This is a genomic window from Pedobacter sp. HDW13 (assembly GCF_011303555.1).
Taxonomy (GTDB): Bacteria; Bacteroidota; Bacteroidia; order Sphingobacteriales; family Sphingobacteriaceae; genus Pedobacter.
In genome coordinates, this window is the sequence record NZ_CP049868.1 from 1,326,447 (window position 1) to 1,441,789 (window position 115,343).

Annotated in this window: 113 protein-coding genes and 3 pseudogenes (2 of these 116 cut by a window edge); 33 read left to right on the forward strand and 83 right to left on the reverse strand. The window is 39.0% G+C overall.

The annotated features are described in order from the left end of the window. Together G7074_RS05420 and G7074_RS05425 are read left to right on the forward strand one after the other, a co-directional pair. Positions 1–125, forward strand: the 3' end of a protein-coding gene (locus G7074_RS05420) for a M42 family metallopeptidase (RefSeq protein ID WP_124557788.1). 991 nt of this gene lie to the left of the window's left edge; only the last 125 of its 1,116 coding nucleotides appear in the window; its start codon lies beyond the left edge, outside the window; the stop codon is at positions 123–125. 191 nt (positions 126–316) lie between these two features. Beyond that, entirely contained in the window at positions 317–718 is a 402-nt protein-coding gene (locus G7074_RS05425; protein ID WP_166207311.1) for a PAS domain-containing protein, read from the forward strand. A gap of 15 nt (positions 719–733) precedes the next feature. Here G7074_RS05425 and xth read toward each other — a convergent pair whose 3' ends face one another. Next, complete coding sequence (xth, locus tag G7074_RS05430) at positions 734–1,510, reverse strand: exodeoxyribonuclease III (protein WP_166207314.1); 777 nt, start codon at positions 1,508–1,510, stop codon at positions 734–736. A 166-nt stretch (positions 1,511–1,676) separates the two neighbouring features. On the opposite strand from xth, the gene G7074_RS05435 reads away from it, so the two are divergent. Together G7074_RS05435 and G7074_RS05440 are read left to right on the forward strand one after the other, a co-directional pair. Further along, positions 1,677–2,132 carry a hypothetical protein gene (locus G7074_RS05435; RefSeq protein WP_124557785.1) on the forward strand — a complete coding sequence of 152 codons (456 nt, stop codon included), beginning with the start codon at positions 1,677–1,679 and terminating at the stop codon, positions 2,130–2,132. Next, a complete protein-coding gene (locus tag G7074_RS05440; protein ID WP_124557784.1) occupies positions 2,122–2,607 on the forward strand; it encodes a hypothetical protein in 486 nt (161 codons plus the stop codon). Before G7074_RS05435 ends, G7074_RS05440 begins: the two co-directional genes overlap by 11 nt. Before the next feature lie 169 nt (positions 2,608–2,776). Here G7074_RS05440 and G7074_RS05445 read toward each other — a convergent pair whose 3' ends face one another. From G7074_RS05445 to G7074_RS05465, 5 genes are all read right to left on the reverse strand, one after another. Continuing rightward, positions 2,777–3,295 (reverse strand): RNA polymerase sigma factor, encoded by a 519-nt coding sequence (locus G7074_RS05445; RefSeq protein ID WP_166207317.1) that lies wholly within the window; start codon positions 3,293–3,295, stop codon positions 2,777–2,779. Positions 3,296–3,421: 126 nt separating this feature from the next. Beyond that, entirely contained in the window at positions 3,422–4,072 is a 651-nt protein-coding gene (locus G7074_RS05450; protein ID WP_166207320.1) for a response regulator transcription factor, read from the reverse strand. A 40-nt stretch (positions 4,073–4,112) separates the two neighbouring features. Further along, positions 4,113–5,189, reverse strand: a complete 1,077-nt coding sequence (locus tag G7074_RS05455; protein WP_124557781.1) for a PAS domain-containing sensor histidine kinase — start codon at positions 5,187–5,189, stop codon at positions 4,113–4,115. Between the two features lie 334 nt (positions 5,190–5,523). Then, on the reverse strand, positions 5,524–6,645 hold the full coding sequence (locus G7074_RS05460; protein ID WP_166207324.1) for a Gfo/Idh/MocA family protein: 1,122 nt from the start codon (positions 6,643–6,645) through the stop codon (positions 5,524–5,526). Between the two features lie 164 nt (positions 6,646–6,809). Next, positions 6,810–7,235, reverse strand: coding sequence for a hypothetical protein (locus G7074_RS05465; RefSeq protein ID WP_124557779.1), 426 nt, complete (start codon positions 7,233–7,235; stop codon positions 6,810–6,812). Positions 7,236–7,490: 255 nt separating this feature from the next. Here G7074_RS05465 and G7074_RS05470 point away from each other — a divergent pair, with 255 nt between their 5' ends. The 7 genes from G7074_RS05470 (at position 7,491) to G7074_RS05500 (ending at position 15,719) form a co-directional block, all read left to right on the forward strand. Beyond that, on the forward strand, positions 7,491–7,922 hold the full coding sequence (locus tag G7074_RS05470; RefSeq protein WP_240916472.1) for a DUF1801 domain-containing protein: 432 nt from the start codon (positions 7,491–7,493) through the stop codon (positions 7,920–7,922). 132 nt (positions 7,923–8,054) lie between these two features. After that, complete coding sequence (locus G7074_RS05475; protein ID WP_166207327.1) at positions 8,055–10,472, forward strand: S9 family peptidase; 2,418 nt, start codon at positions 8,055–8,057, stop codon at positions 10,470–10,472. A gap of 287 nt (positions 10,473–10,759) precedes the next feature. Beyond that, on the forward strand, positions 10,760–11,653 hold the full coding sequence (locus G7074_RS05480; RefSeq protein ID WP_166207329.1) for a DnaJ C-terminal domain-containing protein: 894 nt from the start codon (positions 10,760–10,762) through the stop codon (positions 11,651–11,653). Positions 11,654–11,658: 5 nt separating this feature from the next. Next, positions 11,659–11,958: a chaperone modulator CbpM gene (locus G7074_RS05485; RefSeq protein ID WP_124557776.1), complete on the forward strand. Its 300-nt coding sequence runs from the start codon at positions 11,659–11,661 to the stop codon at positions 11,956–11,958. A 101-nt stretch (positions 11,959–12,059) separates the two neighbouring features. Then, on the forward strand, positions 12,060–13,634 hold the full coding sequence (locus tag G7074_RS05490) for a helicase HerA-like domain-containing protein (protein WP_166207332.1): 1,575 nt from the start codon (positions 12,060–12,062) through the stop codon (positions 13,632–13,634). A 118-nt stretch (positions 13,635–13,752) separates the two neighbouring features. Beyond that, positions 13,753–14,652 carry a sugar phosphate nucleotidyltransferase gene (locus G7074_RS05495; RefSeq protein WP_124557774.1) on the forward strand — a complete coding sequence of 300 codons (900 nt, stop codon included), beginning with the start codon at positions 13,753–13,755 and terminating at the stop codon, positions 14,650–14,652. Then, positions 14,643–15,719 (forward strand): phosphotransferase enzyme family protein, encoded by a 1,077-nt coding sequence (locus G7074_RS05500; RefSeq protein ID WP_124557773.1) that lies wholly within the window; start codon positions 14,643–14,645, stop codon positions 15,717–15,719. The genes G7074_RS05495 and G7074_RS05500 overlap by 10 nt, the downstream gene beginning before the upstream one ends. Positions 15,720–15,753: 34 nt before the next feature. On the opposite strand, the gene G7074_RS05505 is transcribed toward G7074_RS05500, so the two are convergent. Together G7074_RS05505 and dnaK are read right to left on the reverse strand one after the other, a co-directional pair. Continuing rightward, positions 15,754–16,722, reverse strand: coding sequence for a hypothetical protein (locus G7074_RS05505; RefSeq protein ID WP_124557772.1), 969 nt, complete (start codon positions 16,720–16,722; stop codon positions 15,754–15,756). Between the two features lie 226 nt (positions 16,723–16,948). Next, positions 16,949–18,850: a molecular chaperone DnaK gene (gene dnaK, locus G7074_RS05510; RefSeq protein ID WP_124557771.1), complete on the reverse strand. Its 1,902-nt coding sequence runs from the start codon at positions 18,848–18,850 to the stop codon at positions 16,949–16,951. A gap of 553 nt (positions 18,851–19,403) precedes the next feature. Here dnaK and G7074_RS05515 point away from each other — a divergent pair. Next, positions 19,404–19,763: a DUF1304 domain-containing protein gene (locus G7074_RS05515; protein WP_124557770.1), complete on the forward strand. Its 360-nt coding sequence runs from the start codon at positions 19,404–19,406 to the stop codon at positions 19,761–19,763. Positions 19,764–19,894: 131 nt separating this feature from the next. After that, positions 19,895–20,319 (forward strand): annotated as a pseudogene (locus G7074_RS05520) (murein L,D-transpeptidase catalytic domain-containing protein). 334 nt (positions 20,320–20,653) lie between these two features. Here the strand turns inward: G7074_RS05520 and G7074_RS05525 are convergent. After that, positions 20,654–21,841, reverse strand: coding sequence for an SAM-dependent methyltransferase (locus tag G7074_RS05525; RefSeq protein WP_124557769.1), 1,188 nt, complete (start codon positions 21,839–21,841; stop codon positions 20,654–20,656). Positions 21,842–22,130: 289 nt separating this feature from the next. Here G7074_RS05525 and G7074_RS05530 point away from each other — a divergent pair, with 289 nt between their 5' ends. Beyond that, entirely contained in the window at positions 22,131–23,867 is a 1,737-nt protein-coding gene (locus G7074_RS05530; RefSeq protein ID WP_166207335.1) for a GMC family oxidoreductase, read from the forward strand. Positions 23,868–23,879: 12 nt separating this feature from the next. Next, complete coding sequence (locus tag G7074_RS05535) at positions 23,880–24,512, forward strand: gluconate 2-dehydrogenase subunit 3 family protein (protein ID WP_124557767.1); 633 nt, start codon at positions 23,880–23,882, stop codon at positions 24,510–24,512. A gap of 507 nt (positions 24,513–25,019) precedes the next feature. Here G7074_RS05535 and G7074_RS05540 read toward each other — a convergent pair. The 33 genes and pseudogenes from G7074_RS05540 to G7074_RS05700 form a co-directional block, all read right to left on the reverse strand. Continuing rightward, positions 25,020–28,039 (reverse strand): annotated as a pseudogene (locus G7074_RS05540) (glycoside hydrolase domain-containing protein). Positions 28,040–28,245: 206 nt separating this feature from the next. After that, complete coding sequence (rplQ, locus tag G7074_RS05545) at positions 28,246–28,782, reverse strand: 50S ribosomal protein L17 (RefSeq protein ID WP_124561709.1); 537 nt, start codon at positions 28,780–28,782, stop codon at positions 28,246–28,248. Positions 28,783–28,904: 122 nt separating this feature from the next. Beyond that, positions 28,905–29,897, reverse strand: coding sequence for a DNA-directed RNA polymerase subunit alpha (locus G7074_RS05550; protein ID WP_025145205.1), 993 nt, complete (start codon positions 29,895–29,897; stop codon positions 28,905–28,907). A gap of 85 nt (positions 29,898–29,982) precedes the next feature. Next, positions 29,983–30,591, reverse strand: coding sequence for a 30S ribosomal protein S4 (gene rpsD / locus G7074_RS05555; RefSeq protein ID WP_124561708.1), 609 nt, complete (start codon positions 30,589–30,591; stop codon positions 29,983–29,985). 62 nt (positions 30,592–30,653) lie between these two features. Then, a complete protein-coding gene (gene rpsK / locus G7074_RS05560; protein WP_010599885.1) occupies positions 30,654–31,043 on the reverse strand; it encodes a 30S ribosomal protein S11 in 390 nt (129 codons plus the stop codon). A 152-nt stretch (positions 31,044–31,195) separates the two neighbouring features. Beyond that, the gene (gene rpsM / locus G7074_RS05565) at positions 31,196–31,573 is read right to left on the reverse strand and encodes a 30S ribosomal protein S13 (RefSeq protein WP_010599886.1); all 378 of its coding nucleotides are present in this window, start codon (positions 31,571–31,573) and stop codon (positions 31,196–31,198) included. Between the two features lie 70 nt (positions 31,574–31,643). Continuing rightward, positions 31,644–31,760 (reverse strand): 50S ribosomal protein L36, encoded by a 117-nt coding sequence (gene rpmJ / locus G7074_RS05570; RefSeq protein ID WP_010599887.1) that lies wholly within the window; start codon positions 31,758–31,760, stop codon positions 31,644–31,646. A gap of 1 nt (position 31,761) precedes the next feature. Continuing rightward, positions 31,762–31,980, reverse strand: coding sequence for a translation initiation factor IF-1 (infA, locus tag G7074_RS05575; protein ID WP_010599888.1), 219 nt, complete (start codon positions 31,978–31,980; stop codon positions 31,762–31,764). 71 nt (positions 31,981–32,051) lie between these two features. Then, positions 32,052–32,837 (reverse strand): type I methionyl aminopeptidase, encoded by a 786-nt coding sequence (gene map, locus G7074_RS05580; protein WP_124561707.1) that lies wholly within the window; start codon positions 32,835–32,837, stop codon positions 32,052–32,054. 8 nt (positions 32,838–32,845) lie between these two features. After that, a complete protein-coding gene (gene secY, locus G7074_RS05585) occupies positions 32,846–34,186 on the reverse strand; it encodes a preprotein translocase subunit SecY (RefSeq protein ID WP_124561706.1) in 1,341 nt (446 codons plus the stop codon). A gap of 7 nt (positions 34,187–34,193) precedes the next feature. Beyond that, complete coding sequence (gene rplO, locus G7074_RS05590) at positions 34,194–34,640, reverse strand: 50S ribosomal protein L15 (protein ID WP_039475451.1); 447 nt, start codon at positions 34,638–34,640, stop codon at positions 34,194–34,196. A gap of 104 nt (positions 34,641–34,744) precedes the next feature. Further along, complete coding sequence (gene rpmD, locus G7074_RS05595; RefSeq protein ID WP_010599892.1) at positions 34,745–34,924, reverse strand: 50S ribosomal protein L30; 180 nt, start codon at positions 34,922–34,924, stop codon at positions 34,745–34,747. 4 nt (positions 34,925–34,928) lie between these two features. After that, positions 34,929–35,447: a 30S ribosomal protein S5 gene (gene rpsE / locus G7074_RS05600; RefSeq protein ID WP_010599893.1), complete on the reverse strand. Its 519-nt coding sequence runs from the start codon at positions 35,445–35,447 to the stop codon at positions 34,929–34,931. Positions 35,448–35,464: 17 nt separating this feature from the next. Continuing rightward, positions 35,465–35,818 (reverse strand): 50S ribosomal protein L18, encoded by a 354-nt coding sequence (rplR, locus tag G7074_RS05605; RefSeq protein ID WP_124561705.1) that lies wholly within the window; start codon positions 35,816–35,818, stop codon positions 35,465–35,467. Positions 35,819–35,823: 5 nt separating this feature from the next. Continuing rightward, positions 35,824–36,381, reverse strand: coding sequence for a 50S ribosomal protein L6 (gene rplF / locus G7074_RS05610; RefSeq protein ID WP_124561704.1), 558 nt, complete (start codon positions 36,379–36,381; stop codon positions 35,824–35,826). A gap of 18 nt (positions 36,382–36,399) precedes the next feature. Next, positions 36,400–36,801, reverse strand: coding sequence for a 30S ribosomal protein S8 (gene rpsH / locus G7074_RS05615; RefSeq protein WP_231427289.1), 402 nt, complete (start codon positions 36,799–36,801; stop codon positions 36,400–36,402). A 153-nt stretch (positions 36,802–36,954) separates the two neighbouring features. After that, positions 36,955–37,224 (reverse strand): 30S ribosomal protein S14, encoded by a 270-nt coding sequence (rpsN, locus tag G7074_RS05620; protein ID WP_039475193.1) that lies wholly within the window; start codon positions 37,222–37,224, stop codon positions 36,955–36,957. After that, positions 37,224–37,790: a 50S ribosomal protein L5 gene (rplE, locus tag G7074_RS05625; protein WP_056097523.1), complete on the reverse strand. Its 567-nt coding sequence runs from the start codon at positions 37,788–37,790 to the stop codon at positions 37,224–37,226. The genes rpsN and rplE overlap by 1 nt, the downstream gene beginning before the upstream one ends. Continuing rightward, on the reverse strand, positions 37,790–38,128 hold the full coding sequence (rplX, locus tag G7074_RS05630) for a 50S ribosomal protein L24 (protein WP_124561703.1): 339 nt from the start codon (positions 38,126–38,128) through the stop codon (positions 37,790–37,792). Before rplX ends, rplE begins: the two co-directional genes overlap by 1 nt. Before the next feature lies 1 nt (position 38,129). Next, a complete protein-coding gene (rplN, locus tag G7074_RS05635) occupies positions 38,130–38,498 on the reverse strand; it encodes a 50S ribosomal protein L14 (RefSeq protein ID WP_113951800.1) in 369 nt (122 codons plus the stop codon). Between the two features lies 1 nt (position 38,499). Then, positions 38,500–38,754 carry a 30S ribosomal protein S17 gene (gene rpsQ, locus G7074_RS05640; protein WP_010599901.1) on the reverse strand — a complete coding sequence of 85 codons (255 nt, stop codon included), beginning with the start codon at positions 38,752–38,754 and terminating at the stop codon, positions 38,500–38,502. Between the two features lie 13 nt (positions 38,755–38,767). Further along, on the reverse strand, positions 38,768–38,980 hold the full coding sequence (gene rpmC, locus G7074_RS05645) for a 50S ribosomal protein L29 (protein WP_025145217.1): 213 nt from the start codon (positions 38,978–38,980) through the stop codon (positions 38,768–38,770). Positions 38,981–39,053: 73 nt separating this feature from the next. Beyond that, positions 39,054–39,476: a 50S ribosomal protein L16 gene (gene rplP, locus G7074_RS05650; protein WP_113951798.1), complete on the reverse strand. Its 423-nt coding sequence runs from the start codon at positions 39,474–39,476 to the stop codon at positions 39,054–39,056. Between the two features lie 40 nt (positions 39,477–39,516). Beyond that, a complete protein-coding gene (gene rpsC / locus G7074_RS05655; protein ID WP_124561701.1) occupies positions 39,517–40,359 on the reverse strand; it encodes a 30S ribosomal protein S3 in 843 nt (280 codons plus the stop codon). Between the two features lie 7 nt (positions 40,360–40,366). Further along, the gene (rplV, locus tag G7074_RS05660; protein ID WP_124561700.1) at positions 40,367–40,726 is read right to left on the reverse strand and encodes a 50S ribosomal protein L22; all 360 of its coding nucleotides are present in this window, start codon (positions 40,724–40,726) and stop codon (positions 40,367–40,369) included. A 7-nt stretch (positions 40,727–40,733) separates the two neighbouring features. Continuing rightward, positions 40,734–41,000 carry a 30S ribosomal protein S19 gene (rpsS, locus tag G7074_RS05665; RefSeq protein WP_010599906.1) on the reverse strand — a complete coding sequence of 89 codons (267 nt, stop codon included), beginning with the start codon at positions 40,998–41,000 and terminating at the stop codon, positions 40,734–40,736. Further along, positions 41,000–41,824 carry a 50S ribosomal protein L2 gene (gene rplB, locus G7074_RS05670; RefSeq protein WP_124561699.1) on the reverse strand — a complete coding sequence of 275 codons (825 nt, stop codon included), beginning with the start codon at positions 41,822–41,824 and terminating at the stop codon, positions 41,000–41,002. Before rplB ends, rpsS begins: the two co-directional genes overlap by 1 nt. A gap of 20 nt (positions 41,825–41,844) precedes the next feature. Next, positions 41,845–42,135: a 50S ribosomal protein L23 gene (gene rplW, locus G7074_RS05675; protein ID WP_025145221.1), complete on the reverse strand. Its 291-nt coding sequence runs from the start codon at positions 42,133–42,135 to the stop codon at positions 41,845–41,847. A gap of 1 nt (position 42,136) precedes the next feature. After that, a complete protein-coding gene (gene rplD / locus G7074_RS05680; RefSeq protein WP_090765858.1) occupies positions 42,137–42,766 on the reverse strand; it encodes a 50S ribosomal protein L4 in 630 nt (209 codons plus the stop codon). 4 nt (positions 42,767–42,770) lie between these two features. Further along, positions 42,771–43,388 carry a 50S ribosomal protein L3 gene (gene rplC, locus G7074_RS05685; RefSeq protein WP_124561698.1) on the reverse strand — a complete coding sequence of 206 codons (618 nt, stop codon included), beginning with the start codon at positions 43,386–43,388 and terminating at the stop codon, positions 42,771–42,773. Positions 43,389–43,559: 171 nt separating this feature from the next. Next, on the reverse strand, positions 43,560–43,955 hold the full coding sequence (locus G7074_RS05690) for a DUF1634 domain-containing protein (RefSeq protein WP_124561697.1): 396 nt from the start codon (positions 43,953–43,955) through the stop codon (positions 43,560–43,562). Further along, positions 43,955–44,787 (reverse strand): annotated as a pseudogene (locus G7074_RS05695) (sulfite exporter TauE/SafE family protein). The gene G7074_RS05690 and the pseudogene G7074_RS05695 overlap by 1 nt, the downstream one beginning before the upstream one ends. Positions 44,788–44,969: 182 nt before the next feature. Beyond that, the gene (locus G7074_RS05700; protein WP_124561695.1) at positions 44,970–46,226 is read right to left on the reverse strand and encodes a prephenate dehydrogenase; all 1,257 of its coding nucleotides are present in this window, start codon (positions 46,224–46,226) and stop codon (positions 44,970–44,972) included. Between the two features lie 171 nt (positions 46,227–46,397). Between G7074_RS05700 and G7074_RS05705 the strand changes: the two genes are divergently transcribed. Continuing rightward, positions 46,398–47,009 carry a hypothetical protein gene (locus G7074_RS05705; RefSeq protein ID WP_124561694.1) on the forward strand — a complete coding sequence of 204 codons (612 nt, stop codon included), beginning with the start codon at positions 46,398–46,400 and terminating at the stop codon, positions 47,007–47,009. 157 nt (positions 47,010–47,166) lie between these two features. Here G7074_RS05705 and G7074_RS05710 read toward each other — a convergent pair whose 3' ends face one another. The 6 genes from G7074_RS05710 to G7074_RS05735 all read right to left on the reverse strand — a co-directional run bounded on the left by G7074_RS05710 (position 47,167) and on the right by G7074_RS05735 (position 56,177). Further along, on the reverse strand, positions 47,167–48,054 hold the full coding sequence (locus G7074_RS05710; protein WP_166207338.1) for a PorP/SprF family type IX secretion system membrane protein: 888 nt from the start codon (positions 48,052–48,054) through the stop codon (positions 47,167–47,169). A gap of 4 nt (positions 48,055–48,058) precedes the next feature. Then, entirely contained in the window at positions 48,059–48,562 is a 504-nt protein-coding gene (locus G7074_RS05715) for a gliding motility-associated C-terminal domain-containing protein (RefSeq protein WP_166207341.1), read from the reverse strand. 5 nt (positions 48,563–48,567) lie between these two features. Then, complete coding sequence (locus tag G7074_RS27765; RefSeq protein WP_166207344.1) at positions 48,568–51,048, reverse strand: hypothetical protein; 2,481 nt, start codon at positions 51,046–51,048, stop codon at positions 48,568–48,570. 287 nt (positions 51,049–51,335) lie between these two features. Continuing rightward, positions 51,336–52,679, reverse strand: coding sequence for a dGTP triphosphohydrolase (dgt, locus tag G7074_RS05725; RefSeq protein ID WP_166207346.1), 1,344 nt, complete (start codon positions 52,677–52,679; stop codon positions 51,336–51,338). 99 nt (positions 52,680–52,778) lie between these two features. Continuing rightward, positions 52,779–53,549: an SDR family NAD(P)-dependent oxidoreductase gene (locus tag G7074_RS05730; protein ID WP_166207349.1), complete on the reverse strand. Its 771-nt coding sequence runs from the start codon at positions 53,547–53,549 to the stop codon at positions 52,779–52,781. A gap of 18 nt (positions 53,550–53,567) precedes the next feature. Further along, positions 53,568–56,177 carry a glucosidase gene (locus G7074_RS05735; RefSeq protein WP_166207352.1) on the reverse strand — a complete coding sequence of 870 codons (2,610 nt, stop codon included), beginning with the start codon at positions 56,175–56,177 and terminating at the stop codon, positions 53,568–53,570. A 158-nt stretch (positions 56,178–56,335) separates the two neighbouring features. Here G7074_RS05735 and G7074_RS05740 point away from each other — a divergent pair, with 158 nt between their 5' ends. Together G7074_RS05740 and G7074_RS05745 are read left to right on the forward strand one after the other, a co-directional pair. Beyond that, the gene (locus G7074_RS05740) at positions 56,336–56,716 is read left to right on the forward strand and encodes a hypothetical protein (protein WP_166207355.1); all 381 of its coding nucleotides are present in this window, start codon (positions 56,336–56,338) and stop codon (positions 56,714–56,716) included. A gap of 11 nt (positions 56,717–56,727) precedes the next feature. Continuing rightward, positions 56,728–56,922: a YtxH domain-containing protein gene (locus G7074_RS05745; protein ID WP_124561686.1), complete on the forward strand. Its 195-nt coding sequence runs from the start codon at positions 56,728–56,730 to the stop codon at positions 56,920–56,922. 318 nt (positions 56,923–57,240) lie between these two features. On the opposite strand, the gene G7074_RS05750 is transcribed toward G7074_RS05745, so the two are convergent. From G7074_RS05750 to rpsL, 5 genes are all read right to left on the reverse strand, one after another. After that, positions 57,241–57,486 (reverse strand): hypothetical protein, encoded by a 246-nt coding sequence (locus tag G7074_RS05750; protein WP_166207358.1) that lies wholly within the window; start codon positions 57,484–57,486, stop codon positions 57,241–57,243. A gap of 96 nt (positions 57,487–57,582) precedes the next feature. Continuing rightward, entirely contained in the window at positions 57,583–57,888 is a 306-nt protein-coding gene (gene rpsJ, locus G7074_RS05755) for a 30S ribosomal protein S10 (protein WP_008244591.1), read from the reverse strand. Positions 57,889–58,028: 140 nt separating this feature from the next. Then, the gene (fusA, locus tag G7074_RS05760) at positions 58,029–60,143 is read right to left on the reverse strand and encodes an elongation factor G (protein WP_124561684.1); all 2,115 of its coding nucleotides are present in this window, start codon (positions 60,141–60,143) and stop codon (positions 58,029–58,031) included. A gap of 130 nt (positions 60,144–60,273) precedes the next feature. Then, a complete protein-coding gene (gene rpsG, locus G7074_RS05765; RefSeq protein WP_025145241.1) occupies positions 60,274–60,741 on the reverse strand; it encodes a 30S ribosomal protein S7 in 468 nt (155 codons plus the stop codon). A 17-nt stretch (positions 60,742–60,758) separates the two neighbouring features. Next, positions 60,759–61,172, reverse strand: coding sequence for a 30S ribosomal protein S12 (gene rpsL / locus G7074_RS05770; RefSeq protein WP_008244597.1), 414 nt, complete (start codon positions 61,170–61,172; stop codon positions 60,759–60,761). Between the two features lie 330 nt (positions 61,173–61,502). Here rpsL and G7074_RS05775 point away from each other — a divergent pair, with 330 nt between their 5' ends. Both G7074_RS05775 and G7074_RS05780 read left to right on the forward strand, forming a co-directional pair. Then, positions 61,503–62,408 carry a prohibitin family protein gene (locus G7074_RS05775; RefSeq protein ID WP_166207361.1) on the forward strand — a complete coding sequence of 302 codons (906 nt, stop codon included), beginning with the start codon at positions 61,503–61,505 and terminating at the stop codon, positions 62,406–62,408. A gap of 17 nt (positions 62,409–62,425) precedes the next feature. Next, entirely contained in the window at positions 62,426–63,013 is a 588-nt protein-coding gene (locus G7074_RS05780; RefSeq protein WP_166207364.1) for a rhodanese-like domain-containing protein, read from the forward strand. Here the strand turns inward: G7074_RS05780 and G7074_RS05785 are convergent. The 17 genes from G7074_RS05785 to G7074_RS05865 all read right to left on the reverse strand — a co-directional run bounded on the left by G7074_RS05785 (position 63,010) and on the right by G7074_RS05865 (position 79,350). Beyond that, positions 63,010–63,465, reverse strand: a complete 456-nt coding sequence (locus G7074_RS05785; protein ID WP_124561681.1) for a hypothetical protein — start codon at positions 63,463–63,465, stop codon at positions 63,010–63,012. The genes G7074_RS05780 and G7074_RS05785 overlap by 4 nt on opposite strands. Positions 63,466–63,505: 40 nt before the next feature. Beyond that, positions 63,506–64,906: an aryl-sulfate sulfotransferase gene (locus G7074_RS05790; protein WP_124561680.1), complete on the reverse strand. Its 1,401-nt coding sequence runs from the start codon at positions 64,904–64,906 to the stop codon at positions 63,506–63,508. A gap of 99 nt (positions 64,907–65,005) precedes the next feature. Beyond that, complete coding sequence (locus G7074_RS05795) at positions 65,006–66,523, reverse strand: RagB/SusD family nutrient uptake outer membrane protein (RefSeq protein WP_166207367.1); 1,518 nt, start codon at positions 66,521–66,523, stop codon at positions 65,006–65,008. A gap of 37 nt (positions 66,524–66,560) precedes the next feature. Further along, entirely contained in the window at positions 66,561–68,237 is a 1,677-nt protein-coding gene (locus G7074_RS27545) for a SusC/RagA family TonB-linked outer membrane protein (protein ID WP_166212343.1), read from the reverse strand. Beyond that, positions 68,192–69,655, reverse strand: coding sequence for a SusC/RagA family TonB-linked outer membrane protein (locus tag G7074_RS27550; RefSeq protein ID WP_166207370.1), 1,464 nt, complete (start codon positions 69,653–69,655; stop codon positions 68,192–68,194). Before G7074_RS27550 ends, G7074_RS27545 begins: the two co-directional genes overlap by 46 nt. A 197-nt stretch (positions 69,656–69,852) precedes the next feature. Next, on the reverse strand, positions 69,853–70,428 hold the full coding sequence (gene cysC, locus G7074_RS05810) for an adenylyl-sulfate kinase (RefSeq protein WP_124561677.1): 576 nt from the start codon (positions 70,426–70,428) through the stop codon (positions 69,853–69,855). Between the two features lie 24 nt (positions 70,429–70,452). Next, positions 70,453–71,226 (reverse strand): 3'(2'),5'-bisphosphate nucleotidase CysQ, encoded by a 774-nt coding sequence (gene cysQ, locus G7074_RS05815; RefSeq protein WP_205944162.1) that lies wholly within the window; start codon positions 71,224–71,226, stop codon positions 70,453–70,455. After that, a complete protein-coding gene (locus G7074_RS05820; RefSeq protein WP_124561676.1) occupies positions 71,216–72,247 on the reverse strand; it encodes a sulfotransferase in 1,032 nt (343 codons plus the stop codon). Before G7074_RS05820 ends, cysQ begins: the two co-directional genes overlap by 11 nt. Continuing rightward, positions 72,244–73,374: a chromate efflux transporter gene (gene chrA / locus G7074_RS05825; RefSeq protein ID WP_166207373.1), complete on the reverse strand. Its 1,131-nt coding sequence runs from the start codon at positions 73,372–73,374 to the stop codon at positions 72,244–72,246. Before chrA ends, G7074_RS05820 begins: the two co-directional genes overlap by 4 nt. A gap of 581 nt (positions 73,375–73,955) precedes the next feature. Continuing rightward, on the reverse strand, positions 73,956–74,126 hold the full coding sequence (locus tag G7074_RS05830) for a hypothetical protein (protein ID WP_158674095.1): 171 nt from the start codon (positions 74,124–74,126) through the stop codon (positions 73,956–73,958). Positions 74,127–74,203: 77 nt separating this feature from the next. Further along, complete coding sequence (locus G7074_RS05835) at positions 74,204–74,596, reverse strand: hypothetical protein (protein WP_124561674.1); 393 nt, start codon at positions 74,594–74,596, stop codon at positions 74,204–74,206. A 136-nt stretch (positions 74,597–74,732) separates the two neighbouring features. Continuing rightward, complete coding sequence (locus tag G7074_RS05840) at positions 74,733–74,951, reverse strand: VF530 family DNA-binding protein (protein ID WP_124561673.1); 219 nt, start codon at positions 74,949–74,951, stop codon at positions 74,733–74,735. 20 nt (positions 74,952–74,971) lie between these two features. Then, a complete protein-coding gene (locus tag G7074_RS05845) occupies positions 74,972–75,583 on the reverse strand; it encodes a trans-aconitate 2-methyltransferase (protein WP_124561672.1) in 612 nt (203 codons plus the stop codon). Between the two features lie 4 nt (positions 75,584–75,587). Further along, positions 75,588–75,995: a RidA family protein gene (locus tag G7074_RS05850; protein WP_124561671.1), complete on the reverse strand. Its 408-nt coding sequence runs from the start codon at positions 75,993–75,995 to the stop codon at positions 75,588–75,590. Between the two features lie 115 nt (positions 75,996–76,110). Continuing rightward, positions 76,111–78,090, reverse strand: coding sequence for a M1 family metallopeptidase (locus G7074_RS05855; RefSeq protein ID WP_166207376.1), 1,980 nt, complete (start codon positions 78,088–78,090; stop codon positions 76,111–76,113). A 103-nt stretch (positions 78,091–78,193) separates the two neighbouring features. Beyond that, positions 78,194–78,934, reverse strand: a complete 741-nt coding sequence (locus G7074_RS05860; RefSeq protein WP_124561669.1) for a carboxypeptidase-like regulatory domain-containing protein — start codon at positions 78,932–78,934, stop codon at positions 78,194–78,196. A 68-nt stretch (positions 78,935–79,002) separates the two neighbouring features. Then, entirely contained in the window at positions 79,003–79,350 is a 348-nt protein-coding gene (locus G7074_RS05865; RefSeq protein WP_124561668.1) for a Spx/MgsR family RNA polymerase-binding regulatory protein, read from the reverse strand. A 241-nt stretch (positions 79,351–79,591) separates the two neighbouring features. Here G7074_RS05865 and G7074_RS05870 point away from each other — a divergent pair, with 241 nt between their 5' ends. Continuing rightward, positions 79,592–81,130: a sensor histidine kinase gene (locus G7074_RS05870; RefSeq protein WP_199748399.1), complete on the forward strand. Its 1,539-nt coding sequence runs from the start codon at positions 79,592–79,594 to the stop codon at positions 81,128–81,130. 346 nt (positions 81,131–81,476) lie between these two features. Beyond that, on the forward strand, positions 81,477–82,151 hold the full coding sequence (locus G7074_RS05875) for a LytTR family DNA-binding domain-containing protein (protein WP_124561667.1): 675 nt from the start codon (positions 81,477–81,479) through the stop codon (positions 82,149–82,151). A gap of 1 nt (position 82,152) precedes the next feature. On the opposite strand, the gene G7074_RS05880 is transcribed toward G7074_RS05875, so the two are convergent. Together G7074_RS05880 and G7074_RS27010 are read right to left on the reverse strand one after the other, a co-directional pair. Beyond that, entirely contained in the window at positions 82,153–85,725 is a 3,573-nt protein-coding gene (locus G7074_RS05880; protein ID WP_370526638.1) for an alpha-2-macroglobulin family protein, read from the reverse strand. Between the two features lie 101 nt (positions 85,726–85,826). Next, the gene (locus G7074_RS27010) at positions 85,827–88,490 is read right to left on the reverse strand and encodes an MG2 domain-containing protein (protein WP_240916473.1); all 2,664 of its coding nucleotides are present in this window, start codon (positions 88,488–88,490) and stop codon (positions 85,827–85,829) included. 163 nt (positions 88,491–88,653) lie between these two features. On the opposite strand from G7074_RS27010, the gene ribH reads away from it, so the two are divergent. From ribH to ytxJ, 3 genes are all read left to right on the forward strand, one after another. Further along, positions 88,654–89,145, forward strand: coding sequence for a 6,7-dimethyl-8-ribityllumazine synthase (ribH, locus tag G7074_RS05885; protein ID WP_090765761.1), 492 nt, complete (start codon positions 88,654–88,656; stop codon positions 89,143–89,145). 112 nt (positions 89,146–89,257) lie between these two features. Further along, a complete protein-coding gene (locus tag G7074_RS27555; protein WP_255420130.1) occupies positions 89,258–89,380 on the forward strand; it encodes a hypothetical protein in 123 nt (40 codons plus the stop codon). Positions 89,381–89,467: 87 nt separating this feature from the next. Continuing rightward, a complete protein-coding gene (ytxJ, locus tag G7074_RS05890) occupies positions 89,468–89,800 on the forward strand; it encodes a bacillithiol system redox-active protein YtxJ (RefSeq protein ID WP_166207382.1) in 333 nt (110 codons plus the stop codon). A 223-nt stretch (positions 89,801–90,023) separates the two neighbouring features. Here the strand turns inward: ytxJ and G7074_RS05895 are convergent, their stop codons facing one another. The 3 genes from G7074_RS05895 to msrA all read right to left on the reverse strand — a co-directional run bounded on the left by G7074_RS05895 (position 90,024) and on the right by msrA (position 93,045). After that, positions 90,024–91,541, reverse strand: a complete 1,518-nt coding sequence (locus tag G7074_RS05895) for a malate:quinone oxidoreductase (RefSeq protein WP_124561664.1) — start codon at positions 91,539–91,541, stop codon at positions 90,024–90,026. A gap of 478 nt (positions 91,542–92,019) precedes the next feature. Continuing rightward, positions 92,020–92,373 (reverse strand): VOC family protein, encoded by a 354-nt coding sequence (locus tag G7074_RS05900; RefSeq protein WP_199748398.1) that lies wholly within the window; start codon positions 92,371–92,373, stop codon positions 92,020–92,022. A 72-nt stretch (positions 92,374–92,445) separates the two neighbouring features. Further along, complete coding sequence (gene msrA / locus G7074_RS05905) at positions 92,446–93,045, reverse strand: peptide-methionine (S)-S-oxide reductase MsrA (RefSeq protein WP_124561663.1); 600 nt, start codon at positions 93,043–93,045, stop codon at positions 92,446–92,448. 345 nt (positions 93,046–93,390) lie between these two features. On the opposite strand from msrA, the gene G7074_RS05910 reads away from it, so the two are divergent. Further along, entirely contained in the window at positions 93,391–94,353 is a 963-nt protein-coding gene (locus G7074_RS05910; RefSeq protein ID WP_124561662.1) for an isopenicillin N synthase family oxygenase, read from the forward strand. A 103-nt stretch (positions 94,354–94,456) separates the two neighbouring features. Next, positions 94,457–95,299 carry a hypothetical protein gene (locus tag G7074_RS05915; protein ID WP_124561661.1) on the forward strand — a complete coding sequence of 281 codons (843 nt, stop codon included), beginning with the start codon at positions 94,457–94,459 and terminating at the stop codon, positions 95,297–95,299. A 133-nt stretch (positions 95,300–95,432) separates the two neighbouring features. Here the strand turns inward: G7074_RS05915 and G7074_RS05920 are convergent, their stop codons facing one another. From G7074_RS05920 to G7074_RS05930, 3 genes are read right to left on the reverse strand one after another with little or no spacing between them, the layout of a single operon-like run. Further along, positions 95,433–95,954, reverse strand: coding sequence for a hypothetical protein (locus G7074_RS05920; protein ID WP_166207385.1), 522 nt, complete (start codon positions 95,952–95,954; stop codon positions 95,433–95,435). Between the two features lie 18 nt (positions 95,955–95,972). Beyond that, the gene (locus G7074_RS05925; RefSeq protein WP_166207388.1) at positions 95,973–97,790 is read right to left on the reverse strand and encodes a serine hydrolase; all 1,818 of its coding nucleotides are present in this window, start codon (positions 97,788–97,790) and stop codon (positions 95,973–95,975) included. Next, positions 97,777–99,411 carry an amidohydrolase gene (locus tag G7074_RS05930; RefSeq protein WP_124561658.1) on the reverse strand — a complete coding sequence of 545 codons (1,635 nt, stop codon included), beginning with the start codon at positions 99,409–99,411 and terminating at the stop codon, positions 97,777–97,779. The genes G7074_RS05925 and G7074_RS05930 overlap by 14 nt, the downstream gene beginning before the upstream one ends. A 302-nt stretch (positions 99,412–99,713) precedes the next feature. On the opposite strand from G7074_RS05930, the gene mutL reads away from it, so the two are divergent. The 6 genes from mutL to G7074_RS05960 all read left to right on the forward strand — a co-directional run bounded on the left by mutL (position 99,714) and on the right by G7074_RS05960 (position 108,459). Then, on the forward strand, positions 99,714–101,555 hold the full coding sequence (gene mutL, locus G7074_RS05935; protein ID WP_124561657.1) for a DNA mismatch repair endonuclease MutL: 1,842 nt from the start codon (positions 99,714–99,716) through the stop codon (positions 101,553–101,555). 269 nt (positions 101,556–101,824) lie between these two features. Continuing rightward, the gene (locus G7074_RS05940; protein ID WP_124561656.1) at positions 101,825–102,526 is read left to right on the forward strand and encodes a rhomboid family intramembrane serine protease; all 702 of its coding nucleotides are present in this window, start codon (positions 101,825–101,827) and stop codon (positions 102,524–102,526) included. Beyond that, complete coding sequence (locus tag G7074_RS05945; protein ID WP_124561655.1) at positions 102,519–103,373, forward strand: rhomboid family intramembrane serine protease; 855 nt, start codon at positions 102,519–102,521, stop codon at positions 103,371–103,373. Before G7074_RS05940 ends, G7074_RS05945 begins: the two co-directional genes overlap by 8 nt. Continuing rightward, positions 103,373–104,482 carry an endonuclease/exonuclease/phosphatase family protein gene (locus tag G7074_RS05950; protein ID WP_124561654.1) on the forward strand — a complete coding sequence of 370 codons (1,110 nt, stop codon included), beginning with the start codon at positions 103,373–103,375 and terminating at the stop codon, positions 104,480–104,482. Before G7074_RS05945 ends, G7074_RS05950 begins: the two co-directional genes overlap by 1 nt. A 194-nt stretch (positions 104,483–104,676) precedes the next feature. Then, positions 104,677–105,309, forward strand: coding sequence for a nitroreductase family protein (locus G7074_RS05955; protein ID WP_124561653.1), 633 nt, complete (start codon positions 104,677–104,679; stop codon positions 105,307–105,309). A 423-nt stretch (positions 105,310–105,732) separates the two neighbouring features. Further along, positions 105,733–108,459: an Ig-like domain-containing protein gene (locus G7074_RS05960; RefSeq protein WP_166207390.1), complete on the forward strand. Its 2,727-nt coding sequence runs from the start codon at positions 105,733–105,735 to the stop codon at positions 108,457–108,459. Between the two features lie 92 nt (positions 108,460–108,551). On the opposite strand, the gene G7074_RS05965 is transcribed toward G7074_RS05960, so the two are convergent. The 5 genes from G7074_RS05965 to G7074_RS05985 form a co-directional block, all read right to left on the reverse strand. Beyond that, complete coding sequence (locus G7074_RS05965) at positions 108,552–109,520, reverse strand: D-glycerate dehydrogenase (protein WP_166207393.1); 969 nt, start codon at positions 109,518–109,520, stop codon at positions 108,552–108,554. Positions 109,521–109,562: 42 nt separating this feature from the next. Beyond that, the gene (locus tag G7074_RS05970; protein ID WP_166207396.1) at positions 109,563–110,369 is read right to left on the reverse strand and encodes a DUF4249 domain-containing protein; all 807 of its coding nucleotides are present in this window, start codon (positions 110,367–110,369) and stop codon (positions 109,563–109,565) included. 3 nt (positions 110,370–110,372) lie between these two features. Beyond that, entirely contained in the window at positions 110,373–112,697 is a 2,325-nt protein-coding gene (locus G7074_RS05975) for a TonB-dependent receptor (RefSeq protein WP_124561650.1), read from the reverse strand. A 92-nt stretch (positions 112,698–112,789) separates the two neighbouring features. After that, positions 112,790–113,917, reverse strand: a complete 1,128-nt coding sequence (locus G7074_RS05980) for a multiheme c-type cytochrome (protein WP_166207398.1) — start codon at positions 113,915–113,917, stop codon at positions 112,790–112,792. A gap of 87 nt (positions 113,918–114,004) precedes the next feature. Next, positions 114,005–115,343, reverse strand: partial view of a cellulase family glycosylhydrolase gene (locus tag G7074_RS05985; RefSeq protein ID WP_205944163.1) — the 3' portion only. 242 nt of this gene lie beyond the right edge of the window; only the last 1,339 of its 1,581 coding nucleotides appear in the window; its start codon lies beyond the right edge, outside the window; its stop codon occupies positions 114,005–114,007.

The following is a 115,343-nucleotide window of genomic DNA, read 5'->3' on the forward strand; positions in this document are numbered from 1 at the left end:
CTTTGCGCTACATGCATACCACAGTAGAAATGGTACATAAAGAAGATGTAGACAATGTAATTAGCTTAATTTATGAAAGTTTATTAAACATTACCGACGGACAGGATTTTAGAGAATTCAAATAATAGTTTCGGAAAAATAGCTTTAAAAGGAGTTAGGTTTAAAACTTAGCTCCTTTTTTATTGGATAAAAAACTGAAGCAAAGCTGGTTAAACAACATTTATCTTAAAACTTATAGCACTACGCTTTTTTCTATTATTGCCCAAATTATCTCTACATTGTTAAGCTATATTAATCAAATAGTTTATCCTTATTTATGAGATTAAGCCACAGAACATTAGACCTTGCCATTATATGCGATGACCATTGGGATGTGGTTTTTAATCAAATCGGGCTTGGTTTTTGGGAGTTGAATTTACCAATGGGCATTCTTCGATCAAGCACATCTTTTAAAAAAAATTTCGGCTACCCTGCCGATGGTGTATTAACTTACGAAACAATACTGGGTTTAATCCTGCCCGAAGATCTTGATCGTGTTCAGGATGACATTGAACTAACCATTTCAAATGAGCAGCGCATTTATCATTCAATATACAGAATCCGCCGTCCGGATGGTGAAATCCGATGGATCAGGGCTGATGGAATCATGTCTCAGCCAGACGGCGAATCTTTAAAATTAATTGGAACCACAATGGATGTAACCGATCTGAAGAAATAGATTGTATTAAGTCAATCAGCCTTCATTAAGCGTTATCCAAACCGGCCCATGATCGCTCGTTTTCTCCCAGCCCCTCACCTGCATATCTACACCTGCCGATACTAATCTGTCGTTGGCGATTGGGTTAAGTAAAAAGTGGTCAATCCTTAAACCCGCATTACGACCGTAGGCATTACGGAAATAATCCCAGAAGGTATAAATGGTTTCATTGGGGTATAACTTTCTAATTGCATCTGTCCAGCCCTGCGCCAATAAATTTTTAAAAGCCTCGCGCGTTTCCGGACGGAATAATGCATCTTCAACCCAACGCTCTGGCTTATATGCATCCTGCTCAGTTGGGATAACATTATAGTCGCCTGCCAAAACAACAGGTACATCACTGGCTAAAAGTTTCGCTGCGTGCGCTGTAAAACGTTCAAACCATTGTAATTTATAATCGAATTTAGGCCCTGGCGCAGGGTTTCCATTGGGTAAATAAAGGCAAGCAATTAATACACCGTTTACCATCGCTTCTATATATCTACTTTGTAAATCTTCGGGATCTCCGTCTAAACCGCGTTTCGATTCTTTTATTTCTAAATTTTTGGCCAGTATAGCCACACCATTCCAGCTTTTCTGTCCATGCCAAATGGCATTATAACCTGCATCTTTAATAGCCTGCTCAGGAAATTTTTCATCAGGGGCTTTTAGCTCCTGTAAGCAAACCACATCAGGCTGTGTCTCTTCCAGCCAACGCAATAAAACCGGCAAACGGCCATTCACACCATTTACATTATAAGTAGCTATCTTCATCTTATAAATCTCTGCAATAAAATTTAAAAATAGAACCAACAGCCTGTATTTTGTTTCAAAACCTTCGTAACGCTATTTAGAAGTGTTTATATTTAAAATAATTAAAGGTAATTTGAAAATTTGGTATTATCTTGCGCGTTAATCAAAAAGTACCCGCTCAATACCTATGCCTAAAGCAGTTTTAAATGTTCCCTCTGCCGAACCCAAGGATATCCGTTGGTTTTACGACAAGTATGCCGCCATGCTACTTGGCTATATTAATGGCATTGTTCAAGACCATCAAAAATCGGAAGACCATCTGATTACCATTCTTACTTCTTTTTCTGAAAATTTTGGCAGGCAAGAAAAAAGCCAGCTCAGTATATGGTTAGAACTCCGCCAATATGCACAAAATAAACTGGCATCTGTTACAGCAAAAGATTATCCTTTAGCGCCAAGCCTAAAAAAGAGCAATGGTAATCTGGATTTATTAGACGATTTACAAAAACAAATTTTTTGCGCAGTATATTATCACGGAAAATCTATTTCATACCTGGCCTTAACACTAGGTAGCGAAGAAGATGAAATCCGAAATCAATTGAAACTATCAATAGATAAAATGAGGAGGAGTCGTGGAAATTAAAAGAATTATTGAAAGTGGTTTAATGGAAACCTATGTAATGGGTATTGCCACTGAAGAAGAGGTTCAGAAAGTATTATTGCTAAAAAAAGAATACCCCGAATTTAAGGACGCCTTAGCAATCCTGGAACTTGACATGGAAGTTTTAGCTCAGGGTATGGCAATTCAGCCTCCGGCTGGTATGTTAGAAAAAATTGAGGTTGAGATAAACGAAATTCAACGCCGCAGCCAGACTGTACAAAAAGTTACCAGACCAAATGCCAACCCTGATAATAACGAAAATTCCAAAGAAGAAAAATACATCGAGGTAGAAGCTGAATCGAACCAAATGCGCGTTAATAAAGCCTGGAAATGGGTTTTTATTGCCGTATTTATTTTGGGAAAAATATTTTTGGCCAGTGCGATTTATTTTTACCTGGAGAACAGGCAGGCGCGCGAGCAGATAAACGAATTAAAACTGGAGTTAAAACAAAAATAAAAAGAAGGTTTATTTCCACAAATAATCCACATTTTTAAAACCAATACTAAACTGAGATGTTTAGTTGTTTGATTCATTCATGTTTGAGCGCATGTTTGAGTTTAGATATAGGGATAGACTATTTAGTCTGTCCCTTTTTTGTTCCATCTGCGCTAGGTTTAAACCTAATTTAAGCAGCCATATCGGCCTTATAGTTTTTAAGCATTTTCTTTAAAAGCCCTCTGGCAACATGTATTTTGGTTTTTACTGTTCCCAGTGGAATATCTAGTTCTGCTGCAATTTCATGATATTTATACCCTTCAAAATAACGGCAGAAACAAAAGCGACAATCTTCGGGTAGTGCATTTAACGATTTCTGAATATCTTCCATCATAAACTTGGCACTGCCACCGTTTGACGAAGCGCTTGGCGCAAGCTGTACGGATGTTAAATCTTCTTCCTGCTGTATGATTTCATTTTTGCGTTTTACCTTATAATAATGGTTAAGAAATGTATTTTTTAAAATGGTAAAAAGCCAGGCCCTTACATTGCTACCAAATTCGAACTTACCCGAAAACCGGAAAGCTTTCATAAAAGTATCCTGTACCAGATCTGCCGCGTCATCTTCATCGCGGGTATAAGCTAAAGCGCGATCAAAAAGTGGCTGCCTGTATTGGTAAATGTCGCAATTGAAATTTAAAGTTTCCATACTTGGTTTTGGGGATTGATATACGTATTGAACAAATACAAGTGCTTTGTGTTATTTGTAGAAATACCCGATTTTTTACGGTTTATTTAAAACAGTAAAAAATACCCTCAAAAATTGACAAAAATGCTAGGCAACGTACCCATTTCGCATAGCAAAACGCACCAATGAAGCAGAGTTTTTAGTACCGGTTTTACTAATCAGAGCCTCTCTCTGGCTCTCTACAGTACGCCTGCTCAGGTATAATTTATCGGCAATTTCCTGGTTGGTGAGTCCTTCGGCAATGAGCTTTAACACGTTAATTTCGCGCTCTGAAAAGTTAATTCCGTTGCTCATATTCTGGGCCAGCATGTTGAGCTGGTTATTAAAACGTTCAAGAATGGAGATACATAAATCAGAAGAAAGGTAACGTTTTCCCTTCATTACATGTTGCAGGCAAAACAGCAATTCGTCTTCTTCTATGTCCTTTGATAAATAGGCAGAAGCACCTGATGTAAAGGCATTTGAAGCATATTTTTCATCATCTAAAATTGATAATACAACCACTTTTACGGGGTATCCTTTTGTTTTAATGGTATTCGTTAGTGCTATACCATCGAGCTTCGGCATTACGATATCTGATAAAACAATATCAGCTTTTATTCCCTTTTCAAGAAGATCTAAAACGGCTAATCCATCTGATACTTCTGCTATAACTTTGATACCTTCATATTTTTCAATAAGTGCTTTAAGCGAAGCCCGGATAATATTATGATCATCCGCAAGAATAATGTTAATCATAATTCAAATATAACTTACGGTATTTTAAAATTAAAAATGCCTACTTCGGGAGCTCAATATAGAAGGTAGTTCCAACGCCAACTTTGCTTGTAAACCAGATTTTTCCCCGATGTAATTCTACAATTGCCTTTATTATCCCCATCCCAAAACCACCAGATTCTTGTCCCTTTAAACCCGGCCTTAGGGTTTGCGGCAAGCGATCGAAAAGACCTGCCTGTAATTCGTCGGGGATACCGATGCCATCATCGGTTACGCTTATCAAAACCTTATTTTCATAAGCTTCGGCATGTAAACCAATATAACCATCGTCGGCTGTAAATTTTAGTGCATTCGAGATCAGATTGTTGATTACCTGCAAAAACTTCATACTGTCTAACTGCAGATAGATTTTATCGGCAGAACTGGTAAACTGGATGTTCTTCGTTCTGCCAAGCTTAGAGCGTTTGTAAAAACGAACCACATCCCTCAACTCCCAAACCAGATCAGCCCGTTCCTTTCCAATTTCTATTACCGACGACTTTAAGAATTCGCGGTTAATCATACTCCGCACCAATAATAAATTACGCGCACACATATCTTTTATAAAACTCAAAGCTTCTATTACCTTCAAATCGCCAGTGTTCACTAACCTTTCTTCTATTGATGAAGCTGCAAATTTTATCATCCCGAGAGGCTCTTTTAAATCGTGAGCCAAAACCTCGAGGGTAATATTTTTACGAGAGTTAATTTGTTCAATATGAATTTTATTATGCCTCATTACTGTCGTATCTTCTACAATACCCAGTAAATATAAATCTGCGCCATCTGTGATGTTAAAAACGCTGGCGCGTAAGTACTTTTCATGATCGTTGAACAGTAACCTGAACTCGTATTTTTTTTCAGCTTTAGCTTCCAGGCTCTCATCATAGCAGGATACCACATGATCGGCATCTTCGGGATGAATATTTTTTAACAACAATGCTGGTTTTTCAAGAATGTCTCCAGTCTCTAATTCCCAAATTTTTCCTATTGAGTTGTTGAGGTAAACGAAATCTCTCTTTTTTTGATCAAAAATGAAATATCCATCAGCAGATAAACCACCAAGCTTACAAAAAATATCTGTATTGAATTGAGCCATAATGTACTAATTGGATAATTACTGGGCATTAAGGACGTGTTTTCCTTAAGTTACAACTAGAGTTCAAACAGCAGGGGAGCTAAAATGTTTTGGTTTGCAAAAATGGCAGAACCCGAATCTACTTTGCCGGTTTTTGAGATATTAACATTTTCCACAGGATGTGCAAAATTATTTTACATAACAAAACCAACTATTGCCTAAATTGTTATCACAATAGAACGATAAAAAAGTCCTGTGAGCGGGAGATCCGCGGAGGGCAGGCACACCATAAAAAGATCAAAAATCTTTTATCAATAGCCATCAAACAGGTGGCTATTTTTATTTAGGAAAGGTATCATTTCAGTAGTACTTTTTTACCGGTTTTGGCCGAAGTTTTAGCGGCCTCCAGAATTTTTACTACAATTAAGTTATTGGCCAATGACGACAAATCATTGCCGGGATCAATATCTCCCTTTAAAACAGCCGCTAAATAGTTTAAATGATTTGCATATACGGGGTTCAGGGATTGTGCCTGATAAATCTGATAATCGCCCTTTCCTGTGGTTTTGCTTCTTAAATTCTTTTCATTAATGGCCTGCATATACCCTATTGTACCAAATACTTCCATATCTTTTATGCTAAACGGCCAGTTCCATGAAGCTTCGATAATTCCGGTAGCGGATGCATATTCGAGTAAAATGGTGGCGTCATCATCAACATTGGGATAAACATCTTTCTTAATTTGATGGGTAATAGCCGTAACTGATATTGGCTTCTGCCCATCCATTAGCCAGGTCATTAAATTTGCCCCGTAACAACCAAAATCGACAAGGGCTCCTGCCCCGTTTTTATTGGGATCGGTTAACCAGCTTAAAAATTCTTTGCTTACTCCAATTTCTTTAGGTCCCTGGTGCCCGTCGTGCACAATCATTTTCCGCAAAGGTCCAATACTATTAGTTTGTTTTACGTTTTTATAAATTTCCTGATTGCTGGGATACCAGGTTGTTTCGTAATTGGTAAATACATGTATTTTATATTGGCTCGCCAATGCAGCCATACGTTCGGCTTGTTTTACCGAAATGGCTAAAGGTTTTTCGACCATTACCGATATACCAAGCGGTGCGGCTGCTTCTACCACTGCTAAATGATCGCTTATGGCATTATAAGCTAAAACAACATCTGGTTTTTTATGACGAAGTAAATCGGTAAGATTATGATAAAATACACTATCTGGTATTTTGTAACGGGTTTTAAACCTGTTTACCAGTTCTTGATTATTTTCGGCAATGCCAATGATATTAACTTCAGCTTTCTGATAACTGTTCATGATCAGATATACATGATCGTGATTTAGTCCGGCTACGGCAACACTTAATTTAGCCTGCGCTAGCACTAAAAGGGAAGAAAGTAATAAACAAATAGTTAGGCAATTGAAGCGCAAAAGCAACTTAACAATGCAATAAGGTTCCCTGATCATATTTTCTAAATTGATTATCACCAAATTAGAAAATTTATGAACGCCTTAATTCAAACCACTTAAAATATTACAAGTTTGGGATAGGAGATGACTAAAAGGAAAAAATCAACGGGATGATTTAAATTTTCATTTAATAAAAGGTTACAACTCAAAGCTATTCATTGCTATTGATACAAAAATGTTTCAGATCTTCTATTCCTTAATGGGAATTCTTTGCTAATCTGATCGGTTTCATGTGATTCTTCTGTTACTAACAGGTCGTTGTACTTTTCTAATAAATGAATGTACTTATTCATCCAAAAATATACAGAATTAGAATCTGAACTGCCCTGTTTGCCTGGTTCGGCAATTTGACCCGTAGGTTCTGAACTGTACTTGGGAAAGGCTTCTGGAAAGGATGAAGAAAGATCCTGACCTAATAATTTGCCTACCTGCCAAATTACTTCATGTCCAATTCTGTCTTGACCAAACCAATTGTAAATTGTTCTGCGGCTTACGTGAAGTTTTCTAGAAAGTTCACTGATGCCCATGCGATCTCTGCGCACTAAGCGCTCAAGGATTTCTCCTTGTTTTAGTAGTGTTGTTGTCATTGAGATAATTAATTTTAATTTAAAAATAATTAAATCATATATCGGGGACGATTGACAGGTTAAATTTAAGAATTAGTGTGTAAGGTTGTATAAAAAGTGTTGATTTTTTGACATTTATCAAGTTACTTCAGCAAAATTGTGTGAAGCGGGCGCCAACCCTGCCTTATTTATAATCAAAACAATGATAAACAACGTCTTATCGGGCAAACATTAATATTTATAAGAATGCAAATTAATTTTTAAACTCTTATATTCATGATAAAAAAAGATATGGCACAGAATAAAACCACCGAAAACGAGTTAAGTGTTACTAATTTTATCAATACGGTAGCAGCTGAAACCAAACGCACAGATTGCTTTGCCCTATCGCACATTATAACCGAAACAACTGGCTTTAAGGCCAAAATGTGGGGTACTGCTATTGTAGGTTTTGGTAGCTACCATTATAAATATGAAAGTGGCCGCGAGGGAGATGCTCCCCTGGTTGGCTTCTCGCCACGCAAAGAGGCCATTGCGCTGTATCTTTCCGCACATTTTAAAAACCGAGATGAGTTACTTGCCAGATTTGGGAAACATAAAACGGCTAAGGCCTGCATATATGTGAAAAAAATGAGCGATATCGATATCCCTGTTTTAAGGGAAATGATCCTCAATTCTGTAGTACATATAAGCAATTTATATCCTTAATTTATTCACACTATAAAATGTGTCAAACTCAGTCCGGTTATTATACAACGCGATGTAAATAAGAAGTTACGCTGCAAATACTTAATTTTTACAATATTTGACTATTCCTTATTTCGAACAAACTAACTGGAAATGATTAAAAAACTACACCTCTATTTATGGATAGCGGGCGCTTGTATTTCGCTACATGCAACCGCACAGGATGCGGTAAGCTACAGAACCCCGCCTAAAGAAATTGCCGATTTATTACTGGCCAAACCTACACCGGGCGTGAGCATTGGTGGCAAGGCCGAATGGATCTTATTTAGTGAACGTAACTCCTATCCATCCGTAGAAGAGCTGGCTATGCCCGAATACCGCATTGCAGGTTTAAGGCTAAATCCGAATAATTATTCGCTAAGCAGACAAACGTATATCAACAATTTTAGTCTTAAAAACATCAAGTCTAACCAAACCTTTCCGGTTACTGGCTTGCCTACACCATTATTTGCCGGCAACATCAGCTGGAATCCATCGCAAAATAAAATTGCCTTTACCCATACCACACAAAAAGGAGTAGATCTTTACGTGATCGATCTGGCCACAAAAAAAGCTACAAAAACCAATAAAGCCTTTTTAAATGTAGTTTTAGGCAGTGGCATAACCTGGTTAAACGATAATACTTTAATTTACCGTACAGCAACTAAACCCGCAAGTGCTGCACCGGCCAAACCATTAATGCCTAAAGGACCAACCATACAGCAAAACCTGGGCAAGGCAGCACCAAGCGTTACTTATCAGGATTTAATTAAATCGCCTTTTGATGAGCAGTTGTTTGAGTTCTTTGCCACTTCGCAACTGGTAAAAAATACAGCAGGAGTAGAAACACCTATTGGAAAACCTGCTATTTATGGCTCAACCAGCTTATCGCCAGATAAAAACTATATATTGATAGAAACCATCCGCAAGCCTTTTTCTTATCTGGTTTCGGCCTATGGCTTTCCATCAACCGTTACCATTACCGATTTAGCAGGTAAAACTGTTAAAGTAATTGCAGAACTACCTTCGTCAGAAGGTACTCCATCAGGTTATGACAATGCACAAAATGTACCTCACGGATTTGATTGGCGGGATGATGAACCGGCAACGCTGGTTTGGTCTAAACCTTTAGATAGTGGCTTAATTAAAAAAGATGTTCCTTATCATGATGCAGTATATGCTATAAGCGCACCTTTTACAGGCACAGAGAAAGAATTGTTTAAAACGCAAACCCGTTTTCGTGGTATACAATGGGGCGATGCCAATCTGGCATTAATTATGGAAGGACTACGCAGTAAACAAACCAGCAAAGTAAGCCGTTATAACCCAACAACAGGTACCGTAGAAGAATTGTATAGCAGAAATCAAACCGATGCCTATGGTAACCCTGGTTCTCCGGTAACAACTAAAAACAAATACGGCCGTCAGGTAATTAAAACTGTAGATAACGGCACCAAGCTACTCATGAACAATCCGGTTGGCTCTTCAGAAAAAGGAGATTTACCTTTTCTAGCAAAGTTCGACCTGGCCAGCAAGAAAAATGAAATTATCTGGCGCAGTGCCGAAGGAACCTTTGAATATGTAAGCGAAGTAATTGATCCCGATAAGTTGGTGTTACTTACCCGCAAAGAGAGTCAGAAACTGGTACCAAATTATTTTATCAAAAACCTGGTTCTCCGCATTGCCGACAGGCCAATAACCGATTTCAGTAATCCCTATCCATCCTTAGAAGGTATTACCAAAGAAAAAATTTCATACAAACGTGCCGATGGAGTTGATTTAACCGGCGATTTATACTTACCAAAAGGATATAACAAAGAGAAAGATGGCCCGCTACCTGCTTTGATCTGGGCTTACCCGCGTGAGTTTAACTCTGCAGCTGATGCGGCTCAAATCCGAGGATCGAAAGATAAATTTACCGCTATTAGCTGGGCCTCGCCTATTTTTTGGGTAACCCGCGGCTACGCTGTTTTAGATAATGCCGAAATGCCAATTGTAGCTAAAGAAGGCAAAAAACCTAACGATACTTTTGTTGATCAGTTACAGTTAAATGCCGAAGCAGCCATTAATAAACTGGCCGATTTAGGCGTAGGCGACAAAAAACGTATGGCAGTTGGCGGTCACAGCTATGGCGCATTTATGACCGCGAACTTACTGGCGCACACCAATCTTTTTGCAGCCGGTATTGCCCGCAGTGGTGCTTATAACCGTACCTTAACCCCTTTCGGTTTCCAAAATGAAGAGCGTACCTATTGGCAGGCACCTCAGTTATATTATGAAATGAGTCCATTCAGCTATGCCGATAAAATTAAAACACCTTTACTTTTAATTCACGGCGATTCTGACGATAACCCTGGTACCTTCCCCATTAACAGTGAGCGTTTGTTTAATGCCATTAAAGGTGCAGGCGGTACTACCCGTTTTGTATTTTTACCTTACGAAGCCCACAGCTACCGCGGTAAAGAAAACCTGTTGCATATGCTATGGGAGCAAGATCAGTGGTTAGAAAAATATGTGAAAAACAAAAAATAATTCTAGTCGACACTCACCGGTTAAAGTGCCTTCATTTGGGGGCACTTTTTTTGTTTACAGCGCTTCCATTGTCTCAGATATTTATACCGCTCACTCCCTTTATTTTATTGCCACGGAGGCACATATTGGCACGGAATATTCTGCATTTACTTTGTGTACTTTGCGGTTAAATTGCTACCAATACTGCTAAACTACCCCCTTGTACCTCATGCTATGCCCACTTCATTTTAAAACCTTACATTTATGCTATAAAAAGAACATTCCCTTTACTTATTTGTTAAGCCCATATGGACTACATAGACTATTATAAAGTCCTCGATTTAAAAAAAGATGCAACAACCGAGGATATTAAGAAAGCTTATAGAAAACTAGCCCGGAGGCACCACCCCGACCTTAACCCAAACAATGATGAGGCCAACAAAAAATTTCAGCAGGTTAACGAAGCTAACGAAGTTTTAAGCGACCCTGAAAAGCGAAAGAAATACGACAAGTATGGCAAAGATTGGCAACATGCTGATCAGTTAGATGCTCAGCAACAGCAACAGAGACAATATCAATCACAAGGAAGAGGTTACGGAGGCAATAGCTATTCGGGTGGATTTGGTGGTGATGATTTCTCTGATTTCTTTTCTTCCATGTTTGGTGGCGGAGGCCGAAGCAGCAGAAATTCGCCTTTTAAAGGACAAGATTACAACGCCGATTTACAGCTAAACCTGCTCGATGCCTATACTAGCCACAAGCAAACCTTAACGGTAAATGGTAAACAAGTGCGCATCACCATCCCTGCAGGGGTAGAAAACGGACAAAAAATTAAATTACCAGGTTATGGCGCACCCGGTGTAAACAATGGTCCTCCCGGCGATTTATACATCAAGTTTAGCATTACCGATAATCCTAAATTTAAAAGAAAAGGAAACGACATCTACATACAGGAAGAGATCGACTTATATATAGCTGTGTTGGGCGGCGAGAAAATTATAGATACTCTTAATGGCAAGGTGAAATTAAAAGTGCCGGAAGGTACACAGCCCGATGCCACCTTGCGTTTAAAAGGGAAAGGGTTCCCTGTTTATAAAAAAGAAAATCACTTTGGCGATTTATACATTAAATGGCTGGTTAAATTACCTACCGGGTTAAACGCCGAACAAAAAGAACTATTCGAAAAACTCTCCAAACTTTAAAAATCATGGAAAATAAGCTTATCCCAGTCGAAGACATATGCGCTTATCATCATGTAGAGATTAATTTTATCCAATCTCTCGAAGATTTTGGTTTAATTCATACCACAGTTAAAAAGAAGGCTGCCTTTTTACCCATGGCCGAATTAACAAAACTGGAGCAGTACCTGCGCCTGGCTCAGGATTTAGAGATTAACCTCGAGGGCATTTATGCGGTATCACACCTGCTTAACCAGTTACAGGATATGCAGGAAGAAATACGATCGCTTAAGAACGAAATTAACTATTACAAGCAACTTAACCAGTAACATTAATCAACCGTTTGTGCAAAAATTTGCATTAAAAGTGCGTACAAAAACACAATCTTTTTAAGATTAGTTTCTTAAATTGGCGGTCTAATTTTATAAAAATGAGCGATTTGTCTTCAAAATTCATCGAAAAAATAAAATCATCCTATGCCCCAGCGGGTTCGTACATTTATTTAGGCGCCGGAATTTTAGACGGACAGGTTTACAGTGAAGCCGAAGTTAACTTATCATTAAAAATGATGAACAGGCACGGTTTAATTGCCGGTGCTACGGGAACAGGTAAAACCCGTACGCTGCAATTACTGGCCGAACAGTTATCAGATGCTGGTGTTCCGGTTTTTATGTTAGATGTAAAAGGCGATTTATCGGGCTTAAACCAGCCAGGTGCTGTTAACCCTAAAATAGAAGAAAGGTCGCAACAGCTTAATAAACCATTTACGCCTACAGGCTTCCCGATCGAAATTTATTCGCTTTCGGGAAAAATGGGTGCACAGATGCGTGCAACCGTACTCGAATTCGGACCTACACTCCTATCAAAAGTGTTAGATTTAAACGATACCCAATCTGGTGTTATGGCCGTTATCTTCAAATATGCCGATGATAACAAAATGCCCATTATCGATTTAAATGACTTAAAGAAACTGGTTTCTTATTTATCAGAAGGTGCAGGCGCTGCAGAAATAAAAAGCAGTTATGGCAGTATCTCTACAGCCACATCGGGCACCATATTAAGGAAAATTGTAGCCATCGAGCAACAAGGACTGGGTGGCATGTTTGGCGAAAAATCTTTTGATATTGAAGATCTTTTTGAACGTGTAGATGGCAAAGGTACTATCAGTTTATTGAATATTGCCGATGTTCAAAACCAACCCGTATTATACTCTACGTTTTTATTGAGTTTACTGGCAGAGCTTTTTAATACCATGCCAGAGGTTGGGGATCTGGACAAACCCAAACTGGTTTTCTTCTTTGATGAAGCACATTTATTGTTTAAAAATTCATCAAAGGCTTTTTTAGAGCAGATTGAAACTATTATCCGGTTAATCCGTTCAAAAGGGATTGGGGTTTTCTTCTGTACACAAGCTCCTACTGATGTGCCTGAAAGTGTTTTAGGCCAACTGGGCAATCGTGTACAGCATGCTTTAAGGGCTTTTACACCAAACGACGTAGATGCTTTAAAAAAGACAGTAAATACCTATCCAAAATCTGATTTTTACGAAATAGACAAAATATTAACCTCCTTAGGTACTGGCCAGGCTTTAGTTACCGTACTGAATGAGAAAGGTATTCCAACCGAAGTTTCGGCTACCATGCTTACCCCTCCAAGGGCAGTAATGGGCCCGCTTACTGCCGCTGACTTTGATCAACTGGTGCACGCCAGTCCGATGTTTACCAAATACAAAGATCCGATCGATCCGGAAAGTGCATACGATATTTTAACAAAACGCATTAACGAGCAAGTTGCCGCCGAAGAACAGGCCAAACAAGAAGTAGAAGCCCAGAAACAAGCCGAAGCAGAAAGCAAACCTAAACCGGGAGAAAAAAGCCTGGTAGAACAGGTAATGGGCGCGACCATCACCCGCCAGATTGGTAAAGAAATTGTGCGCGGTATATTTGGCATGCTTACCGGAAAGAAAACCAGATCAAAATCTGGCGGGGGACTCTTTGGATTCTAAAAAACAAATAATTAACCTTTTAAACGCTCAAATTATTAATTTCGCGATACGAACCGGGAGAATTAAATCACTTAATCTCCTAAAAAGTTCAGCACTAACAAAAATTAACAAGTAATAGATGAAACCCACCCTATTAATATTGGCTGCTGGCATGGCAAGCCGCTACGGAAGCATGAAACAGATTGATGGATTTGGTCCGAATGGCGAAACCATTATCGATTATTCTATTTACGATGCAATTAATGCTGGTTTTGGCAAAATTGTATTCATCATTAAAGAAGAGTTTGTAAATGAGTTTAAAGCTATTTTCGAACCAAAACTTGCCGGCAGAATTGAAACTGATTACGTTTTTCAAAACTTCGATTTAAAACAATTTGGTATTGAAGAAGAAATATACAGAGAAAAACCATGGGGTACGGCACACGCTATCCTATCGGGTAGAAATGCAATTAAAGAGCCATTCTGTGTAATCAATGCAGATGATTTTTATGGTTACGATGCCTTTAAAAAGATGGTAGATTTCTTAACTACCGAAGTTACGGATAGCAATTACTCCATTATCGGTTATCAGGTAGGCAATACACTTTCGGAGTTTGGCGCAGTTTCACGTGGGGTTTGTAAAGTAGATGCAGCCAATAATTTAGAAGAAATTGTTGAGCGTACCAAAGTTTATCCTAAAGATGGAAACATCTTTTACGATGAAGATGGCGAAGAGTTCCCATTAAGTTTTGATACACCTGTATCTATGAATTTCTGGGGCTTTACACCAGCTGTTTTCAAGATTACTGAAGACATGTTCAGAGCGTTTGCTATGGCTAATAAAGATAAACCTAAAGCTGAATTCTTTATTCCGCTAATTGGCGAAAATCTGGTAAAAACCAATACTGCAACCTTTAAAGTAGTTCCTACTTCGAACAAATGGTTCGGCGTAACCTACAAAGAAGATAAACCTTTTGTTCAGGATTGTATTGACCAGTTGGTAAAAGACGGAACCTACCCTGAAAAATTATGGAACTAAATTTAGCCTCCGAAGTTTTAGAAGCTTACGGATACGCTAAAGAGAATATTACGATTACACAAATAGGTACGGGTTTAATTAACCGTACTTATTTGCTTTCGCCTTTTGCTGAAGAAAAAAAATATATACTTCAGAATATCAATACTGTAGTTTTTACTTCACCACAAACCATTGCCAGCAACCTGCGGGCAATAGCCGATTACCTGAGTTTCGCTTATCCCGATTATCTTTTTATTAAACCCGTTGCTACTACCAAAGGTGAAGAAATGGCTTATATCCACCAGGATTACTGGCGGATGCTTCCTTTTGTACCCAACACCATTTCGTTAGATGTTTTAGCTGACCCGAAACAAGCTTACGAAGCGGCAAAACAATTTGGCAAACTGAGCCGGTTACTCGATAATTTTGATGCTACCAGTCTTCAGCCAACGATTTCAGGCTTTCATGACCTAAACTTGCGTTACGAACAATTTACACTGGCCTTAAACCAGGCCAACGACAAGCTAAAAACTCAGGCAGCAGCACAGATTGAAAATGCTTTATCCCACAGATACATTTTAGATTATTACATTTCTTATGCACACCGAAAGGATTTTCCTGATCGCGTAATGCACCATGATACTAAAATAAGTAATGTTTTATTAGATGATGAAAGCTATGAAGGTATTTGTGTAATTGACCTGGACACCATTATGCCCGGAAAATTTATTTCTGATCTGGGCGATATGATGCGTACCTACCTTTGTGCATACTCAGAGAACGAAACCGACTTAACTAAGATTAAAGTGCGTTTGCCTTATTTTGAGGCGATGATAAAAGGCTATTTAGCGGAGATGAAAAGTATTTTAACTGAAACAGAAAAAGAGCTCATCTTATTCTCAGGTAAATACATTATTTACATGCAAGCCTTACGCTTTTTAACCGACTTTTTAAGCGGCGATAAGTACTATCCTACCGATTACCCGGAACAAAACCTCGACCGCACTAAAAACCAGTTTAAACTGCTTTACGAAATAGCCGTAAACGAAAAGGAATTACAGGATATTATTGAGGAAAATTTGGTTTAATCAAAAATACAAATCGCTTTTCGAACTACCAGGGTTAATTATTTGTTTTTAAAAAATAAACAACTGTTTTTTGCTCAAAATCAAGCACACTCTTTTCGGGATCGTTAGTTTTTACTCTTTCGATTCGCTTATTAAGAATATAGCCAGGCTTAATGTATACAGTTCCTTTTCCTTCATAATTATCATTTTTTTTGAAATCAGATTTATTTAATTCGTCTTCAAACAATTCATAGTTTACATCATTAAGAGCATAAACCAATTCTTTTCCTGGAGTAACCTTGATTATATTTTTTTTGAATTTATTATTATAAACATAGGAATTTCCGTTATAAGCTCCTTCGTACTGCCACTTTTGATTTATAGAATTTAAATATTGATTTATTTCTGACGGATTCTTTAATTCTATAAGTTTCTCCAAATCTGAAATGCTAATATCTCTTATTTTTATCTTTAAATATTTAGCTATATCAGTATCGCTTCTGAGAATTTGGAGTATCGTCGGGTATTTACTTGAATATACTATCGGAACCTCCTGATACCTATAATAATTTTCAAATTCTTCGGCAGAAATATCCTGAGCTGTTTGATATACTTTTCCATCCTGAGTTTTATATCTTATAATAACACTTGTAAAATCTGCTTTTCGGGTTTTAAAAGAACTACCATTAACGATTTCTCCTACAGTATACTTACCATTCTTTTCAATTTCCAAACTACTTTCATTTACTGTATTAAAAATTAAAAAACCAGAGAATCCAAAAAAGAAAATTACAATCACAACAATCAAAATACAGCCAAAATTATCTTGCTTTTTATCTTCTGCTTTTACAGCTTTTGGTGGATAAAAATTGAAAAATGTTATAGTAAGCAATATAGTTGATAGAATGCCGCCAACCAGGGTTAAAATTGTAGTATGGGCATGAAAAACATCTAATGGAACTCCTTTATAGAAAAAAGCAATCGATAATAAAGTAAGCGCTAAGAATATATATTTTTTATACATTTTATTGAGATTAATTTAGTCTCACAATAATACATTGTTTAATTAGCAAATCAAATTTTCTATATATAAACAACTATTGACACCCCAGAGCGGGAAGGCAAAAAGCTACGATTGATAGATTGCCTATGATGAGCTATTTAACAAAAAAGCGTTCCTGAACTTAATCAGAAACGCTTTTTATTTTATACTCCCAAGACTCTCGACTCAGGACTGAAGACTCTAAGACTTATTTCTCTTCTTTTACTTCTTCAAAGTCAACGTCAGTAACGTTATCGCCACCTTGAGCCTGACCATCAGCTTGTGGTTGTTCACCACCCTGAGGTTGCTCACCAGCTTTGTACATTTCTTCTGATGCTACGTTCCAGGCAGCTTGCAATTCAGCAGAAGCTGCATCGATATCTGCAAAGTTACGTGAAGAATGTGCTGCTTTTAATTTCTCTAAACCAGCTTCGATAGGTGCTTTTTTATCTGCAGATAATTTATCACCAAACTCTTTTAACTGTTTCTCAGTTGAGAAGATTAAAGCATCAGCTCCATTAATTTTATCTGCTTCTTCTTTTTGCTTAGCATCATCTGCTGCATTAGCTTCAGCTTCTTCTTTCATTTTTTTGATCTCAGCGTCAGTTAAACCTGAAGATGCTTCGATACGGATTTTTTGCTCTTTACCAGTAGCTTTATCTTTTGCACTTACGTGTAAAATACCGTTGGCATCAATATCAAAAGATACTTCTACCTGAGGCACACCACGAGGTGCTGGTGGAATACCATCTAAAATGAAACGGCCAATTGTACGGTTTTGTGTAGCCATTGGGCGCTCACCTTGTAAAATGTGGATTTCTACTGAAGGCTGATTATCAGCTGCAGTTGAGAAAGTTTCCGATTTTTTAGTTGGGATAGTTGTGTTAGACTCAATTAATTTAGTCATTACACCACCCATAGTTTCGATACCTAATGATAAAGGAGTAACGTCTAATAACAATACATCTTTCACATCACCAGTTAATACACCACCTTGAATAGCAGCACCAATTGCTACAACTTCATCAGGGTTAACACCTTTACTTGGCTCTTTACCGAAGAAAGCTTTAACTGCATCCTGAATTGCAGGGATACGTGTTGAACCACCAACTAAGATAATTTCGTCGATATCGCTTGTGCTTAAACCAGCGTTTTTCAAAGCAGATTTACAAGGATCGATAGTACGTTTAATTAAGCTATCAGCCAATTGTTCAAATTTAGCACGAGATAAAGTACGTACTAAGTGTTTCGGGCCACTTGCATCAGCAGTAATGTATGGTAAGTTAATTTCTGTTGAAGTTGTGCTTGATAACTCAATTTTAGCTTTCTCAGCAGCTTCTTTTAAACGTTGTAAAGCCATTGGATCCTTAGCTAAATCCATGCTGTTTTCAGCTTTGAATTCTGCTGTTAACCAATCAATGATAATGTGGTCAAAGTCATCACCACCTAAGTGTGTATCACCGTCAGTAGATTTTACTTCGAAAACGCCATCACCTAGCTCCAATACAGAAACGTCATGTGTACCACCACCGCAGTCAAACACAACAATTTTCATGTCTTTGTGTGCCTTATCCAAGCCGTAAGCTAAAGCAGCTGCAGTTGGCTCGTTAATGATACGTTTTACAGTTAAACCTGCAATTTCACCAGCCTCTTTAGTAGCTTGACGTTGTGCATCGTTAAAGTAAGCAGGTACAGTAATTACCGCTTCAGTAACTTCCTGACCTAAGAAATCTTCAGCAGTTTTTTTCATTTTCTGCAAAATCATTGCAGAAATCTCTTGTGGAGTGTATTTTCTGTCGTCGATTTCAACACGTGGCGTGTTGTTATCGCCTTTTACTACTTTATAAGGTACGCGTCCAGCTTCTTTCGCACTTTCGTCGTAGCTGTTACCCATAAAGCGTTTAATCGAATATATCGTTTTTGTTGGGTTGGTTATAGCCTGACGTTTAGCAGGCTCGCCAACTTTACGCTCACCGTTTTCTGCAAAAGCAACAATAGACGGTGTAGTACGTTTGCCCTCACTGTTTGCGATAACTACAGGCTCATTGCCCTCCATTACGCTCACGCATGAGTTTGTTGTTCCTAAGTCTATTCCAATAATTTTTCCCATTGTATTTTTATTTTCTCTTTTTTAAAGTATTATAATTTCTACTCCTATTAAACAATGCTTGTGCCAATTGGTTTTTGGCAGATAATATGGGCAAAAGACTGATAAAATGTAAAAAATAATCTGATTTAATACTGACAGCATGACAGAAAGAGATGAAAAATGTACGATGGCAGATGGCTAAGAAAGACTAAAGACCAAGGCAGAAAGACTAAAGCATGAAAAAGGCCAAAGCTGAGAGACTAAAGCTAAAAGCATGAGGTGAAGATTAGGATAAATACTTAAAATTATTTGAAAATGAAAGTTCGGATCTCGTCGGGAGCAGCAGCTCCTCTATCCACTTTATCCCGATTTTACATCGGGATGCCCGCTCCTATCAGGTTTAGTTAAAAACAGTTATTGTAAAAAACTCAGGCCTGCCCAGCAAAGCGCATTAAACAAAACAACAAAAACGCTACCAACAATTAGGATTGATCAGGCTAAATACGGTCAATGTTTTATATCTTTAAAATACCGAAACCGGTATAATCACTTAAATCATATAATCTAAAAAATAATGCAGATAGCAGCACAAATCATGATCGGGCTTGTTGCCCTTATCCATATTTATATCCTTTGGCTCGAAATGTTTGCCTGGACAACCAAAGCACCAAAAGTTTTCAAAACCATCCCTAAAGATTTATTTGGTCCAACCAAAACATTGGCCGCAAACCAGGGCCTGTACAATGGCTTTTTAGCGGCAGGTTTAATCTGGTCGCTATGCATAACCGACCACCACTGGCGCCTTTATGTAGCTATATTCTTCTTAACCTGCGTAATTATTGCAGGTATTTATGGTGCAGCAACGGCCAGTAAGAAAATTTTGTATGTGCAATCAATCCCTGCATTAATTGCCGTGATTTTATTGCATTTATAAGTTCCGTTCTATCGGTCGGTGGCAATACCAACCAAAACAACTGGTATCAATCAATTCTTATTCCTACCATCGGTTGGTGTCCACACTACAAGAAAAATAACATGGATACCTCGATTGCCATCATGGTTGATATGAGTATCCACTCTGGTAAAAACAGGCTTTTTGTTTACGATTTTAAGCAAAAAGCAATCACTATTGAAGGATTATGTGCTCATGGTGTAGGCGGAGACAGCACACCAACCAAAGTGGTGTTCAGCAATAAAGAAGGTAGCTATTGCACTTCATCGGGAAAGTACAAGGTTAAAGGCCGTGCCTATAGTAACTGGGGAATTAATGTGCACTATAAAATGTATGGATTAGAAGAAACTAACAGTAAGCATTTAGAAGGATTGTCGTTTTGCATTCCTACAGTCCTGTCCCCAATTATGAAATTTATCCACAAACCTTATTTGGTCAAAGTGCCGGTTGCCCGGTTTTATCTGATGCAACAATGCGAAAAATATACGGGTTGCTCAAAACGAAGAAAAAGCCGGTACTGCTTTGGATTAATGTTTAAAACGCTAGAAAATCAAAGGATTTAGAAACTAATTACGGCCTAAATGGCTACTAATGTTTGAATATATACTCCAATTCGTGCTCATTCTCACCTGATCTATTTGAACATAGGCCTTTGCTATTAATATAACCCTGCAACTTAATTTATCACGTTAATTGATAATTCATATTATTTGGTTATTTTTCGGAAATGAATAATAGGCAGCAAGCTCTATGTAACAGGAGGACACAGTGATTTTTACGCACTAGGCACTAAAAAGCTATGGATGCTCGACCTTGATAGATACGAACGATGAAGGCTGAAATAGCAATTATAATTAACTTTTTAAAACCATTTAAAGTTCTAAAAGCCGCTCCAAATGATGGTAACCAATTCCGAAATATGCCTTGCTTGCTTTAATCTTCTCCAAAACCTCCGCTTTCCGCTCTGCGCTTAGCGCTTTGCCCTTCACTCCTACAACTAGTACATTCTTTGGCGTATGCGCGTCAGAAATAAATTCGAAAACCTTGGTTTTGTAGCCAAAATATTCTAAAATCAAAGCACGTATACCGTCGGTAACCATCTCTGCCTGCCGCTCTAAAAATATTCCGTATTTGGTTAAAAAAGAAACATCATTTTTCACTTTGTGTTGTTCAATTTCCCTGCGTATTTGTTTGTGGCAACAAGGTGCAACCACAATCAGTTCGGCATTGGCTTTAATTCCTTTAAAAATAGCATCATCCGTTGCCGTATCGCAGGCGTGTAGTGCAATCAGCAGGTTTACATCGACTGCCTGGTAATCCTCAATTGTTCCCTGTACAAAATTCAATTTATCGAAAGATGATTTTTCAGCAACCTGATTACATAGCTCAACCATATCCTGGCGGTACTCCACCCCAACCACTTCAGTTTCCAGTTTCAAAACCGAATGCAGATAATCGTAAAGTGCAAAAGTTAAATACCCCTTACCCGAGCCCATATCGGCGACCTTTTTTACGGTTGCTGCCGGCAGTTCTTTTATTAATGAACTTAAAATTTCGATATAGTGGTTAATCTGACGGAATTTATCCTGCGCATTTTTAAATACCTTTCCCTCTGCATCGGTGATTTTTAGTTCCGTTAAATAGGTTTTCGAACCTGCTTTAATCAATCTGGTTTTTTCTTTATCGTGATTGCCGGACGGAGCCTCCTTGCTCGAAGCGTTGTTTTCCCTCATCACTACCTTTCCATTGTTCAGCTCTTCCAGTATCAGGTCTTTATCTGTGGTAAACAAGGTGCCAATTTTAAAGCCATTCTCCAGATAAGCAGTAATTAAACTTAGTGCCTCATCGAGGGTATAATTTTTTACCACATCGCGGGTTTTATAGCGATAAGTAAAAGCCAATTTATCTTCACGTTTAATCACCACCCTGCGGATCAGGATTTGCTTTAAAGCTTCTTCTGCTCCTTTATAGTTACCAAAAGAAACCTTTACAAAAGTTCTGGTTTCAAAACTCTCTTTTAAAGCAGCAATAAATTGTTCGATATAGGCAGATACTGGCATTGATAAAGTTTAAGCTGCAAAGATAATCAAGTTTACGGGCTAAGCCTTATACTTGAAATAATGTAACAATAGAGCGACCATTACAAAAAACAATGAAAGATGTAAGAGGGAATATGGAATGTATTCCTAGTTGAAAAACCGTTGAAGCTACCTTAAACAAATGATTGACATAATACGATTTAGAAACGTTTAAAGCTTCATTATCTATACTGATTCTAAAGAAGGTGATCGCTTTTATTTAAAAAAATTAAACTTTAGATTAGATGTATTAAACATCTAACCATTTTACATGAGTGACTTTCAGATAAAGAAATCGCCTACCGTTTACGATGCCATCATTGTTGGCTCGGGTGCCGGTGGCGGAATGGCTGCATACGTATTGGCACATGCAGGTCAAAAAGTTTTATTGCTCGAAGCTGGCCAAAACTTCGATCCCCGATTAGATTCACACCAGTTAAAATGGCCCTGGGAATCACCGCGCCGAGGCGCTGGTACAGTTCGTCCTTTTGGCGATTTTGATGCTTCTTATGGTGGCTGGGAACTGGAAGGTGAGCCTTATACCCAAAAAAACAAAAGCGAATTTGAATGGTTCCGTTCGCGCATGCTGGGTGGCCGTACCAACCACTGGGGAAGAATTTCGCTGCGCATGGGACCAGAAGATTTTAAACCTAAGGATGGTTTAACCGATAGCTGGCCTATTACCTATGCTGATGTAAAGCCATTTTACGATAAGGTTGACCGCATGATTGGTATTTATGGTACAGTTGAAGGCATTGAAAGTGAACCAGATGGGATTTTCATGAAGCCACCAAAACCGCGTTTAAATGAACTATTCATTAAAAAAGGGGCTGAAAAAGCCGGTGTAAAAGTTATTGCAGGCCGTGGTTCGGTACTTACTGAGGCACTCCCAAACAATAACGACCGCGCACCCTGTTTTTACTGTGGCCAATGTGGCAGAAGCTGTAAAGTTTACGGAGATTTCTCTGCCTCGTCATGTTTGGTAAACCCGGCTGTAAAAACCGGCAACCTGACGGTAATTACCGATGCGATGGTGCGTGAAGTAATTACCGATAAAGACGGTAGCGCTAAAGGTGTTTCGTATGTAAACCGCAAAGACCTGCAAGAATATCAGGTTAATGGCAAGCTGGTTATTTTAGGTGCCAGTGCCTGCGAATCGGCAAGGATTTTATTGAATTCGAAATCAAGCTCCCACCCCAATGGCTTAGCCAATAGCAGTGGTGTAGTAGGTAAATACCTGCACGACTCCACCGGAGCAAGTGTTTCTGGTTTTCTACCGCAATTGATGGATCGGAAACGCTATAACGAAGATGGCGTGGGTAGCGTACACATTTACTCGCCATGGTGGCTGGATAATAAACGCTTAAACTTTCCGCGCGGCTACCACATCGAATACTGGGGTGGCATGGGCATGCCAGCTTATGGATTTGGCGGTGGTGTAGCTGAAATGAATGGTATGATACCAGGCAGGGATGGCAAAATGAAAGAGGCTGGTGGCTATGGTAAATCGTTAAAAGACGATTACCGCCGTTTTTACGGTACCGGCGTGGGTATGGCTGGTAGAGGAACTGCCATCGCGCGCGAAGACAATTATTGCGAAATCGACCCCAATATGGTCGACAAATATGGTATACCGGTATTGCGCTTTAATTACAAATGGGCAAAAGATGAAATCCTCCAGGCTAAGCACATGCAGGAAACTTTCTTAAGCATTATGAAAGAAATGGGCGCAGTAGTAACTTCAGAAATACAGGGTGCCGATACCAATTATGGCTTGCTTAATCCGGGTAAAATTATTCACGAAGTTGGAACCATACGCATGGGCGATGATCCTAAAAAATCGGCATTGAATAAATACTGCCAGGCGCACGACTGCAAAAACCTATTTGTGGTAGATGCTGGCCCGTTTGTACAGCAAGGCGATAAAAATGCCACCTGGACTATCCTGGCACTTTCTATGCGTACCGCCGAATATATTTTAGCTCAAAAGAAAAAACAAAACATTTAAAAGAATTACAACATGAACAGACGTGATTCCATAAAGGCATTGGGCTTAACAGCCATTAGCACTGCAGTAATATTAGAGGCTTGTAAACAACCCGAAAATAAAACCGAAGCGGTTGCAACTGAAGAAACGGCAAAAGAAACCGGCAGGGAGCAATGGGAAATAGATCGCGATAAGAACCTTAAAGCGGAAATCTTTTTTACCAAACATGAAATGGCAACGATTACCGTTTTAGCCGATATCATTATCCCTAAAGACGATGTTTCGGGTAGTGCATCGGATGCCAAAGTGCCTGAATTTATCGAATTTATTGTAAAAGACATTCCGGAACATAAAGTACCTATGCGAGGTGGCTTGAAATGGCTGGATGTTTATTGTTTCAATAAGTTCCAGAAACCATTTGTAGAGGCTTCAGCAGCGCAACAGATTTCAATTGTAGATGAAATTGCTTACCCTAAAAAGGCTAGACCAGAAGTAAGACCGGGCGTAACATTTTTTAACCGGATGAGAGATTTAACTGCATCGGGCTTTTATACAACCGAAATGGGCGTAAAAGATATTGGTTATGTAGGTAACGCGCCAAACCAATGGGCTGGTGTACCAGCCGATGTATTAAAACAATACGGCATGGAAAATGTGAAGGTATAAAGCGAAAACCGTCATCTCGACCGGAGCATTGCGGAGTGGAGAGATCTATCTTGAGACAGATTTCTCGACTACGCTGCACCCGATAGCTATCTGGCCCGCTCGAAATGACGGTATATTATCTTCAACCGAAATAATATGGTTCGTGTAAACACGAACCATGGAATTAGTATAATGCTTCAACTAAAAAAAATAGCTCAGGGTTTAAACCCTGAGCTATTTTTTTGTGCCATCCACCCGATTTGCAATCGCGAAGAACGAGCTGATCGGTTATATCGATCTTGAAAAAACACATTACAAATGTGTAGCTTCATAATCCTCCTTGCAAACGAGGACTATGGCTTAGGATAATATAAAAAGACCGTCATCTCGACTGAAATGCAGTGAAATGGAGAGATCTGTCTCGAGACAAATCTCTCTACTTCGCTGCGCTCGAAATGATTGGAACTTTAAGGGAGTTATTTACATTAACTTCTCTGCTAACAATATCGATTTTTATATAAAAAATTATTACTCCACTATCAGGATCAAACCTTTTCCTTTTTCAACAGGGACCGATTTTCCATCAGTGTAATTTCCTGCCGTTTGAAATTTATCAATTGCCGGAGCAGTTATTTTTGCCTTTGCGGCGTCTAAACCTAACTTAGCCCAATCGATGTTTAAATTAACTTTTACATCACCTTCGGCCCAGCTAGCCAAAGCGATCATGGTTTTGCCTTGCTTTTTATACGCTGTAGCTAAAACTTTCGAATTGTCGGTCTTAACTGGACAGTTTTCGCTCCAGTAACCAAACATTTCAGATCCTTTAATTCCAAAATTGTCCCAGGCTTTCCACAAAGGTTTTGGGTCGCTCTTTTCTGACCAACCTAAACGGCTTGTCATGCCATAAATCATTCCACGCCATGGGTTTCCATCATCTTGCAACATTTCGCCCATTAAACCAAACGGAATGCCACTCACTTCAGTTAAAAAGAAGTCAGGGTTATTTTTTTGGTAATCGAAATATTCGCCAAACCATAAACGGTTCAAATAAGGGAAGTGTTCCATATATAAAATGGCACTGTTATTAAAACCATCGCTTTTGTTGTACTGGTTTGCCGAATGTAGATCGATAATACCCGGATGGTTATTTTGGGTTAATACACGCTTAATCCGCTTCATAGTTACGCGGTCAAAAGCCACATCGTCCAGATAAACGCCATCAATCCCCACATTATTTACCAGCCAGTTCATTCCTTCTACATAGTAATTATGCCAGCGGTTCATTCCACTATTAATTACTGCTGCATCTTTAATCTCGGGTACAAACCAGGCGGCAATGTAATTAGAATCCAAATGCTCTTGCAACCAGCTAAAGCCCCCCCCTTTCCAGGCGAATAAACTTCAGTACCTAGACTCCGCAAAGCAGGCCACTCGTAGGCATGGTTCGATAGCTCGCGAACGGTATTGTAGATCTTAACTTTCAGGCCTTTGCTGTGCGCATCGCTGATATAGTTTTTCATCTTTTTCCATTCAATAAACGGATAGTTGATCCAAGGGTTGATCGGTGTAGCATGGTGAATATTTACCACAGTTGCTCCTGCCGCTTTAATGGCATCTAATTCGCCATATTTATGATAAAAACGGTTATCCCACTGGAAGTCGGTATCGAGCAAGTGAAACGGCGTAATTAGCAGGTTAAAATTATAACAAAGTACATCACCTTTTTTCATGCTTCTTGCGCCAGTAAAGTTATCGGCTAGCATCGAACTGCCTTTAACATTAATCTGAATTCCACCTTTATCTTCATTACCCCAAGATTTAGGCAATAATAATGGCTTCTGCAGGTAAAAATTAGTATTCAACGGACGAACATAGCGTTCATCTCTTAAATTGTAATATAGCCCCGCATTTACATTCCCGATCCATACAGCATCCTGGTTTTTATTGGCTACATCCCATTTCCACCTAACAGTATCCGGTCTAACACCACCTTTTTCGCCCAATCCCATTAAATATTTGGTCGCACCCTTATCAAATGGAATATGAAAATCAACATTGCTGAAATCTACATCTTTTAAAGCGGTAACCTTAATTACGTAATGTACATAACCATCAAACTCCAAAGCACCTTCCAAATCCATTTTTAAATTTTCAGAGGTATTGGTAGCCGTCCATTTGACTGTACCCGCTTCTTTGCTGGTAATCTGGAAATTACTTGCAACAAATTTCTCTTGTGTTTTTGGTGTATTAAAAAAATGAAAGTGAATTGGCTCAGCTAAAATATTGTTGGGCTTATCGGTGTAAGCCGTCATTTCGGCATTAAAGAAAGTCTGGATTTGTTTAGGGAAACCATCGGGGTTGATCTCAAATTTACGGCCCAAAAGCGAAATCACATTTCCCTGAACCGTTAGTGGCGTGTAAGGTGCCACCACAGTATTGGCTTGTGCCAGTGTTGAATTTAACCAGGTTAAACGGGTTTGCTTAGCAGGTGTTCCTACACCGGAATCAGCAAGTACTTCATTTCCTACAGTAATTCTGGCAGCGATTACTTTTGCTTTTCCATTGGCTTTAACTGTAAAGTTGCCCACGTATACACCAGCGGCTGTTGTTTTAGGAATATCAACGGTAACCCACATCGGCTGAACCTTACCTGAAGTCACATTCACCACTTCTACCAGCGGTTTATTATCGTAACTGGTTCCTTTTGTATTTAAACAATTAATAAATTTAGCGGGAATTACTTTTCCGTTGGCTGTTTTTAAATCACCAAAGCTAACTGTTAGATTGTTTAAGTCTTTTAATGCAAATACGCCTAACTGAAAAGCATAATTTTCGCCTTTGCTTGCAGTGCCTGCAAAAGTAGCACTCGTCCCTTTTTGGATCCAACGATAAGGCAAATCGTTTTGCATTTTAATTGGATACAGCCTATCCTCCGGAAATACCACAAAAGCTTCCGCATTGTTTTTCGCTTTAATTGCAGCAGTTTCTTTCGCAGTAGCAATAACTTCCATTGGGTAGAAGCTATTAAAGGCATCAACAGATTGTATTTCCAGTACCGAACTATTCACAGCTGTACGTTTTGCCTGGTTTAGCCAGCTTTGATCTATCTGTTTCGGTTTTAAATAAACACCTTTAGGATAATTGCTTCTGCCTTCATTTTTATAGGCCAAGTAGTAAACGTAGTATTTTCCCGCACCACTAGGTTCAAAATAAATGTCAGCACTTTCGCGGGTTAATTTATCAGTCTCAAAAACAGCTACATTATTACCATCTGCATCCTGAATAATGAGGCCTTTAGCTTCTGGGTGTTCATCTCTCCTGCGCCAGTCTATTTTAGCATGTGCGATTTTACCAGTACCAGAGAATTGTATTACAACCCTGTGGTTGCCTAGCGAATCTGCGTTCCATGAACTATTGCCATTCGTATATTTTAGTGTTTGTGCATGGAGGGAGAACTGCCAAAAAAGGCAGGATAATAGAAATAACCTAAATTTCATCTTTAATTTGTTTGAAGCTAATTTATGCATAGCTGCTTGAAATAAAGTCATGTAATGAAAAAATGAGACAAACGTTTGCTCAATTGACCCGTCATTGGGAGGAGGAACGGCGAAGCAATCTTACAACGATCGCATTAAGATTGCCTGCCTGCCTGCAGCAGGCAGGCTTCGTACCTCGCAATGACGATCAAACGATTAGAAAACAAAAAAGTCCTGCTCTTTCGAACAGGACTTTCCAAATCTTAAGGTGAATAAAATTATTCTCCTTTTGGTTCTTCAGTAGCTGGTGCTTCTTCAGCAGGAGCAGCTTCTGGTGCAGCCTCTTCAGCAACTTCAGCTTTCGCATCAGTAGCTTTTTTAGGAGCAGCAGCTTTGCTTCTACCACGACGAGTAGTTTTCTTCTCTTCTTTAGCTTCTACATCTTTACCGTAAACTTCGTTATAATCTACCAATTCAATTAAAGCCATTTCAGCGTTATCACCTAAACGGTTGTTTAATTTAATGATACGAGTGTAACCACCTGGACGGTTTGCAACTTTCTCAGCCACTTCGCGGAACAAAATAGTGATTACTTCTTTATCTTGTAGGTAAGAGAAAACTGTACGACGTGAGTGAGTTGTGTCATTTTTCGCTTTAGTGATTAATGGCTCAACATAAGTACGTAAAGCTTTAGCTTTAGCTAAAGTTGTAGTAATTCTTTTTGCTTTAATAAGTGAAGTAGCCATGTTAGCTAACATCGCTTTTCTGTGGCTGTCGGTTCTGCCTAAGTGATTAACTTTTTTACCGTGTCTCATTGTTTTTTGATTAAGTGTATACCGTCTCTGTCTCAGAGGGAATTATACACTGTTAAAAAATATTTAATTCTCAAATTTCAATATCCAATTTTCAAACTGAAAACTGTTAACTGAAAATTGAATTATTCTTCGTCTAATTTAAATTTAGACAGGTTCATACCAAATGATAAACCTTTTGATTTTACAAGTTCTTGAATCTCTGTTAAAGATTTTTTACCGAAGTTTCTGAATTTTAACATATCAGCAACATCGTAAGAAACTAAATCAGCTAAAGTACGGATATCAGCAGCTTTTAAGCAGTTTAATGCTCTAACTGAAAGATCCATATCCACTAATTCAGTTTTAAGGATTTTACGCATGTGTAAAATTTCCTCGTCAACCTCTTTAGTTTCTTCTTTAGCCTGAGATTCTAATACCAAATTCTCATCAGAGAATAACATAAAGTGTTGGATAAGGATCTTAGCCGCTTCTTTCAATGCTTCTTCTGGATGAATTGAACCGTCAGTAGAGATATCCAATACTAATTTCTCATAATCCGTTTTTTGCTCAACACGAAAGTTTTCGATCGTGTATTTTACATTTTTCATCGGAGTATAAATCGAATCGATCGCAATAACACCTACAACAGCATCAGCAACTTTATTTTCTTCAGCAGGTACATAACCACGTCCTTTATTGATGGTTAATTCCACTTCCAAAGTAACAGATTTATCCATGTTGCAGATTACGTGCTCAGGGTTTAAAACTGTAAAGTTGTTAGAGAATTTAGTGATATCACCAGCTTTAAACTGATCTTGACCATTAACGATGATGAAAACTTTTTCAGAATCACCTGAATCGCCTGTTTTCTTAAAACGAACTTGTTTTAAGTTTAGGATAATATCAGTTAAATCTTCTACAACACCTTTCATGGTAGAAAACTCGTGAGAAACGCCTGAAAAACGAATAGTAGTAATAGCATAGCCTTCTAATGAAGAAAGTAAAATTCTTCTTAAGGCATTACCAATTGTTACACCGAAACCGGGCTCTAAAGGACGAAATTCAAATGTGCCATCGAAATCAGTTGATTTCTGCATGATCACTTTGTCAGGTTTCTGAAATGCTAAAATTGCCATTTATAATTTTTTAAATTCGTTATTGAATATATAGTAACAAGAAAAAAGTTAATTACCCTTTTGAGGTAATTAACTATCTTATTTATTACTTTGAGTACAACTCGATGATTAAGTTTTCCTTGATGTTTTCAGGAATCTCATCACGTTGAGGGTAAGTTAAGAATTTACCGGTTAATTCACCAGCATTCCACTCTAACCATGCGAACTTGTTGATTGTTCTGCCTGCAACTGAGTTACTAATTGATTCTAATGATTTAGATTTTTCACGAACAGCAACCACATCACCAGCTTTTAACTGATATGAAGGGATATTTACAACTTCACCATTCACGGTTACGTGTTTATGGCTAACTAACTGGCGTGCACCAGAACGGGTTGTTGAAATACCTAAACGGTATACTGTGTTATCTAAACGTGCTTCTAATAACTGAAGTAAGTTATCACCGGTAATACCAGCGCGTGAAGAAGCTTTTTTAAACAAGTTACTGAATTGCTTTTCTAATACACCATAAGTATATTTTACTTTTTGTTTCTCCATTAACTGGATTGCATACTCAGATTGTTTTCCTCTTCTTTTTGAAACGCCGTGTTGGCCAGGAGGATAATTTTTTCTGTCTAACACCTTATCAGGACCGAAGATTGGTTCTCTGAATTTACGGGCGATCTTTGATTTTGGGCCTGTATATCTTGCCATTTTTTTTCTGTTTTTAAAGTATCATCCAACCTGTAGCTGGAGATTCTTAGCTTTAAAATTAATTAAACTCTTCTCTTTTTAGGAGGACGACATCCGTTGTGAGGAAGTGGAGTAATATCTTTGATAGATGTTACTTCGATACCTGCTACTTGTAAAGTTCTGATTGCAGATTCACGACCTGAACCCGGACCTTTTACAAATACTTCAACTTTACGTAAACCTAAGTCAAACGCAACTTTACCGCAATCTGAAGCTGCTTGACCAGCTGCATAAGGCGTGTTCTTTTTAGAACCTTTAAAGCCCATTTTACCAGCAGAAGACCATGAGATAGTCTGTCCGTTGTTGTTTGTTAAGGTAACGATGATGTTGTTGAAGGTAGCATTGATATGCGCCTGACCAACAGGCTCAATTACAACGATACGTTTTTTTGTTACTTTTTTACTTTTAGCCATTTTATCTTTTAGATTTTAGATATGAGACTTGAGATAGAAAACTTTCCCTACCCCGATACTCAGTATCCTACTTTTTCTCTTTTATTCCAGATTTGAGCAGATTTTAAAGACATGGTTCTCACATCTAAAATCTCACATCTCATATCTATCTATTACTTAGTAGCTTTTTTCTTGTTAGCAACTGTTTTTCTCTTACCCTTACGAGTACGTGAGTTATTTTTAGTACGCTGACCACGAGAAGGTAAACCTTTTCTGTGACGTAAACCACGGTAACAACCGATATCCATTAAACGTTTGATGTTTAACTGAACCTCTGAGCGTAAAGCACCTTCTACTTTAATCTCATCGTTAATCATTGTACGGATTGCTGATAACTCATCATCAGACCAGTCTTGTACTTTTTTGTTTAGATCGATACCTGCAGTAGTTAAAATACGCTGTGCAGTTGTTCTACCGATACCATAGATATAGGTTAAACCAATCTCTCCTCTTTTGTTTCTTGGTAAATCAATACCTGAAATCCTTGCCATATTTATTGATGTTTTGAAGTAATCCCGAACGGCGGGCCACCGTTGTACGGTTAATTACAATATTTTTTAATTACCCTTGACGTTGCTTGTATTTCGGATTTTTCTTGTTGATAACGTAAAGTTTTCCTTTACGGCGAATAATCTTACAATCAGCGCTACGTTTTTTAATTGATGATCTAACTTTCATTTTATTTGTATCTATAAGTGATGCGGCCTTTTGTTAAATCATACGGCGACATCTCTAGTTTTACTTTATCACCAGGAAGAATTTTGATGTAGTGCATCCGCATCTTTCCTGAAATGTGCGCAATAATCTCATGTCCGTTTTCGAGTTCAACTCTGAACATCGCATTAGACAATGCTTCTCTTATTACTCCGTCTTGTTCAATTGAGGCTTGTTTAGCCATATTTTATTGATTGTTACTTAATTAGCTGCTTCTAAACAGGGTTGCAAAATTAAATAAAAAATTTTAATTATTTATTTTTTTTGTTGTAAAACTTCTTCTATAATAGAAAACGTTGATAAAACATCTGCTTTGCCCTTTTTTATGGCCACTGTGTGTTCAAAATGTGCCGATGGCTTATTGTCTTTACTCGTTACTGTCCATCCATCTTTATGGAATTTAACACCGGCTACGCCTGCGTTAATCATTGGCTCAATTGCAATCACCATTCCTTCTTCAAGTTTTGGTCCTGCGCCACGCTTTCCATAATTAGGAACTTCTGGTTTCTCATGAAGTTTTACGCCAACACCATGTCCGACCAGTTCTCTTACTACCCCGAATCCATTAGTTTCTGCATGTTGCTGAACTGCAAAACCGACATCACCGATCCGCATGCCAACCACTGCTTTTTCAATGCCTAATTCCAGGCAACGCTTAGTAACTTCAACCAGTTTTTGTTTTTCAGCATCTATCTCTCCTATTGAGAAAGTATAAGCCGAATCGCCAAAATAATTGTCTTTAATTACGCCGCAATCAACCGAAATTAAATCCCCCTCTTGTATAGTATATGTGCTTGGAAAACCATGAACAACTTGTTCATTTGGCGAAATACATAACGAATAAGGGAAACCATTGTAGTTTAAAAATGCCGGGATTGCTCCGTGATCACCTATAAACTCGTAAGCTAACTTATCTAACTGAATAGTAGTCATGCCTGCTTTTATCACCTTGGCCACTTCGGCTAAGGTTTTAGAAACAAGCATGGAACTTTCTCTTATTAACTCGATCTCTTCAAGAGACTTGTAATAAATTTTAGACATCCTTTACACTACAACGCAGCGTTGCTACTTGCAGCAGGTACTCCTGTTCTGCCTGTAACTCTACCGGTTTTCATTAAACCATCGTAATGACGCATCAATAAATAACTTTCGATCTGTTGTAGAGTATCCAAAACAACACCAACCAAAATCAATAAAGATGTACCCCCAAAGAAGTGGGCAAACTCTTGTTTAATACCAAACTTAACTGCAATAGAAGGCAGGATAGCAATGATCGCTAAAAATACTGCACCAGGGAAAGTGATTTTAGAAATCACATCATCAATAAAAGTTGATGTTGCAAAACCTGGCTTTACACCAGGAATAAAACCACCGTTTTTCTTCATATCATCGCTCATTTGAGTTGGATTAACTGTAATGGCTGTATAGAAGAAAGTAAATGCAATAATTAAAAATGCGAATGTTAAGCTATAAGCCAACGATGTTGTGTTGCTAAACTGAATTAACCATGAGCCTTGTAACGAAGGAACAAACTGCATAATAGCACCTGGAATGAACATTAACGCCTGAGCAAAAATGATTGGCATAACACCGGCAGCATTAACCTTTAAAGGGATGTACTGACGAACACCACCAAACTGGCGGTTACCAACAATTTTCTTAGCGTATTGTACAGGCACTTTACGTACACCCTGAACAATTAAAATGGTAAACATTACAACTGCAAATAAGGCAACGATTTCCAAAACTAATGCTACCGGACCTCCACCCTCACTTGACGAACCCACACGTGCACTAAACTCTTGAGAAATTGCAACAGGTAAACGGGCAATAATACCAACCATAATGATTAGTGATGTACCGTTACCAATTCCTTTATCCGTAATTTTTTCACCTAACCACATTACAAATAAGGTACCTGCCGTTAATACAAACGTAGATAACACTAAAAATAAAGTGTTTGGTAATAAAATAGCTTCTGCCGGAACCTGCGTTTTAACATAACCAACAGACTGAACGATTGTGATCGCTACCGTTAGGTAACGGGTAATCTGGTTCATTTTTTTTCTACCACTTTCGCCTTCTTTCTGCATTTTTTGGAAAGAAGGAACAGCAATACCCAATAGTTGCACCACAATCGATGCAGAGATATAAGGCATTACCCCCAACGCCAAAATAGACACACGAGAGAACGAACCTCCGGCAAACATATCAAGTAAGCCTAAAAGTCCCGATTTTTCGTTATTGCCTAAAGCAGTTGCATCTACACCTGGTAAAACCACGTGAGAAACGAAACGGTATACCAAAAGAATTAAGAGCGTAAACAATATACGCTCTTTTAATTCCTGAATTTTCCAGATATTACTTAAAGTAGTAAATAGCTTCTTCATTTAATAATTACAATTTTACAATAGAACCACCTGCAGCTTCAATAGCTTTTTGTGCGGTTGCAGAAAACGCATGTGCTGTAACTTCTAATTTTGCTTTCACTTCACCACGACCTAAAATTTTAACCAAGTCGTTTTTTGAAGCTAAACCATGCGCCTGGAGAGCGGCGAAATCGATAGTTGTTAAGCTGAATTTTTCAGCTAAGTTTTGTAATACGTCTAAGTTTACACCAACGTATTCAGTACGGTTGATTGGTTTGAAACCAACTTTAGGCACACGACGTTGTAAAGGCATTTGACCACCTTCGAAACCGATTTTGGTTGAGTGACCTGAACGAGAACCCGCACCTTTGTGACCACGAGTTGAAGTACCACCACGACCAGAACCTGTACCACGACCAATTCTTTTGCTGTTTTTTGTAGAACCTTTTGCAGGTTTTAAATTACTTAAATTCATTTTTTTGAATTTGTGTTGCCCTTCGCTTTCACTAAACAGGTACAACGATTAAACATATATAAAGGTAATACAGGTTTTACCCCATATTACCTTTAACTTTTTTATTAGATTGCTTCGATAGCTACCAGGTGGTTCACTTTGCGAACCATACCGATAATTTGCGGTGTAGCTTCAACCTCAACACTTTGGTTCATTTTAGATAAACCCAAAGCCTGAACGGTTCTTTTTTGGCGCTCGCTTCTGTCGATAACGCTTTTTACTTGTGTTATTTTGATCTTAGCCATGATATTATCCGTTAAATACTTTGTTTAAATCAATACCACGGGTTTGAGCTACTGTATAAGCATCGCGCATTTTAGTTAACGCATCAACAGTTGCTTTTACCACGTTGTGTGGGTTAGATGATCCTTTAGATTTTGCCAATACGTTATGTACACCAGCACTCTCTAATACAGCACGCATCGCTCCACCAGCAATTACTCCAGTACCTACTGCAGCTGGTTTGATTAATACAAAGCCACCTGAGAATTTACCGATTTGCTCGTGAGGAACAGTACCGTTTAAAATTGGAACTTTTACCAAGTTCTTTTTAGCATCATCCACACCTTTTGCAATTGCTTCAGTTACCTCTTTCGCTTTACCTAAACCGAAACCAACAACACCGTTCTCATCACCTACAACAACAATTGCTGAGAAGCTGAAAGTACGGCCACCTTTGGTTACTTTGGCAACACGTTGTATACTAACCAAACGATCCTTTAATTCGATATCGGTGGTTTTTACTCTTTTTATATTAATAGTTGACATCTTACTTTTTCTTCAGATTAAAATACTAAACCAGCTTCGCGGGCACCCTCTGCCAACGATTTTACACGACCGTGGTATAAATAGCCGTTTCTATCGAAAACAACTTGTTTAACACCAGCTGCAATTGCTTTTTCGGCAACTAATTTACCTACTGCTACTGATTGGTCGCTTTTGCTTCCAGTACCTGCAAAATCCTTTGATAATGATGATGCTGAAACTATTGTTTTACCGGTTACATCGTTAATTACCTGCGCATAAATCCCTTTATTGCTTCTATATACAGATAACCTTGGACGCTCTTCCGAACCGGTAAGTCTTTTTCTGATCCCTTTTTTAATACGATCTCTTCTTGATAATTTTTTACCTGCCATGATTACTATTTTTTAGATGCTGATTTACCTGCTTTTCTTCTTAACACTTCACCTACAAACTTGATACCTTTACCTTTGTATGGCTCTGGTGCACGTAACGAACGGATTTTCGCTGCTACCTGACCAATCAACTGTTTGTCGATACTCTCTAAAATGATTTTAGGAGTCTGACCTTTTTCTGATTGAGTAGTAACGGTAATTTCCGCTGGTAACTGGAATACATAGTGGTGAGAATAACCTAAAACTAGATCTAATGTATTGCCTGCGTTTGTAGCACGGTAACCAACACCCACTAATTCCTGAGTTAATTTATAACCTTCTGTAACACCAACAACCATGTTGTTAAGCAATGAGCGATATAAACCGTGTAATGCTTTGTGTTTCTTTTGATCTGATGGACGTTGAACTGATAAAATTCCATCTTCTTGACTTACAGTGATATCTGAATCTACTGCTTGCGTTAATTCACCTTTAGGGCCTTTTACCGTTACAACGTTATCGTTAGATACTGTAATGGTAACACCTGCAGGTACTGTAATTGGGGCTTTTCCTATTCTTGACATTGTGCTGTTCTCCTAATATTAATAAACGTGACACAATACCTCACCACCAATGTTTAATTTGGCTGCTTCTTTATCAGTCATTACACCTTTAGAAGTAGATAAGATTGCGATACCTAAACCGTTTAATACTCTTGGCATATTTTCAACACCAGCGTAGTTTCTCAAACCTGGTTTACTTACTCGCACTAATGTACGAATAGCAGGAACTTTAGTGATCGGATTGTATTTCAAAGCGATTTTAATCGTGCCTTGAACTGTAGTATCTTCAAACTTATAGTTCGCGATGTAACCTTTATCAAAAAGTACTTTAGTGATTTCCTTTTTAAGGTTTGATGCAGGAATTTCTACAACTCTGTGGTTGGCCTTAATGGCATTCCTTACTCTTGTTAAATAATCTGCTATTGGATCTGTATTCATTATTTATTGTTTTTGATAGTGGTTTCCTTCTGCTACCCAGCTGTGGGACCTGCTATCGGTTAAAATTCTTTTTTTAGTATAAACACATATAAGTATCAAGTATCGAGACACAGATTGGCCTTGATACTTGATACTGCAGTATTTTAATACTTTATATTACCAAGATGCTTTTTTAACACCTGGTATTTTACCGTCTAGTGCCATTTCGCGGAATGTTACCCTTGAAATACCAAAGGTACGCATATATCCACGAGGACGACCAGTTAATTTACAACGGTTGTGTAAACGTACTGGAGATGAGTTCTTTGGTAATTTATCCAAACCCTCGAAATCTCCTGCAGCTTTTAATGCTGCACGTTTTTCAGCGTATCTAGCTACCAATTTTTGGCGCTTAACTTCGCGTGCTTTTACACCTTCTTTTGCCATTATTCTGCTGTTTTTTGATTTTTAAATGGTAATCCGAATTGTTTCAATAACTCAAGCGCCTCAACATCAGATTTTGCCGAAGTTACGAAAGTTATATCCATCCCTAAAATTTTATTGATTTTATCTATATTAATCTCAGGAAAGATGATTTGCTCAGTAACACCTAATGTATAGTTACCTTTTCCATCGAAACCTTTATCGTTAATACCTTTGAAATCACGGATACGTGGCAAAGCTACAGAGATCAAACGATCAAGGAACTCATACATGTTGTTATCACGTAATGTTACGCGTACACCAACAGGCATACCTTTACGTAATTTAAAGTTAGAGATATCCTTTTTAGATTGTGCCGGAACCGCTTGCTGACCAGTAATGGTAGTCAACTCAACGATTGTGGTATCCATAATCTTTTTATCTGTAACAGAAAAACGACCAACACCCTGATTGATACAGATTTTTTCCAATTTAGGAACCTGCATTACAGTTTTGTACTGAAATTTTTCTTTTAATGCACTTACAACTTCTTCTTTGTATTTGCTTTTTAATCTTGGTGTAGTAGCCATTATTTAATCTCCTCTCCTGATATTTTAGCAACTCTAACGATTTTGCCATCTGCGTTAAGTTTACGACCTACGCGTGTAGCTTTACCAGATTTTGGATCAACCAACATCAAGTTAGAAATGTGAAGAGCAGCTTCTTTTTTAATAATACCACCGTTAGGATTTGCAGCATTTGGTTTAGTATGTTTAGATACTAAGTTAATACCTTCTACAATGGCTCTGTTTTTATCTGTTTGTACTGAAAGTACTTTTCCTTGTTGACCTTTTGAATCGCCAGCAATTACTTTAACTAAATCTCCAGTGCGGATTTTAAGTTTTGGTGTATTTACTTTGTTTCCCATTTTATAATACCTCCGGTGCTAATGATACGATTTTCATGAATTGTTTTTCACGTAGTTCTCTCGCAACCGGGCCAAAGATACGTGTACCTCTTGGCTCATCCTGTGCGTTCAATAATACAGCTGCATTATCGTCAAAACGGATATAAGAACCATCTTTACGACGGATTTCTTTTTTAGTTCTTACAACAACTGCTTTAGAAACTGTACCTTTTTTAATATTACCCGAAGGTATAGCGCTTTTTACGGTAACAACTACTTTATCACCAATTGAAGCATAACGTTTGCCGGTTCCACCTAGCACGCGAATTACCAATACTTCTTTTGCGCCGCTGTTATCAGCAACGTTTAATCTTGATTCCTGTTGTACCATCTTATTTAGCTCTTTCTAAAATTTGTACCAATCTCCAGTTCTTGTTTTTACTCAAAGGACGAGTTTCCATAATCAATACTGTATCGCCGATACCGCATTCGTTTTTCTCGTCGTGAGCCATAAATTTGGTAGTTTTCTTCACGAACTTACCATAAATCGGGTGTTTTACTTTACGTTCCACGCTCACTACAACAGATTTATCCATCTTGTTGCTTACCACTAACCCGGTTCTTGTTTTTCTTAATTGTCTTTCCATGTCGACTCTCGAATTATTTAGTTTCAGTAGCTGACTCAGTGTTTTTCACTTTAGTCAACTCAGTGTTTAAACGGGCTATGTCTTTCCTTACTTTTGCAATGCGCGAAGGATTTTCGATAGCTGAAATAGTGTGAGCGAACTTCAATTTTGATAAGTTCTCTTTTTCTTCCGCAATCTTAGCTACTAATTCTTCTTTTGAAAGCCCTGTGATTTCTGAATTTTTCATTTTTCTTTTTCTTTTACGTTGAGTGTAGCGGTTATAATAAACAAGTATTTACAACATTCACCTCAACACTTTACTATGCTTCTACGTAATCTCTACGTACTACGAATTTGGTTTGGATTGGTAATTTCTGAGCTGCTAAACGCAATGCTTCTTTAGCAATTTCTAAAGGCACACCTTCAGCTTCGAAAATTACACGTCCAGGTCTTACAACTGCTACCCAATACTCAGGAGCACCTTTACCTTTACCCATACGTACCTCAGCAGGTTTTTTAGTTACCGGTTTGTCAGGGAAAATTCTGATCCATACTTGACCTTCACGTTTCATGAAACGTGTTACGGCAATACGGGCAGCCTCTATCTGGCGACTTGTGATCCAAGTTGCTTCTAAAGATTTGATACCGAAAGATCCGAATGCTAATTCAGCTCCACGAGAAGCTAAACCCTTCATTCTGCCTTTTTGCATCTTCCTGAACTTCGTTCTTTTTGGCTGTAACATTTTATTTTGTTCTAATCGTTAAACGATGTTAATAAATCAATTATTTACGAGGGCCTCTGTTAGCGCCTGCGCCACCACCTCTGTTTGCACCACCTTGGCCTGGACCACGACCACCGCCTTGGTTTCCACCACGTCTGTCGTTACCGCCACGGTTATCTCTTCCACCACCTCTGTTATCTCTTCCACCGAATGCTGGTTTCTCTGACTGGCCTTTTGGACCGTTGTTTGTCGAACCGATGTTTGGAGACAAATCACGTTTTCCATAAACCTCACCTTTACAAATCCATACTTTAATACCGATTTTACCATAAGTGGTTAAAGCTTCAGCTAAAGCATAGTCGATATCAGCACGGAATGTATGCAAAGGCACTCTTCCTTCTTTGTACTGCTCAGTACGTGCCATCTCAGCACCACCTAAACGACCAGAAGTCATGATTTTGATACCTTCAGCACCCATACGCATGGTTGATGCGATAGAAGATTTCATTGCTCTACGGAATGAGATCCTTGCTTCTAATTGTTTTGCAACACCTTCTGCAACTAATTGTGCATCAAGTTCAGGGCGTTTAATTTCAAAGATGTTAATCTGAATTTCCTTTTTAGTTAATTTCTTTAACTCTTCTTTGATTTTATCAACCTCAGCACCTGCTTTACCGATTACGATACCCGGACGAGCTGTGTGGATAGTTACAGTGATACGTTTTAACGTACGCTCGATAACTACTTTTGCAACACCGCCTTTTGCGATACGGGCAGAAAGGTATTTTCTTATTTTCTCATCTTCAACTAATTTATCGGAGTAGTTGTTGCCACCGAACCAGTTAGAATCCCATCCTTTGATAATTCCTAACCTGGCACCTATTGGATTTGCTTTTTGTCCCATTTCCTAATTAGTTTTGAGTTTCTGTATTTTTACTATCTACAATCAGCGTTACGTGGTTAGAACGTTTGCGAATTCTATATCCACGGCCTTGAGGAGCTGGACGTAAGCGTTTTAACTGACGGCCACCATCAACCATAACTGTTTTTACAAAAAGTTGGTTTTCTTCAGGGCGGGCACCTTCATTTTTAGCTTCCCAGTTTTTAATAGCAGATAATAATAATTTCTCAACTCTTATTGCTGCTTCTTTGTTGGTAAACTTTAAAATGCTTAATGCTTTCTCTACACGTTCACCTCTGATAAGATCTACAACCAAACGCATCTTACGCGGTGAGGTTGGACAATTGTTTAATTTTGCTATTGCTTCCATTGTCTAATTATTTTTTCTTTTCAGCGTGTCCTCTGAATGTTCTGGTTGGAGCAAATTCTCCCAACTTGTGACCAACCATGTTTTCTGTTACGTACACAGGAATAAATTTATTACCGTTGTGTACTGCAAATGTATGATTAACGAAATCTGGTGAAATCATTGATCTACGAGACCAAGTTTTGATTACAGACTTTTTGCCTGAATCATTCATAGAGTTTACTTTTTTCTCTACGTTATGGTCAATATAAGGTCCTTTTTTTATCGAACGAGCCATTATTTCTTCCTTCTCTCTATGATGTAACGATTAGAATATTTTTTAAGTTCTCTGGTTTTGTAGCCTTTAGCTAAAACGCCATTTCTTGAACGTGGGTGACCACCTGATGATCTACCTTCACCACCACCCATTGGGTGATCAACAGGGTTCATCGCTACCGGTCTAGTTCTCGGACGACGGCCCAACCAACGTTTACGACCAGCTTTACCTAATACTTCGTTTGCGTGATCTGAGTTAGATACAGCACCGATAGTAGCAAGACAAGTAGTCAGGATTAAACGGGTTTCGCCTGAAGGCATTTTCAAAGTAGCATATTTACCATCGCGGGCAGCTAATTGTGCGTAAGCACCTGCACTACGAGCCAATTGTGCTCCTTTTCCAGGGTGAATCTCCACGTTGTGGATGATAGAACCTAATGGAATGTTCGATAATTTTAAAGTGTTACCTACTTCTGGAGCTGCAGTATCGCCCGATAATAATACCGAACCAACTTGCAATCCTTCAGGAGCAATGATATAACGCTTCTCGCCATCAGCATAGTGTAATAATGCGATGCGGGCAGTACGGTTTGGATCGTATTCTACAGTAGCAACTGTAGCAGGAATATCGAATTTATCGCGTTTGAAATCGATAATACGATAAGATTTTTTGTGACCACCACCCATGTAGCGCATGGTCATCTTTCCTGTATTGTTACGTCCACCAGACTTTTTTGATGATGCAACCAATGATTTTTCGGGCTTGGTTGCTGTAATCTCCGTAAAGCTAGCACCAACTCTGAAGCGGGTACCTGGAGTAACTGGTTTAAATTTTCTTAAGCCCATAGTTATAATGAATTATTAAATTAAAGGGTTGCGTAATAATCTATTGTTTCGCCGTCTTTCAACGTTACGATTGCTTTTTTGTATTTCGGGCTACGACCTGATACAAAACCTGCTTTAGTGTAACGAGATTTAGCTTTTCCATCAACAACCATAGTGTTAACTGCAACGATGGTTACACCGTACAATTTCTCAATAGCTGCTTTGATCTGGATTTTGTTAGCCTTGTGGTTAACGCTAAAAGTGAAACGGTTAGATTTCTCAGTTAAAGCTGAAGCTTTTTCGGTTAATATTGGTTTTTTTAAAATTTCCATATTACTTGGCAAATGCCTCCTCCAAAGTTTTAACAGAATCAGCAGTTAACACAAGTACACCAGCGTTTAATACATCATAAGTATTCAAATCTGCTGCAGAGATTACTTTAGTTTTCTGAACGTTTCTGCTTGATAAATAGATATTATTATTTTGTGCAGGTAAAACCAACAAAGTTTTTTGAGTATCTACTTTTAAAGCAGCCAATAAACTTGTAAAGTTTTTAGTTTTAATTGTATCGAAGCTGAAATCTTCTAAAACTACCACGTTGTTATCTTTTGCTTTATAAGCTAAAGCTGATTTACGTGCTAATGATTTTAATTTCTTGTTCAATTTAAAACTGTAATCACGTGGCTGAGGACCGAAAACACGACCACCACCGTTAAATAACGGAGATTTAATGCTACCAGCACGGGCACCACCTGTACCTTTTTGTTTGTATAGTTTACGGGTCGAACCAGCAATCTCGTTACGTTGTTTAGATTTGTGAGTACCCTGACGTTGGTTAGCCAAATACTGTTTTACATCTAAATAAATCGCGTGGTCGTTAGGCTCGATACCAAATACCGATTCAGGAAGTTGCACCTTGGCACCTGTTTCTTTACCTGAAATGTTTAATACTTTAACTTCCATCTGATTATTTGTCTAAGATTACGTAAGAACCTTTAGCTCCTGGAATGGAACCACTAACTACTAATAAGTTTTGCTCAGCGTAAACTTTCAAAACCTGTAAGTTTTGAATTTTCACTCTGTCTCCACCTGTTCTTCCTGCCATGCGCATTCCTTTGAATACACGTGAAGGGAATGATGATGCTCCCAATGAACCTGGGGCACGTAAACGGTTATGCTGACCGTGAGTCTGCATACCAACACCGGCAAATCCGTGGCGTTTTACAACACCCTGAAAACCTTTACCTTTTGAGGTACCTACAACATCAACAAAATCGCCTTCTGCGAATGCATCTACAGTTACAACATCACCTAAGTTAAGTGCAGTTGTAAATGAGTTGAATTCTACCAGCTTGCGTTTCGGAGTTGTGTTTGCTTTCGCGAAATGGCCTTTCAATGGTTGAGTTGTGTTTTTCTCTTTTTTCTCATCGTAACCCAGTTGGATTGACGAGTAACCATCTACTTCTTCGGTTTTTACCTGTGTAACTACACAAGGTCCAGCCTCGATTACCGTACAAGGAATGTTTCTTCCTTCGGCATCAAAGATACTGGTCATTCCTACTTTTTTTCCAATAATTCCTGACATTTTATCTTTTAATTTTAACACCCATCGAAGCAGTAGGGCTTCGTTCAAGGTGGTTGTACATCCCCGAAAGGGACGGCAAAGATAGACAAGAATTATTAATTTTCAAATAGTTAGCGAAATATTTTTTCAAATAAATTGCTGATATGATGCGATTTAACTTTAAAAGTAGTGTTAATGAGCTAAACCACCATTTAAACTGATAGTTATAATCGCTAAAATGATAAATCCGATAAGCACATATAGGTAATCGCGCTCTATTAAAAAGCTAAAAATGGCGAACACAATCCGGGCTATCGGCGTGAATATCAGCATCAATATGCCAAATTGCACTACTGCATCGCCCTGAAAAGTAAGTACACCTTTGAATATGGCTGCTATCGACGAAAATTTAGCCAGCTCGGGTTTAAAAACTTTATAGTCGGTAATTACACCTTTGTTATGGCTCAGGAAAATTACCCCGCCTATTAGCACAATACCCATCGAAATAATTACGCCTGCACGCAAAAGTGTACCCAGTATTAGCTGAATATCTTTATCTTTTATGTTTTCCTTATTGGCTGTGTTCATTACAATCCGCTTATTCCTTTATAAATCATTTGCATAGCCAGAAATGCAACCACCACCGCAAACACAATTTTAAGCTTATCGGTTTTGGTTTTCAATAAAACTTTCGAACCCACCGTAGCACCGGTTAAAACGCCAATACAAACCGGCATGGCGATACCTGGATCGATTTGACCACGATGTAGGTAAACCACCGCACTGGCCGCTGCAGTAACGCCCATCATAAAATTACTGGTAGTGGTCGATACTTTAAAAGGCAAACGCATAATGTTATCCATCGCAATTACTTTTAAAGCTCCGCTTCCAATACCCAGCAAACCAGATAAGGTTCCGGCAAAAAGCATCATAAAGAAACCGCCGGGTATGTGCTTTACCGCATAGGCATGCTCTGTTCCCCTGTCGGGATAAGATCCGTTCAATTTAAAAAACCTGGCCCATTTATCGGTATCATCTAAAGTAGTATGGTCTACTTTCTTCTTCAAAGTCATGATGGCCGAAAAGATAAGGATACAGCCAAATAGAATGGCAATGTAGTTGGCATTTAGGTAAACGGCTACAATTGCGCCACAAATGGCACCAATGGTAGTGGCTATCTCTAAAAACATACCGATACGGATATTGGTAATCCCCTCTTTAACATAAGCTGCCGCCGAACCCGATGAAGTAGCAATAACCGAAACAATAGATGCACCAATGGCGTAATGGATATCTACCCCAAAGCCAAGGTGAGTAAAGGGATAATAATTACGCCTCCGCCCAAACCCGTTAACGAACCCAGTAATCCGGCCAAAAAAGCACCTAATAAAACGATTATGGTAAACAGCAATACCGACATGCGGGCAAATATAATGTACTGTTTTTGGGGAAACGAAGGATTAAGGGAATAAAATAAAGTCTATATATTAAGGGGATAAAATAGAATTTTGAGATAAAATAACCGTCACCCTGAATTTATTCAGGGCCTCTGGAGAAGTGAGCTGCTGAAATAAATTCAGCATGACGTGAACTTATGCTAATCTATTTACCAAGTCTCTTAATCATTTCCGCACTTAAATCCCTGCCATCATTCAGCCGGTTGGCAAAAAACGATTTGGCGGCTTCAAAATGTGCTTTATAGCCATTAATATCGCCATAACCAATTATTGAAGCCCACTCGTGCACAGCAGTATGGAATTCGAGGTCATCGCCGCGAATGGATTTATCGTACAAAGCCGTTTGGATCGATTCTTCGAGCATTTCCTTGTTTTTGAAAAGATACTCGGCAATACCCAGTCTCAGTTTAAACGGTGGGGTTTGGCAAATCAGGTTATCGTAAGGGTTTACTCCCATTTTATACCAAGCATACACCATACTTAGCAAACTTAAATGCGAATTGGGTTTCTGTTTATGGTCTGCATCCGAAAGACTGAATTCTTTCATGATGTTATCGTCAAGCAGCAACAACTGGCGGCTTTCGTGAAACACAAAATCGCGGGCAGCATAAATTTTCTCCCTGAACTCGACTTCATTTTCGCAGATCATGAGTTTATAGAGTTCAGATTCGGCCTGGGCATAATATTTTACCTGCTTTTGCGCATAAGGGTTTAATATGGCCAAACCAGCATAGATGTGAGATTTGTAGCTAAAAATCCTTAGCGTGGTTAAAATCTTTACATTATCAATCCCTCCGGCATAGGCAGGGTTATCCCATGGGAAAAAACCGGCATTTTTCCAGGCAGAGCCCATGCTTTCGAAACCCATGTGGGTAACGGCCTGTGTATCGGCCACAATGCGGTCGTGCTCGCGGTAATCGTCCATCTCAATGATGTTCGACTTTAAAGATTGATAAATTTCCAACGCTTTAGCGTAAACCTCATCGGTAGCACGGTGGCGCACCACCACCAGGGTCTGCCCCTCCGGACTAAAAGCCGGGCCATGCAAAGAATGGCAGGTTACAATCTGGGTGTCGGGCGGAAGGTGTTTTTCAAAAGCGGCAATTTCGGGATGTTTAACTGATGTTTGGCCCGAAACAATTGCACCATATTTGGTAGAGCGTGCAAAAGTAGCCACCACCTCATCAATTTTTTCGGCTTCAACGCAGTAAATTATAAAATCAGATTTGCGTGCCACTTCATGCCCATCGATTAAGACTTCAATTCCTTTAGGCTCGAGCTCATTTTTTAAATCTGTAAAACGCAAAGGCATATCTGCCCCGCATACTTTATAACCAGCGTTTACAAACGATACAGCATACAATTTGCCCATATCGCCTAAACCAATAATTCCTATTTGCATGAAACAAATGTAACCTATCGCACATAATTTTATAATAAAACTTCGATAAAATTGTTATTTAACATGTTAAACACAAACATATTTGTCTTTCACCCCTAAACTTCACATAAAAATATTAACCGGGAAATGGATAAAAATGTAGTTTTACACGATAACACCTATATTTAAACTATGCAAAAAATTAAACACACCCTACTGTTTTTAGGCGCTATGCTATTTGTAAACTTTGCGTTTGGGCAAACTTTACCTGACACGACAAAGAATACAGACCCATCATTAAATGGCCAGTATCAGTTCATGTTAAAGAAATCGAAAAGCTTCAATGGTGCAAGGCTGATTAACCCCAACCGGTTATCGTCTTTATGGAAAAGTGTTAACGATACGCTACGGAAAGAACGTAAGCAATTGCAGGAAGCCAGACAAGAAATTAAGGCCCAGGCTGGTAATATTTCGAGTTTAAAAGGCGAGGTTACCGGAAAAGAAAGCTCGCTGGTTACAGCCAATGCTTCGGTTAACGAAATTAAGTTTTTAGGAATTGCTTTCGATAAGGGCACCTATAACACCATTGTTTGGTCAATTATCATTGTACTGGGCCTTGGCCTGGCCTTTATTATTTTCCAATCGGGTAAATTAAGGCACGAAGCCAAATACCGTACGGAGCTTTACCAGGAAGTGGCCGATGAATTTCAGGCACACAAGGTTAAGGCTAAAGATAAAGAGATGAAACTTGCCCGTGAGCTGCAGGATGAGCGTAATAAATGGGACGAAGGCAGAGGCAGATAACTTGGTCTAATTGATTGAATTTTGAATGATTGAATGATTTAGCGTTACTCAATCATTCAAAATTAATTTTGTCCAATCACAGATCTCTCCCCGCCTGTACGGGCAGGCATTCCGCTACGCTCAGTCGAGATGACGTGACGAGTCTAAGGATCGGGATTTAATTCTTCAAGCTATACTTCAATCCAACCTCAAACTCTCCATTACTGTAATTCTGCATTTTTGAAGTATTGGTTGTGTACTGAAATAAAATAGAAAACTGATTTTTATAGTTAGCACCAAAGCCTCCGGTAAAGCTATTGGTACTGTGGTAAATGCCATTCAACATCAATTTTTGATCTAAAAACTGAAGGTTTACCCCTGCATCAAAAATACCATCATAGTTCTGCACCCCACGATAAACCAATTTAGGTTCAATGCTGTTGATTAGCTTATCGGTAGTAAACTTATAGCCAGCGGCCAGAAAATAGATAGACCGATCAACAACGTTTCTAACCTGATCTCTTTTAAAAAACCTTTTCAGGTTGGGCAAAGCGCCCTGAATAGTTAATTTATCTGTACGGTATGCTACACCGAAATCGCCATCCAGATATAATTTACGGTCGTTAAAACTATTGAGTACATCATCGTCGAGATCTCCCTTTACCTTACCAAAATCTACCCACTCGTTCATAATCCCTGCCGACAAACCAAAATCGATAAATTCGCTGCCACCGTTTAAAGGTAAATGATATGCATAAGTTACCGTTGCCCTTGTGCGGTTAATGGCACCGGCACCTTCGTTATAAAAAAGCACCCCCAAGCCCACCTTATCATTTTGCAGACCGTAATCGCCGGTTAAATACTGAATGCGGGGGCCACCATCTACCCCCGTCCATTGGGTTTTGAGGGCAGCATTGAGGTTCAGTCCTTTCTCTACACCAGCCATTGCCGGATTGGCCAAAAACTGGTTCTGGTAATAAATGCTCCCCATGGGGTTGAGTTGGGCGAATGCCGGTATCGCAAATAAAAACAACAGCCCTGCTAAAATACTTTTCACTCTTCTCATGCTGTTACTTTTTATATAAAATAGATATAAACCCTTTAACTGTACCTTCGGCGCCTAAATCGAGTATGTAATAATAGGTATCTTCGGCAAGGGCCGATCCGTTTACATAGCCATCCCAGTTGTTCTTGTAATTTACTGCCGAATAAAGCATCCGCCCTCCCCTGTCGAAAATAGTGAGCTTATTGTTGGGGTATTTCTCCAGGCCTTTAATCACAAAAAAATCGTTCTTACCATCGCCGTTTGGCGTAAGGATATTATTTACAATGCTTACCTCCGCCTGGGTATTGATAATTAGAAAAGGCTGTAAAAACCCTTGTGTTAAACTGGTATTGGTAACCTGAAAAGATTGAACCAATACCATTTCGCCAATGCTGAAATCGTATAACTGGTTATTGATTTTACCATAACCGCTTGCCGAATTAAGCACATAAGGTAAGCTTTGCGCTTTAACCCCGCGACCAAAAAAGAGAAGCACCAGAAAAACAAACAGGCAATATGTTCTTTTCATCGTTCTTAATTTAAAGAGATCCAGGCCGAGCCATCGCTTTGGATGGTATATGCTTTTGCACCGCTAATGGTGGTAATAGTTGTATCGTCGTTCATGGTAATGGCATTGTTTAAGGTAACATTACCTGTTGACAAGGCTTTTACGATAACATAAATCCTGCCCTTGCAGGTTGATGCCCCGGGCAAATTTAAAGTAAGCGGAAGTCCGGTATTTTTTAGCCTCACGGTATAATGACTGGCATCAAGCGATAACGTTCCGCCTGTGGTATAGGTTAAAATACTTGCCGAAACCGAGCCATTTACGTTTAGCGTGCTGGCACTTGCCGGAGCATAGGTGGTTGATATAGCTGCATTACTGCCATTGAGGGTTAAAGTTCCGCCATCTGCAGTCATGCTACCCGCAATTAGCGGATAGATTGTATTGGTATTGGCAATGGCCAAGATGTTATTTACACTGGTACTGGCGCTGCCAGCGTTGCTACCAATAAAAATGTTTCCCGAACCATTGTTTTTTGATCCGGCAGCATAACCTACGGCCGTATTGTTATCGCCATTACTAGCCTCTAAAGCCAAACTACCAATAGCTGTATTGTTAATGCCGCTACCGTTAGCCATTAAGGTATGGGTACCAAATGCACTGTTGTTCGAGCCTACTGTACTTATACTTAAAGCCTGCGAACCAAAGCCACTGTTGTTGATACCACTGAAACTCCTTTGCAACACCAGATAACCAAAAGCACTGTTTTCGTAACCTGAAATGTTTAACGAAAGCGCCTCTTTACCAAATGCACTGTTGTAAAAGCCCGAAACATTGCTTGCAATGGTTTTATAGCCGTAAGCAACATTGCTTTCTGCCGAATTGCCCAAACGACCCGATTTTTGTCCGTTTACCAAAAAGTTAATGGCCACATCATCGGTATTACCTAAAAAATTATTGGTTTGATCTACATTCCCCGTATTCCCTTTTAATGCCCAGGCATTTGCATTGGCAAATAAAGTACGGCTAATTAATTCGGGTTTACCTGTAATGGCATTGGTAATGTATACTTTGTTAGCATCGGCAATACCAGCAGTGGTTAGTTTTGCAACGGTTACGGATGCATCGGTCAGTTTTGATGTGGTTACCGAACCATCTGCCAGCTGCAGAGTATTCACTGCTGCATCATCGATATTTACTGTTTTAACTTCTTTGTTGCCAATTTTTACGGAGGTAACCGCCGCATCGGCCAGTTTTGGTGTAGTAACTGAACCATCTGTCAGTTGCAGGGTATTCACTGCTGCATCATCAATATTGATATTTTTAACTTCTTTATTTCCGATTTTTACTGAAGTAACTGCCGCATCAGCTAGCTTTGGAGTAGTAACCGCACCATCTGTCAGTTGCAGGGTATTTACTGCTGCATCGCCAATATTGATATTCTTTACTTCTTTATTGCCAATTTTCACCGAAGTAACTGCTGCATCAGCCAGCTTGGGCGTGCTTATGGCTCCATCGGCTATTTTTAATGTGGTAACGGCAGCATCGGCCAGTTTAACGGTTGTTACTGCGCCGGCATTAATATCAATAACCACATCTTTCAGCAAGGCTGAAGTACCGTTGGCACTAACAGCTAAATCGGTAGAGGTTAAACTTTTGGCTCCAGCCAGTTGGGCAACATCTAATGTAACCGGTTTCCAGGCTGTTCCATCGAACAGTAAAACCTGGTTATTGGCTGGTATAGCTACACTTAATGTTTTCCCCTGTAAATTCGCAATAGTGGGATTGGGATAATTACCTGTTAAATCACCTCCTGCAACCCCGGTTGAAGGTCCAACCGGCCCTACCGGACCGACATCTCCTTTATCGCCCTTATCTCCTTTTACACCTTGTATGCCTTGAATTCCAGCGGGGCCTGTAACGCCGGGATCTCCTTTAGCACCAGTTGCTCCCTGTGCACCGGTAGCACCGGTTAAACCAATCGGCCCTTGAGCTCCTGTTGCCCCTGCAACACCTGCCGGCCCCTGAGGTCCGGCAACTCCTGCTACACCTTGCGTACCTGCAGGCCCTGTTGCCCCGGTATCGCCTTTTGGTCCAGCAGGGCCATTAGCTGCATACAATGCATATGGAACACTCAATAACTGAGCTGTTCCGGCTAAACTAAAGTTGGTTCCATTATCGGGATCGATTTCTACTTTTACAAATTTTAATCCGCTAGCCCAGGTTACCCCGACCAGAGTACCGCTTACCGAAGTTGCCCCGCTCGAGCCAATTGCTACTGCATAAAGCCCGTAAGCATTGGTTACCACATTTCTGACTTCGCTGTACTGCGCAGTTCCGGTTGATGATCCATCCAGTATACTGATTCGCAGCGATATGCTCTTGTTTGCCAGTGGTGTACCATTAGCATTCCTTGCTGCTCCCTGATAGTTAAATTGCTGTGGCGCCTGCGCCTTAACAGCCAGTGCCAGGCCGAAGCTCAGCAATGCGATAAGTAAAAGTTTTTTCATGAACCGGGATGAGATCTAAATTGCAAGGCTTCAAACAAAAAATAAGGGCCTTACGTTCAAATCTACTAATTAGTATATCCCGTTATGTCTACTTTACACAAAAGACTATTCACCAAGACAACGCAACACTCAAAATACTGACAATCAACACGATAATCAGTATCTTATTTTGCATTTTTACACCAACACCCTATTTTTGGGATATTTTCGTTCTGAAAACAGAAGAAAAAACACTTCAAATACTGCATTCAGGCTATATTTACCGACAATAAGCGTTACATCAACTGTTAAGTTTCTGAAGGAAAAGATATTCCCTTAATGTTGCGATACAAATCAACCGCGTATAAATCGGTCATTCCCGACACAAAATCCAGCACACTCTGAATAATAGAATAGATATCGGTTAAATCGGTATGATATTGTTTGGGAATAAGCTTAACCAATTTTTTATAGTAGTGGGTATTGTTGTGGATCAATGCCGGAACAAACTCTTCCAATAAACCAGCCATAATTTTATAACCAGCTACTTCTTTCTGAATCACTGACGAGAAATTATAGATACGCTCTACAGATATTTTTTCGACTGCTTTCCAGGCCGACAAATAAGGTTCGGGGATCATATCGGTTAAACTCTGGTTCAGTTCGCCACGCAATAGCCTTTCTTGCTCGTTAAAAAAGATACCTGCACATAAATTGGTTAATGTATTAATGGCTTTTGCTCTTAGCAAACCAATTTTTGCATCATCATCTTCATAATCATGTTTCAACCGGTCTTCGATGGTTTTAGAATTTGCAAAAGGCAACAGGTAATTTTTTACTTCCTCGTACGAAAGGATTTTTAAACGGTGGGCATCTTCCAGATCGATAATACTGTAACAAATATCATCAGCAGCCTCAACGAGATAAACCAATGGATGGCGTTTGTAAATGAGGTATTCGCTTTGTTCCTGCTCTAGCTTAAGCTCGGCAGCAATCTTTTTAAAACTATCTTCTTCTGATTGAAAGAAACCATATTTTTTACGGTGCAACAATCCTTTCTGCTTGCCTGCAATAGAGGCACACGGATATTTGGCTATTGAAGCTAAGGTAGAATAGGTTAATGCATAAGCATCGTTACCCTTGCCTTTTAACGGATGGGTAAGAATGCGGATGGCATTGGCATTTCCTTCAAAATTAATTAAATCGTGCCATTGTGCCTCGCTCATTTCTTTCTGGTAAACTTTACCGTCACCATCGGTAAAATAGCGCGAAATTGCAGCTTCGCCCGAGTGACCAAAAGCAGGATTGCCTAAATCGTGGGCCAATGCAGCAGCGGCCACAATATTACCTACTTCGTTAATTAAAGGAACTTCTTTAATCAGGGCAGGGTTATGCTCCTCAACACTTTTAAGAAAAATATTGGCCATGGAGCGGGCAACACTCGCTACTTCTAAACTATGGGTTAGGCGGTTGTGCACAAAAACACTCCCTGGCAATGGAAAAACCTGGGTTTTATTTTGCAATCTTCTAAAGGGAGACGAAAAAATCAGGCGGTCGTAATCGCGCTGAAAATCTGAACGGGCTCTGTCGGTGCTGGCACCGTATTGTTCTTGTCCAAACCTTTTATTCGAAAGTAAATATTTCCACTCCATTGCTCAGTTTAATTTTGGGCGAAGTTAAGGATTAGCGGGATTTAATAAAACCTGAGGACAAACTTTCTAAACCGGTTTATATTGGGAGTATAAGCTCTCCTACTGTTCTTCGTAATGATAAGTCAATCCGCCATCAACAAAATAAGTTGAGCCCGTAACATACCGGGCATCATCAGAAGCCAGAAAAGCCACAATGCCTGCAACATCTTCGGGCGTACCCAGCTTTTTCATCGGAATATTGTCCAATAACTTTGCTAACTTCTCCTTATCGTTTAAAAGCGATTTATTGATGGGTGTAGCGATAGCACCCGGTGCCACATTATTTACCCTGATATTGAAAGGAGCCAGCTCTGTTGCAAGGTTACGGGTTAACATTTTTAAGGCACCTTTACTGGCACAATAAGGTGCAAAATGCGGAAAAACGATTTCTTCGTGCACCGAACTCATATTTACAACTACTCCAGCAATCTTGTTGGCTATACAGTGTCTAACGAAAGCCTGGGTACCAAAAAACAGTCCTTTTAAATTGGTGTCCATTACCAGATCAAAATCGGCCTCTGTTACCTCCCAAAAGTTATGGTTCTTTTCAACACCCGCATTGTTTACCAAAATATCCAATTTGCCGTATGCTTTTATGGCATTGGCAACTAAACTGGTTACACTTTCTACCTGACTAATATCTGCTTCTAAAAAAACAGCTCGTCTACCCAGGGCTTTAATTTCGGCAATTAGTTTTTCGCCACGTTCATCCAGCTTTCTTCCGTTTAAAATAATATCGGCACCTTCGGCTGCTAAACGTAAGGCGCATGCAGCACCAATTCCCTGACTGCTACCTGTAACTAAAGCTACTTTATTCTTAAATCTTTCCATTATCTGATCATTAACTGATTATAAAAGTGCCACTAAAGCCGTCCACCCGGTTTGATGACTTGCACCTAAACCTTTTCCATTATCGCCGTTAAAATATTCGTAAAACAGCATATAATCCTTAAAGTGTTCATCGTGGTTAAACTTTGCGCACCCACCAAAAACAGCTCTTTCTCCCTTTTCGTTTTTTAAAAAGATATTTTTTAACCGTTTACCCAATAAATCGGCTATTTCAGCAAGCGAATAATAGGTATTGCTACCTGTTGGATATTCTACCCTAAAATCGTCGGTGTAATATTCGTGAAAATGCTTCAGTGCATCAATCAACAGGTAATTAATGGGAAACCAAATGGGGCCTCTCCAGTTGCTGTTACCGCCAAACATACCCGTATCGCTTTCTGCCGGAATATATTTAACAGAATAATCGTTACCATTTAACCAATAACTGTATGGCTCAGTTTCATATTTCTTCGAAATAGAACGGATACCGAACTCTGAGAGGAACTCAGTAGTATCGAGCATACGGCGCAATAACATTTTCATGCGGTGGCCGCGCAACAGCGAAAATAAATGTTTATCGTTACCGCTTTTATCTTCCCAATGGCTCACCAGCTGTACCAAATCGGGTCGTTGAAGCATAAAAGATGCTAGCCGATTTTTAAGTTTAGGTAAATCTTTCCAATCCTGATCGCTAAAAACAATGACAGCAAACATCGGAATCAAGCCTACCAGGGTTCTGAGCCTTAGCCTATCCCAACCACCATCGGGTTTGCGGAGTAAATCGTAATAAAAACCGTCCTGGTCATCCCATAAACCGGTATGGTACTCGCCCATGTTATCAATAGAACCTGCAATAAACAAAAAGTGTTCTGAAAACTTAATGGCCATATCTTCATAAACCGGATTGTGCAGCGCGAGTTCGATACTAATCTGCAGCATATTTAAAGCGTACATTGCCATCCAGCTGGTACCATCGGCTTGCTCTAAAAAGCCACCACCTGGCACCGGCTCGCTCCTGTTAAACACCCCTATGTTATCTAAACCAAGAAAACCGCCTTCAAAAATATTATTACCCTCGCTATCCTTTTGATTTACCCACCAGGTAAAATTAAGCAGCAGCTTCTGAAAAACTTCTTCCAGGAATTTCAGATCACCCTTTCCTTTATTTTTTTTATCCATAATGTAGACCTTGTAAGTGGCCATGGCATGTACCGGCGGATTGGTATCGGTAAAATCCCACTCGTAAGCAGGCAACTGCCCGTTGGGGTGAATATAATTATTGCTAACCAGTAACTTCAGCTGCTGTTTGGCAAAATCAGGATCGATGGGTGCCAGCGCAATACAATGAAAGGCAAGGTCCCAGGCGGCAAACCAGGGATACTCCCACTTATCGGGCATCAGAATAATATCGGCTGCCATAAAATGGCTCCAATGAAAGTTACGTCCGCAAGCCCGCTTTACAGCTGGTTTTGGTAAACCTGTATCGCCCTTTAGCCAAACATTTACATCATAGTTGTAGTATTGCTTGTTCCAAAGTAAGCCCGCCCAGGCCTGGCGTTGCAGCTGTTGCTCCTCTTCACTGCTATTGGCCTTGTATTTATTGGCATAAAACTCATCTGCTTCTTTTTTCCGCAAATCAAAAATCGCATCAAAATTTTCGAAAGGTTTTTCGATTGGTTTAATGGACAGCCTAAGCTTAAAACTCAGACTTTGTTTTGCGGGTACAAGTTTATGGTAATGTACCGCTACCTTAGTTCCGCTCTTAGCCGGATTTACTTCGTTTTCTTTGCCGTTAACAACGTAATTATTAATGCCATCCTTTACATAAGGCGAAACATTGGCCGATTGATACAAACGCTCATTGTTGCTTTCGTTATTGGTAAATAAAAAATCAGGATCACCATCTGCATAGGCGTACATTTTGCCCTGCTTTTCTGAATGGAAAAGTAACTCGTTTTCGCCTAGATAATTTATAGCGGGTTTGGCAGCGCTCCCCTCCCAACTCCAGTTGTTGCGGTACCACAACTGAGGTAACAAATGAATTTCTGCATCTTCGTTACCGCGATTACTAACGGAATAATGTACTAAAATATCGTCTTCTTCATTTTTGGCGTAAGTGATAAACACATCAAAATATTTATCCTGATCAAAAATTCCGGTATCTATGAGTTCAAATTCTGGGTCTTGCCTTGTTCCCCTGGCATTTTCGGTTAACAGTTGCGTATATGGAAAAGCTGATTGTGGGTATTTATACAACATTTGCATGTAGGTATGCGCTGGTGTATTATCCAGATAGTAATAAATTTCCTTTACATCTTCTCCGTGGTTACCTTCTCCATTGTTTAACCCGAAAAGACGTTCTTTTAAAATGGCATCCTTACCGTTCCAAAGTGCAAGCCCCAAACATAACAATTGCTGATCGTCGCTAAAACCTGCCAACCCCTCTTCTCCCCATCTAAAAGCCTTGCTTCTGGCACTATCGTGTGTAGTATAGCTCCAGGCATCGCCATTATTACTGTAATCTTCGCGTATGGTTCCCCATTGCCTTTCTGATACATACGGTCCCCATTTGAGCCAGTTTGCACGGCTTTGGTACTGTGCGTCAATTCTACTTTGTTCGGCATTTTCCATAAGGAATGTTTAAGATTTTTAGGCCTAAATTAATATGTACGTTAAATATCAAATATTTAATGCATTAAATACTAAAAGTTATGTCAGGAAAACGCCAACAAAAATCAAACCTTTTAATTAATGAAACGTTCTATATACAAATATTCAATGGCAGGATTATGAAAACGAGTATCTATAATAAAGCAGAGCATTTGGAAGGTTATATAGGTAAGGAAGGCAACAGTGAAGAAAAATCGGAAGTGCAAAAAGCTTATGAAGCCGGCAATAAGGGCAATGAAGTAACTAGTTTTGGTAAAGAAACCATAGCGCGGTACAATGCAGAAACCATGCACCTTGATAAAACAATGCCCAGGGATGGGTTCGACAATACGGGTACGCAGGGCGCCGATTCATTGAGCGACGATGCTTACAACAGCCCGGATAAGCACCCCACAGTAAAAAGTGCCGAAAGCCATACCGGCAGCTCATCTGAAGATTTTAAAACTAAACCGGGCATTAATGAGGTCGATGAGGATCATGCGCTAGATACCGGAATATAAAAAATAAAGCTATGGGACTACTAAAATACGCCATACTGGGTACAGCAGCTGTATACGGGTTAAAATATCTGACTAAGAAAAGGAGCGCTGATGGCAAATCTTTGGCAGATGATATTAAAACGAAAGCCAGCATATACCTCAACCAAGCGAGTAATTTCGGTGAAAGAGTAAGGCACGACTACAGGCAAACCAGCGATCTATACTGACAGGATTTGAAAGTTTACAGACACAAAAAATTGATATATATCAAGATATTTATCAATGAGAACTTGTAAATTGATGAGATGTTTGTGAAATTTGCGCTGCTGTAGGATTCGCGACAAAGATTAACTAAAAAGATCATTAACAACTAAAATTTAAGGGCATTTTGCTACTTGATTAACGCAATTCAGTTGTGGAATTCTACTTAATTTCCATCTACCGGAAAAGCATTAAAAATTTAAAAGGGATTATTCTTTACGGATATTCCCTTTTTAATTCGGGATAGTACAAATGTTATATTATAACGGTTAACAAGCCATTTGCTATCTTACACCTTTGCTCTGGTTGTTTCGGGGATTGCTATCTACATCATTTTTATCAGATCCGTTTCTTTCTCTATGCTGAGGCGGGTTTTCCATCCTGCTTTTTTCGAGCTCAGAAAAATCACCATCTTTTTGATTAGCCACTTCGCCATGCGATGGCTGTTTTTTATTTGCTGTTTCATCTGGGTTGGCAAAATCCTGCCCAATTACCGACGGGTCGTTTTCTGTTTTTACTTGCTTTTTCATATCAGTAAAACCACGAAATAAAGCTTTTGTTCTAAAATGCGGGCACAAAAAAAGTCCTGGCTTACACCAGGACTTTCTCATTTCTTTTAAAATCAATTAAACTTTGATTTCAACTTCAACACCGCTAGGTAATTCAAGTTTCATTAAAGCATCAACTGTTTTAGAGTTAGAGCTATAAATATCCAATAAACGTTTGTAAGCGCATAATTGGAATTGCTCTCTAGCTTTTTTGTTTACGTGTGGAGAACGTAATACAGTAAAGATTTTTTTCTCTGTAGGAAGTGGAATTGGACCACTTACAACTGCACCCGTAGGCTTAACAGTTTTTACGATTTTCTCAGCAGATTTATCTACTAAGTTGTAATCGTAAGATTTTAATTTAATTCTGATTCTTTGGCTCATCTTGTTTTTAATTATGGTTTCCTGTTAGAGCTATTAACAACAGAAACCGGATTTATCTTAGTGTGATTTCACCGATTTAATGATTACACCGATTTCAGTTATCCATCGGTGTAATCTCATTAATCTGTGTAATCCTTTTATTAGTCTTCAGATTTAACTCTTCCTTTAGATTTCGCTACTACTTCGTCCTGTACGTTTTTAGGCGCTGGCTCATAGTGATCGAATTCCATTGTAGAAGTTGCACGGCCTGAAGTGATGGTACGTAACTGAGTTACATAACCGAACATTTCTGAAAGTGGCACCAATGCTTTGATAACCTGTGCACCGTTACGGGTATCCATACCTTGTAACTGACCACGACGACGGTTCATATCACCGATAACATCACCCATGTTTTCTTCAGGGGTTAAGATTTCGATTTTCATGATTGGTTCCATCAACGAAGGTTTACATTTAGGTAAAGCCTCACGGTATGCCATACGGGCAGCAAGCTCGAATGATAAAGCATCTGAATCGACTGCGTGGAATGAACCATCAATCAAACGTACTTTCATATCAGGAAGCGGGTAACCAGCTAATACACCGTTCGCCATTGCAGAAGCAAATCCTTTCTCAACTGAAGGGATAAATTCACGAGGAATTGAACCACCTACAATTTCGTTTACAAACTGTAATCCGCCTTTTTCAAAATCTGCATCAATTGGAGAGATAACAACTTTGATATCGGCAAATTTACCACGACCACCTGATTGTTTTTTGTAAACTTCGCGGTGTTCCGTAGTACCGAAGATAGCCTCTTTGTATGCTACTTGTGGCGCACCTTGGTTAACCTCTACTTTAAATTCGCGTTTTAAACGGTCAATTAAGATATCTAAGTGAAGCTCACCCATACCAGAAATTACAGTCTGACCAGTTTCCTGATCTGTTTGTACTCTGAATGTAGGATCTTCTTCAGCCAGTTTAGATAAGCCCATACCTAATTTATCAACGTCAGCCTGAGTTTTAGGCTCAATAGCTAAACCGATAACCGGATCAGGGAATACCATCGACTCAAGAACGATTGGGTGTTTCTCATCACAAAGGGTATCACCAGTTTTGATATCTTTAAATCCAACTACAGCAGCAATATCACCGGCAGCCACGTTAGGCACAGGGTTTTGCTTGTTAGCGTGCATTTGGAAGATACGTGAAATACGCTCTTTACTTTCTGAACGGGTATTGTAAATGTAAGAACCAGCTTCCAAGTTACCTGAATAAACACGGATAAAGCATAAACGGCCTACAAATGGGTCAGTTGCAATTTTAAATGCTAAAGCTGCAAATGGCTCATCAATACTTGGTTTCAATAAAACTTCTTCGTTAGTATCAGGGTTAGTACCTACAACACCTTCTGAATCTAAAGGTGAAGGCAATAACTCCATTACATAATCCAACATGGTTTGAACACCTTTGTTTTTGAAAGATGAACCACACACCATAGGAACGATTTTAGCATCTAAAACAGCTGCACGTAAAGCATCTAAAACTTCACGCTCAGTGATGGTTTCAGGAGCATCGAAGAATTTCTCCATTAGAGACTCATCATAATCAGCAACTGATTCTAATAATTTCTCTCTCCACTCAGCAACCTCATCAATCATATCATCAGGAATTGGCACTTCAGTAAAGGTCATACCTTTATCGTGCTCGTTCCAAACGATACCACGGTTGTTGATCAAATCAACCACACCTTTAAACTGATCTTCAGCACCGATAGGTAATTGCAAAGGAACTGCATTACTACCTAACATATCTTTAACCTGCTTAACAACTTTTAAGAAGTCAGCACCAGAACGGTCCATTTTGTTAACGAAACCGATACGGGCAACATTATAGTTGTTAGCTAAGCGCCAGTTAGTTTCTGATTGAGGCTCAACACCATCAACAGCAGAAAACAAGAACACTAAACCATCTAATACACGTAACGAGCGGTTTACCTCTACGGTAAAATCCACGTGTCCCGGTGTATCGATAATGTTCATGTGATAGTTCTGGTTTCTGTATTTCCAGTTAACTGTTGTTGCAGCAGAAGTAATGGTAATACCACGCTCTTGCTCTTGTGCCATCCAGTCCATTGTTGCAGCACCTTCGTGCACCTCACCAATTTTATGACTTACACCAGCATAATAAAGGATACGCTCAGTTGTGGTAGTTTTACCAGCATCAATGTGAGCCGCAATTCCAATATTTCTTGTAAATTTTAAATCTCTTGCCATGTTATGTTTTTGATTTATCTGATTTTAAATGATTGCACCGATTATGTAGAAACAAATCGGTGCAAATTATCTAATCAGTATAATCTTCTAATTAAATCTGTGTAATCTTACTAGTCTGTTAATCCTAAAACTAGAATCTGAAGTGAGAGAACGCTTTGTTAGCCTCAGCCATTTTGTGCGTATCTTCTTTCTTCTTAACAGCAGCACCTTCACCTTTAGCAGCAGCTACGATTTCACCAGCTAATTTCTCTTTCATGGTTTTTTCACCACGACGACGAGCGTATAAAATTAACCATTTCATACCTAAAGCTGTTTTACGCTCTGGTCTAACCTCAGTTGGAACCTGAAAGTTAGCACCACCAACACGACGAGATTTAACCTCTACAGCTGGCATAATGTTAGTTAATGCACGTTTGAATACCTCTAAACCGTTTTCACCTGCTTTTTTCTCAGCAATTTCAACAGCATCGTAAAAGATTGAGTAAGCGATAGATTTTTTTCCATCGTACATCATATTGTTTACAAAACGAGTTACCTGAACATCATTGAATTTTGGATCAGGAAGAATAATTCTCTTTTTTGGTTTTGACTTTCTCATTTCTTATTTCCTCCCGATTATTTCTTTTTACCTTTTGTTGGCGCCGCAGCTACTTGTCCTGGTTTAGGGCGTTTAGTACCATATTTAGAACGACGTTGGTTACGACCAGCTACACCTGATGTATCTAATGCACCACGAATGATGTGGTAACGTACACCTGGTAAATCTTTAACACGACCACCACGGATCAATACGATAGAGTGTTCCTGTAAGTTGTGACCTTCTCCAGGGATGTAAGCATTCACCTCTTTACCGTTCGTTAAACGAACACGGGCTACTTTACGCATTGCTGAGTTTGGTTTTTTAGGGGTAGTGGTGTACACACGTGTACATACACCTCTTCGCTGTGGACAGCTGTCCAACGCTGGAGACTTACTCTTGAACTCCAGTGCTACTCTACCTTTTCTAACTAATTGTTGAATGGTTGGCATTGTGCTTTTTTATGTTTTTTTATTAAAAAATTTACCGCTCCCCGGCATCTTTACAGATAGCCCATAAAACGGACTGCAAAAGTAGAACAATTCTTTTTAAAAATCAAGGGGTTAGCGTAAAAAGTTTGGAGCCCGGAGTTTTTAGTTTAGAGTTGAAGATTAAGGAGTTGTGAGACAGTTTGCAGTTTTTAGTTTTGGGTTGGCCATTTCCAATTCTTCAATACCTTAATATGATTGTCCTGGCGATTAGCTTTTGAAGCATCAAGTTCTTTTCAAACAGGCATAAAAGATTGTTTGAAATACTTTATCTTTAGTAAAAATCTAAATTATATGTTCTTAAGTATCATTGGAATTATCATCATTTTTATTGGCTTTGCTGTTTCTAACCAAAACAATGTTATTGGCCGCTACAGCAATATCGCCAAAATTACAGGCGTGGTTTTGGTAATTATCGGTTTATCCTTTTCTGTGTTTAAAGTGATTGATGCCGGTGAGGTTGGCGTTAAAACAGTTTTTGGGAAAGTAGACAACGATGTTTTGTACAGCGGTTTGAACGTAATTAACCCGATTGCAGTAATCACACCTTTTGATGTTAAAACCCAAAATTATACCATGTCTGGCGTTCATGATGAAGGCAATAAACAAACTGACGATGCACTGCGGGTTTTATCGGCAGATGGACTGGAAGTAATTATTGATCTCTCGGTATTATTCAGGGTTAAAGGAAGTGCAGCTCCACAAATCCTAAGGGAAATTGGAACCGATTACCTGGAAAAGATTGTTCGCCCGGTTTCGCGTACTGCCATTAGAGATAATGCCGTAGCTTATGATGCTGTTGCACTATATTCCAGTAAAAGGGATGAATTTCAGGCTAAAATATTTAACACGATTGAGAAAAGTTTTGCCAAAAGGGGTTTAGAATTAGAGCAGCTTTTAGTGCGTAACATCACCCTTCCCGCATCGGTAAAAGCAAGTATTGAATCTAAAATAAATGCCGAACAGGATGCACAAAAGATGACATTTGTACTTCAAAAAGAACGCCAGGAAGCAGAACGTAAAAGAGTAGAAGCCCAGGGTATTGCCGATTATCAACGTATTCTTTCAACAGGATTGAGTGACAGGCAGCTTCAGTATGAATCTATATTAGCTCAAAAAGAAATTGCGAAATCGGCAAATACGAAAGTCATTATTATGGGGAATGGTAAAAGTACCCCAATTATTTTAGGCGGAAATTAATTTAAAACACTCAAAACATGAAAACGAAAATCATTACCATCATGCTTTTTAGTATTGCGTACCTGTGTAATGCGCAAACTACTCCGCTTGTTAAAAGAAAGGCAAATGTAGATTTTGATGCTTACGAAAAATTAATACCAGAAGTTAAAGCCCACCGAAAAAGCAGATTGGTCGACTTACCTGCTTTTTTAAAAATGGCAGCAGAAAAGGGCACCATTATTTTAGATACCCGATCAGATAGCTTATATAAAAGAAAACATGTTAAAGGGGCAATACACCTTAACTTCTCTGATTTTACCCAACAAAACCTACTCAGGCTTATCCCTAATGCCGATACCAGAATATTAATCTATTGCAACAACAACTTTGTAGATGACGCAGCCAATTTTGCCAGTAAAACAGTTATTCCTGTCATGGTTAATAAAAAAATCGCAGCCATTTCATTAGCGCTCAACATCCCAACTTACATTAACCTGTATGGTTATGGATACAGAAATGTTTATGAGCTTTCTGAACTGGTAAGCACATTAGATAAAAGAATAACTTTTGAGGGAACGCACGTTAAAAACAGTGCGGTTAACGCTCAGCTAATAAAAGCTAACTAATTACAATCCTTAAAACCATCTTTCAGCACCTTTAACCTGGCTACCGCAGCTTCGAGCTCTTTGGGGGCTTTACCGTATTCGTAGGTAATTTTATATTGCTTACCATCAGCGTTAATGGCGATCCACTCGGCACCACCATCTGCACAATCAGGGCAGCCTATTGTTTCGGGCAGGGCAGCAATTTTCTCCATATTCAGGTCGTTTTTGATGGCATTTACATCTGCCTCAGAAATTGTTTTGCTGCAGGTTTTGGTATCGGATGTCTGGCCGTTTTTTGATTTGGAAAAAGTAAGTTTCAAATCACTGATGAGCAGATTATTGGAGCAATATCCGACACACATCCCAAAAGAAGAGCCATAGCTGATACTATTCAGATTATTGATGCGATCTTTTTTACATCCCGAAAAAGATAAGATTGCACTGAAAGTAATGAAGAGTAAGGTTCTTTTCATAGGCTTAAAATCAATTGGTTTATTAATTATTTTGTTGTTATTAAGGTTTTAAAACAGGGCTTAATTGTTCCGAATTTACGAAAATTGCCCTATAAGCAGGTACTGAAGCTTCTAATGTCCATAATAATACACCTTTTCTATTGGTTAATACCATAATATGCCTTTTCGAACTGCAACACAGTATATTTTCAGGGGTAATCATATAAGCGCTACCCATACGATCGTTATAAATTTGTGGTGGCAACTTAATGTGCATATCTAAAGCCGCGCTTTTGGCCGGTTGGTTTAGCTTAAAGGTGTACACGCCAGATTGATGTTTATCTATCCCATTATCGAAAAACATTAAATTACCTTCTGCGTTTATATGCACGGCATGAGCCTGAGAGAAACCGGCTTCGGCAGGTATCTTAATATCCCCTCCTTTACCAAATTTCCAGATTACTTTGCCCGTTTTCGAATCGATTTTCCAAATCTGTCCGTTATTATAAAAGGAAATGATATAATTTCCATCCGTATCGTAATTTAAACTGTTGGCGTGCATCCAGTCTTTTTTAGTTTTTAACAGCGCCATGTCAGCAAAAGGATCAAGTGCATCAAACACACTCCATTTCCATATCTGTTTTCCTTTCTGATCCATCACCATAATACCGTCGCCATTTATGGTATCTTGCCTGGCACCACCAATATGAGTTAAATCGGTTATCTTGCGGTCAACAAAGAGCGTTACCAATTCGCCCTTACTGTTTTTTAAAATTTCGTGGTGAATGGTTTGTTTAAAATCGCCCTGTCCTTTTTTCAGGTGTAACACGGTATCGCCATTCAGATTAATTTCCAGAATTTGGCTCCCATAGCTTGTAGGTTCATCGTTACTCCCCAAAATAGACAGCAAGGTTTTATCTTTGGTAAAGTTGATTACTTTGAAGCCCATATTATCAATCATGTGGTACCACCTTAATCTTCCTTTATAATCAACCAGATAAGCCATTCCCGGCGAATACCTTTTGTTAATGAGGATTAATCCGTTTTTAAATTCCTTTGGGATCAACTTATCATCAGCACTTTTGGCCTTAAATTGGTCTTTTAACCATTCCGGTAAATCGCGCGATTCGAAAGTATAGGTTTTACTTACTGTTTCGGCACCATTTTTAACTGTTATAACCTGATAAGCATAGCTTGTTTTAGGAATAATGTTGCAAAGTACAAATGTATGGCGACTTTTGTTTTTCGAAATAGGTGAGATCTGCTTTAAAGAATCAGCAATTTTATTGGGCCAGTATTTCACGTACGCATCAACATCCGAACTGGTATTTACGTCAATCTGGATTTTTAATTCATTGTTGTTGTGCAGACCAACCTTAATTTCTTTAATACTACCGTTGTTAGAACAGCCGAAAAGCGCCAGTACAAAAACTAAAACAGCAAATTTTAAAATATACTTCATAAATTTCTGATCATTATATATAATAGGATGTTGCTTGTAAACAAAAAAGAATACATAGCAAAAACTACATATTCTTTTTTGTTAAATAAAAGTATGAAATTATTGTCTGCCCGAGTTATTTAAATTCGGGTTAATATTTACCTGGTTTAAAGGATAAGGGAAATACTGATCACGAGGCATGACAATTGTTGGTGTTTTGTTGATGCGTTTCAGATACCCGTTTACAATAGGTTCATATTTACCAAAACGTATTAAATCGGCTCTTCTTTTGCCTTCATAAAACAATTCCCAGCCACGTTCCTGCAAAAGTGCATCTTTTAATGTGGTTTGGTTATAGTTGGCCGCAACCAATAGTTTGGCATGCGATCTGCCTTTTACCTGGTTAATCAGGTCGATACATTCGGTAGTCGGCCCGCTTAATTCGTTAATGGCTTCCGCCCTGCTCAGCAATACATCGGCATAGCGCAAAATGTTTACACTATGGCCATCGTAATAAGTATTTGCACCATTTGGGTCCGCATATTTTGCTGTAGCCACATCCTGCATATAAAATACCCCGGCTGGTGGCGTGGCGCCCAATGACGGAGCTTGTTTGTACACCAATTTATCAACCCCGGTATACTCAGCAAAAAAGAGTTTTTTTCTGTCATCAGCTGCATCGAAACTGTTGTAAAAATCCCAGGTTACCGCATAATACTGCCATCTGTCGGTTAAAACCGGATGGTTTGATGGCCCAAAGTGATTTAACAATTCTGTTCCATTCACATTGGCATCGCTTAATACGGAGAAAATATTCTCTTCACACCATTGATTACTCTCAGCAAAAAGGCCAGCATAAGATGGATAAAGCGAATACACTTTTAAATCCATTACCTGTTTGGTTAGATCGACTACTTTTTGCCATTGGTGCTGGCGCAGGTATAGTTTAGCTAACAAAGTAAGTGCGGCGCCTTTGGTTGCCCTTCCAACATCGTTACTTGCATATATCGAATTGTTGGCATAGTTTACTGGTAATGCATTTGCAGCAGCTTGTAAATCGTTTATTAGAAAAGCTTCAATCTGATCAAGCGGGGTCAAAGTTGCTCTTTTTGTATAATCCGGATTTGCAAGGTCTTTTTCAGTAGCTAAAATTACCGGTCCCCAGGCATCGGTTAAATCCATATAAGCTACTGCCCTTAAAAATTTAATTTCGGCAAGGAACTGATCTTTTTCTGCCTGTGAAAGGCTGGTCATGGGGCTGATATTGAAAATAGCGTTGTTCGCATTCGAAATCAGCTTGTATATCTGTCTCCAGTCCTCAGCAATCAATCCATTTGCCGAGTTCCATTGTATATTGGAAAGTTGGCCCGGATCACCACTGTAGCTACAATGTCCAACATCGGTAGTTAAATCGGTTAACGCAAAATGCCTAACCGTCCAGTAATCAAAATTGTCACCAACAGATGGGCCTTTTAACCTGGCATACACTGCATTTACTGCCGCTATAGCATCCGATTTGGTTCTAAAAGCGTTGGTATTGGTTAAACTACTGTAGACAACTGGCTCTAAATCTTTTTTACAAGAAAACTGCAAAAGCACAACTGCAGCAATCGCTATAATAATTTTATATCTTTTCATCTCTTTATCTTGATTAATCCTTATCAGTAGGATAGTATTAGTTGATGGTTAATTTTACGCCTGCCGAAAATGTCCTGAAAGCCGGGAATGCATTAAAATCTATTCCGCCACCAAAGTTGCTTCCCGAGTGTGAGTTTACTTCAGGATCAGTTCCAGTATAATTGGTAATAGTGAATAGGTTCTGCGCCTCAGCGTATACTTTTAGTCCCTTTATTACTTTAAGGCGATCGAACAATTTTGAAGGCACGGTATAACCAAACGAAACCGATTTTAACCTCACATACGAGGCATCTTCAACAAAACGAGAGTTTACGTAACTGCCATAGGTACTTAAAAAATAGCCTTCGCGTGGAACATCTGTATTTTCATTAACACCAGCCACAAATCTGTTTAAAGCATCGGCTCCAGTAGTAGATTCTAAAACCAACCTATTCATATTATACAGAGAGTAGCCAAAAGCACCTTGAAAGAAAATATTTAGGTCAAATCCTTTATAGTGAAAATCGTTACCTAAACCCATGCTATAGCGTGGGGTCGAATTGCCCAAAAACGTCATGTCATCTGGTGTAATTTTACCATCTCCATTGGTATCTTGATATTTTGGGTCGCCGGGTTTTGAATTAGGCTGTGGGGCATAGGTCTCTCCGGTTTTCAGTACACCTGCATACACATAACCGAATAACTCACCAAGTTCCCGTCCAGGCATAACCCTCGAAAACTCGCGGCCTGAAACAGTACCACTAGGGTTAGCCGTATTCACAGAAATTTGGTTGATTGGCCCTAACGACAATACTTTCTGACGGTTTAATGCAATATTAAAATTCGAATTCCAGGTAAAATTATCTGTACGGATATTTACTGTATTTAGTAAAAATTCAACACCTCTATTTTGAATTAAGCCTGCATTTATGGTCTGATTACTAAAACCCCAATACTGTTCAATTGGAATGTTATTCAACAAATCGCTTGTCTTTTTAGCATAAACATCTATTGTTGCATTAATCCGGCCATTTAAAAAGCCCATATCCAAACCAATATTAAACTGCCTTGTAGTTTCCCAGCCTAAATAAGGATTTGGCAGCGTTCTAGGCTCCGTTCCTACTTGTAGTGGCCCTCCGGGGTTTAGTACAGTGCTATAAATACTGAAAGTTGGTAATGCCAGATAGTTCATAACCCGGTCATTACCAGTAAGGCCGTAGCTTGCTCTCAATTTTAAATTAGAGAATGTACTTAAGTTTTTGATAAATTCTTCATCAGTAAATTTATAAGCAATAGAACCTGCCGGGAAACGAGCAATCCGCTTCTCCGTTCCAAACTTTGATGAACCATCTGCCCTATAAGTAAAAGCTACTAAAAGTTTATCTTTATATGAATAATTTAACCTACCATAGATCGAATTAAAAGTAGCCTGTTCTTTAAAACTATTATAACCATTACCTAAGTTAGATATAGTAACACCTGAACCATTTGGCGTGGATCCTGCTCCCAGATTATAGAACAAAAATGCATCACTAGGAAACCCTTTACTACCAGCGGCTATATAATCATTTACATCCTTCTGTTTTGAAAATCCAAATAATGCAGTAAAATCATGGTCTGCAATTTTATACTTATAAGTTAAGTAATTCTCTACCAGCCACCTAAAAGTAGTTGAGCTTTTTTGTGCAGCTATTCCCCATTCACAGCTCCTGCAGTTAGCGTTCTCGGAATATATTGTCCTTCATTAAGATTGGTATATTCTGCACCGCCCCCTAAATGATAGGTTAAGCCTTTAATGATTTCATAATCCAATGATATATTTGCATTAGCTAATTTATTGGTACTGGTATTGGTAGGTTCGAGTAAACTAGCCAATGGGTTGTTTTTACCCTGGTAACGGAAATAAGTTCCATCGGCATTGTACACCGGGATATTTGGCATTGCTGTTAACAAGCCAAACAATGGCGCAGTAATATCTGCTGAGTACGATTGTTGAAATAATTTAGAGGTTGAGCCATAAAAATTAGCACCTAGCTTTAACCTTTCGTTAAGGCTTTTTTCGGCTCCAATCCTGGCAGTATATTTCTCCAATCCGGTTCCTTTTAAAACACCTTTCTGATTAATGTAGTTACCTGATACATACAGTTTAGAGTTTTGATCGCCACTGCTGATACTTAAGCTCCTGTTATGAACTGAGGCTTGTTGCGTAGCTTCTTCCAACCAATTGGTATTAGCAATTGAAAAAGATGGCGGAAATAAAACTGGCTTACCATCTTCAATAGCTGTAGCATTTTGAATAGCAGTATATTGCTGACCGTTTAACAACGTTGGTTTATAGGTTAAATATTGCGTACCGTTCGATAGATCCAAATCAATGGCTACCCTACCTGCTTTACCTTTTTTAGTAGTGATTAAAACTACTCCGTTACCACCCCTCGCGCCATAAATGGCAGCCGATGAGGCATCCTTTAAAATCTGGATGTCTTCAATATCATTCGGGTTAATGGTACTTCCGTTATCAGAAATAAAACCATCTACAACATACAGCGGACTATTTGTTGTGTTAATGGAGTTACCACCTCTCACTGTAATCTGCATACCTGCACCCGGCGCAAAACTTGTTTGTTGTACCTGCACACCCGCAGCCTTACCTTGAATGGCCTGCCCGATGTTGGACGTAGTGCCACCTAAGTTCAGGTCATCACTTTTAATCGAACTGATAGAACCTGTTAAATCCGTTTTCCGTTGGGTACCATAACCCACAACTACTACTTCATTTAACTTATTGAGGTCTTCTTCTAAATTTACATTTACTACATTTGAAGCTCCAATGGTTACTTTTTGTGTTTTGTAACCGACTAAAGTAAAGTTTAAAACACGTAATTTTCCTTTTAAGGTTAATGTAAACTTACCATTGGGATCGACCGATGTTCCGTTCTTCACATCGGTTTCCGTTACCGATGTTCCAACCGCTGGCAGGCCTTTTTCGTCTTTCACGGTACCAGTTACTACAGTTTGTGCACTGGCAGCAATGGGAATGAGTAAAAACAGACAACAATAAATATTTTTTAAAAGTGCGTTAAAAAGAGTGCGTCTTTTTATAGGAATGCTCTCCCTATAATGAGCTGTGGTTTGTTTGTAAATTTTAGTCATGATGATTCGTTTGATAGTTGATAGCAAGCAAGGAGCAACGACTATTGTTTCTTGCATATATAATATTAGCAATTAAACAATTCACTTGCACAGCAAAACACTGCGCAATCGATTGACTAAGTAGACTAAAGACTATGAACGATCACATGAATCCCGAAAATAGACTCCTTAAGTCCTCGTTTTCAGGGATGAACAGATCAAATAACGGGGCCGATGCGGAGGCTAATCTCATTAAATAAGCGCTCCATACTTTCAACCGCACTTTCAGTATTGGTTTTGAGAATTAAATTGGCATTGGATGAAGGCTCGAACTTAGCGCTTACACCTGTAAAATTTGGGATTAAATTCTGTCTGGCATCTCTGTACAAACCTTTCACATCCCTTTCTTTGCAAACGTTTAAAGGGCAATCGATAAAAACCTCGAAATAACGTTCGCCAATAATTTCGGCCGCCAGAGTCCTTTGGGCACTCATTGGAGTAATAAAGGAGCAGATTGTTATAATATTATTATTCAGCATCAGTTTGGCTATTTCCGCAGCCCTTCTGATATTCTCGGTTCGATCTTGTTCGCTAAACCCCAAATCTTTATTTATACCTTCTCTCAACGCGTCTCCATCAAGTGCAACAGAGAAAAACCCCGCTGCTTTTAATTTCTCGCTTAATAAGGTTGAAATGGTTGTTTTTCCTGAACCTGATAGACCAAATAACCATATTACCAGTCCGTTTTGGGCTGAAACTCCAGCTTGTTGATCAGGCGTTGTTTGTTGAGGCATGAATTAGGATATTAGCTTTTAAAATTAATCAACTTTACACAAGAAACCTTCGTTTAGCAACGATTCTTTATTGTACAGTATAGGTTTTCCTGATAATGTGTTGATGTTGCAACCACTGAACAGGATGATGGCATGGCCAGCTGCTGTATCCCATTCCATAGTTGGGCCTGTTCTTAAATAAATTTGTGCCTTACCTTCGGCCAAAAGACAAAATTTTAAGGAACTACCAACCGCAACGAAGTTTGTAACGGGATATTGGCTTAAGATTTCTTTTTCTTTGCCATCGGCATGCGATCGGCTTACTGCAGCCGTCCAAGTGGTGGTATTTATTGACTTAATTTGTTTCGGCGTTTCTCCAGGCAGTTGTTTCCAGCTTCCAATAGTTTCGCTACCGTAATATAATGTGTTTTGAACGGGAATATAAATCACCCCTAAAACCGGTGTCTGCCCCTTAATGAGCGCAATATTTACCGTAAATTCTCCATTTTTTTTGATAAACTCTTTTGTCCCATCCAAGGGATCAACGCACCAAAAAAAATCGTAGTCTTTACGGTCCTCATAGGGTATGCTTTTCCCCTCTTCGGATATAATTGGAATTGCCGGATATAGTTTTTTCAACCCCACGCAAATAATATCGTTTGCCATTTTATCGGCAATGGTTAGGGGTGATGCGTCGCTTTTGGTTTCTACTTCAAAACCTTCTTCGCGGTTATACACCGTTAAAATTGCTTCACCTGCCGCCACAGCAATGCCCAATATTGCCTGCATATCGATATTTTCGCTAATATTACTTTGCATTTAGTGCTGATTTTGTATTTTTTATTCGTTTTAAAATTTCCAGCTGTGGGTTCCGTTTATCCAGATCAGATTGACGGGCATTTTCCATAAAACGCTTCTTCATTTGATCGTTTTCGTCATTAAAAAATATAATATCTTCTTCGTGGATAAATTGTCCCTTAACTGAAGGATTTATTAAACTATAGCCCAGGGTTGTTAAAGTTTCTTGGTTGATTAACTCAAATATATTGATTTCTTTGGCACTAAGTTCTTTCAAAAACTTTCGGCTATTGTCTTTAATAATGGGTTTAGCTAAATTCTCCCACATTTCGCCTGCGTTGGCTGTGGCCAGCGATTCTTTTGATTGATGAAAATCCAGCATACTTTCAAAATAATCAATTTCCAGAAAATGGCATAGCTTTTTGATTATAGCTTCAGGATTAGCAATCAGTTCCTCGTAATTTAAAGCAAAAAAGCGTGCAGGTTCAATTTGTTTTGATAACTCGATGCAAGCTGTTTGATCTTTAAACCATTGCTGCGCCAAATGATAAATGTGCTTTTCGCCAACAATTGCTTTTTTAAATGACAAGGCTACATCGCGTCCATCCCGATACAAATAAATGTACTTAAGTTTGGGCGAATATTTTTCCAGCTCGTTGGCATAATGTACGTTGGCCATACTTTTGCAACACCAATATTTCGCGTTTTTCGATCGGGCTACAGATTCGTATATCAACCGGTTAATTTCGAATAAGCTTTGTTCTTTCGAGTTTTCATAAATCCAATTTTTATCCAGTTCAACACCATCCCACGGCACGGGATTGGCATTTACATAGTCTACCACATCGCTTACCAGCTCCTGATATCTTTCAGCGTTTAAAGGTGTATATAAATTTAACAGGGGCACGAAGGTGACTAAAATATGAGGAGGGTGGGGTGAAGCAATTTCATCCGACTGATCTAAAATCACCCTCAACAGATTAGAGCCCGATCTTTGTGTACCAATTATCTGAATACCTACTGGGTTGGAAATATTGTTCATGAAATAAAAGTGCTTAAAATTCCGAAAAGGATTGAGCCAAGTATTAAATATACCGGACTTAATTTATACTTAGTGCTCAGTACAAATGCAATAATACAAATTACACCTACTAATATCGTTCTGGGCTGCATCAATAATATTTTAAATGCAGAAGAAATGATCAGGCCAATTACCACCACTTTAATGCCAGATATCATGCTTTTAATTAGCGGATGATCTTTGGTACGGTTAAAAATCTTAGAAACCATAATCATTAAGGCCGCAGCAGGCAAAAACATACAGCAAGTGGCCAATAATGCACCAGAGAAGCCCGCCAGCTTATAACCAATAAATGTAGAACTAACTAAAATGGGTCCGGGAGTGACCTGACTAAAAGCAATGGCATCAATAAATTGTTTATCGGTAAGCCAGTTTAAATCTTTAACAAAGAGCGACTGCATAATTGGGATAATGACGTAGCCGCCACCAAACAGGGAAATACTAATGCCAGAAAAAACTGTCCCGATTTTAAAAAAAATACTGGAATAGCCCTTAAAAAAACCGCTTACAAACAAAATCTGGTTGATTAACAAAACGATAAGTACAGACAATGAAACTGTACTTAACCGCAGTTTATATTTCATTTTCAAGTTGCCTGCAATTTCGCGGTAGTTATTTTTTTCCTTATCGATAAAAAGACCAACAGTAGCTCCAACCAGCATCAAAACAAGAGTTAAAACATAACTACCAATAATTAAATCGAGTGCTACAGCAAATATAAAAAGTGCAATTTTACTATAGTTGAGTGCTATTTCTTTACGGAATAACTGTAAACCTGTAGAAAAAATAATGATGCCAATGGTTGCACCAACGTACTTCATAACAGCGGTCCACTCTATTTTAAAACCACTTGAAAAGTATACATAAGCCAAACATAGTATCAGGATACAGGCTGGTAACAACACTGCAAAAATACTTACAACAGCGCCCAATTTACCTTTTAACGTATAACCGATATTGGCAACAACGTTTACTGCGAGCGGCCCGGGCATAAAGGAAGCTACCGTTATACTATCCAGCACTTGCTCATTGTCGATAGTTTTATCCTGCTCCACCATAATGCGCTGGATTAAAGACACCAGTGCCATATGCCCCCAAAACTTACACAGCCAATTTTAAAAAAGGTAAAAAAGAGGTATCTCAGTGTTATTGCCTCCCTGGTTAAACCTCCCTGTACCGATAGCTCCATATTTCTTTTTTAAGGTTAGCCTGATATTCTTTTTTATATGCTGATCAAAAAAACGGCAATTCGTTCGGGATTGGCTATGATTTACAATCGCGGTTTTTCAGTACCCTAATTTATGGCTTTTGGTGCGTAATAAAGCGTTAAAATATTACGCAAACGTTTGACTAAAAGTCTGTATTTTTTAAATTTTATCTAATATGCTTAAAAAAGCCAAATAAGTCTGAAACAACGATTTGATGAATGTTTAGTTCATGTATTTCTTCAACTGCTTTTTTGAACTGATTTATGATACAAAGCAGCTGAATTAGCTGAAATGAAGTACTGAACAAACGTTTGTGTTAAATTTTATAATTTCTTATAAAATGGTTAACCAAAGCAAGAAAGTATGTTAAAGCAACCCCTTCATCATGATAACTTTTGCTCCTGGATTTGGCAGCTAACAAAAAAGCCTTCCAGATTTACCTGAAAGACTTTCTTATTTTTTTAAGCTTTAGCTATTTTTTTCGTCTGCTTTTTATGATGATGGTGTTTATGGCCTTTTTTGGTTTGCGATTTTTCGGTACCGGTTTTTGCCGGAGTGGTGGTTTGAGCGCTTACGGTGTTAATGGTAAAAGCGGCTACTAATGCGATTACTAAAACTTTAATTGCTTTCATTTTTAATTGATTAATGATGAATAAACCTTGTTATTTTGTTTATTAAATCTCGAAAATCAATATGAAGATTTTATGAACTAAGGCAGATCGAAAGCGAATGTATAATTCAATCTTTTTCCACTTAACACATATTCGGAAACTACTTTTCCCTCAACCAGGATTTTGTATTCTGCCCTGGATTCTGATTTGGATTTTGCTAATGTTTCGAGCTGGACATGGGTACCGGATTTTAGAGTAAAGGTCTTCTGCCAACTACCTGTTACATTTTCCTGTTCTACCAGTTTTCCATTATCACCAGTATAAATTGCGTTTCCGGTTAAGCGTTGCCCAAAATTGGCCTGATAAACTACAGTGTAACTTTCCCGTTTTGGAATATCTAATTTACCTTTCGACATAGAATGGTTCGAAGTCATAACCAGGCAGCTGCTCAAAGTAAGCGTGAGCAAAAAACAATAGAAAATATTTTTCATATAATAAGGTTTAGAACAAGATGACGACGATTTTAAAAAAAGGGTTGCAGACAATAATTTTGAATGGGAGAATTTTGATGGATTGAATAAACAACATTCACTCATTCCATCACTCAATCATTCAAAATTCAATTATCTACACAAAAGTATCCAGATATAAATCTTCTACTTTTTTACGTGCCCAGGGCATTCTTCTTAAAAATTTCAAGCTCGATTTGATGCTTTGGTTATTATTAAAGCAATCAATCCTGATGAGTGATCCCAGTTTTTCCCATCCATAATGTGCCTGAAGATCGGTTACAATTTTTTCTAAAGTAATACCATGTAAGGGATTGTTTTTTTGCTGTTCGGCCATTGGGCAAAGTTAAGGCAAAATTATTGAGGTTTATACTGTGCCATCCAAACATTCGCACCACCACAATCCGGGTCGTTCACCTGATGCAGAAGCACTACAAACTGATTGGCTCGCAGCAACGAGTGGTATTCTGCCGTATCTAATGATGCATGGAACAGGTTTTCTCCTCCATTCATGCCCCAGGCTTCTCCGCTTTCGGTACCAGAGGTAAACAACAAAATACCATCTGGGTTCAGGTGATCTTTGAAAACTTTGAACATGGCGGGCTGATCTGCTGCAGGCAAATGAAAGAAACTATGCCAGGCAATAACAACATCAAATTTTTCATCCAAATGTAACCCGCGCATATCATGTAGTATCAATCGGGTACCGGGGAAATTAGCCCGGGCCAATTCAATCATCTTTTCGCTTCCATCGATGCCCAAAACATTTACATTGTGGTTAATGAAATATTCTAATATGGGTTTTCCGGTACCGCAGCCTACATCCAACATGCTGGCATTTGGTGGAAGTTGTTCAATTATTGGGGCCAAATAAACGCGTTCCACCGAATCGGCATAGCGGTTTTCGGCAAACCAATCGCCTATTTTATTGTATACCTGATAAACGTTTTTGCGTTCTCCGTTTTCCATCAGTTTAGCCTATTGCAGTTGCATCAATTTCAATTAACATCCCTTTTAATGCCAAACGTTGTATCGGAATAAGTGTATTTACCGGAAATTTTAAGTCAGGCCATATTTTAGTCGATTCTTCAATCAATACCTGATGTTTCTCATCATCGTAATCTACCACCAAAGTGCTGAGCTTAGCAATATTTTCCATTTTTAAACCTTTGCTAGCTAATGCAATGGCTATATTTTCGAAAACAATGGATACCTGCGTTCTGAAATCGGCACTTAAAATGCCATCAATCCTGCTACCGCCTTGTCCGGCAACAAATACCAGCTGGCTCCAGGCCGGAACTGCGGCAACATGCGAGTAGCCATGCGGGCGGGGATCATAAATTCCTTCGGGATTGGTTATTTCTAATAATGAAGTGCTCATAAGTATAATTTTATTGCTAAGCTAAGCGATATAACAGATTAATCCGTCGGTACTTTGCAATAAAAAAAGCCTCCAGATCTTCAGGACCGGGAGGCTTTTTGTGGATAGCAACAGCTTAATTACCTGTGGCTGTCCAGGTATTGTTATCCGGGTTCGAATCTGGCAATACTTTATTTGGATCTAAAGTTACCGATTCTATTGCTTCAGTTGTTGGGTAACGCACCAACCAACTGGTGTTTTTCATCCAAACATCAACAGGTACTTTTACGATATCTGTTTTACCGCTTTTGGTTTTAATCTGCAGAATGATTGGCATTGGCATTTTCTCGAGGTTTACCACTTTAATGTTATAACCTGTTATTTTATCGCCATCTTTAACGGCTTCAACAGTTGTAATGCCCTGATCCATTTTCCAACTGTTTAACCACCAGCTTCTCCAGAACCAGGCTAAATCTTCGCCTGCGCCGTTTTCCATTGAGCGGAAGAAATCGAAAGGTGTTGGATGTTTAAATGCCCAGTTTTTAATGTACTGGCGGAAAGCATAATCGAAACGGTCTTCACCTAAAATCTGGTTTCTTAAAATATCTAAGCCCCAACCCGGTTTGCTGTACAGGTTAACACCAATATTGCGTTCGGCCATTCCATCAGGCATTAGCATAATATTTTCGAAAATCGGATTACCGATCACATTCTTACCAATTCTATTTAAATCAGTTGGTGCACTGGCATACTCTCCATTATTGAAGCTGCTTTTAGAAATACCATTGATGAAGGTATTAAAGCCTTCATCCATCCAGCCATATTTGCGCTCGTTCGAACCTACAATCATCGGGAACCAGGTATGGCCAAATTCATGGTCAATTACACCCCAGGCACTTCCTTTTTTAGCTTTCCAACCACAAAACACAATACCCGGATATTCCATACCACCAATGTTGGTTGCTACGTTAACGGCCATTGGATACGGGTATTCGAACCATTTTGATGAATAATGTTCGATTGTAGATTTTACATATTCTACACCACGGCCGTAACCATCAACACCATTACTTTCAACCGGCTGTGCCGAAACAGCTAAACCTGTTTTACCGCTTGGCAGTTTATATCTTGCAGCATCTAAAACAAAAGATTTTGATGAAGCCCAGGCTGCATCGCGTGCATTTATGATTTTAAATTTCCAGGTTAATTTATCTTTCGCCGGGCGGGATGCCGGATCTGTAACCTCAGCTTCTGTACGGATATGCACAGTAGCATCGCTCGTTTTAGCTGCATTCCACCTTTGTAATTGCGTTGGTGTAAAAACTTCAGATGGATTTAACAACTCGCCAGAGCCCATAACGATGTGGCTTGCCGGAGCAGTAATGGCAAAATTGATATCGCCATACTCACAGTAAAACTCACCTCCGCCCCAGTAAGGCAAAGTATTCCAGCCAATTACGTCATCATACACCGACATGCGTGGAAACCATTGTGCAATGGCAAAAATTTCACCATTTTTTGTAGTTAAATGTCCGGTTCTGTCCGATCCTTCTTTAGGTACGATATACGAATAATCCATTTTAATGGTTACGATATCGCCATTTGGAGCCATTGGCTGATCTAAACGAATCTGCATACGGGTATCTTCTACCAAAGAAGTAAATTTTACTGCAGCAGCTTTTTGCGACACGGTGATGTTCTGGATTTTATAGCCGCCATCAAATTTTTCGCCTTGCGCACCATAACGGCTACGCGAAGGGGTAATGGCATAACCTCGAGAAGTTTCTTTAAAGGTGTTCTGATCTAACTGCAACCACAAATAAGGCAATTTATCGGGACTATTATTTTTATAGGTAATGGTTACTGTTCCGCTAACCGTGTTTTTAGTTTCATCGAGATTGGCGGTAATATTATAATCTACACGGTTTTGCCAGTACTTAGGACCTGGTGCACCGATAGCTGATCGGAATTCATTTCCGTTTTGAGTATAAAATAGTGGTCCAAATGCCTCAGCTGGGTTATAATTGCTGGTTGGCGCAGGGCTGGTAGCCTGTTGGGCTGAAGCTGAAAAAGCAAAAGCACAACAAACCACACAAAATGTAAATAGTTTATTCATATTCATGATATAATAAGGTTGTATTCGGGAGGTAAATATAAAAAATAACCACATATAGATTTATATGTGGTTATAATGTTACCAATAAGCTAATATTGGGTTATTAATTTGCCTTTAATTTGGGCAAATCCTGTAATTTTCTTTCCTGCGGCGTTAATTTTTTCCAGGCAACAAATGCCCGCGAGATATAAAATGCATACCGGTATGGTCTTTCGGCCTTAACCAGTTCTACCGACGGGCGATAAATAATCATGAAATTTTTAAGTTCTTCACCTTCAAGCTTGGTTAGCTCGGTCACTGCTTTCGCCGTAAAGTTCTCGTCAATTTCCTGCATGTACATTTCTTTTTCTTCTAAATCGGCTTCTTTACGCTGCTGTCTTTTATATTTACCATAGCCAAGGTTTAGGTTTAAACCACCAACTTTATCCTTCATCCGTTTACGGTTAAGGTTACCGCCTGTGTTGAGTAAAGTATATTTTTCGGCTAAAGGGTCTTTTGCATCCGTAATCTGGCTGTTCATTCTTACCGCATTAATATTTACCTCCTTTAAATTATTCGTTTTAACAGGCAAATAAATAGTCCTGTTTAACAGGTTGGTTAAATACAAAGTATCGGTGTGATAACCTACTGCAGAAAACTCGATCAGATCGCCAACATTGGCTCCAATGGCATATCTGCCTTCTTTATTGGTACTGGTTGCTTTTTTACTGTTCAGATTTCTAACGGTTACCCCAGGAAGTGAAAGTGTTTTTTTCGAAAAATCGAATACTGTACCTGTAGTTACAGTTTGTGCAAAAACGCCAATAGGCATAGCAAGCAATAGAAAAATGATTAGTTTGCGCATATTCAAAAGTAATTGAGTTCTTTGTTTAAAATCTGCTTTTAACAAACTTTAACATTACAACAAATCAGTTAGATTAGGGTTTTTAAATAATTGTCATCGTCAAAACCTATTAATACCGCCTTGTCATTTTTTTCGATTACCGGGCGTTTAATGGCACTTGTATTTTCTTTTAAATAGGCTATAGCCAAATCCTGAGTGTTTATTGCAGCCTGCTCCTCTTTGGTTAACTTTTTCCAGGTTAATCCCTTGCGGTTAAGCACTGTTTCCCAGCCAAAAATGTTGCACCACCCATTTAATTTTTCAGTAGTAATGCCTTTTTTCTTAAAATCGTGAAATTCGAAATCGATATGGTTTGCCTTTAACCAATCGAGCGATTTTTTAACTGTGTTGCAATTTGGAATTCCGTAAACGGTCATACTAAATGATAATGATGTGAAATGGAAAATGTATTAGGGATGAGGAAAAAATCGAACCGATCTTAAATCCAACAAGCCGTTTCAAAGATAGAAAAAAATGGAAGATGGATCATGGAATTGTACATCTCATCCTAAAATCCAATAATCCTGATCATTCGTCACATTTTTAGCCCTGTCTATCACATTTTAAATATTGGTATTATTGCACTTTGTAAAATTGTGGCCTAAACAAATCATCACAATGGAAATTATTTCTGGTAACCCTACTTCCGAAAAAGCAAAAAATATTAACCAGCTGGAGTTCTGGATCTCGACTACACTGTATATCCTGGCTTTAATTAGCATTTGCACACAAACCACCTATAATTCTGGCCATTCTTATCATTTTAGCGTAAGCAGTATCGATTACAGCGTAATGAAGAACTTTTTCCTACCTGAAATGTTCAAAATCAGTGTGGTGTATATAAGCTTTCTGCTGTTCAACTTCTGTTTTATGCCACAGCTATCGAGAAAAAATAACATTGCATTAAATATTATTCTTTCGGTTCTGGTAACTGCCTTTTCTGTTGTGGGCTGGATGGTGGCCAATACTTATTCGCAGGCTTACCGGCTAATTGAATTCGATAATATCGATAATGCCTACGACATGCTTTTTGGCGAAGCTTTTACCTATGTATTTTTCCTGTATCTTTTGTTTAACGTTTATGCCTTTTTTAATGAAAGGGGGCTGGAGTTATTGAATAAAATCAGCTTTTTAAGAGATTACAACCAAAATATCATTACCGAGATTTTCATTACTACAAGAATCTGGCTGATTTCGCTTTTGGTTTTTGCGGCGGTGCTTTCGTTTAGGCTTGATTATGATTTATTGGTAATCTGGCTAATTGCGCCACCAGTAAATATCCTGCTGGCTTTTTGTTCCATTTATTATATCATTCCAAACCTGCGGAAAAACCAGAAAGGTTTTGGCCGTTACTTTTGGGGCAATGTGGCTGTGAGTGCGCTCATCTCGCTCTTGTTGCTGATTATGTTGGTACCGTTTATGCGCAATGGTGAAACCGTGCCGGTTACTTTAATACTAGCTGCTATAGCCATGGTTTGCATTACAACTCCGTTGGCCTGGTACATTTATAAAAACAAGTTCGAAAAACAGACCGAAATTCAGATGCTGAAAACCGAACTAGGCAAATCAGATGCGAGTTTAAATTTCTTAAAATCGCAGATTAATCCACATTTCTTATTCAATGCCTTAAATACTTTGTTTGGTACCGCTTTGCAGGAAAATGCAGAAAGAACGGGCGAAGGGATCCAGAAACTTGGCGATATGATGCGCTTTATGTTACACGAAAACACACTGGATAAAATTTCGCTTACCCGTGAGGTAGAGTATCTGAACAATTATATCGATCTGCAAAAGTTACGCACTTCACGATCAGCCGATATACGGATTGAAACCCATATCGAAGAGCAGATCAATAATTTACAAATTACCCCTATGCTGCTTATCCCCTTTATCGAAAATGCTTTTAAACATGGTATCAGTCTGCAACAATCCTCGTACATCAAAATGACTTTACAAACTAAAGAAAGTACACTGTATTTTGATGTGAGCAACAGCATTTACATTAAGGCCGATAATGATCCTGAAAAACTAAAAAGCGGCATTGGCCTTGAAAATGTAAAACAACGCCTGTCATTGCTGTACCCAGGCAAGCACGAATTAATTATTCGCGAAAGCGCCAATGAGTTTTTTGTGCATTTAACGTTGCAGTTGGTTTAGTTCAATGGATATTATTGATAAAATTGAGAGGCTGTTTAAAAATTCACAGATCTATCAGGTGGGTGGGAACACCCACCTCAAGCGAACGCTTTGGGCGGTGTCTCCACCGCCCATTTCATATTTCGCAGAAATTTAAACAGTTTCTGAATCTTTTGCTTCTAAAGTTATAAATTTAGGCCTTTTGTAATTTCGATCCGATAGCTATCGGATGGAGCGTAATGGAGAAAACGATGAACAATGTTTAAAAGATTTCTCCGCTACGGTCGAAATGACGATTTCTTTTAAACACTGGGGATGCTTCCTTTGTCAGCATGACAGAAAAAGTGAAAACTATTAATAAACAAAAATGATCGCAATTGCCATAGATGATGAACCCATTGCATTAGATATTATAAAATCTCATGCTTCAAAAGTTCCGTTTATTACTTTGCAGGAAACCTTTACTGATGCTTTTGCGGCCATTACTTATCTTCAACAGCACAAAATTGACCTGATTTTTCTGGACATTAAAATGCCGGATATTAGCGGGATTGATTTTTTAAAAAGTTTGAGCAAGCCGCCAATGGTTGTTTTTACCACAGCTTATACTGAACACGCTGTACAAAGTTTTGAGCTCGACGCAGTTGATTACCTCCTTAAACCCTTTTCACTTTCGCGCTTTTTAAAGGCTTGCAACAAAGCCCATGAGCTGTTTAACCTACGGAGTGACAAACAGGAGGCAAAAACCAACCACATTTTTATAAAAGATGGTTACGAACAGGTAAAAGTAGAACTTGATGAAATTCTGTACTTCGAAGCTTCGGGTAACTATACCCAGATCCAGCTTAAAAACAAATTGCTGAGCTCGCGCATTACAATTAACGACCTGGCCGATTTGTTGCCAAAAACAGATTTTATTCGCTGTCACCGGGCCTTTATAGTGGCTAAAAATAAAATATCCAGATTTGACCGAAGCCAGATCTGGATAGATGAAAAAGTTATTCCAATTGGCGCCACCTACAGCGGCATCCAGCTTACCTAGCTTACTTTACGTTTACACGTATGCCTGCCGAATGGGTAGTAAACTCAGGCGCATACATGCTTTGCAAAGTAGTAATACCGTTCGAAAAATTGCCCGAATGGGTAACCCTCAACGGATATTCAAATACATAAGTACCTTTGGGCATATAACTGATAAAGAAATTGGTCGAAGCATCTTTAGTACTTTCATAATAACCCAATCCATCCTGGTACTTATACCTCGAAATTACGTTAACAGGCTCAAAGCCCGATGAACGCATATCTTTTAAATGAATGTATTCCATATCACGGTCGCAAAAAATTTCTACTCTTACTTTTACCAGATCGCCAGGAGCTAAAACATTATTGGCCGTTAAAGGGATTAGCACATCGCCTTTATTGCTGGCCTTTTGTAAAAACAGTTGCTTTTTAATCTTGACACCTGTAATGGCCGGCGTAATTTTATCCAGTTGTTCGAAATATTGCCAGTACAATGCACCCCAGGCAATGGTTTGATTGTTATTTTTAATTTGTACTTTTCCCATTTCTGGTTTTACGTTTGTACCCGCGACGGTTACTTTTTGATAACCTGTACCCGCTTCTTTTACCGGGTTCGGGCTTTGCAAATCAGTTAGTTTTTGGCTGCCGATGGTAATTTCGGGTTCCTTACTTTCGCTTAATAAATCTGTACCTTTCATTAACAGAGCATAACAGGCCGAAGTTGTGGCTTTAGTGGTTTTCCAATCATTGGTTTGTTTGTTTTTAAGCAGCCAGATTTTCATTTCCTCAACAGCTTTAGTGTCCTTAGCTACCTCATCAAACGCCTCAATCAGCAAGGACTGTGTTTCAACCGGACTTTGATACCACCACCAGCCAGCTTTATTTTTGGCCCAATACATTCCCAATTCTTCGCTCTGTTGTGCGGTTTGATTAAGCAGGGTGATGATTTTTTGAGCTTCGGCGGTATTGCCATTTCTGCTTAACACCAAAGCAGTTTGCGCCAGCTGGTAGCTATCAAAAGTTTTCCAGTTTGCAGTTAATCTTTTCAGGTAAAAATCTCTGGCCTTTATAAAATCGGCGCTTGTATTTTTAGAGTTGGTATAGCTTCTTGCAAACAAATAGTGTAGCGGCAAGTAGCTAATGTGGTTTCCTTGCAGCTCTTGTTTATAATCATTAACCAATTGTGCATCTAAATAAGCAATGGCTTTATTAAGCATGGTATTAAAACCTGTATAAGCTTTCTCATCGACCATTTTTAGTTTTTTTAACTGGCCTATCCCTAAAACAATATGCTGTGTAATGTAACGGTCTTCTCTCATACCGGTAAACCATGGAAAAGCGCCATTGTTATACTGCATTTTAGCAAGCTTATCGTAATTGTTTTTCAGCTCATAAGTCATTCGGTTTAAATCGAAAAGTACTGCCAAACGTTTTTTACGCTCGCTTTCATTATCAGCGTTGCGCACCCAAGGTGTTTCTTCGAGTAAGATTGATTTCAATTCCTGATTTTTCTCTAGATTGGATAAAAGTGCATCACCATTGTTGCTGCTTTTCCATTGTTCAAAAACCGTTTTAATTTTTGGCGATGAATTGATGATTCCAGTGGCAAAGCTATTGGCGTAAAAGCGGCTAAAGGTTTGTTCGGCACATTCGTACGGATACTCCATTAAATAAGGCAGAGCCTGTACCGCATACCAAACCGGATTTGAGGTAAACTCGAAAGTTAAACTTTGGTTACGGAGAGTTTTTGAAGTTCCCGATTTTTCAAGCTTCTCCATATCGAATGTCTTAGTGGTATTGCCCCTCACATTTACCGGCATGCTTTCGGTAACCAACATGGCATTGGGTAACACCGGAATGGTATTTTCTTCGCCATCGCTAAATTTACCACTTTGTGCCACAACCTTATAAGTAATGGCATTAATACCCGACGGGATAATCAATGTCCACTTCAAAACTGAACTACCTTCGTTATCCACTTCAAAAGCTTTTTCAGCTTTATCTACCTGATCAAAAACCTGAATTGGCTTACCTGTTAATGCATCCGTTAATGCTAAGCTTGCCTTACCATCCAGTTTCTTACCTGCTAAATTATTCAGTTTAGCGCTTAACAAGATGGTATCTCCTTCGCGGAAAAACCTTGGTGTATTGATTGCAATGGCCAGTTGCTTTTGTGTAACCAGTTCTTTGGTAACCGATGCGGTTCTTAAATCTTTGGTGTGGGCAAAACCCATCATCTTATAACGCGTTAATGATTGCGGAATGGTAAACTCGATTTTGATTTCGCCTTTGGCATCGGTTAATAATTGCGGATAAAAAAATGCCAGTTCGTTAAAATTGGTACGGGCAACAATGTTATTATTTTTTAATTGTCCCCCAGAATCATTGTCTCCAATACTGCTCATTCCTCTGATAAGTATTTTATCATTTGATCCTGGAACACCAGTATTATCCTGAATACTTAAGCCTGCTACTTTGCCCTCCAATGGAGCGTCTGAAACCTGAGCAACAGAAGCTGCCATGATTTCCTTTCGTTGCGAACCATATCCAACAACCATTACCTCGTTTAAAGCATTGCCGTCTTCTTTCAGGGTTATATCCATCCGCTTTTTACTCCCCACCACGGTGGTGTAATTCTTGTAACCAATAAATGAAAAACTTAACTTCTCACCTGCCCTGGCATCAATGGTATAAATTCCAAATACATTAGTTGTTGTTACCAATTTACCTGATTTAACCTGCACACCAGGTAATGTTTCTCCCTGATTATCGAACACCACACCATAGGTTAATTTACCCTTTTCAAGCTCAGCCAATTTCTGAATGGCTTCTGGTTGTAATCCGGCCTTTCTGGCTTTCTTTAGGTTATTGATATAATTGCGGTAAGCATAATTGTAACCTCCGTAATAACTATAACCAAACAAATTAAGGCTTTCGTATTTACGGGTAATAACGGCATGCTCGTAATTCGATTTTAAGAACCATAAATAGTTTGAGTTAGCATTGTTGTTGGCATTGAAGTTCCAGTTGTAGAAATAATAATTGAAACCAGTTTGCAAATAGGTATTCCAATTCATATTTTTCAAATCGTCCAGACTTGCATCGTAAAGTGTAGCCACCATTTCGGCCATCTGCTTTTCACCAGCGCTATTGCTGATCTGTAGCTTCCAGCTTTCCTTTTCGCCGGGTTGCAGCTTATCCCTGAATGTTAAAAATTTAATGTCGAGTTCTTTTTTCGGATCTACCATTTTAACCTGCTGCATCGAATTGTAAACCACCCCCTCATGCACCATCGTAAACTGCACAGCAAAACCATCGTGGTAACCGGTATCAGGCTTAATTTTAACGATACTTTGTTTGGGCGATAAGTTAAGCCACACTTTTTTGGTTACGCTATCGCGATAATAAACTTCATAATACCCTTTACTGTTGTTGGATAAACCAGCTAAACGAAAAACGGCACTTTCGCCAGGCCCGACTACACTTACCTCAGGAGTAATCCATTCGATATTTGATTGTATTAGAGCAGGTTGCTCACCATAAACTACTACATATTTATCTACTTTAACGGTATCGTTCTGTTCATTTACCGCCATTAAATTAATTTTATAATAGCCTGGCTTTAAATCTCGTTGCGTAAAACTCAGGTATCCCCTGCCATTTTTAACATCAGGATTTTGCTTTAATTCGACCGATTTCAGTGGCCATTTGGCCACCTCCAATTCTTTATTATATTCCTGATCTGGAAAAACTTTAATAAACGCCTCTTTGGATATTGAATAGTTTTCGGCATAAAAGGGCTTTTGTTCATCAGTCGCGAAGGCGCCTGCAATAAAGTCCATTCGGCTTTAACGTTAGCCTTAATTGGTTCATTATTTAAATTGCTTACCCAAAAGGTAAGGCTATCGCGCTTATTGCTGGTATAAATAACCTGTTCGGAATTGATGTTGAGGTTAATATCTTTCTGCCCCACACTAACTGATGAGGTTTTTGTCCGGGTTTCACCATTTAAGTCGGTCACTTCTACTTCAATATCATAGCTATAATTTTGCCTGATATCGGTTGCCTTAGCGAAAAATGTAATATCAAATTTGCCACCGGATTTGGTTGTTGTTTTACCAATGGCCATTTGTTTTCTTTCGAATGCACGCGATCCATAAATGGCCGCCTGCTCAGTATAATTTAACCTGTAATCGTAAAGCGCCCTGCGAAAAATTTTATAGTTCACGCTGGCATTACTGACCGAATATCCTGAAAAAGCACTGGCCTTCCCCACAACCTTAATGCTATCGTTCAGTTTATACCGTTGGTTGCGCTTATCAAAAACGACCTCGAAAGTTGGACGTTTATATTCTTCTACCTGCACTCCAATTTGGCCATCATCAGTGCTGATTACCATACTGCCATTTAACTTACCCATTGGTATGCTGAACGATCCCTGAAAAGTGCCAAAATCATTATTTTTAACAGTGGCTGTTGCAATTTCCTTTCCGTTAGCATCTTTAAAATAAACATCGATTATTCTATTTACTTCAATTTTATTTACCCCCTTTTCAATCCTTAAGCATAATCCTTTATAATAAACGGTTTGCCCCGGGCGATAAATAGGCCTATCCGTAAAAAGAATGATACGGCTATCCTCCTCGTTATCGCGGTAATTACTATAATTATTGATATTTAATTTCAGTTCATCTTTCCCCAGTGTAACCAGTGCCCTCGACATGTTATTATTGATTTCATTAGTACTGGCATAACCTTTATCGTTAGTAGTAAGCAAAACACCATTAACATATTTCCGAATATTGTAATCGTACCTTTGTTGCTGGATTTTAACGTTTTTTAAAGGGGCGCCATCAATGAGCTGACTTACAAAGTATTCATGTTTATCAACATTAATCCTGTTGATTACTGCCATGGCGGTAACCTTAAAATTGACATTGCTGTAAACGGTATCCTTTTGTTCACGATTAATGGTTTGCGCAATCAAAGTATAATCATTAAAGTGTAAACCATCTATTTTATCAATTAAAGTGTGGGTTTGGTAATCACTTGCTTTCGGCACCACAACCCGCCACTCCTTTATTACCTTATTATCTTTTAAAAAAGCAAAAAACTCCTTTTTGTTATTAAACTGCTGGTACTCATTTTTAGACTCTGGTGTTTTAAAAAGCCTGAAATATACCGTATCAACATTTTTGTATGATAAGTGTAGTTGTGCAGCTTTATCAGGCTGTACATAAGCCCTGGTTTGAATGGTTAGCTGACTACTTTTTATCTGGTTGATTAAGTTAAGGGCATTTTTTGCACCTATACTTTTGGGATAACGATTAATTGCCTTTTCGGCTAAGGTCACAGCTGTTAAAAGATTTCCCTTATTGCTATCACCAGGTAACTGTGCATTTTTGTGAATTAAAGCCTGCTCATATAAAATATCGGCATAGACTTCGCTGCCTGTACTTTGCTCAGCCAAACGGTTTAAAGCCTCAGCGTAAGCTTCCTGATTGTCGCCCATAAAATACTGGTTTACAAAGATTAACCTTTTCAAATCAATATCAGCTAAAGCCGTGAGGTTGTTGTTGCTTTGATGAAATCTGATTAGTTTTTTAAACAATTGTAAGGCCTGTATTTTAAACAATGTACTATCTGTAGGCAATGCCATTGCTAAAAAATCTTGTGTATTGCCCAGTAAGTTAGGGTTGTTTCTATCCAGCAACTCATCATCGTAACCGGTAAGGTTAAGCTGGGTATTGCTAAAAACTTCAATGGCGCGGTGGGCCAGCAAATCGTAAAGAGTGGGCCTGAAATTCCGGTTGCTTTTATCGCCGGCTAAAACGGCATCTAAAACATCTACTTTGGTTTGTTGCAAAACATCAGCTTCGCTTAAGGAGAGCAGGTAATATTTTACCGTTTCATTGTTTAATTTTTTAATATCCCAGGTTTTAATATCATCGCCAATATTGCCCTGCACCTGTGTGCGTTGCATAATCTGCCAGTTATTTTCTCTCAGGTAATTCCAATAGATTTCGGCCAGTAATGATTGTAAAATACTTTTTTCGGGTTGTCTCGCAGTACTGATATCTTGCCGTAAATCGATCAGGATCTTATTAAAAGCGTCTTCTTCCAAATAGCCTTGAAACATCATGCGGTAGATAACCGATTTAATGATTAAAGGTGTATTATGTGTTTGGTGTGCCTCCAGACTAATTTTCTCTATTAAGGCCAGTGCATCTTTGGGTTGGGCGCGGTTAGCAATAGAATCTACCCGGTAAAAATCTTCGAAAGTATATTTCTGCGCCGAAACATTTAACGAAAGCAAAAATGCGCAGATTAGGGAGGCGAAAAAGCGTAAAGATAGATTCATAATTACATTGGGTTTTAATATAGATGGACGAGGATTACAAATTCCATAATTAATTATAATTTTATCTGATTCTGATACTAATCTAAGTATTAACTGATTAAATGTTACAAGCAATAAACATTAAGGTTTTTAACATTCGAAGCATAACCTTATCTTTGCATCCATGTCAACACAACTAAAAAATCTATCCGATTTCTCTCATACTACGGTGCCTAGCGGGGCAGACTATAAATTCGGCATTATTGTGGCCGAGTGGAATGCTGAAATTACCGGCGCTTTATACAATGGTGCATTAAAAACTTTGCTGGCCAATGGTGTAAAGGAAGAAAACATCGTTTCGCTACCTGTACCCGGCAGCTTTGAATTAACTGGCGGTGCCGAGATTTTATTGAGCAAAAGGAGTGATATTGATGCGGTAATCTGTTTGGGTTGTGTAATTCAGGGCGATACCAAGCATTTTGATTTCATTTGCGATGCTGTAGCACAAGGAGTAACCAATGTTGGCATTAAGTACAGTAAACCTGTAATTTTTGGTGTTTTAACTACCAATAACCTGGAGCAGGCGCAAGACCGTGCTGGTGGCAAACATGGCAATAAAGGCGATGAAGCAGCGATTACAGCCATTAAAATGGCCGATTTTTCTGCAAACATTTAACATTGCGTTTTAATAAAGTATTTGTAACTTAGAGATTTAATATTAATCCGATCTGCTTAAACAATCATGATTTTCATGAGCGCTTAAGCACTTTTGAAACAAACTTATACAGATGAAAAAAGTAGCCATTTTATTATTGGCGGTGTTTTGCACCATTACCATTTTAGAATCTTGTTCTTCTAAACTTTGTCCTGCATACGGATCTTATCCGGAAGGAAAACGCAGAAGAAACTAACCTCCTATTTCTTAATTCTCATATTCAGGTCATTTGCAGAACTTTATTTAATTGCAGGTGTTATTCTAAAAACAATAAAATATATTCATGAATTGGGTTAACTTAACTTCAGTAGAACAACTTGAAGAAATCAAAAACGCAAGTGGCTACAGCCTCATTTTTAAGCACAGTACACGTTGCTCGATTAGCCTGATGGCTAAAAAGAACTTTGAGTTTGATTGGGACGTAATTCCTTCGGATACTAAGCTTTTCTTTTTAGATCTGATTAGTTACCGCGATATTTCAAACCATGTTGCAGAAGTGTTTCAGGTAACACACCAATCGCCACAGATTTTATTAATTAAAGATGGCGAGTGCGTATTAGAAGCTTCGCACAGCGATATCTCGGCAGAAGAAGTTGCAGAAGTGATTGCTGCCTAAATAATAAAAAAATTTGATAAAGAAAGGGTATTCAAGCGATTGGATACCCTTTTTTATTGATTGTTGCTCTACTGGTTGGTGTCCACACAAACCAACCTTACTCATCCATCCGTAGAGACGCTTCGCTGAACCCTGTGGACAGTATACGATCGCCGCATGGATAGAAAACAAAAAAGGCCTATGAATACACAGACCTTTAACATATGATTTTTTGTAGTATTGCTTAAGCAACTACAGTATTTTCAATTTTCAATATTTTAGAAGTTTTCTTTCTTGTTTCTTTGCAAAGATCTGAATCCTGTGCCAATGCTTTTCCATAGGTTGGGATCATTTCTCTGATTTTAGCCTGCCACTCATCAGTAGCTAAATCTTCTGCAAAGCAACGGTTTAGTAAATCGAGCATGATAGAAACAGCTGTTGATGCACCCGGAGAAGCGCCTAATAAAGCTGCAATAGAACCATCGGCTGCATTTACTACTTCGGTACCAAACTCTAAAATACCACCCTTTTTCTCATCTTTCTTAATTACCTGTACGCGCTGACCAGCATATTCCAGTTCCCAATCTTTCAATTCAGCAGTTGGTAAATATTCTTTCAATGCTTCCAGTCTATCTTCGGGCGACTGTCTAACCTGCTCAATTAAATACTTTGTTAAATCTAAATTGTGCAATCCAGCCGAAATCATTGGACGGATATTGTTAAACTTGATCGATTTTGGTAAATCTAAAAACGATCCGTTTTTAAGGAATTTAGTTGAAAAACCTGCATAAGGACCAAATAATAAGGCTTGCTTACCATTAATCATGCGGGTATCGAGGTGTGGCACCGACATAGGCGGCGCACCAACCGCAGCTTTACCGTAAACCTTTGCGTGGTGTTTTTTAATAATTTCTTCGTTGGTACATTTTAACCATTGTCCGCTAACCGGGAAACCGCCAAAACCTTTTCCTTCAGGAATATCAGATTTTTCTAACAATGGCAAAGAGCCACCACCAGCACCGATAAATACAAATTTAGCTACGCGTTTACGTTTATCGCCGCTATCCAGATCTTTTACCTTTACAATCCAGTTACCATCTTTGTTCTTTTTCAGATCGCGGATTTCGTGGTTGAAATGAAGATTAACATTATTCTGCTCTTTCAGGTTGTTAAACATATCACGGGTTAGTGTACCAAAGTTAACATCGGTACCCAGATCCATTTTTGTTGCAGCAACTTTTTCATTTTTTTTGCGGCCATCCATAATCAATGGTGCCCAGCTTTTTACCAGTTCGGTATCTTCGGTGTACTGCATATCGCTAAACAGATCGCATTGTGTTAATGCATCGTAGCGTTTTTTCAGGTAATCGACATTCTTTTTACCCCAAACAAAGCTCATGTGTGGAATGTTGCGGATAAAATTGCAGGGGTCGGAAACCAAACCCTTTGTTACTAAGTATGACCAAAACTGTTTAGAAACTTCGAAATGTTCGGCAATCTGAATGGCTTTTTTTGTTTCCACCGTACCGTCCTTCTTCTCGGGCGTGTAGTTTAATTCGCAAAAAGCAGAGTGTCCCGTTCCGGCGTTATTCCAGGCATCAGAACTTTCTGCTGCTGCAATATCTAAACGTTCGTAAATTTCAATGCTTAAATTAGGCTCTAATTGTTTTAATAAAACACCCAGGGTTGCACTCATGATGCCTGCCCCTATTAAAATTACATCAGCGTCAGTTTTACCAACTGTCTTTTTCTTTTTTGTCATCTTATTCTAAAGGAGTTACAAATTTAACACGATTTTAAACATCCTACGAATTTTAGGGCATTAAATCTGAAAAAAATTGCGTAAAAACGAGAAATACTTCCCTATTTTTAATTGCTTCTAATCAAATCTTAATCCAAAATTTCACCCAACCTGTATATTCATTAAAAAAGACATTCACTAAACAATAAGCTTCAATATTAATTTACTAAATACAACACTCCTTTCTTTGAGAAATTTATCATATTGCTTTTAAACACACTCATTCTTTAAAATTTTGATAAAGAATTTCAAAATCAACCTACAAATTCTGTCGAATCACCATTATTTACTTCGTTTTCTATCAAAATGATAGTTTTTCACATGCATCAATTTAGCATTAATGCAATCAAATTTTAATTTTAAGGCAGCGAACTGTTTGCAACGTTAAAAAATTCATAGAATCGACTAACTATGATTAGCAGAAAAATTGAAAGTGATACTAATCAATATGGCTTAAAATATTAATCAGTTTACCAAAGGGATCCCGGGTGTAAAACCTCCTTACACCCCAGGTTTCATTAACAGGACCATATTCGACAGGGAACCCTGCTGCTATCACTTTCGCCAATACCTGATCAACATTTTCTACCTCTATAGACAGATCGGGTGTTGCAGTACCCGAGCCGCCTTCGCTGGCAAAACTGATTTGTACATCCATTTTTTGCCCAACCGTACCATAGGTTGTTATCCAACCATGATCCATGAGTAAATCCAGACCTAAAATATCCTGATAAAAACGGGCTGCAACTGCAATTTCGGTGGCATCAATATTAACTACTATTCTTTTTACCATAATTAGGATATCAGTTGTTTTCAACAATGAAAAGCCCTGCAATGTTTATCACAGGGCTCTCTATTTCTATCTTTAATTTTTAAGTTTTGCCTTAAATACTTTTTCCAGTTTCTCTATTTTCGGGAGGATAACCAACCTGCAATAAGGTTCGCTTCCGTTTTTATTAAAATAATTCTGGTGGTAGTTTTCGGCAACATAAAAAGGCTTGGCAGCTTCTATGGCTGTAACCACTTTTTTGCCGTAGGCATTGGTTTTATTCAGTTCGGCTTTATACTTCTCGGCAGCTGCTTTTTGCTCTGCACTGTGGTAAAAAATAACCGAGCGATATTGAGTTCCACTATCAGCACCTTGGCGGTTTAGTGTAGTAGGGTCGTGACTTTTCCAGAATACTTCCAGTAAATCATCGTAAGAAATTACCATTGGATTGTAGGTAATTTCGAGTACTTCGGCATGACCTGTTGCACCAGTACAAACCTCTTCGTAAGTTGGATTGCTTAAAGTACCACCTTCATAACCCGATTTAACAGAGACTACCCCTTTTAAGCGTTGAAATATAGCTTCTGTACACCAGAAACAACCCATACCAAAGGTTGCCTTTTCTGTTTTCTTTCCTTGCGCCTGCACCTGGTTGATGGCACAAACGGCCAATAGTATTAAAATTATCTTTTTCATTTTGTGTTTATTGTTTTATCTATTGTGAGGCCATCCTAATTAGAACCGACTGTTCGACCAGAACCAATCATAATGGTTTCATTGTATTATTCAATTAGTCGTAAACAAATCCTTATCCTTACAACACCATTAAACTATTTAAAGCTAATTATACGAAATAAAACTGCCCGTAGTTTGCGAATAAATTATAATGGATTTAGTGTGACAATAGAACATTTCTTTGTCTTTTCTGTTTTTGTTAATAACTTAAAAAACTGTATATTAATTCATTAATAGTATATCATTGATGCAAAAATCAGTTATTAACAATTCTTTCTAAATTCGTACAACATTAAATTTAAAATTATGTCAACACCGTATATCCCTTGTTTAGATTTAGGCTCGTACATTAACGGCACCGAAGAAGAACGCAAAAAGTTTTCTGATGAACTGGGCAGAGCCTTTAACGATTCGGGCTTTGTAACCATTACCAACCATGGCCTGAGCCAGGAGTTGATTGATAAACTTTACGAAAACATTAAAGCTGCTTTTGCTTTACCGGTAGAAACAAAAAGGAAATATGAAAAACCCGAACTGGCTGGCCAACGCGGTTATACCAGTGCAGGGAAAGAAACAGCTAAAGGTGCTAAAACTCCTGATCTGAAAGAATTCTGGCAAATTGGTCAGGAGGTTACAGATGGCGATCCGGTTAAAAATGAATATCCGGATAACGAAGTTTTAACCGAATTACCCGATTTTAACCCGGTTACCAGCGAAATTTACAAGAAACTGGAAGAAAACGGAACACATTTATTACGTGCCATTGCTACTTATTTAGAACTGCCGATTAATTATTTTGACAAACATGTACACAATGGCAATTCGATTTTAAGGGGCATTCACTATTTCCCGATTGAAAATCCTGAAACTATTCCGGATGATGCTGTACGCGCTGGAGCACACGAGGATATTAACCTAATTACTTTATTAATTGGCGCCAGTGCCGATGGCCTGGAAGTTTTAACCCGCAGCAATGAGTGGTTACCGATTAAAGCGCACCATACCGATATTGTAGTAAACGTTGGCGATATGTTGCAACGCTTAACCAACAACAAATTAAAATCGACAACGCACAGAGTAGTAAATCCGCCACGCGAGCTGATGAAAACCTCGCGTTTCTCAGTCCCTTTCTTCCTGCACCCACGTAGTGACATGGATTTAACTAGTTTAGCTTCGACTATCGATACCGAACACCCGAAAGCCTATAGCGATATGACTGCTGGCGAATACCTGGATGAACGTTTGAGAGAAATTGGATTGAAAAAATAAAGGGATCGTCATTGCGAGGCTCGATTTTTCATCGAGACGTGGCAATCTTTTTCTAAAAATTTAAGCATCGGCTAAAACCGGTGCTTTTTTATTAATTTAAACGATGCATTCGACAACTTTAGCAATTTTTGCCGAAATTAATGGTATCGGCTCTGCCTCCGGGTTATTCCTTAGCAAAGATTTACTGTACATTATTGGCGATAATAGTGGCTATCTGAATGAATATAACATTAAAACCAGTCTGCTTCGAAAAATTCAAATTTTATCTGACCCCGGATTAAATTATTTGGAAAACATCCCCAAATCGTTAAAACCCGATTTTGAAATTCTTTGTCAGCATGGCGATAAATTGTACATTTTAGGTTCCGGCTCAACAAACAAAAGGAACCTGATGGTCGAATTCCATCTGAAAACGCAAGAGGTTATTCAGAGAGATCTCACCCACACTTACAACAAGCTCAAAACCATTGCCCATATAAACGACGAAAACTTTAACCTCGAAGGCGCAATTTATACCGGCACAACCTGGTTACTTTTTAACCGAGGCAACGGAACTGAGCAAAAGAACGGAATATTTATTATTGAAGAAGCTAATCTACCAGATGCTAGTAAAGCTAAATTCGTTGATTTTAAGCTTCCTAATATCAATCATATTGAATCCACTTTTACGGATGCTGCACTGGTAAAAAACGAAATATTTTTCATTGCAACTGCTGAAGATACCAGCTCAACCTATCAGGATGGCGAAATTTTAGGCAGTTTCATTGGCAGTATACATTTAGATACTTTAAACCTAACCTTTAGTCATAAAATACCCGGAAGCCATAAATTCGAAGGGATTACCTTTTTAATGCAAAGCAATGATAAGATTGAATTTCTACTTTGTGAAGACCGCGATATGGACGAGCTTAAAACTACAATCTATAAGTTAGCGCTAACCAAATAAACTTATATTTTAATTAAGATTCAAAGCGTAAATCGTACCTCAATGCCTCTAATTTTCTAGCAATTACTTAAATTGAAGCCTACTTTTCGACCACCTGAAACACCTTAGAACATCTACGTTTACTAGCCAACTTTTAATTCTTCAACAAACTCCTTACACTAACCTGCGGCGTTTCGCCTGCCGGCACAATAAAAATAGCATCATTTTCTATCACCTGGCCCTGATCGAAATAATATCCGGCTGTAACCGGAAGTACCGCAGTGATGGTTTTTCCGTCCTTATCTTTTGTAGCATAAGTAACATTAATTAAATGGCTTTTCATGCTTACCTGTACCTTCTTTGAGGTTAACCTGGCTCCCGTAGCATTTATACAATCCAATTCAATAATTTTTGAATTCGCTATACCAGTAAGATCAAGCGAACTGGCCAAACGGATATTAAAAGATTTACCACTATTGTTTTTTATTGAGGCTAAAACTTTATACCGATCGAAATCCTGGTCTTTTACATTTACCTTTTCCTTATTTACAACAGTATATGTTACTGCAATCCCATTTACATTTACGGTCTCGCCATCTTTAATCTGCTGTGCGTTTACCTTGATTGATGCAACCACAAGGAGCAATAAAAAGGCTAATGCTTTGATACTTTTCATAATTAATGCGTTTTAGATTTATTTTTTAGATTCGTCAATAGCTTTGTTTACCACATCTTCAATCCGACCTCTGATTTTTAGATTCGACAATTTATCGGTAACGGTTGGATTAACACGGTTTGACAAGAAAACATAAACCAGGCCGCGTGAAGGATCTACCCAAACGCAGGTGCCGGTGTAACCCGTATGGCCGTAAGTTTGTGGCGAGGCCAGTTCAGATGGATAATGTTTAGTTGTATCAGGGTCCCATCGGTCGAAACCTAAACCTCTACGGCTCACATTCGATTGTTTTGATGTAAACATATCAACCGTTGTGTTTTTAAAATAGGTTTCTCCACCATAGGTTCCGCGGTTTAACAGCATCTGGTAAATAATAGCCAGATCGTTTGCGCTGGCAAATAACCCAGCATGACCTGAAATACCACCAGCCAAAGCTGCTCCCTGATCGTGAACATAGCCTACCAACAAGGTTTTCCTGAAATATTTATCATCCTCGGTTGGAATAATCTGCTCAGGTTTAAAACGGTTTCGAGGTAAAAAACCTGCAGTCTGCATTCCCAGCGGTTTATAAAAATTTTCGTATGTATATTGATTTAATGGCTCTTCGCTAATGTGTTCCACAATATCTTTCATTACATACATGCTAATGTCGCTGTATACATATTTACCTCGGGTTTTAATGGGTGAATTGAGCATTTTAGGCCACATAAAATCTTTAAAGAAGCCTTTTTTAATGTAATAGTTATCGGCTACTTTGGTAGGGTAAGCTGCAGATGAATCTCTGCTGTAATCGCCGGTTTTCACATAATCATGAAACGGAATGTAAGGGATAAAACCTGCTTGGTGCAACATTACTTCGCGCACCTGGATGTTGTTCATCGGGGTGGTACGTGCTTTAGGGATATATGCACCAATATTGGTATCCAATTTTAATTTCCCTTCTTCAAACAAACGCATTACGGCAGGCGTTGTGGCAGTAACTTTGGTTACCGAAGCCAGGTCGAAAATATCGGTTACCTTATCTGGCACATTGGTATCGTAAGTATGCGTGCCGTATGCTTTATTAAAAATCACCTTTCCATCTTTAGCCACCAAAACCACCAAACCTGGTGTTGCTTTTTGGGCAATGGCTTCGGTTGCGATGGCATCAATTTCCTTTAAATTATTAGAGTTTAAGCCTGCATCTTCGGGCACTGTATATTTTAAACGGATAGCGTTGGTGGTAAAGCCCGATCCCATGGTATAACGGGCAGAGTAAGCCATAGTTAATTTATTGGTAGCAGCAATACCTCCAAAAATATACTGAGGTACCAGATTGGCTGCATCGGCATTGTTTTGTACCGTCCAGACTATGGGCGATTGCAGCAGATCGAAAGATTTTAAAGCGGGCCCGTTACCGAAAAAGGAAATGATAACCTGTTTGTTTTTGCTAATGCTGTTAATAAAATTGATGTATTTGGCCTGGGTTACATGCTGATCATCAATGGCAATTAAAATGGTATTGAAGTATTTCAGATCATCCTCCAGATTATTGAGGTTTATGCTGTCTTTATACTCATCGGCCGAAAAGGAAGTAATCTTAGTGTATTTATTGGCCAAACTATCGAAAGCAGTGCTGTAAGTGAACCCGAGGCTAACAGATGCAATATTCTTTTTATCGAGCGATTTTAAAGGTACAACCGAACCCTGATTGTTTAATAATACAGTTGTACTGGTAATACTGTTGGCAATAGCAAGTTTTTTCTCGTTTACTGCATGGTCTTGTGCGCAGGCAGCTAAACATAAAACATTAAAGAAACTTGCCGCAGCCAGAACATACAATTTATTTCGCTTCATATACTTTTTCTCCGTTCAGGTAGGTTTTTAAAACTTTGGTTTTTAATATATTTTGTGGTGTTGTTTTTAAAATATCGTGATCGAGGATTACAAAGTCGGCTAATTTACCTTTTTCCAGACTTCCTTTTTCCTGCTCTTCAAAATTAGCTTTAGCTGCCCAAATGGTCATTCCGCGTAAAGCTTCTTCGGGTGTTAAGGCATTTTCGACCTGAAAACCACCCTTCGGGAAACCTTTTGCATCTGCCCGAACCGTTGCAGCATAAAACGTTAATAATGGATTAATGTTTTCGACCGGAAAATCTGTTCCCAATGGAATCCAACCATTCTGTTTCAACAATTGTTTGTAAGCGTAGGCACCCTTTAACCTTTCGGCACCTAAACGCTGTCCAGCCCAATACATATCGGAAGTAGCATGTGTAGGCTGAACTGACGGAACAATACTCGCTTTACCAAACAAGTTAAAATCGTTGGCATTTACCACCTGGGCATGCTCAATGCGCCAGCGTTTATCGTTTTTGCCTTTTAAAATTTTGTTGTAAATATCAAGTATTACCCGGTTGGCCGAATCGCCGATGGCATGGGTACACATCTGAAAATTATTGGCTGCAATTTTAGCTGCAACTTCTTCAAAATGCTGCCTATTGCTGAGCAGAAAACCAGTTTTATTGGGCATATCACTATAGGGATGCAATAAACAAGCACCTCTCGAACCTAAGGCCCCATCAGCATATACCTTAAATGCCCGTACATTTAGCCGATCGGTTTTAATGGGGCCACGGGCAAAAAGGTATTTATAATTTTCGGGTGCATCAGAAAGCATCACATACAACCTCATTTTGAGCTTCTGCTCTTTTTGCAGTTTTTCGATAAACTCAACCGCCAGATAACTTAGTCCACAATCATCAATCGTAGTTAAACCAGCAGCAAAGCAGTTCCGCTGGGCATCGGTAAAAATCTTTTCTGCCTGTTTAGCATCCGGTGAAGGAATTTTACTTTCTACAAGTGCTACCGCATTATCGATCAACACACCCGTTAACCTACCATTTTCGGTCAGCATATCGCCACCGGTTAGTTTTTTAGGACTTTTGATTCCTGCATCATCAAGTGCCTTTTGGTTGGCAATAGCAGCATGGCCATCAATCCGGTTTAAAAATACCTGACGATTTGGGAACAGTTGCGTTAACTTTTCGTTAGTTGGAAAAGCTTTGTTTTCCCAATCGTTCTGATCCCAGCCATTGCCAATTAACCAGCCATCGGGATGGGTTTTGGCAAAAACGGTTAAACGGTCCAGCACTTCATCCCACGATTTCGTTTCGCGTAAATCGGCAGTCTGGAGGCTTTGTCCATAACCAAAAAAATGTGCATGGGCATCGATAAAACCAGGATAAACCGTTTTGCCTTTGGCATTAATTTCTTCTTTGGCACTATACTTACCTCTGATTTCGGCTGTATTGCCCAGGCTTAAAATTTTACCATTTTTCACGGCAAAAGCCTCAACTGTATCAAACCCGGCATTAACGGTGTACACTTTCGTGTTGTACACCATCACATCTACTTCTTCCTTTTTGGTACAAGAGGTAAACAACAAAGCCAGCAAAAGGCTGTACAAACTAGATTTCATGTTGATAAAGATAGAAAATTGAAAGCATTTGGCTTTGTAAATTCGGTTTTACAGAGGCGAAATCAGTTTACAGTGGACAGTTTCCATTTAACCTGTTTAAACAGTTAATCAATTAACCAGTTTACGATTAACCGATTCAAACAGTTAACCAGTTAACCAAGTGAACTAATGATCAGTAAACAAATGAACCATCAAACCAATTAATCCTATTTACCCACAGTCATTTACATGTTGAGTTTTAAACAATTCCGGTTCTTTAAGCTTATTTTGCATAATTTAGCGAATTCACTTTGCCCTAATACATGACTGATATTATTCACTTATTGCCTGATGCTGTTGCCAATCAGATTGCTGCCGGAGAAGTTGTTCAACGACCTGCTTCTGCAGTAAAAGAATTGCTCGAAAATTCGATAGATGCCGGTGCAGACAAAATTCAACTGGTAGTAAAAGATGCAGGCAAAGCCCTGATTCAGATTATTGATAATGGCTGTGGAATGAGTGTTACCGATGCACGCAGGTGTTTCGAGCGCCATGCTACCTCCAAGGTAAAAAAGGCCGAAGATTTATTTGCCATCCGTACCATGGGTTTCCGTGGTGAGGCCATGGCTTCGATCGCCGCCATTGCGCAGGTAGAAATGAAAACCCGCCGGTACGAAGATGAAATTGGCACCTGCATTTCTATTGAGGGTGCGCAGGTAACCGGGCAAGAACCCGTAGCCACTGCAGCCGGAACGCAGATTTCGATTAAGAATCTGTTTTTCAATACCCCGGCCCGCAGAAATTTTCTGAAGAGCAATCCGGTAGAAATGCGTCATATCCTTGATGAATTTCAACGGGTAGCCTTGGCACACCCCGAGGTGTTTTTCAGTCTGCATCACGATGGTGTAGAAATTTTTAACCTGCCAAAAGGCAATTTAAAACAGCGCATTGTACACCTTTTCGGCAACAACTATAACGAACGACTGGTACCTGTAGAGGAAGAAACTACCATTATTAATCTGAAAGGATATATTGGTAAGCCTGCTTTTGCAAAAAAAACAAGGGGCGAACAGTTCTTTTTTGTAAACAACCGTTTTATAAAAGACCCCTATTTAAACCATGCGGTAAGCTCAGCTTTCGAAGATCTTTTGCCCGAAGACAGTTATCCGTTATACGTATTGTTTATTGAGATCGATCCGGCAAAAATTGATGTGAACGTTCACCCTACCAAAACCGAAATTAAATATCTGGACGAGAAATCGATCTATGCCATTTTAAAATCGGCCGTTAAGCGTTCGATAGGCCGGTATAACATTGCCCCTACCCTTGATTTTGATCAGGAAACGGGCTTTAGCAATATGATTACGCACAAAGCGGTTGAAGACATTGTACCACCAAGCATTAATTTTAATCCTGATTTTAATCCTTTTGCCAGCGATAAAAGTTCTACTTCCGGTTATGCTTCATCGCCAAGAAATTATGATGCCAAACCCAGCGCCAAAAACTGGGGTACGCTTTACGATATAACTGAGCAACCTGTAGTTGAGCAAACCAGCTTTTATGAGGCTGACGATGCTGTTTTAGAGACCAAGCAAAAGCAATATATGCAGTTGCACAACCGTTATATTGTTTCGCAGATTAAATCTGGTTTAATGGTTATCGATCAGCAAATGGCGCACGAACGAATCCTTTACGAGCGTTTTCTCGTACATCTCGATGACCGCAAAGGAGCATCGCAGCAAAGTTTGTTTCCGCAAACCATTACGCTGAACGCAAACGATTTCGAACTGGCCAAAAGTTTGCTAGACGATATCAAAAGCCTGGGTTTCGATGTACGCGAGTTTGGTAAAAATACCCTTGTAGTTGAAGGTGTACCAGTTGATTTGGGCAGTACCAACATTAACGAGACACAATTATTTGAACAGTTGATTGAAGGCTTTAAAAATTCGCAACAGGAATTAAAATTAAATAAGCGCGATAGTTTAGCCAGGAGCTTAGCTAAAAACAGCGCCATTAAAGCGGGTACAAGTCTTGCACAAGAAGAAATGAATACACTTATTGATGAGCTTTTTGCCTGCAAAACCCCTAACTTTAGCGTTAGTGGCAAACCGATTATCCAAACCATAACTTTGGCAGAGCTGGATAAGAAGTTTGAGAAAAATTAGAAAAAGACTAAAGGTTAAAGACTAAAGCGGAAAGCTTAGATGCTCTAAGGTGGTAAAAAGACCAAAGTCGGAAGCCTGGAGACTAAAGCTTAAAACGGAAATCGTCATTTTGACCGTAGTGACTACCCGTAAAGGCGGGGGAAATCTATGCGAAAGACTAAAGCCGAATTTTGATGTTAAATATGATAAAATAACAGTTTACCGATTTAAACAATTAACCAGTTCAACCTTTAAACACAGTTAGCAGATTAACCAATTTTTAAAATTAAATGAACAACATATATATCCCTCCAATAGTTAAAAACCTGCTGATTATTAACATCTTATTTTTCGCAGCTACGCTATTGCTTCCTAATCTTCATTTAGATAATTTACTTGCAGTTTTCTATTTCGATTCTCCCAAATTCAGATTTTGGCAGCCCATTACTTATATGTTTATGCATGGTGGTTTTGCGCACATATTCTTCAACATGTTTGCCTTATATTCTTTTGGCAGTATCCTCGAATCGCGCTGGGGTGCAAAAAAATTCCTCATATTTTATTTTGTTACCGGATTAGGCGCATTGGCCTTACAATGGGTAGTACAGGCATATGAAGTACATCAGATTATCGGCCATATTACCATGTTTGATGGTTGGGAAAAACTGATCCAATCGGAAAGACAAGCCCAAACATTGGGCAGCATTTATTATGGTGGCATGGTAGGTGCTTCGGGAGCCATTTTTGGCTTACTGGTCGCATTTGGCATGTTGTATCCAAATGCCGAATTACTGATTATGTTTATTCCCGTACCGGTAAAAGCTAAATACATTATTCCAATTTATATTTTAATAGAACTATCTTTAGGTGTTGCTCAGTTCGAAGGCGATTCTATAGCCCATTACGCGCATTTGGGTGGTGCTTTAATCGGCTTTATACTGGTTAAAATATGGAAAGACAAGAACGATACATTTTATACGCTCTATGAATAATACGTTTCAAGATTTAAAGTACAAGATTTTTCAATCAGGCAATCCCTTGTTTTTTTACATTGGCATTAATGTAATCCTGTTTTTGATCACTGCTATTATTGGTGTGCTTGCATTTTTTAGCAAATCAACATTAGGTATTGATGATTTGGTTAGAGAGTATGTTGGCTTACCCTCCAGCCTTTCTAAACTAGCAGAACGCTTTTATACCCCGTTCACCTATATGTTTTTTCACGACGGGATTCTTCACATTCTGTTTAATATGCTGGGTTTGTTTTGGTTCGGCAGTATATTCATGAATTTCCTGAAAAGCAGACAATTCCACTTTGTTTACCTTGCTGGTGGTTTAGCCGGAGCCCTAATTTACGTAGTAGGTTTAAACACCATTCCAGTGTTTGCCGATAATTTACTGGGACAAACTGTTATTGGCTCATCTGCAGCAGTAATGGCGATTATGGTCGCGGCCGCAACCTTAGTACCCAATTATACCATTATGCTGTTGCTTATTGGCGAAGTCAAAATTAAATGGGTAGCAATAGCCTACTTCCTCATTTCGTTTATAGGTTTATCATCGGCAAATGCCGGCGGAAATTTTGCACATATCGGGGGTGCCTTGCTGGGCTTCTTTTACATTAAAAGCCTGCAAAACGGAAACGACTGGAGCAAATTATTTGAGCGTAAACCTAAATTAAAAGTAGTTAGAAACGATAAACCTGTTAAAAAAACAGCATTTAAGGAAGGAGTTTCGCAACAGGAAATTGATGCCATTTTAGATAAAATATCTACTTCAGGATACGACAAATTAACGGCAGCGGAAAAAGAAAAATTATTTAAGGCAAGTAAAGATTAATGACAAAAAAGAAACGGTATAATTTCCTCGACAAGCTTCTTTTGCCCATTGCGGTTGCACTGGCAGTAGCTTTGCTCTTGGGTGTACTTGCCGGAAATATGGATCCACGCAAACACGCCATCATTGCGTTTTTTGGTTTGGCCTATCCCTATGTTCTTTTTTGCAATATCATTTTTCTGGTTTGGTGGCTCCTGAGCAAAAAATGGATCTTTGCCGTGGTAACCATTCTTGCTATTGCCATTGGTGCTAAAACCTTAAAAGCAACTTTTGCCTTAGGCGGCGATGAAGGTGCTATCAAAAAAGCCGATAACAGCATCAGAATGATGACCTACAACGTGCACAGTTTTAAGCTTTACGGAAAAGACAATACCGAATCGGTTAAAGAGAAAATGCTGCAGGTGGTTAAAGATCAAAATCCAGATATCATTTGTTTTCAGGAGTTTTTTACACGTTACAAAGGTGCTTTTGATACAGTAGACAGCTTAAAGGCTCTGCTAAATACCAAATACTATTACTTTGTACCTACCAACCGTAACGATTACGAAGCAACAGGCTTAGCCATTTTTTCAAAGTTCCCGATTAAAGATTCGGGCAAGATCCCTTTTGTTGATGGTTATTCGGGCAACATGAGTATTTACGTAGACTTAAATATTAAAGGCAAAGCCCTTCGGGTATATAATGTACACTTTCAATCCATTTCTTTCGAAAAGCAAGATTACGATTACCTGGATAAGGTAAAAGAAATGAATACCGAATTGCAGCCTTCGAAACGCATTTTAAGAATGCTAAAAGGAGCTTTCTATAAAAGGAGCGGTCAGGTTGATATTATGAAAAAGGAAATGGCAAGCTGCAAAACTCCTTATTTAATAGCTGGCGATTTTAACGATACCCCTGCCTCGTATGTGGTTACGCAAATTACTGCTGGACTCAACAACAGCTTCATTAAAAAAGGTAATGGTTTTGGCAAAACCTATAATGGTAAATTCCCTAATTTCCAGATCGATTATATCGCAACCTCTAAAGAACTGGAAGTACTTAACTATAAAATTACGCAAGCCAAACTATCCGATCACTTTCCGGTACGCAGCGATTTGAGGTTTTTGGATTAGGGGTGATTCAATGATTGAATTAGAGAGTGATTCAACGTCTATTCTCTCATTCAAACCGCACTCATTCTCTCATTTAAAAATATCAGCAGCAATACAATTCGCTCAAAAATATTTTTTCTTACCATACATCAACAGTTGGCAAAAAGCTTATCCCCATATTTGCTTCGTAAAATTTAAAAAAATAATCAAAAGATATGAGTTTAATAGATGCCCTAAACTGGCGTTATGCCGTTAAAAAAATGAATGGTCAACCCGTTGAACAAGAAAAGGTTGATAAAATTATTGCAGCTGCGCATTTGGCACCAACATCATCAGGCTTACAGCCATTTAAAGTTATTGTTGTAACCAATCAGGAGTTAAAAGAGAAAATTGCACCGATTGCTTATAACCAATCTCAGATTATCGATTCATCGCACCTTTTAATTTTTGCTGCAAACGAAAATTATACAGAAGAAGGTATTGATGCTGTATTTACCCGAATGAATGCTGAACGTGGTTTACCACAAAACGGAACCGATGCTTACAAAGCACAACTTAAAGGCATGATTTTATCGAGAAGTGCTGAAGAAAACTTTAACCATGCTGCACGTCAGGCTTATATTGGTTTTGGTGTTGCTATTGCAGAAGCTGCTTTACTAAAAGTAGATGCCACCCCAATGGAAGGCTTTAACGGACCAGCTTTAGACGAACTTTTAGGTTTAGATAAAAAAGGGTTAAGAAGCGTTACCCTATTGCCATTAGGTCATAGAGACGAAGCAGGCGACTGGTTGGTTAACCTTAAAAAGGTACGTTCTCCGAAAGAAGAATTCTTAATCGAATTAAATTAAAAGGTAAACACCATTATATTTTTAACACGGGCCGCTAATTAGTGGCCTGTGTTGTTTGCAGCAATCTTTCAGATACTTTCCGTAGAGTTAAGCGTAGCGTCTTTACGGATTTTTGAATAAGATTGAGTTTACAACTCAATGATTATAGAGTGAGTCGGAGACGCTATTCTATGCTGCAATCCGTAGTGTCCTTCGGAACACTACGGACAGACGTGAGCTTGCGCGCGTTTCCAACGCGTGCAGTAATAGTCCTTCGATTCTATCGCAAAGCCACGTTAAAAATACTTAGCTAAAGCCATACTCTTTAGGAAATGCCCATGAGCAATAATAAACTTTTGTAAAAAAATGTTAAACCTCCTTACAATTTAGGAGCTCTATTGATAATTGGATATATTTACAGGATTAGCATTTAACATCCAATTCATGAAGATTTATAGATTATCGTTTATTATACTTTCATTTCTGTTAGCACTAAATTTTTCTTCATCGGCCCAAACCGATACTGTAAGTATAAATACCATTATCACCAAAACCAATAAGGTTTTAACTGATTATCCAAACGAAAAAATTTATCTTCATTTCGATAAGCCTTATTATGCGGTTGCAGATACCGTTTGGTTTAAAGCCTATGTTACCGAAAACCAGAATTTCTTATCGGGCATCAGTAAAATTATTTATGTGGATGTAATTAACCAGAAAGATTCGCTCATCCAAACCTTAAAACTCCCAATTACAGGCGGATTTGCATACGGTAGTTTCCCTTTAGATCAGCTGAATTATAAACAAGGTAATTACCACGTTCGGGCTTATACTTTATGGATGCTCAACAGCCTGGATCCTGCCTATTTTAACAAAACTTTTTATGTTGGTGAAGCTATTGATAAAGAAGTTAAAACCCATATTACCTACAAAAATCTCTCTACAGATAAGCAGGAAAAAATTGATGCACGCGTGCAGTTCAGGGATGCCAGCAATAAACCTTATGCCAATAAAAATGTAACCTGGCAGGTAGTAACCAGTTATACAGTAATTGCCAAAGGCCGCGGAACTACCGATGCAAATGGTTACCTGACCATTGCTATGACCAATGCGCAGAAAGCCGAATATCAATTGCAAAAAGGCGAGCTGATAACCAGCATTAACACTACAGATAAAGACGTAGCCAGTAGCTCATTCCCGCTAAAAAATGCCATTTTGAGCAAAGATTTTCAGTTTTTCCCAGAGGGAGGAAATTTAGTTGCCGGTTTAACAAACAAGGTAGCCTTTAAAGCCATTAAAAGCGATGGCTTAGGCATTGGTGCCAAAGGCACTGTTACCGATAGTGAAGGCAAAAGCGTGGCTACTTTCAGCGATCAACATTTAGGCATGGGTAGTTTTAATTTACCTGCCGAAGCCGGAAAAACCTATAAAGCTGCTGTAACCTATGCCGATGGTACCACACAAAGCTATAATTTACCTGCTGTAACTACTAATGGTGTAGTGCTTAATGTGGATAATAGCAATGTCGATAATGTGGTAATTAAAATTGCTGCAAACGAAGCTTTTTTTGCAGAGAACCAGGGGAAAAAACTTTACCTCATTGCCCAAAGCAAAGGGGTAATCTGCTACGGCGCACAAACAGCCCTATCGAACAAAGAATACAATACTACCATACCTAAATTGAAATTCCCGACCGGAATTGCCCAGCTAACCCTGTTTAACGAACATGGTAAACCGCTTAGCGAAAGACTTGTTTTTGTACAGCATAAAAATAATATGACCGTAGCTTTAACCAGTGCTGCAACTACTTACGGCGTTAAGAAAAAGGTTAAAATTAATGTTGCAGCTAAAAAAGATGGTGCACCTGTTGAGGGTAGCTTCTCTGTAGCAGTAGTAGATGAAACTAAAGTACCATCAAGCGAAGATGCAACAAGTACCATCTTAACCGGACTTTTATTAAGCAGCGATGTTAAAGGTTATATTGAAAAAGCCAACTACTATTTCAATGCGCCCGATGCCAAGAAAAATGCAGACTTAGATGTGCTGTTACTTACACAGGGTTACCGCAGCTTTAAATACACCGATATTATTGCCAACAAACTGCCTAAAATTGATTTCCTTCCTGAACAAGGAATTGAAATTTCGGGAATTTTAAGGCAGAATAATGGAATTCCGGTTAGAAAGGGAGCCTTGCTTTTGAGCATCCCAGATAAACGCTTTAACCTGGAAGGCACTACAGATCCGGTAGGGAACTTTAAATTTTCGAACCTCGTATTTAACGATTCATCGAAAGTTACTGTTACGGCTAAGTACAATGTTAACTATAAAAACATGACCTTAAGCTTAAACGGTGCACCAGTCCCTACGTTAACCCGTAACTTCAGTGCAGCCGAAGAGGTTTTAAATATCGACAGTGCCTTAACTTCTTATCTGGATAACAGCAAACGCCAGTATGCTTACCTACATACCTTAAAAGATGTAAATATTAAGGCTGCTGTAATTCCGAAAGTAAGCCATAAAGATTATCCTTCCTTGTCGGGGCTTAGTCAAATGGCCGATCATGAAATTTCTGGCGATCGTTTAAAAGGCTGTGGTTTACTGATTAATTGCTTACAAGGTATGTTGGCGGGCGTTACTTTTGCCGACAATAACTTTTATGTAACCCGCGATTACAATCAGGGCAAAAAAATTCCGATGGGTATTTTCATTAACGGAATGAACGTGGATGTGAACCAGATCAATACACTCGATGCCAACCAACTCGAATCGGTTGAGGTATTTTTAAGAGACGATTTAGGCCTGGTTAACCGTGCCAACAATGTAAACGGTGTTATTGTATTTAACCAGAAAAAAGCACCTAAAGGAACCAAGATTACCAAAGCGCAACTGATGGATATGTTGCCTAAATACTACGAACTTACTTTCTCGCCACAAGGCTATAACAAAGAAAAGCAATTCTACTCGCCGCGTTACGATGTGCCTGCAAGCATGAACCGAAACGATTTAAGAACTACCATTTACTGGAACCCTAAAGTAGTTACCGATGCAACCGGCAACACCTCTTTCGAGTATTATAACGCTGATGGAAAAGGACAATACAAAGTGATTATAGAAGGTATAGATGCCAACGGAAACCTAGGCAGATCGGTGTTTAAGTACACAGTTAAGTAAAATATAAGAGGTAATATGTAAGATGGAAAGTCTATCTTACATATTCCATTTTACATCCTACACCTTCCATCATACCTCTCACATCTTCCGTCTTACATCTCACCTCTTACTTCAAAAGGCAACTGCTCCCCTTTCAATCCGGCAACTATATTCTGTACAATAATTTTAGCCATGGCTGCCCTCGTTTCTTCAGTTGCCGAGCCAATGTGTGGTAAAACAGCAACATTTTCCATGCTTAGTAAAGGGTTTGTTTTATCCATAGGTTCGGGATTGGTAACATCAAGTCCGGCACCCCAAATTACTTTTTCCTTTAATGCGCGGATCAAATCCGTTTCGTAGTGAATGCCCCCCCTTGCCGTATTGATAAAAATAGCATTGGATTTCATCTGGCTAAAAACATCAAAAGTAAATTTACCTTTGGTTTCGGGAGTTAAGGCAGTATGTACCGAAAGTACATCGCTTTTCGCTAAAAGTTCCTCGAATGAGACGTATTTAGCACCAATTTCCTGTTCAGCTTCTGTATTTTGCGAGCGATTATGGTAAATCACTTCCATGTGATAAGCGGCGGCACATTTTTTGGCCATTTCTAAACCTATTTTGCCCAGACCAAAAATCCCGAGGGTTTTACCATTTAATTCGATGCCCAGTTCGGGGCTGGGTTCATAGTTTTTCCACTCGCCTCTGATAATTTTCTGGCAGGAAAAGAAGGCTTTACGCGATACAGCCAGCATCAGTAAGAAAGCAGTATCGGCAGTTGCGGCACTTAAAACGCCAGGTGTATTACCAATAGGAATATTTAAACGTTTAGCTGCAGCCACATCAACCTGATCGAAACCTACCGAATGTAGTGCAATAACCTTTAAATGACTACAGGCATTTAAAAAAGCAGCATTAAGCTTATTGGGGCCAACACTAATCAAAGCATCCTGATCTTTACAGGCTTCAATTAGTTCTTCGGCAGTAATTTGCCGGTTTTCTTTCCATTGGGTAATGGTAATACCGTTTTCTTCCAGTTGTTTTAAACCGACCGGAGCAATGTTGCCACTTATAAATACTTTCATATTAATTTAACAGTAAATCCAACCAGGAGTTTTTGATTATAGTTATTTTACTGTAATCGAAAGTACCTGATAAGTGTTTGCGCTGAAATAGCCTAATGAATTATTCGAAATATTCGATGTTGGATTGGCCGGCGTAGTACCCTGGTTAGGTCCTCGATCCGCCTGCTGGCTCAGCGCATACCAATAATCAAATATATTGCTGTCAACACATTCCATTTCAATCTTCACCTTATCATTGGTATTCAGTTCATCGCTATCGTGATCGTTGTTGGGCTTAAAAAACAGCTGAATCCGTAAGTCGTTACCGTTTGTTAAACGGTCGTTGTTGGCATAAAAACGTCGCGAAAGTACATCGTTTACGTACAGGTTAAAATGGTAGAAATTTACTTCGTTAACCGGATCGGTAAAAAATGCAGCAGCTGTTTTTCGGTCACGCCCAAAAAAAGTGTTTTTAATTATCCCAATCGAATCCATTTTAACCACATTGGGCATTTTAGAACTCGCGGTATAGTTCTGTCCCTCAACTGTTGCATTTAAGCTGTAGGTAACTCCTGGCTCGCCTTTCATCCGGTTAATGTAAGTACCCGGTTTAGTGCCTTCTTTAAACACAAACTTATTTCCCTTGCTATCGGTAACCGTTACCGTAGCGCCCGAAACCTTCGGAAAAATATTTTCTTCGGTATAACCAATCGTTTTGCTGATTTTAATCTCCTGATCAATCAACTGGTTGTTAATTATGCCTTCAATTACAATTTGAGGTGCCGCATTTTCAGTATCGATAGAGATAATTTTCTTGCAGGAAGCCAGGCACAAAGTAAAAAGGGCAAAATATATCGTTAGTGTTTTCATGGATTAAAATTTAAAGTTCCAGGTTATAGATGGAATAAGCCCAAACAATGAGGTTTGCTGTGCAGCCGTTTTGTTTGGATTGTCGGGATCGGTGATAAACTCTATCGAATAAGGATTTTTTCTGGCCAGTAGATTGTAAATACCAAAATTCCAGCTCGATTGGTATTTACCTTTATTCTTACCTTCTAGTGTTGCACTTACATCTAAACGCATGTTGTAAGGCATACGGCCTGCATTGCGTTGGGTATAATAATAAGCCGGCTGCCCCCCAACGGTATATTTACCTGCCGGATAAGTAACGGCATTACCTGTACTGTAAATAAAGCTTGATGAAAAAGTCCACCTTTTGGTCATGTTATATATTCCAACCAGTGAAATATCGTGCGTGCGGTCTTGCCTAGCCGGAAAATATTTACCGTTATTTAATTCGGTAAATTTGCGTTCGGTACGCGATAAGGTATAACCTACCCAACCATTCAGCTTACCAAATTTCTTTTTGAAGAACAGCTCCAATCCATAAGCACGACCAACACCATACAACAGCTCCGATTCTACATTTGAATTAGCCAGCAACTGGGCCGCGTTTTTATAATCAATTTGGTTTTGCAACCACTTATAATAAATCTCGGCCGATAACTCGTAAGTATTTTCTTTAATATTTTTAAAATAGCCCAAAGCCACCTGATCGGCAATTTCAGGCTTAATGTTGTTACTGCTCAACACATACTGATCGGTTGGCGAACTTGAAGTAGCGTTGGTTAAAATATGAACATTTTGCGTATTGCGGTTATACGATGCTTTAATTGAATTTTCTTCGTTAAAAAGATAGCTCACGGAAAAACGGGGTTCCAGATTGAAATAGTTTTTGTAAAACTTGCCCTTAGCCACACTTTCTGTAGAGATGATTTCGCCAGCCGCATTGTAATTATTAAAATTACCGGGGCCCATTAAAGAGAAGGCAGCCAGCCTTACACCATACAAAAAGTTAAGGTGTTCGTTTACGCTCCATTCATCAGAAATATAAGCGGCAGATTCTATTCCATAGCGGCGCTCCTGCGTAAGCGAATTTACCTGCGAGGCTACATCGCTATCAATATCAATCGGCGAAATGCGGTGTTGCGTAGCATTTAATCCAAATCTTAAAATGTGTTTGTTGCTGAAGTATTGAAAATCTTCTTTAAAATTAAAATCGCGTACCAGCGAGGTGGCCTTAAAATTAGTGGCATCGTTAAGCAGGCGAACAGTGTAATTGTAATTGTTGTAAATTAACGAGGTATTAGAGAATAAACGGTCGTTAAAAATATGGTTTAGCCTGATTGTAGTGGTTACATTACCCCAGTTATTCTCAAACAAATCCTTCACCCCTATATTGTCTTTACCAAAATAACCCGAAATATAGATGGTGTTTTTATCATTTATTTTATAGTTGGCCTTGGCGTTAATATCGTAAAAATTCAACGTGCTCCCATTTACCGACGAATCTGGTGAAGCCCTTAAAAATAAATCGATATAGGTACGGCGAAAGCTTACCATAAACGAGCCGCGGTCTTTAACAATAGGCCCTTCGGCTTTAATACGCGAAGCAATTAAACCAATACCACCCTGAAATTTAAACTCTTTATTGTTGCCATCATCCATTTTCACGTCTAAAACAGACGATAAACGGCCGCCATACTGGGCAGGCATACCGCCTTTATACAGGCTTACATCCTTAATGGCATCGGCGTTAAAGGTAGAGAAGAATCCCAACAGGTGCGACGAGTTGTACACCACAGCCTCATCGAGAATAATCAGGTTCTGATCGGCAGCGCCACCACGCACATAAAAACCGGTATTACCCTCCCCACCCGATTTTACGCCGGGCAGCAACTGGATGGTTTTCAGAATATCCTTTTCACCAAGTAGAACCGGAATGGCGTTCAACGCTTTCATATCAACCCGTTCAAGGCCCATTTGCGCGCTTTTAACATTTTCGTTTTTGCGGTTATTGGCACTCACGGTTACTTCGGCCAAATCGTTGGCACTCTTTAATTCTTCGTTTAATTTGGTATCTTTTGTTAAATTGATTTTTTTAACCAGAGGCGCATACCCGGTGTAGCTAACCGATACGGTATACTCTCCTTCTACCTGGGTTAAGGCAAAATAGCCATAGGCATTGGTTAAGGTTGCGCCGGTTGTAGGGCCAATTACTTTTATTGTTGCGCCAATTAATGTTTCGCCGGTGCCGGCATCGCGGATGGTACCACTAAGGGTAAATTTACTTTGGGCAAAAACAACTGTATTTAAAAGAAGAAGGGAAAATAAAGCAAAGTAATTTTTTATGAGCATATCGGCAACTATCTAAGATGAAGGAAACCAAATGTACGAATTCAAAGTTCTTTTTATGAGAACATTGTGCATTTACTGCCACGAAAATTGGTTTACTTACTATTAACGGGATAAATGCCAATATGGTGTGAGCGCAACATATAAGCGCTTACCTGATCTATGCCAGCCTGCTGAAAAGTGATGAGTTTGGAAGGAGTTTTGGGCATGTGGCAATCGATGCAATTGGTGCTGAGCGATCCTTTTGCAAGCGTGGTACTGCTGTGTCTGGTGATTTGGTGACAACTTATACAGCGTTGCGAGTAGATACTTAAATTGCCTTTAATATTTTCGTGTGTATTGTGGCACGATTGGCAGGTCATACTTTCGCTTTTGCGGTAGCAATTGCTCCCCTTCAGCATTTCAGTCTGGTTACCATGCACATCGGGATCGGCACTGCCAAAGCCTGCAAAATCTTGTGCATAATAGTCATCTAAATTATCGCCGGGCTGGAAACCGAAAACCGATTTTTGGGCAACCAGTGAATTGCCCGAGTGGCATACCCCGCAGGCATCCATCTTTTGTTTTCTGCTGAGCGTTTTATAAATGGTGATAAATTTTGCAGTTTTCTCTTCGGGGTTTTCGAGGTGAAAAACCGCATGTTGCCGGCCCGGTCCGTGGCAACGCTCGCAATCTATACCGTAAATCAATGCAGCACGCTCCATTTCCTCATCGGTAGAAATACCCGAAGTTTGAGTCACCTTTTTCTCTACATACGAAGCATGGCATTCTAAACAACGGCTACCAATCGGTCTGTCGTAATAAAAGGTTTGTTTGGTAAAACCCGGACTAATGGCCCAGTTCCTGATCGCCGAAAAATACGAAAGCGGCAGTTCGTAAAGCTTTTTGCCTTTCCAATAAGCGTAGGTATAGGCTTTCTCGCCCGAGCCGAATACCATATCGAACCTTTGGGCCCGCACTTCTTTGCCAGCTACATAAGCTACCTGAAAAATACCCGTTGCCCGTTTTTCAACCACTACCTTTTGATGCGCATCGAAACTAAAGGCATTAGAATCGGGCGCAAAAACTTTTAACAACTCCATATCGGCCACTGGTTTAGAGGTTAACCCATGGGTATTGTGTAGGTAAGATTGCGTAATTTCTTTATGGCATTTTACACAGGTAGCTGCCCCGATATAAGCTTCGCCTCTGATATCCTTTGGTAACCGGACGGCCGTATTCATGCATCTTGAAAGGATAAAGACGACTACCGCCATCGCCCCTATAATAGTCAGGATCCGTTTTATACCTTTCAAGATGTTGTTAGCTTTTTATTTTACAAACTGAATATAACTAAAATTATAACCGCCAACTGCGGCCAGTATCCTAATTTTTTGTTTACCGGCCTTTAGTGCCAGGTTTTTGATTTCGAATGTGGCAAACTTTTTCGCATCACCTGTATTAGGCACAGCTACTGCTTTAACTACAGTTTTACCATCAATTAAAATGCTTATCCTGCCAGCATCCTGATCGGCAGCAATATTGAGTTTTAAAGTATAATTCCCTTTTTGGGCAACGTTTACCGTGTATTGTAGCCATTCCCCTTTTTCGATATGGTTTACATAATACTTTTCGTACTGGAGCGAATCTTTGGCAATATCTACACCATCATTGCGGTAAATCCTGCCCCGGTTTCCTGCCGATCTTTTATTGGTTGAAGTATGATAATCTGCCGTATCGGTATCGAAATAAGCAAAACCGTTTTTACCCAAATCATAATCAACAGCATAAATAATGCTCTTGTTTTTAACCAAATTGGCTTTAAAGGGTTTAGTTTCGTTGCTAAAAGGCTGGCGAATCATCGCATCGATTACATCGCGGTGGATGATCGTATTTTCTAACCTCGAATAAATGGCCAGTTCCATCAGGCCACTGTACACGTTGCTATCTTTAGGTTTGTTGCCACCGTTATTCAGGTATTTAACCAGGGCATCATAATTGGGATTCGATTTAATTTCCATTGGGTTATTTACGCCGATTTTTTTCAAAGGCCACCACGACCAACCAATATTATTTTTTTCTAACAGGTGTATGGCATCGGTAAACCAAACGTTAGAGTTTTCGCCTGTTTCGCCCAGCCAAACGGGGACCTGCTGCTCATCGCGCGCTTTGATAATATGTGCAATCGAAGCCTGATCGTTATAATTCCAGTATTTATGGAAACTTAAGGCTATATTTTTATCCCACAACGGGAAAATACCATTGTAATTATTGCCCCAGCCATTCCCTTCAATAATAATAAGGTGTTGCTGATCTACCTCGCGAATGGCTTTGGTAATCTCTACCATTAGTTTCCTCAAAGGGGCGTTTACCTTTTCTTTGGTTCCATTTTTATCTTCTTCGGGATTGCTGAAACCATAGTTAGGCTCGTTTATAATATCGTAGGCCCCGATATAGGGCTCGTTTTTATAGCGCTCGGCCAGTTTTCGCCAAAGGGCAATGGTTTTCTCCTGATTAGCTTCACTATCCCACAGGTAGGGTTTTGACGGATCGCGGTCGGCAATGTTTAAATCGTTGCCCTGCCCTCCCGGTGCTGCATGCAAATCTAAAATGAGGTACATTTTATTGGCCTTACACCAGTTGAGTAAACTATCAGTCATGGCAAAACCT

Bases quoted from the DNA above. Each gene is read 5' to 3' on its own strand.
- rpsD (WP_124561708.1), bottom strand. From the start codon at position 30,591: ATGGCAAGATATACAGGCCCAAAATCAAAGATCGCCCGTAAATTCAGA.
- rplN (WP_113951800.1), bottom strand. From the start codon at position 38,498: ATGGTACAACAGGAATCAAGATTAAACGTTGCTGATAACAGCGGCGCA.
- G7074_RS05475 (WP_166207327.1), top strand. From the start codon at position 8,055: ATGATTAAAAAACTACACCTCTATTTATGGATAGCGGGCGCTTGTATT.
- G7074_RS05970 (WP_166207396.1), bottom strand. From the start codon at position 110,369: ATGAAAACACTAACGATATATTTTGCCCTTTTTACTTTGTGCCTGGCT.
- G7074_RS05740 (WP_166207355.1), top strand. From the start codon at position 56,336: ATGAAAACGAGTATCTATAATAAAGCAGAGCATTTGGAAGGTTATATA.
- G7074_RS05860 (WP_124561669.1), bottom strand. From the start codon at position 78,934: ATGCGCAAACTAATCATTTTTCTATTGCTTGCTATGCCTATTGGCGTT.
- G7074_RS05480 (WP_166207329.1), top strand. From the start codon at position 10,760: ATGGACTACATAGACTATTATAAAGTCCTCGATTTAAAAAAAGATGCA.
- secY (WP_124561706.1), bottom strand. From the start codon at position 34,186: ATGAAGAAGCTATTTACTACTTTAAGTAATATCTGGAAAATTCAGGAA.
- G7074_RS27550 (WP_166207370.1), bottom strand. From the start codon at position 69,655: ATGACTAAAATTTACAAACAAACCACAGCTCATTATAGGGAGAGCATT.
- G7074_RS05775 (WP_166207361.1), top strand. From the start codon at position 61,503: ATGTTCTTAAGTATCATTGGAATTATCATCATTTTTATTGGCTTTGCT.
- G7074_RS05865 (WP_124561668.1), bottom strand. From the start codon at position 79,350: ATGACCGTTTACGGAATTCCAAATTGCAACACAGTTAAAAAATCGCTC.
- G7074_RS05490 (WP_166207332.1), top strand. From the start codon at position 12,060: ATGAGCGATTTGTCTTCAAAATTCATCGAAAAAATAAAATCATCCTAT.
- G7074_RS05435 (WP_124557785.1), top strand. From the start codon at position 1,677: ATGCCTAAAGCAGTTTTAAATGTTCCCTCTGCCGAACCCAAGGATATC.
- G7074_RS27010 (WP_240916473.1), bottom strand. From the start codon at position 88,490: ATGAATCTATCTTTACGCTTTTTCGCCTCCCTAATCTGCGCATTTTTG.
- G7074_RS05870 (WP_199748399.1), top strand. From the start codon at position 79,592: ATGGAAATTATTTCTGGTAACCCTACTTCCGAAAAAGCAAAAAATATT.
- G7074_RS05915 (WP_124561661.1), top strand. From the start codon at position 94,457: ATGCATTCGACAACTTTAGCAATTTTTGCCGAAATTAATGGTATCGGC.
- G7074_RS05930 (WP_124561658.1), bottom strand. From the start codon at position 99,411: ATGAAATCTAGTTTGTACAGCCTTTTGCTGGCTTTGTTGTTTACCTCT.
- G7074_RS05795 (WP_166207367.1), bottom strand. From the start codon at position 66,523: ATGAAAAGATATAAAATTATTATAGCGATTGCTGCAGTTGTGCTTTTG.
- G7074_RS05515 (WP_124557770.1), top strand. From the start codon at position 19,404: ATGCAGATAGCAGCACAAATCATGATCGGGCTTGTTGCCCTTATCCAT.
- rpmD (WP_010599892.1), bottom strand. From the start codon at position 34,924: ATGGCTAAGATCAAAATAACACAAGTAAAAAGCGTTATCGACAGAAGC.
- G7074_RS05845 (WP_124561672.1), bottom strand. From the start codon at position 75,583: ATGGAAAACGGAGAACGCAAAAACGTTTATCAGGTATACAATAAAATA.
- rpsL (WP_008244597.1), bottom strand. From the start codon at position 61,172: ATGCCAACCATTCAACAATTAGTTAGAAAAGGTAGAGTAGCACTGGAG.
- xth (WP_166207314.1), bottom strand. From the start codon at position 1,510: ATGAAGATAGCTACTTATAATGTAAATGGTGTGAATGGCCGTTTGCCG.
- dgt (WP_166207346.1), bottom strand. From the start codon at position 52,679: ATGGAGTGGAAATATTTACTTTCGAATAAAAGGTTTGGACAAGAACAA.
- G7074_RS05960 (WP_166207390.1), top strand. From the start codon at position 105,733: ATGAAGATTTATAGATTATCGTTTATTATACTTTCATTTCTGTTAGCA.
- G7074_RS05965 (WP_166207393.1), bottom strand. From the start codon at position 109,520: ATGAAAGTATTTATAAGTGGCAACATTGCTCCGGTCGGTTTAAAACAA.
- rpsC (WP_124561701.1), bottom strand. From the start codon at position 40,359: ATGGGACAAAAAGCAAATCCAATAGGTGCCAGGTTAGGAATTATCAAA.
- cysC (WP_124561677.1), bottom strand. From the start codon at position 70,428: ATGCCTCAACAAACAACGCCTGATCAACAAGCTGGAGTTTCAGCCCAA.
- G7074_RS05460 (WP_166207324.1), bottom strand. From the start codon at position 6,645: ATGATCAGGGAACCTTATTGCATTGTTAAGTTGCTTTTGCGCTTCAAT.
- G7074_RS05830 (WP_158674095.1), bottom strand. From the start codon at position 74,126: ATGAAAGCAATTAAAGTTTTAGTAATCGCATTAGTAGCCGCTTTTACC.
- rplW (WP_025145221.1), bottom strand. From the start codon at position 42,135: ATGGAAATTTTAAAAAAACCAATATTAACCGAAAAAGCTTCAGCTTTA.
- G7074_RS05840 (WP_124561673.1), bottom strand. From the start codon at position 74,951: ATGGCCGAACAGCAAAAAAACAATCCCTTACATGGTATTACTTTAGAA.
- rpsS (WP_010599906.1), bottom strand. From the start codon at position 41,000: ATGGCTCGTTCGATAAAAAAAGGACCTTATATTGACCATAACGTAGAG.
- G7074_RS05975 (WP_124561650.1), bottom strand. From the start codon at position 112,697: ATGCTCATAAAAAATTACTTTGCTTTATTTTCCCTTCTTCTTTTAAAT.
- rplV (WP_124561700.1), bottom strand. From the start codon at position 40,726: ATGGAAGCAATAGCAAAATTAAACAATTGTCCAACCTCACCGCGTAAG.
- rplF (WP_124561704.1), bottom strand. From the start codon at position 36,381: ATGTCAAGAATAGGAAAAGCCCCAATTACAGTACCTGCAGGTGTTACC.
- G7074_RS05955 (WP_124561653.1), top strand. From the start codon at position 104,677: ATGAGTTTAATAGATGCCCTAAACTGGCGTTATGCCGTTAAAAAAATG.
- G7074_RS05855 (WP_166207376.1), bottom strand. From the start codon at position 78,090: ATGAATAAACTATTTACATTTTGTGTGGTTTGTTGTGCTTTTGCTTTT.
- G7074_RS27555 (WP_255420130.1), top strand. From the start codon at position 89,258: ATGAAAAAAGTAGCCATTTTATTATTGGCGGTGTTTTGCACCATTACC.
- G7074_RS05940 (WP_124561656.1), top strand. From the start codon at position 101,825: ATGAACAACATATATATCCCTCCAATAGTTAAAAACCTGCTGATTATT.
- cysQ (WP_205944162.1), bottom strand. From the start codon at position 71,226: ATGCAAAGTAATATTAGCGAAAATATCGATATGCAGGCAATATTGGGC.
- rpmJ (WP_010599887.1), bottom strand. From the start codon at position 31,760: ATGAAAGTTAGATCATCAATTAAAAAACGTAGCGCTGATTGTAAGATT.
- rplC (WP_124561698.1), bottom strand. From the start codon at position 43,388: ATGTCAGGAATTATTGGAAAAAAAGTAGGAATGACCAGTATCTTTGAT.
- chrA (WP_166207373.1), bottom strand. From the start codon at position 73,374: ATGGCACTGGTGTCTTTAATCCAGCGCATTATGGTGGAGCAGGATAAA.
- rplP (WP_113951798.1), bottom strand. From the start codon at position 39,476: ATGTTACAGCCAAAAAGAACGAAGTTCAGGAAGATGCAAAAAGGCAGA.
- rpsG (WP_025145241.1), bottom strand. From the start codon at position 60,741: ATGAGAAAGTCAAAACCAAAAAAGAGAATTATTCTTCCTGATCCAAAA.
- G7074_RS05850 (WP_124561671.1), bottom strand. From the start codon at position 75,995: ATGAGCACTTCATTATTAGAAATAACCAATCCCGAAGGAATTTATGAT.
- G7074_RS27765 (WP_166207344.1), bottom strand. From the start codon at position 51,048: ATGAAAAAACTTTTACTTATCGCATTGCTGAGCTTCGGCCTGGCACTG.
- G7074_RS05900 (WP_199748398.1), bottom strand. From the start codon at position 92,373: ATGGTAAAAAGAATAGTAGTTAATATTGATGCCACCGAAATTGCAGTT.
- G7074_RS05690 (WP_124561697.1), bottom strand. From the start codon at position 43,955: ATGAACACAGCCAATAAGGAAAACATAAAAGATAAAGATATTCAGCTA.
- G7074_RS05735 (WP_166207352.1), bottom strand. From the start codon at position 56,177: ATGGAAAATGCCGAACAAAGTAGAATTGACGCACAGTACCAAAGCCGT.
- rplB (WP_124561699.1), bottom strand. From the start codon at position 41,824: ATGGGCTTAAGAAAATTTAAACCAGTTACTCCAGGTACCCGCTTCAGA.
- G7074_RS05880 (WP_370526638.1), bottom strand. From the start codon at position 85,725: ATGGCGGTAAATGAACAGAACGATACCGTTAAAGTAGATAAATATGTA.
- G7074_RS05875 (WP_124561667.1), top strand. From the start codon at position 81,477: ATGATCGCAATTGCCATAGATGATGAACCCATTGCATTAGATATTATA.
- msrA (WP_124561663.1), bottom strand. From the start codon at position 93,045: ATGAAAAAGATAATTTTAATACTATTGGCCGTTTGTGCCATCAACCAG.
- G7074_RS05835 (WP_124561674.1), bottom strand. From the start codon at position 74,596: ATGAAAAATATTTTCTATTGTTTTTTGCTCACGCTTACTTTGAGCAGC.
- rpsJ (WP_008244591.1), bottom strand. From the start codon at position 57,888: ATGAGCCAAAGAATCAGAATTAAATTAAAATCTTACGATTACAACTTA.
- rpsQ (WP_010599901.1), bottom strand. From the start codon at position 38,754: ATGGAAAGACAATTAAGAAAAACAAGAACCGGGTTAGTGGTAAGCAAC.
- G7074_RS05505 (WP_124557772.1), bottom strand. From the start codon at position 16,722: ATGTATAAAAAATATATATTCTTAGCGCTTACTTTATTATCGATTGCT.
- G7074_RS05730 (WP_166207349.1), bottom strand. From the start codon at position 53,549: ATGGAAAGATTTAAGAATAAAGTAGCTTTAGTTACAGGTAGCAGTCAG.
- rpsK (WP_010599885.1), bottom strand. From the start codon at position 31,043: ATGGCTAAAAGTAAAAAAGTAACAAAAAAACGTATCGTTGTAATTGAG.
- mutL (WP_124561657.1), top strand. From the start codon at position 99,714: ATGACTGATATTATTCACTTATTGCCTGATGCTGTTGCCAATCAGATT.
- G7074_RS05470 (WP_240916472.1), top strand. From the start codon at position 7,491: ATGATAAAAAAAGATATGGCACAGAATAAAACCACCGAAAACGAGTTA.
- G7074_RS05550 (WP_025145205.1), bottom strand. From the start codon at position 29,897: ATGGCAATTTTAGCATTTCAGAAACCTGACAAAGTGATCATGCAGAAA.
- fusA (WP_124561684.1), bottom strand. From the start codon at position 60,143: ATGGCAAGAGATTTAAAATTTACAAGAAATATTGGAATTGCGGCTCAC.
- G7074_RS05495 (WP_124557774.1), top strand. From the start codon at position 13,753: ATGAAACCCACCCTATTAATATTGGCTGCTGGCATGGCAAGCCGCTAC.
- G7074_RS05750 (WP_166207358.1), bottom strand. From the start codon at position 57,486: ATGAAAAAGCAAGTAAAAACAGAAAACGACCCGTCGGTAATTGGGCAG.
- G7074_RS05455 (WP_124557781.1), bottom strand. From the start codon at position 5,189: ATGGCTCAATTCAATACAGATATTTTTTGTAAGCTTGGTGGTTTATCT.
- G7074_RS05945 (WP_124561655.1), top strand. From the start codon at position 102,519: ATGAATAATACGTTTCAAGATTTAAAGTACAAGATTTTTCAATCAGGC.
- rplO (WP_039475451.1), bottom strand. From the start codon at position 34,640: ATGAATTTAAGTAATTTAAAACCTGCAAAAGGTTCTACAAAAAACAGC.
- G7074_RS05705 (WP_124561694.1), top strand. From the start codon at position 46,398: ATGCAAAAAATTAAACACACCCTACTGTTTTTAGGCGCTATGCTATTT.
- rplD (WP_090765858.1), bottom strand. From the start codon at position 42,766: ATGGAAGTTAAAGTATTAAACATTTCAGGTAAAGAAACAGGTGCCAAG.
- G7074_RS05530 (WP_166207335.1), top strand. From the start codon at position 22,131: ATGAGTGACTTTCAGATAAAGAAATCGCCTACCGTTTACGATGCCATC.
- G7074_RS05910 (WP_124561662.1), top strand. From the start codon at position 93,391: ATGTCAACACCGTATATCCCTTGTTTAGATTTAGGCTCGTACATTAAC.
- G7074_RS05525 (WP_124557769.1), bottom strand. From the start codon at position 21,841: ATGCCAGTATCTGCCTATATCGAACAATTTATTGCTGCTTTAAAAGAG.
- G7074_RS05710 (WP_166207338.1), bottom strand. From the start codon at position 48,054: ATGAGAAGAGTGAAAAGTATTTTAGCAGGGCTGTTGTTTTTATTTGCG.
- G7074_RS05715 (WP_166207341.1), bottom strand. From the start codon at position 48,562: ATGAAAAGAACATATTGCCTGTTTGTTTTTCTGGTGCTTCTCTTTTTT.
- infA (WP_010599888.1), bottom strand. From the start codon at position 31,980: ATGGCTAAACAAGCCTCAATTGAACAAGACGGAGTAATAAGAGAAGCA.
- G7074_RS05745 (WP_124561686.1), top strand. From the start codon at position 56,728: ATGGGACTACTAAAATACGCCATACTGGGTACAGCAGCTGTATACGGG.
- rplE (WP_056097523.1), bottom strand. From the start codon at position 37,790: ATGGCTACTACACCAAGATTAAAAAGCAAATACAAAGAAGAAGTTGTA.
- G7074_RS05820 (WP_124561676.1), bottom strand. From the start codon at position 72,247: ATGAACAATATTTCCAACCCAGTAGGTATTCAGATAATTGGTACACAA.
- G7074_RS05485 (WP_124557776.1), top strand. From the start codon at position 11,659: ATGGAAAATAAGCTTATCCCAGTCGAAGACATATGCGCTTATCATCAT.
- ribH (WP_090765761.1), top strand. From the start codon at position 88,654: ATGTCAACACAACTAAAAAATCTATCCGATTTCTCTCATACTACGGTG.
- G7074_RS05790 (WP_124561680.1), bottom strand. From the start codon at position 64,906: ATGAAGTATATTTTAAAATTTGCTGTTTTAGTTTTTGTACTGGCGCTT.
- G7074_RS05925 (WP_166207388.1), bottom strand. From the start codon at position 97,790: ATGAAGCGAAATAAATTGTATGTTCTGGCTGCGGCAAGTTTCTTTAAT.
- rplR (WP_124561705.1), bottom strand. From the start codon at position 35,818: ATGGCAGGTAAAAAATTATCAAGAAGAGATCGTATTAAAAAAGGGATC.
- G7074_RS05500 (WP_124557773.1), top strand. From the start codon at position 14,643: ATGGAACTAAATTTAGCCTCCGAAGTTTTAGAAGCTTACGGATACGCT.
- rplQ (WP_124561709.1), bottom strand. From the start codon at position 28,782: ATGAGACACGGTAAAAAAGTTAATCACTTAGGCAGAACCGACAGCCAC.
- dnaK (WP_124557771.1), bottom strand. From the start codon at position 18,850: ATGGGAAAAATTATTGGAATAGACTTAGGAACAACAAACTCATGCGTG.
- rpmC (WP_025145217.1), bottom strand. From the start codon at position 38,980: ATGAAAAATTCAGAAATCACAGGGCTTTCAAAAGAAGAATTAGTAGCT.
- G7074_RS05785 (WP_124561681.1), bottom strand. From the start codon at position 63,465: ATGAAAAGAACCTTACTCTTCATTACTTTCAGTGCAATCTTATCTTTT.
- G7074_RS05425 (WP_166207311.1), top strand. From the start codon at position 317: ATGAGATTAAGCCACAGAACATTAGACCTTGCCATTATATGCGATGAC.
- G7074_RS05465 (WP_124557779.1), bottom strand. From the start codon at position 7,235: ATGACAACAACACTACTAAAACAAGGAGAAATCCTTGAGCGCTTAGTG.
- G7074_RS05700 (WP_124561695.1), bottom strand. From the start codon at position 46,226: ATGCAAATAGGAATTATTGGTTTAGGCGATATGGGCAAATTGTATGCT.
- G7074_RS05535 (WP_124557767.1), top strand. From the start codon at position 23,880: ATGAACAGACGTGATTCCATAAAGGCATTGGGCTTAACAGCCATTAGC.
- G7074_RS05450 (WP_166207320.1), bottom strand. From the start codon at position 4,072: ATGATTAACATTATTCTTGCGGATGATCATAATATTATCCGGGCTTCG.
- G7074_RS05920 (WP_166207385.1), bottom strand. From the start codon at position 95,954: ATGAAAAGTATCAAAGCATTAGCCTTTTTATTGCTCCTTGTGGTTGCA.
- G7074_RS05445 (WP_166207317.1), bottom strand. From the start codon at position 3,295: ATGGAAACTTTAAATTTCAATTGCGACATTTACCAATACAGGCAGCCA.
- rpsN (WP_039475193.1), bottom strand. From the start codon at position 37,224: ATGGCAAAAGAAGGTGTAAAAGCACGCGAAGTTAAGCGCCAAAAATTG.
- G7074_RS05780 (WP_166207364.1), top strand. From the start codon at position 62,426: ATGAAAACGAAAATCATTACCATCATGCTTTTTAGTATTGCGTACCTG.
- rpsE (WP_010599893.1), bottom strand. From the start codon at position 35,447: ATGTCAACTATTAATATAAAAAGAGTAAAAACCACCGATATCGAATTA.
- ytxJ (WP_166207382.1), top strand. From the start codon at position 89,468: ATGAATTGGGTTAACTTAACTTCAGTAGAACAACTTGAAGAAATCAAA.
- map (WP_124561707.1), bottom strand. From the start codon at position 32,837: ATGTCTAAAATTTATTACAAGTCTCTTGAAGAGATCGAGTTAATAAGA.
- G7074_RS05895 (WP_124561664.1), bottom strand. From the start codon at position 91,541: ATGACAAAAAAGAAAAAGACAGTTGGTAAAACTGACGCTGATGTAATT.
- G7074_RS05950 (WP_124561654.1), top strand. From the start codon at position 103,373: ATGACAAAAAAGAAACGGTATAATTTCCTCGACAAGCTTCTTTTGCCC.
- rplX (WP_124561703.1), bottom strand. From the start codon at position 38,128: ATGGGAAACAAAGTAAATACACCAAAACTTAAAATCCGCACTGGAGAT.
- rpsM (WP_010599886.1), bottom strand. From the start codon at position 31,573: ATGGCAAGGATTTCAGGTATTGATTTACCAAGAAACAAAAGAGGAGAG.
- G7074_RS05980 (WP_166207398.1), bottom strand. From the start codon at position 113,917: ATGAATACGGCCGTCCGGTTACCAAAGGATATCAGAGGCGAAGCTTAT.